99 protein-coding genes, 3 pseudogenes and 1 riboswitch are annotated in these 96,504 nt (G+C 41.5%); of the genes and pseudogenes, 16 read left to right on the top strand and 86 right to left on the bottom strand.

Annotation, left to right across the window (positions count from 1 at the left end):
- Positions 1-594, top strand: a 594-nt coding sequence (locus D8793_RS08605) for an AlwI family type II restriction endonuclease (protein ID WP_125386901.1), incomplete at its 5' end; no start/stop codon positions are given.
- Positions 595-1,023: 429 nt separating this feature from the next.
- Here the strand turns inward: D8793_RS08605 and D8793_RS08600 are convergent.
- From D8793_RS08600 to D8793_RS08580, 5 genes are all read right to left on the bottom strand, one after another.
- Positions 1,024-1,467 (bottom strand): MepB family protein, encoded by a 444-nt coding sequence (locus D8793_RS08600; RefSeq protein ID WP_125371477.1) that lies wholly within the window; start codon positions 1,465-1,467, stop codon positions 1,024-1,026.
- A gap of 54 nt (positions 1,468-1,521) precedes the next feature.
- A complete protein-coding gene (locus D8793_RS08595; RefSeq protein ID WP_125371476.1) occupies positions 1,522-2,310 on the bottom strand; it encodes an alpha/beta hydrolase in 789 nt (262 codons plus the stop codon).
- A 61-nt stretch (positions 2,311-2,371) separates the two neighbouring features.
- Positions 2,372-3,940, bottom strand: a complete 1,569-nt coding sequence (ffh, locus tag D8793_RS08590) for a signal recognition particle protein (protein WP_125371475.1) — start codon at positions 3,938-3,940, stop codon at positions 2,372-2,374.
- 56 nt (positions 3,941-3,996) lie between these two features.
- Complete coding sequence (locus tag D8793_RS08585; protein ID WP_005590307.1) at positions 3,997-4,329, bottom strand: putative DNA-binding protein; 333 nt, start codon at positions 4,327-4,329, stop codon at positions 3,997-3,999.
- Between the two features lie 120 nt (positions 4,330-4,449).
- The gene (locus tag D8793_RS08580; protein ID WP_045497347.1) at positions 4,450-5,148 is read right to left on the bottom strand and encodes a GntR family transcriptional regulator; all 699 of its coding nucleotides are present in this window, start codon (positions 5,146-5,148) and stop codon (positions 4,450-4,452) included.
- Between the two features lie 240 nt (positions 5,149-5,388).
- Here D8793_RS08580 and guaA point away from each other — a divergent pair, with 240 nt between their 5' ends.
- The gene (gene guaA, locus D8793_RS08575; RefSeq protein WP_125371474.1) at positions 5,389-6,948 is read left to right on the top strand and encodes a glutamine-hydrolyzing GMP synthase; all 1,560 of its coding nucleotides are present in this window, start codon (positions 5,389-5,391) and stop codon (positions 6,946-6,948) included.
- An 88-nt stretch (positions 6,949-7,036) separates the two neighbouring features.
- On the opposite strand, the gene D8793_RS08570 is transcribed toward guaA, so the two are convergent.
- From D8793_RS08570 to D8793_RS08545, 5 genes are all read right to left on the bottom strand, one after another.
- On the bottom strand, positions 7,037-7,249 hold the full coding sequence (locus tag D8793_RS08570) for a hypothetical protein (RefSeq protein ID WP_125371473.1): 213 nt from the start codon (positions 7,247-7,249) through the stop codon (positions 7,037-7,039).
- Positions 7,250-7,339: 90 nt separating this feature from the next.
- Complete coding sequence (locus tag D8793_RS08565; RefSeq protein WP_125371472.1) at positions 7,340-8,530, bottom strand: site-specific integrase; 1,191 nt, start codon at positions 8,528-8,530, stop codon at positions 7,340-7,342.
- Positions 8,523-8,741, bottom strand: a complete 219-nt coding sequence (locus D8793_RS08560) for a DUF3173 family protein (RefSeq protein ID WP_125371471.1) — start codon at positions 8,739-8,741, stop codon at positions 8,523-8,525. The genes D8793_RS08565 and D8793_RS08560 overlap by 8 nt, the downstream gene beginning before the upstream one ends.
- 216 nt (positions 8,742-8,957) lie before the next feature.
- Positions 8,958-10,286 (bottom strand): Rep family protein, encoded by a 1,329-nt coding sequence (locus D8793_RS08550; protein WP_125371470.1) that lies wholly within the window; start codon positions 10,284-10,286, stop codon positions 8,958-8,960.
- Between the two features lie 445 nt (positions 10,287-10,731).
- Positions 10,732-11,127 (bottom strand): hypothetical protein, encoded by a 396-nt coding sequence (locus D8793_RS08545; protein WP_260471113.1) that lies wholly within the window; start codon positions 11,125-11,127, stop codon positions 10,732-10,734.
- Positions 11,128-11,389: 262 nt separating this feature from the next.
- Between D8793_RS08545 and relB the strand changes: the two genes are divergently transcribed.
- Positions 11,390-11,929 (top strand): type II toxin-antitoxin system RelB family anti-toxin, encoded by a 540-nt coding sequence (gene relB, locus D8793_RS08540; RefSeq protein WP_125371468.1) that lies wholly within the window; start codon positions 11,390-11,392, stop codon positions 11,927-11,929.
- 161 nt (positions 11,930-12,090) lie between these two features.
- On the opposite strand, the gene D8793_RS08535 is transcribed toward relB, so the two are convergent.
- From D8793_RS08535 to udk, 25 genes and pseudogenes are all read right to left on the bottom strand, one after another.
- A complete protein-coding gene (locus D8793_RS08535) occupies positions 12,091-12,624 on the bottom strand; it encodes a hypothetical protein (RefSeq protein WP_260471259.1) in 534 nt (177 codons plus the stop codon).
- 209 nt (positions 12,625-12,833) lie between these two features.
- On the bottom strand, positions 12,834-13,814 hold the full coding sequence (locus D8793_RS08530; protein WP_125371466.1) for a DUF1002 domain-containing protein: 981 nt from the start codon (positions 13,812-13,814) through the stop codon (positions 12,834-12,836).
- A gap of 169 nt (positions 13,815-13,983) precedes the next feature.
- A complete protein-coding gene (locus D8793_RS08525; protein ID WP_125371465.1) occupies positions 13,984-14,835 on the bottom strand; it encodes an alpha/beta hydrolase in 852 nt (283 codons plus the stop codon).
- A gap of 169 nt (positions 14,836-15,004) precedes the next feature.
- A complete protein-coding gene (locus D8793_RS08520) occupies positions 15,005-15,586 on the bottom strand; it encodes a GrpB family protein (RefSeq protein ID WP_125371464.1) in 582 nt (193 codons plus the stop codon).
- A gap of 74 nt (positions 15,587-15,660) precedes the next feature.
- On the bottom strand, positions 15,661-16,398 hold the full coding sequence (locus D8793_RS08515) for a DUF3307 domain-containing protein (protein ID WP_125371463.1): 738 nt from the start codon (positions 16,396-16,398) through the stop codon (positions 15,661-15,663).
- The gene (locus D8793_RS08510; RefSeq protein WP_125371462.1) at positions 16,395-17,060 is read right to left on the bottom strand and encodes a SatD family protein; all 666 of its coding nucleotides are present in this window, start codon (positions 17,058-17,060) and stop codon (positions 16,395-16,397) included. The genes D8793_RS08515 and D8793_RS08510 overlap by 4 nt, the downstream gene beginning before the upstream one ends.
- A 96-nt stretch (positions 17,061-17,156) precedes the next feature.
- On the bottom strand, positions 17,157-17,474 hold the full coding sequence (locus D8793_RS08505; RefSeq protein WP_125371461.1) for a TfoX/Sxy family protein: 318 nt from the start codon (positions 17,472-17,474) through the stop codon (positions 17,157-17,159).
- 135 nt (positions 17,475-17,609) lie between these two features.
- Entirely contained in the window at positions 17,610-19,130 is a 1,521-nt protein-coding gene (locus D8793_RS08500; RefSeq protein WP_125371460.1) for an ABC transporter permease/substrate-binding protein, read from the bottom strand.
- Positions 19,123-19,851 carry an ATP-binding cassette domain-containing protein gene (locus tag D8793_RS08495; protein WP_125371459.1) on the bottom strand — a complete coding sequence of 243 codons (729 nt, stop codon included), beginning with the start codon at positions 19,849-19,851 and terminating at the stop codon, positions 19,123-19,125. Before D8793_RS08495 ends, D8793_RS08500 begins: the two co-directional genes overlap by 8 nt.
- Positions 19,848-20,810 carry a zinc-binding dehydrogenase gene (locus tag D8793_RS08490; protein ID WP_125371458.1) on the bottom strand — a complete coding sequence of 321 codons (963 nt, stop codon included), beginning with the start codon at positions 20,808-20,810 and terminating at the stop codon, positions 19,848-19,850. Before D8793_RS08490 ends, D8793_RS08495 begins: the two co-directional genes overlap by 4 nt.
- Before the next feature lie 14 nt (positions 20,811-20,824).
- Positions 20,825-21,589 (bottom strand): nuclear transport factor 2 family protein, encoded by a 765-nt coding sequence (locus D8793_RS08485; RefSeq protein WP_125371457.1) that lies wholly within the window; start codon positions 21,587-21,589, stop codon positions 20,825-20,827.
- A gap of 3 nt (positions 21,590-21,592) precedes the next feature.
- Positions 21,593-22,030, bottom strand: coding sequence for a MarR family winged helix-turn-helix transcriptional regulator (locus D8793_RS08480; protein ID WP_125371456.1), 438 nt, complete (start codon positions 22,028-22,030; stop codon positions 21,593-21,595).
- A 131-nt stretch (positions 22,031-22,161) separates the two neighbouring features.
- Entirely contained in the window at positions 22,162-23,442 is a 1,281-nt protein-coding gene (locus tag D8793_RS08475) for an McrC family protein (RefSeq protein WP_185761193.1), read from the bottom strand.
- Positions 23,429-25,020, bottom strand: a pseudogene (locus D8793_RS08470) (DUF8426 domain-containing protein). Before D8793_RS08470 ends, D8793_RS08475 begins: the two are co-directional and overlap by 14 nt.
- A 290-nt stretch (positions 25,021-25,310) precedes the next feature.
- Positions 25,311-26,090 (bottom strand): L-threonylcarbamoyladenylate synthase, encoded by a 780-nt coding sequence (locus D8793_RS08465; RefSeq protein ID WP_125371454.1) that lies wholly within the window; start codon positions 26,088-26,090, stop codon positions 25,311-25,313.
- A gap of 99 nt (positions 26,091-26,189) precedes the next feature.
- Positions 26,190-26,780 carry a 3-isopropylmalate dehydratase small subunit gene (gene leuD / locus D8793_RS08460; protein WP_002912263.1) on the bottom strand — a complete coding sequence of 197 codons (591 nt, stop codon included), beginning with the start codon at positions 26,778-26,780 and terminating at the stop codon, positions 26,190-26,192.
- Between the two features lie 9 nt (positions 26,781-26,789).
- The gene (gene leuC, locus D8793_RS08455) at positions 26,790-28,172 is read right to left on the bottom strand and encodes a 3-isopropylmalate dehydratase large subunit (RefSeq protein ID WP_125371453.1); all 1,383 of its coding nucleotides are present in this window, start codon (positions 28,170-28,172) and stop codon (positions 26,790-26,792) included.
- A 1-nt stretch (position 28,173) separates the two neighbouring features.
- The gene (locus tag D8793_RS08450; protein ID WP_125371452.1) at positions 28,174-28,440 is read right to left on the bottom strand and encodes a DUF1294 domain-containing protein; all 267 of its coding nucleotides are present in this window, start codon (positions 28,438-28,440) and stop codon (positions 28,174-28,176) included.
- Positions 28,437-29,474, bottom strand: coding sequence for a 3-isopropylmalate dehydrogenase (gene leuB, locus D8793_RS08445; protein ID WP_125371451.1), 1,038 nt, complete (start codon positions 29,472-29,474; stop codon positions 28,437-28,439). The genes D8793_RS08450 and leuB overlap by 4 nt, the downstream gene beginning before the upstream one ends.
- 12 nt (positions 29,475-29,486) lie before the next feature.
- Complete coding sequence (locus D8793_RS08440; RefSeq protein ID WP_125371450.1) at positions 29,487-31,052, bottom strand: 2-isopropylmalate synthase; 1,566 nt, start codon at positions 31,050-31,052, stop codon at positions 29,487-29,489.
- Positions 31,053-31,677: 625 nt separating this feature from the next.
- Positions 31,678-32,679: a hypothetical protein gene (locus D8793_RS08435; RefSeq protein ID WP_125371479.1), complete on the bottom strand. Its 1,002-nt coding sequence runs from the start codon at positions 32,677-32,679 to the stop codon at positions 31,678-31,680.
- 65 nt (positions 32,680-32,744) lie between these two features.
- Positions 32,745-33,405: pseudogene (locus tag D8793_RS08430) on the bottom strand (hypothetical protein).
- 127 nt (positions 33,406-33,532) lie between these two features.
- Entirely contained in the window at positions 33,533-34,186 is a 654-nt protein-coding gene (locus D8793_RS08425) for a DUF443 domain-containing protein (protein WP_446677591.1), read from the bottom strand.
- 80 nt (positions 34,187-34,266) lie between these two features.
- Complete coding sequence (locus tag D8793_RS08420) at positions 34,267-34,935, bottom strand: YoaK family protein (protein WP_061909057.1); 669 nt, start codon at positions 34,933-34,935, stop codon at positions 34,267-34,269.
- Positions 34,936-34,975: 40 nt separating this feature from the next.
- Entirely contained in the window at positions 34,976-35,611 is a 636-nt protein-coding gene (udk, locus tag D8793_RS08415) for a uridine kinase (protein WP_185758389.1), read from the bottom strand.
- Positions 35,612-35,715: 104 nt separating this feature from the next.
- Here udk and D8793_RS08410 point away from each other — a divergent pair, with 104 nt between their 5' ends.
- Entirely contained in the window at positions 35,716-36,696 is a 981-nt protein-coding gene (locus D8793_RS08410) for a Gfo/Idh/MocA family protein (RefSeq protein ID WP_125371447.1), read from the top strand.
- Positions 36,689-37,777, top strand: a complete 1,089-nt coding sequence (locus D8793_RS08405; RefSeq protein WP_312023599.1) for a DEAD/DEAH box helicase — start codon at positions 36,689-36,691, stop codon at positions 37,775-37,777. The genes D8793_RS08410 and D8793_RS08405 overlap by 8 nt, the downstream gene beginning before the upstream one ends.
- Before the next feature lie 81 nt (positions 37,778-37,858).
- On the opposite strand, the gene D8793_RS08400 is transcribed toward D8793_RS08405, so the two are convergent.
- The 28 genes from D8793_RS08400 to D8793_RS08255 form a co-directional block, all read right to left on the bottom strand.
- Positions 37,859-39,256 (bottom strand): polysaccharide deacetylase family protein, encoded by a 1,398-nt coding sequence (locus D8793_RS08400; protein WP_125371445.1) that lies wholly within the window; start codon positions 39,254-39,256, stop codon positions 37,859-37,861.
- An 88-nt stretch (positions 39,257-39,344) separates the two neighbouring features.
- Entirely contained in the window at positions 39,345-39,731 is a 387-nt protein-coding gene (gene gloA / locus D8793_RS08395; protein ID WP_125371444.1) for a lactoylglutathione lyase, read from the bottom strand.
- A 74-nt stretch (positions 39,732-39,805) separates the two neighbouring features.
- Positions 39,806-41,185 carry a sensor histidine kinase gene (locus D8793_RS08390; RefSeq protein ID WP_125371443.1) on the bottom strand — a complete coding sequence of 460 codons (1,380 nt, stop codon included), beginning with the start codon at positions 41,183-41,185 and terminating at the stop codon, positions 39,806-39,808.
- Positions 41,175-41,849: a response regulator transcription factor gene (locus D8793_RS08385; RefSeq protein ID WP_125371442.1), complete on the bottom strand. Its 675-nt coding sequence runs from the start codon at positions 41,847-41,849 to the stop codon at positions 41,175-41,177. Before D8793_RS08385 ends, D8793_RS08390 begins: the two co-directional genes overlap by 11 nt.
- A 119-nt stretch (positions 41,850-41,968) precedes the next feature.
- On the bottom strand, positions 41,969-42,406 hold the full coding sequence (locus D8793_RS08380) for a hypothetical protein (protein ID WP_125371441.1): 438 nt from the start codon (positions 42,404-42,406) through the stop codon (positions 41,969-41,971).
- 216 nt (positions 42,407-42,622) lie between these two features.
- On the bottom strand, positions 42,623-45,166 hold the full coding sequence (locus D8793_RS08375) for a M1 family metallopeptidase (protein ID WP_125371440.1): 2,544 nt from the start codon (positions 45,164-45,166) through the stop codon (positions 42,623-42,625).
- Positions 45,167-45,412: 246 nt separating this feature from the next.
- Positions 45,413-45,733, bottom strand: coding sequence for a hypothetical protein (locus D8793_RS08370; protein WP_125371439.1), 321 nt, complete (start codon positions 45,731-45,733; stop codon positions 45,413-45,415).
- Between the two features lie 8 nt (positions 45,734-45,741).
- Positions 45,742-46,038, bottom strand: coding sequence for a hypothetical protein (locus D8793_RS08365; RefSeq protein WP_015604891.1), 297 nt, complete (start codon positions 46,036-46,038; stop codon positions 45,742-45,744).
- 10 nt (positions 46,039-46,048) lie between these two features.
- A complete protein-coding gene (locus D8793_RS08360) occupies positions 46,049-47,455 on the bottom strand; it encodes a hypothetical protein (RefSeq protein WP_125371438.1) in 1,407 nt (468 codons plus the stop codon).
- Position 47,456: 1 nt separating this feature from the next.
- The gene (locus D8793_RS08355) at positions 47,457-48,050 is read right to left on the bottom strand and encodes a hypothetical protein (protein ID WP_125371437.1); all 594 of its coding nucleotides are present in this window, start codon (positions 48,048-48,050) and stop codon (positions 47,457-47,459) included.
- Between the two features lie 159 nt (positions 48,051-48,209).
- Complete coding sequence (locus tag D8793_RS08350; protein WP_125383836.1) at positions 48,210-48,800, bottom strand: hypothetical protein; 591 nt, start codon at positions 48,798-48,800, stop codon at positions 48,210-48,212.
- Between the two features lie 266 nt (positions 48,801-49,066).
- Positions 49,067-49,696, bottom strand: coding sequence for a hypothetical protein (locus tag D8793_RS08340; RefSeq protein WP_125371435.1), 630 nt, complete (start codon positions 49,694-49,696; stop codon positions 49,067-49,069).
- 137 nt (positions 49,697-49,833) lie between these two features.
- Positions 49,834-50,469, bottom strand: coding sequence for a hypothetical protein (locus D8793_RS08330; RefSeq protein WP_125371434.1), 636 nt, complete (start codon positions 50,467-50,469; stop codon positions 49,834-49,836).
- A gap of 298 nt (positions 50,470-50,767) precedes the next feature.
- Entirely contained in the window at positions 50,768-51,421 is a 654-nt protein-coding gene (gene phoU / locus D8793_RS08325) for a phosphate signaling complex protein PhoU (RefSeq protein WP_005591940.1), read from the bottom strand.
- A gap of 11 nt (positions 51,422-51,432) precedes the next feature.
- On the bottom strand, positions 51,433-52,191 hold the full coding sequence (gene pstB, locus D8793_RS08320) for a phosphate ABC transporter ATP-binding protein PstB (RefSeq protein WP_048763927.1): 759 nt from the start codon (positions 52,189-52,191) through the stop codon (positions 51,433-51,435).
- 27 nt (positions 52,192-52,218) lie between these two features.
- Positions 52,219-53,022, bottom strand: coding sequence for a phosphate ABC transporter ATP-binding protein PstB (pstB, locus tag D8793_RS08315; RefSeq protein WP_125371433.1), 804 nt, complete (start codon positions 53,020-53,022; stop codon positions 52,219-52,221).
- A 10-nt stretch (positions 53,023-53,032) separates the two neighbouring features.
- A complete protein-coding gene (pstA, locus tag D8793_RS08310; protein ID WP_125371432.1) occupies positions 53,033-53,917 on the bottom strand; it encodes a phosphate ABC transporter permease PstA in 885 nt (294 codons plus the stop codon).
- Positions 53,907-54,824, bottom strand: coding sequence for a phosphate ABC transporter permease subunit PstC (gene pstC, locus D8793_RS08305; RefSeq protein ID WP_125371431.1), 918 nt, complete (start codon positions 54,822-54,824; stop codon positions 53,907-53,909). Before pstC ends, pstA begins: the two co-directional genes overlap by 11 nt.
- Positions 54,821-55,705, bottom strand: a complete 885-nt coding sequence (locus tag D8793_RS08300) for a phosphate ABC transporter substrate-binding protein PstS family protein (protein WP_125371430.1) — start codon at positions 55,703-55,705, stop codon at positions 54,821-54,823. Before D8793_RS08300 ends, pstC begins: the two co-directional genes overlap by 4 nt.
- A 97-nt stretch (positions 55,706-55,802) precedes the next feature.
- Positions 55,803-57,116, bottom strand: a complete 1,314-nt coding sequence (locus D8793_RS08295; RefSeq protein WP_125371429.1) for an RsmF rRNA methyltransferase first C-terminal domain-containing protein — start codon at positions 57,114-57,116, stop codon at positions 55,803-55,805.
- Position 57,117: 1 nt separating this feature from the next.
- On the bottom strand, positions 57,118-57,888 hold the full coding sequence (locus tag D8793_RS08290; protein ID WP_125371428.1) for an inositol monophosphatase family protein: 771 nt from the start codon (positions 57,886-57,888) through the stop codon (positions 57,118-57,120).
- Positions 57,878-58,156 carry a UPF0223 family protein gene (locus D8793_RS08285; protein WP_125371427.1) on the bottom strand — a complete coding sequence of 93 codons (279 nt, stop codon included), beginning with the start codon at positions 58,154-58,156 and terminating at the stop codon, positions 57,878-57,880. Before D8793_RS08285 ends, D8793_RS08290 begins: the two co-directional genes overlap by 11 nt.
- 3 nt (positions 58,157-58,159) lie before the next feature.
- Positions 58,160-58,558, bottom strand: a complete 399-nt coding sequence (locus D8793_RS08280; RefSeq protein WP_015604875.1) for a Spx/MgsR family RNA polymerase-binding regulatory protein — start codon at positions 58,556-58,558, stop codon at positions 58,160-58,162.
- Positions 58,559-58,677: 119 nt separating this feature from the next.
- The gene (locus D8793_RS08275) at positions 58,678-59,601 is read right to left on the bottom strand and encodes a bifunctional riboflavin kinase/FAD synthetase (protein ID WP_312023600.1); all 924 of its coding nucleotides are present in this window, start codon (positions 59,599-59,601) and stop codon (positions 58,678-58,680) included.
- 133 nt (positions 59,602-59,734) lie between these two features.
- Positions 59,735-60,736, bottom strand: a complete 1,002-nt coding sequence (gene galE, locus D8793_RS08270) for a UDP-glucose 4-epimerase GalE (RefSeq protein ID WP_061909092.1) — start codon at positions 60,734-60,736, stop codon at positions 59,735-59,737.
- Positions 60,737-60,812: 76 nt separating this feature from the next.
- Positions 60,813-62,297 carry a UDP-glucose--hexose-1-phosphate uridylyltransferase gene (galT, locus tag D8793_RS08265; protein ID WP_125371425.1) on the bottom strand — a complete coding sequence of 495 codons (1,485 nt, stop codon included), beginning with the start codon at positions 62,295-62,297 and terminating at the stop codon, positions 60,813-60,815.
- A complete protein-coding gene (locus D8793_RS08260) occupies positions 62,294-62,953 on the bottom strand; it encodes an HAD family hydrolase (protein WP_125371424.1) in 660 nt (219 codons plus the stop codon). The genes galT and D8793_RS08260 overlap by 4 nt, the downstream gene beginning before the upstream one ends.
- An 11-nt stretch (positions 62,954-62,964) precedes the next feature.
- On the bottom strand, positions 62,965-64,143 hold the full coding sequence (locus D8793_RS08255) for a galactokinase (RefSeq protein WP_125371423.1): 1,179 nt from the start codon (positions 64,141-64,143) through the stop codon (positions 62,965-62,967).
- Between the two features lie 197 nt (positions 64,144-64,340).
- Between D8793_RS08255 and D8793_RS08250 the strand changes: the two genes are divergently transcribed.
- Positions 64,341-65,342, top strand: coding sequence for a LacI family DNA-binding transcriptional regulator (locus tag D8793_RS08250; RefSeq protein ID WP_125371422.1), 1,002 nt, complete (start codon positions 64,341-64,343; stop codon positions 65,340-65,342).
- A 14-nt stretch (positions 65,343-65,356) separates the two neighbouring features.
- A complete protein-coding gene (gene birA / locus D8793_RS08245; RefSeq protein ID WP_125371421.1) occupies positions 65,357-66,292 on the top strand; it encodes a bifunctional biotin--[acetyl-CoA-carboxylase] ligase/biotin operon repressor BirA in 936 nt (311 codons plus the stop codon).
- Positions 66,293-66,374: 82 nt separating this feature from the next.
- Here birA and D8793_RS08240 read toward each other — a convergent pair whose 3' ends face one another.
- From D8793_RS08240 to dnaG, 3 genes are all read right to left on the bottom strand, one after another.
- Positions 66,375-66,713, bottom strand: coding sequence for a metal-sulfur cluster assembly factor (locus D8793_RS08240; protein ID WP_125371420.1), 339 nt, complete (start codon positions 66,711-66,713; stop codon positions 66,375-66,377).
- Positions 66,714-66,839: 126 nt separating this feature from the next.
- Positions 66,840-67,952, bottom strand: a complete 1,113-nt coding sequence (gene rpoD / locus D8793_RS08235) for an RNA polymerase sigma factor RpoD (RefSeq protein ID WP_002895944.1) — start codon at positions 67,950-67,952, stop codon at positions 66,840-66,842.
- Between the two features lie 2 nt (positions 67,953-67,954).
- Positions 67,955-69,757: a DNA primase gene (dnaG, locus tag D8793_RS08230; protein ID WP_312023598.1), complete on the bottom strand. Its 1,803-nt coding sequence runs from the start codon at positions 69,755-69,757 to the stop codon at positions 67,955-67,957.
- Positions 69,758-69,894: 137 nt separating this feature from the next.
- On the opposite strand from dnaG, the gene mscL reads away from it, so the two are divergent.
- Positions 69,895-70,281, top strand: coding sequence for a large conductance mechanosensitive channel protein MscL (mscL, locus tag D8793_RS08225; protein ID WP_125371418.1), 387 nt, complete (start codon positions 69,895-69,897; stop codon positions 70,279-70,281).
- A gap of 98 nt (positions 70,282-70,379) precedes the next feature.
- Here mscL and rpsU read toward each other — a convergent pair whose 3' ends face one another.
- From rpsU to D8793_RS08205, 4 genes and pseudogenes are all read right to left on the bottom strand, one after another.
- Positions 70,380-70,556 carry a 30S ribosomal protein S21 gene (rpsU, locus tag D8793_RS08220; RefSeq protein ID WP_000048054.1) on the bottom strand — a complete coding sequence of 59 codons (177 nt, stop codon included), beginning with the start codon at positions 70,554-70,556 and terminating at the stop codon, positions 70,380-70,382.
- A 188-nt stretch (positions 70,557-70,744) separates the two neighbouring features.
- A pseudogene (locus D8793_RS08215) lies at positions 70,745-71,620 on the bottom strand (M56 family metallopeptidase); the annotation flags it as partial.
- Between the two features lie 30 nt (positions 71,621-71,650).
- Positions 71,651-72,028, bottom strand: a complete 378-nt coding sequence (locus D8793_RS08210; protein ID WP_125371417.1) for a BlaI/MecI/CopY family transcriptional regulator — start codon at positions 72,026-72,028, stop codon at positions 71,651-71,653.
- Positions 72,029-72,138: 110 nt separating this feature from the next.
- A complete protein-coding gene (locus D8793_RS08205) occupies positions 72,139-72,495 on the bottom strand; it encodes a DUF1304 domain-containing protein (protein ID WP_125371416.1) in 357 nt (118 codons plus the stop codon).
- 193 nt (positions 72,496-72,688) lie between these two features.
- Between D8793_RS08205 and D8793_RS08200 the strand changes: the two genes are divergently transcribed.
- Positions 72,689-74,005, top strand: coding sequence for an FAD-containing oxidoreductase (locus tag D8793_RS08200; RefSeq protein WP_125371415.1), 1,317 nt, complete (start codon positions 72,689-72,691; stop codon positions 74,003-74,005).
- 110 nt (positions 74,006-74,115) lie between these two features.
- Entirely contained in the window at positions 74,116-75,084 is a 969-nt protein-coding gene (locus tag D8793_RS08195) for an NAD(P)/FAD-dependent oxidoreductase (RefSeq protein ID WP_125371414.1), read from the top strand.
- Positions 75,085-75,117: 33 nt separating this feature from the next.
- Here the strand turns inward: D8793_RS08195 and whiA are convergent, their stop codons facing one another.
- The 4 genes from whiA to D8793_RS08175 all read right to left on the bottom strand — a co-directional run bounded on the left by whiA (position 75,118) and on the right by D8793_RS08175 (position 78,339).
- Positions 75,118-76,029: a DNA-binding protein WhiA gene (gene whiA / locus D8793_RS08190; RefSeq protein WP_125371413.1), complete on the bottom strand. Its 912-nt coding sequence runs from the start codon at positions 76,027-76,029 to the stop codon at positions 75,118-75,120.
- Positions 76,026-77,003 carry a YvcK family protein gene (locus D8793_RS08185; protein WP_048792125.1) on the bottom strand — a complete coding sequence of 326 codons (978 nt, stop codon included), beginning with the start codon at positions 77,001-77,003 and terminating at the stop codon, positions 76,026-76,028. The genes whiA and D8793_RS08185 overlap by 4 nt, the downstream gene beginning before the upstream one ends.
- A complete protein-coding gene (gene rapZ / locus D8793_RS08180; protein ID WP_125371412.1) occupies positions 77,000-77,890 on the bottom strand; it encodes an RNase adapter RapZ in 891 nt (296 codons plus the stop codon). Before rapZ ends, D8793_RS08185 begins: the two co-directional genes overlap by 4 nt.
- A 68-nt stretch (positions 77,891-77,958) precedes the next feature.
- Complete coding sequence (locus D8793_RS08175) at positions 77,959-78,339, bottom strand: RidA family protein (RefSeq protein WP_125371411.1); 381 nt, start codon at positions 78,337-78,339, stop codon at positions 77,959-77,961.
- A 133-nt stretch (positions 78,340-78,472) separates the two neighbouring features.
- A riboswitch (PreQ1 riboswitch) is annotated at positions 78,473-78,517 on the top strand.
- A 121-nt stretch (positions 78,518-78,638) separates the two neighbouring features.
- On the opposite strand from D8793_RS08175, the gene D8793_RS08170 reads away from it, so the two are divergent.
- Positions 78,639-79,616, top strand: coding sequence for a nucleoside hydrolase (locus D8793_RS08170; protein WP_125371410.1), 978 nt, complete (start codon positions 78,639-78,641; stop codon positions 79,614-79,616).
- 4 nt (positions 79,617-79,620) lie between these two features.
- Entirely contained in the window at positions 79,621-80,187 is a 567-nt protein-coding gene (locus D8793_RS08165) for a LytS/YhcK type 5TM receptor domain-containing protein (protein WP_125371409.1), read from the top strand.
- 147 nt (positions 80,188-80,334) lie between these two features.
- On the opposite strand, the gene D8793_RS08160 is transcribed toward D8793_RS08165, so the two are convergent.
- The 6 genes from D8793_RS08160 to D8793_RS08135 all read right to left on the bottom strand — a co-directional run bounded on the left by D8793_RS08160 (position 80,335) and on the right by D8793_RS08135 (position 84,525).
- Positions 80,335-81,252: an aspartate carbamoyltransferase catalytic subunit gene (locus D8793_RS08160; RefSeq protein WP_125371408.1), complete on the bottom strand. Its 918-nt coding sequence runs from the start codon at positions 81,250-81,252 to the stop codon at positions 80,335-80,337.
- 56 nt (positions 81,253-81,308) lie between these two features.
- Positions 81,309-82,589 (bottom strand): uracil-xanthine permease family protein, encoded by a 1,281-nt coding sequence (locus D8793_RS08155; protein ID WP_125371407.1) that lies wholly within the window; start codon positions 82,587-82,589, stop codon positions 81,309-81,311.
- Positions 82,586-83,113: a bifunctional pyr operon transcriptional regulator/uracil phosphoribosyltransferase PyrR gene (gene pyrR / locus D8793_RS08150; protein WP_125371406.1), complete on the bottom strand. Its 528-nt coding sequence runs from the start codon at positions 83,111-83,113 to the stop codon at positions 82,586-82,588. The genes D8793_RS08155 and pyrR overlap by 4 nt, the downstream gene beginning before the upstream one ends.
- A complete protein-coding gene (locus D8793_RS08145; protein ID WP_125371405.1) occupies positions 83,088-83,327 on the bottom strand; it encodes a hypothetical protein in 240 nt (79 codons plus the stop codon). The genes pyrR and D8793_RS08145 overlap by 26 nt, the downstream gene beginning before the upstream one ends.
- A gap of 221 nt (positions 83,328-83,548) precedes the next feature.
- A complete protein-coding gene (locus D8793_RS08140; protein WP_125371404.1) occupies positions 83,549-84,178 on the bottom strand; it encodes a Pr6Pr family membrane protein in 630 nt (209 codons plus the stop codon).
- An 8-nt stretch (positions 84,179-84,186) separates the two neighbouring features.
- Positions 84,187-84,525, bottom strand: coding sequence for a zinc ribbon domain-containing protein YjdM (locus tag D8793_RS08135; protein ID WP_005590197.1), 339 nt, complete (start codon positions 84,523-84,525; stop codon positions 84,187-84,189).
- A gap of 208 nt (positions 84,526-84,733) precedes the next feature.
- Between D8793_RS08135 and D8793_RS08130 the strand changes: the two genes are divergently transcribed.
- The 3 genes from D8793_RS08130 to D8793_RS08120 all read left to right on the top strand — a co-directional run bounded on the left by D8793_RS08130 (position 84,734) and on the right by D8793_RS08120 (position 87,231).
- Complete coding sequence (locus D8793_RS08130) at positions 84,734-85,258, top strand: ECF transporter S component (protein ID WP_125371403.1); 525 nt, start codon at positions 84,734-84,736, stop codon at positions 85,256-85,258.
- 38 nt (positions 85,259-85,296) lie between these two features.
- Positions 85,297-85,809 carry a transcription repressor NadR gene (locus D8793_RS08125; protein ID WP_125371402.1) on the top strand — a complete coding sequence of 171 codons (513 nt, stop codon included), beginning with the start codon at positions 85,297-85,299 and terminating at the stop codon, positions 85,807-85,809.
- A 138-nt stretch (positions 85,810-85,947) separates the two neighbouring features.
- The gene (locus D8793_RS08120) at positions 85,948-87,231 is read left to right on the top strand and encodes an aminotransferase-like domain-containing protein (protein ID WP_125371401.1); all 1,284 of its coding nucleotides are present in this window, start codon (positions 85,948-85,950) and stop codon (positions 87,229-87,231) included.
- 42 nt (positions 87,232-87,273) lie between these two features.
- Here the strand turns inward: D8793_RS08120 and D8793_RS08115 are convergent, their stop codons facing one another.
- The 4 genes from D8793_RS08115 to D8793_RS08100 all read right to left on the bottom strand — a co-directional run bounded on the left by D8793_RS08115 (position 87,274) and on the right by D8793_RS08100 (position 92,186).
- Complete coding sequence (locus tag D8793_RS08115) at positions 87,274-89,013, bottom strand: ABC transporter ATP-binding protein (RefSeq protein WP_125371400.1); 1,740 nt, start codon at positions 89,011-89,013, stop codon at positions 87,274-87,276.
- Positions 89,010-90,758: an ABC transporter ATP-binding protein gene (locus D8793_RS08110; protein ID WP_125371399.1), complete on the bottom strand. Its 1,749-nt coding sequence runs from the start codon at positions 90,756-90,758 to the stop codon at positions 89,010-89,012. Before D8793_RS08110 ends, D8793_RS08115 begins: the two co-directional genes overlap by 4 nt.
- Before the next feature lie 112 nt (positions 90,759-90,870).
- Complete coding sequence (locus D8793_RS08105; RefSeq protein ID WP_048766669.1) at positions 90,871-91,542, bottom strand: MmcQ/YjbR family DNA-binding protein; 672 nt, start codon at positions 91,540-91,542, stop codon at positions 90,871-90,873.
- Positions 91,543-91,553: 11 nt separating this feature from the next.
- Positions 91,554-92,186 (bottom strand): copper homeostasis protein CutC, encoded by a 633-nt coding sequence (locus tag D8793_RS08100; RefSeq protein ID WP_048766670.1) that lies wholly within the window; start codon positions 92,184-92,186, stop codon positions 91,554-91,556.
- A gap of 280 nt (positions 92,187-92,466) precedes the next feature.
- Between D8793_RS08100 and pepT the strand changes: the two genes are divergently transcribed.
- A complete protein-coding gene (pepT, locus tag D8793_RS08095; RefSeq protein ID WP_125371398.1) occupies positions 92,467-93,690 on the top strand; it encodes a peptidase T in 1,224 nt (407 codons plus the stop codon).
- A 173-nt stretch (positions 93,691-93,863) separates the two neighbouring features.
- On the opposite strand, the gene D8793_RS08090 is transcribed toward pepT, so the two are convergent.
- Both D8793_RS08090 and D8793_RS12340 read right to left on the bottom strand, forming a co-directional pair.
- Positions 93,864-95,012, bottom strand: a complete 1,149-nt coding sequence (locus tag D8793_RS08090) for a glycosyltransferase (protein WP_125371397.1) — start codon at positions 95,010-95,012, stop codon at positions 93,864-93,866.
- A gap of 117 nt (positions 95,013-95,129) precedes the next feature.
- Complete coding sequence (locus D8793_RS12340; RefSeq protein ID WP_446677590.1) at positions 95,130-96,275, bottom strand: collagen-flanked surface repeat-containing protein; 1,146 nt, start codon at positions 96,273-96,275, stop codon at positions 95,130-95,132.
- Between the last annotated feature and the right edge of the window lie 229 nt (positions 96,276-96,504).

Here is a 96,504-nt window from a genome sequence, read left to right as displayed (position 1 = left end):
GTAAAAGAAATACAATCTGTTGTTTCTAAAGATGCTAGTATCCCTACTACTTTTGAATATATTACTGCAATTGCTTGGTATTATATTTCGGAAAAAGAAATACAACCACTAAACTCAATGAATTTAAAATTAGATGCTGACTTTTTGCCTAAAACTCATGCTTCAGGTGGACAGTCCGATTTAATTTTTAAGTATAGAGATTATAAAAAAATTCCAGATCATGATTTTATTCTTGAAGTCACCTTAAACAAAGATACTAATCAAAGAAGGGCTGAAATGGAACCTGTTAGTAGGCACCTTGGAGAATACAAAATAAAACATCCAGATAGAAAAGTCTTTTGTGCATTTTTAGCCCACAGCTTAGATAAAAATACCGAGATACACTTCAGACAACAAAAAATAACCCCATACTACTATCAAGGTCAATGGGCTGAAGACAATATGATTATACCTTTAATTATAGATAATGTTATCTTTGCCTTAAAAAACGATAAAACTTATTCAAATTTATATCAATTATTCCAAGAAGCATATATCAGTAAAACTCCGTTAAAAGAATGGTGGGAAGTAGAGATTGGTGATAAATTATCTTGATTAAATAAATTGAAAAAATTTAACTTAAAAAGGTATCTACTGTAAAAATTTAGATACCTTTTTTTATGGAATTAGTCCTTAGAACATTATCAATAAACTATTTTATAATTTTAAAATGTACAATTGAACCACCACTCCTTCTACTGTTACTAGAGTAAAAAATGTACAAATCAATTCCTTAAATCAGATGATGTGATGTACTAGAAAACATACAAAATACCACTCCATAATAATGTACAAAACAAAAATAAAGTACACTTTTTAAAGAATGTACTTTATGCTTCTAATTCAGTTGTATCAATGGTTTAGCTCTAGTTTAGTCAATTGTACATAAATTTTTGGTTTTAAGAAATCTAACTTTACTACAAAACAGATAATTAAAACAAGACAGAATTAAGAAACTAAACTCTGTCTTGTTTTACCTAAAACTTATTTCTTTAATTCAAATTTTTGAAAATAATCCAGTTGCCATTTTTGTGTTGCCCGAGCTGCTTTATTTAAATTGCTGCACCAGGACGGATAAAACCGCATGGCCATCTTTCCTTTACAATCCTTTGTAGAAAGAATTTTTTTACTGATAGCCACCTCTTTGGGAATGATAAATATACCGCAATGACGGTCGTCAATAACGACAATAACCAGTTCATCACCCAAGTCTTCATCTGTATAAGGGATATTCTTGTTGTCTTGGTCTTTTTTCCAAAATACTGTAAAGTAGCCTTCTTTTTTAGGTGTTTTCTTTGCCAAACGGCATCTTTTGTATTCTTGATTATCCTTCGGCTTAATCAAAATGCCTTCATAGTCTTCATTCCATTTTTCTTTTATCAGATCAAAGTCACCATAATACCTATGAAGAATGTCTGTCATTTTCATTGTTTTATTGTCTTTCTAAATTTTTTACCAAAATAAAATTATGTAATATAATTATTAGAACAAAAACTCCCTAATTAAACCAATGACTTGATCATTTTGCGGCAGAGAGGAATGATGGGCAGCCTTGCCTATGACGATAGCCTCTCTGTATGAAGCAATTTTGCCTTTGTAAATCAGGCTCCCAGCTTCTACACTGCTTCTATGAACGATGCCATCGCCATCTCGGAAAAATATTCCTAAAATCGATAAATGCTGCAGCTTCTTAGGCAGTTTTCCTTGGTTGGCTACAAAGTCGTCTAGCATTGGGACTCGATGATTGAGATTTTTCTTATTCAGATTGTAAGGACTACCAATAGTCAGGAGCTTTTCCACCCCCAACCCAGAATGGTCTGCTAGGTATTGCTGTAGGAATACTGTATAAATTAGACCTCCATTAGAATGCCCCAACCCTTTAAAGCTGGTAAAAGCATATTTCTCTCGTAAAACAGTTATGGCAGCGTTGAACATAGCAGCCTGCTTCTTGATATTTTTGTAACCATCGCAATTATTCTGAAAACCAACCACAAAAATGGGGGTTCTGTCCTTTCGCTTCAAATGCCCACGATAAGTCATGTGGCCGTCATTCCAGACTTTGATACGAATGAGACTATGGTGAGGATGCTGGCCGTGATTGAGCTTTCTAACCATTTTGTTAAAACGATTCTCTGTTGCTGAACTGCCCGGAATCATGATAATTGGCTGAATATCAACTTTGCTAAAGGGCAGATGGCTGATGGGATGGGAAGTGAGCTTCGCTTGTATGTCGTTATAAAGCCGAATTAGATACTTAATAAACTTTTTCATTTCTTTTTTCCTAAGTGTACAAAACAAGCTACATAAACTAAATTATGTAACTTGTTTGCGATTACTTCCGTTTTTTCTTGTTTTTCTTCATTTGCTTGGCCATTTTATTCATGCTGCGGCGCATGAGGAATTCTCCTGCTTTACCTTTGAGGCCACCGCCAAAAAGTTGACTCATATCTGGCATACCTGCTCCGCCTAAAGCAGATAAATCAGGCATACCGCCTTGGCCCATCATGCCTTCTAAAGCTGACATATCCGGCATGCCACCCGGCATATTTTTAGGCAGATTGTTAGGATTGAGCCCCATCTGTTTCATCATTTTGTTCATATCTCCAGATAGGACGCCCTGCATCATCTGTTTAGCTTGGTTAAAGTCTTTGATAAACTTATTTACTTCGACAAAGCTATTACCAGAACCAGCTGCAATCCGACGACGACGGCTTGGGTTAAGCAGATCTGGATTTTCCCGCTCTGCTGGTGTCATAGAAGATACGATAGCACGCTTACGGGCAATTTCTTTTTCATCCACTTTGATGTTTTTAAGAGCAGGATTATTGGCCATACCAGGCAGCATCTTGAGCAATTCTTCCATAGGCCCCATGTTCTGCACTTGGTCCAGCTGGTCGATGAAATCGTTGAAATCAAAGGTGTTTTCCCGCATTTTTTCAGCCATTTCAAGAGATTTCTTCTCATCGTACTCTTGAGCGGCCTTTTCAATCAGGGTCAGCATATCCCCCATACCGAGGATACGGCCAGACATACGGTCTGGGTGGAAGGTTTCGATATCAGTAATCTTTTCACCGGTACCAGTGAACTTGATGGGTTTGCCAGTAATCTGACGGACTGACAGAGCTGCACCACCACGGGTATCCCCATCAATCTTGGTCAGGATAACCCCGGTCACTTCGAGTTGATTGTTAAATTCACGGGCTACATTTGCTGCTTCCTGACCGATCATAGCATCGACAACCAGCAGAATTTCATTTGGCTGTGCTAAAGCCTTGACATCAGCCAGCTCCTGCATGAGTTTCTCGTCAATTTGTAGGCGACCAGCCGTATCAATCAAGACATAGTCATTGTGATTAGCCTTGGCTTGCTCCAAACCTTGACGGACAATCTCCACTGCTGGAAACTCGGTCCCCAAGGCAAAGACTGGCACATCAATCTGTTGGCCCAGTGTTTTCAGCTGATCAATAGCCGCTGGACGGTAGATATCCGCCGCAATCATCAAAGGACGAGCATTTTCTTCTTTCTTGAGTTTGTTGGCCAATTTACCTGCAAAGGTTGTTTTACCAGCCCCTTGCAAACCGACCATCATGATAATAGTCGGAATCTTTGGTGACTTGATAATCTCGGCAGTGTCAGAACCCAGAATTGCTGTTAGCTCTTCATCTACGATTTTGATGATTTGTTGAGCTGGATTGAGCGTGTCAATAACTTCGTGTCCAATAGCCCGCTCACGAATCTTTTTAATAAAATCTTTAACAACAGGCAGGGCAACGTCAGCCTCCAAGAGAGCAAGACGAATCTCCTTGGTCGCTTCCTGAATATCACTCTCAGAAATTTTGCCCTTTCTGCGTAGGTTCTTAAAGACGTTCTGTAAGCGTTCGGTTAAATTTTCAAAAGCCATAAAATATTTCTCCTCTTAATTATCAAATGATGAAAATGGACAGGTTTCTATCCGATCTATTCTCGGTTATCAATGCTGGACAAAACCGCAAGCTGCTCCTGCAAATAGGGATCATCAGGGTATTTCTCCATAATCTGATCGAAAATCTGACTTCGAACGATATAGTCAGAGTACATGTGCAGTTTCATTTCGTAGTCTTCCAGAATTTTCTCAGTCCGCTTGATATTGTCATAGACAGCTTGGCGGCTCACATTAAACTCCTCGGCAATCTCAGCAAGGCTGTAGTCGTCCGCATAGTAAAGCTCAATATAGTTCATCTGTTTGTCGGTCAGCAAAGCCGCATAAAACTCAAACAGAGCGTTCATTCGATTTGTTTTTTCAATTTCCATAAAGAATATTATACCAAATAATCCCTTTAAACTCCACTCTTTCGGTATGTTTGAAAATAGAGAATTATAAAAAACTGCCGATTGACAGTTTTTTTGAGCAACATAGTTTAAATTATGTAATTATTTGTTTTCTAAATAAAATTCAAAGCGTTCGCCGACATACTGGCTTTTTACGTACTCAAAGGCCGTTCCATCATCAAAATAAGAAACTTGTGTCAAGCCTAAAATGGCATGACCACGGGGGATTCCCAAGTATTTAGCAATTTTTTCCTTGGCCAAACGGGCGTAAATGGTCTGTTGGGACTTGCCAATTTTATAGCCGTGCTCTTGTAAAGTTTGAAAGAAATGGCTGGTCACTTCTTCTTTTTTGAAATTTTTTATAAATTTCTCTGGGATCGAGGCGACCTCATAGACTACGGGGATATCGTCAGCGTAGCGAACCCGTTCCATACGGATGATGTTCTCTGTCTTATGAATGCCCAGCTTTTCGACTTCTCGCTCGCTAGGCAGTGTCCGACGGTAGGAAATCAGCTGGCTGGACGGTATTTTTCCTTGAGACTTCATAATTTCTGTAAAGCTAGTCGTTCCACGCATCTTTTCCTGAACGCGTGTACTTGCGACATAAGTCCCGCTGCCGACTCGCCGCTCTAGCACCCCTTCCTCCACCAGAAGCGTAATAGCTTGGCGTAGGGTCATTCTGCTGACCTCGAAAGTTTCAGCAAGATCACGTTCACTTGGTAAACGCTCGCCAATCTCCCAAATACCCTCGTCAATATCTTTTTTTATTTGATCATGTATTTTCACATAAGCAGGTAACATCCATGGTCCTCTTTTCTGATTTTAAGCAGCTTTTTTATACATTTATTGTATTATCAATTAGTTTAAAAGTCAAACTAAATATCAATCAATGTAGGGAAATCCTATTTGATTATCATTTTTTAGAACAGATGTTTTAATTTCTCAGTTATTTTACTTGCAGCTGGTCCCATTACCTTGGAAAAATCCGATTTTTGTGATAAAATGAGGGGAAAAGATTACTTCTTTTAAGAAAGGGAAAAGATGACAACTACAACTGAATTGCAAGATGTTGAAAAAATCATCGTGCTTGATTACGGCAGCCAGTACAACCAGCTGATTTCACGTCGTATCCGTGAAATTGGTGTATTTTCTGAACTCAAGAGCCACAAGATTACAGCGGATGAAGTTCGTGCTATCCGTCCTATTGGGATTATCCTTTCCGGTGGACCTAACTCAGTTTATGAAGAAGGTTCATTTGATATTGACCCAGAGATTTTTGAGTTGGGGATTCCAATTTTGGGGATTTGCTACGGTATGCAGCTTTTGACTCATAAATTGGGTGGGAAAGTATTGCCAGCAGGTGATGCCGGCAATCGTGAATATGGTCAATCCAAACTGACACGTGCTACTTCTCCTCTTTTTGAAGGTACACCAGATGAGCAGCTTGTCCTGATGAGCCACGGTGATGCGGTGACAGAGATTCCTGCAGACTTTGTCCGTACGGGTACATCTGCAGATTGTCCTTTTGCATCTATTGAAAATCCTGACAAGAAAATCTACGGAATCCAGTTCCACCCTGAGGTTCGTCATTCAGAATTTGGTTATGATATTCTGCGCAATTTTGCTCTCAATATCTGTGGTGCTAAGGGCGACTGGTCTATGGATAACTTCATCGATATGCAGATTCAAAAAATTCGTGAAACAGTCGGCGAAAAACGTGTCCTGCTCGGCCTGTCAGGTGGTGTTGACTCTTCTGTTGTAGGTGTCCTCTTGCAGAAAGCTATCGGCGATCAATTGATCTGTATCTTTGTAGATCACGGTCTTTTGCGTAAAGGCGAAGCAGATCAGGTCATGGATATGCTGGGTGGCAAGTTCGGCCTTAATATCGTTAAAGCGGACGCAGCGAAGCGTTTCCTTGATAAACTTGCTGGTGTATCTGATCCAGAGCAAAAACGTAAAATCATCGGAAACGAGTTTGTCTATGTCTTTGACGATGAAGCCAGCAAACTGAAAGATGTGAAATTCTTGGCTCAAGGTACACTTTATACTGACGTTATCGAATCTGGTACTGACACTGCTCAAACGATCAAGTCTCACCATAATGTTGGCGGTCTGCCAGAAGATATGCAGTTTGAGCTGATTGAACCACTGAATACACTCTACAAGGATGAAGTGCGCGCTTTGGGTACAGAGCTTGGCATGCCTGATGAAATTGTCTGGCGTCAGCCATTCCCAGGTCCTGGCCTTGCTATCCGTGTCATGGGTGAAATTACAGAGGAGAAATTGGAAACCGTCCGCGAATCAGACGCTATTCTCCGTGAAGAAATTGCCAAGGCTGGTCTTGACCGCGACATCTGGCAATACTTCACTGTCAACACTGGCGTTCGTTCAGTCGGTGTTATGGGCGATGGCCGGACTTACGACTACACAATTGCCATTCGTGCCATCACTTCTATCGATGGCATGACAGCTGACTTTGCCAAGATCCCTTGGGAAGTTCTGCAAAAGATCTCTGTCCGTATCGTCAATGAAGTTGACCATGTTAACCGCATCGTCTACGATATTACCAGCAAACCACCTGCAACTGTGGAGTGGGAATAGAGTTAATAAGTTAAAAAGCCCTAGAAATCAATATTTCTAAGGCTTTTTATTTTGCTTTAACAACATTTTAACAGCAAAAAATTCTTAATCATTTTTTCAAACCGTATTCATCTATAAGTTGTTCTTGAATATGTGGTTTTAAGCGCCATATTTCATATCCTCCAGGAGTTGTTTCTACATATTCATAACTTTCAAAGTATTCTTTATCAGTCATGTACTCTCCATCATCAAATATATCTTCTAATCTACCACCATAAGTTGAATGTTTTTCTATAAGATTTTGAAATGTATCGTCTTCCATGATAGCCCCCAATATATGAATTATAACGAATAATACGCTAAACTTCAATAGTTTACCGTAGGAATCAAAAGTTTGATCAGACAGACTTCGCTAGTCAGAAAAAACTTTTGATTGAAGCTTTTTAGTATGCTGATTACCGTTAAATTTACTCTTTCTGATATTATTATCGCTAACCACCACTTTTCCAGTCATTCTAGTTGCTACTTCTTTCATTGCATTTGGACGGAGATGGGAGTAAGTGGCTAGTGTAGTCTTTATATCTGCGTGACCTAGACGATTTTGCATTTCCAAGTCATTCATACCCAGAGCAAGCATAAAACTTGCATGGGAGTGTCTCAAATCATGAATACGAATTGATTTAACTTTTGCATAATCACTGTGAGTTTTTAAAACACGCTTAAGAGTTGATTTTACCAATGGACTATCCGCAATTGAAAACACCAACTTACATTCTCCCATTTGGGATTGCGCTTTTTTCCAATATCTCAAATTTTCCAAGGTATCATCATCAAGATACAATAACCTAACACCAGAGATAGATTTGGTATCAGTAAGATACCACTCTTTCTGATTTTTATAATACATCGAGCAGTCTATTAAGGCTGTTCTTTTTTCAAAATCAATCTTCGACCACTCAATAGCTTGTAATTCGCTTGTCCTAACTCCAGTCATGAAGAAAAACCAAAAAGTAGTAAAATACAATAACTCATAGATATTAGACTTATCAAACGTACTGATAAAGAGTTGAAATTCCTCAACCGTCCAAAAATCAACTTTTGGGCGTTCTTTCTTTACGTTCCCAACTGTTTTTGCAACATTACTTGATAACATACCCAATCTGACAGCTAAATCAAAAACCTGTTGTAATATTTGATGAACAGAGCGAATATAATTATTAGATAACCCCTCAATGAACATTGCATTTTGCCACTGCTTAACATGAGGAGCAAGAATATCTGATAGCTTCATATTATCAAAATATGCAAGCCTTTTAAACTTGGATTTTACCATATCAAAAGTACGTTTTCTAACTTGACTTTTATAGTCTGGTATAAAATAATCATCAAGAAACTTTTTGAATGTCATTGTGCTATTAACAGTTATAGAACCTTTACCAAAATCAGCAAGCATACGTAAACGCCATTCTTGCGCTTCTCTTTGCGTTTTAAATCCATTTTTAAACTCTTGTATTCTTTTGCCAGTCTGAATATCAAACCCAAGTGAAACAGCTGCTCTATACGTACCATTTGGCATAGGATAAATGCTAGAAATTTTAGGCATGTTCTGCTATTTCCTTGTCAATCAAATCGGCTTCATCAATTTTTACGCCTAAAATTTCCTCAACGGTTTCTAACGGAACACGACCAAGCCCTTTGCTTTCATACCATGTTAGCCCTTGACTAGCCAATTTTGCCTTAGCTTGCTTAACTAACATCATGGCTTGCCAACTACTGAAGCCTAATTTCATCAAATCACTTTTCACTACAAACATAGCGTTTTTCTCCTTTTCATGTTATAATATAACTAGTTGTTTTTATATGTGATGCGGTTTGCCGACTGCATCATTTTTTTTATTTCATAATACCGAGCTTTATCCCTTAAAAAAACATATATATCAGGAAGATATTTCAAAACTCTAGACTTAACAATAACTTCTACAGGTTCTTCTTGGCCATAATCTCGACATTTTGTTATTACAATTATCTTTTTAGTCATTTGTCACATCCCTTATCTTTTTTGGTAAAATTCTAGGATAGATATACTCATCCAGTAATTTTGTTATAAATGCTCCTTTATCTTGAACTGAGAATAAATCCTCATAGTCAAAATTCAAGACAACACTCGTACCATCAGAACGCTGATAGTGACCATTAGCTTTGTTTTCTCTTACTTCTGATACACTATAAAAACGTTCCTCCATACCATGCTTTCTTGCAATTTCAGAAGAATAATTTACTCGACGCAAATATTGGTTGATATCTTCTGTCTCAATTTTTCCAAAAAATTGTTTGGGAGACATATAAGCTGACATAATCACTAATCGAGGAACTACTAACTTGTTACGATAACGTGCTGACATTCTTGCAGAGTTCACGGGGTCAAACAGTTTCAACCAATCCGTTGCTGATAAGCTATCTTCTCGCAAATCATCTAAAATTAAAATTTCTTCTCCAGCATAATTATCAAAGGGATTTTTGGAACTAGCTGAATAAGAGCTACCTTTCAAACCAGCATTGTCCAAAGCTGATTGCACCTCTAATGCAATATCTCGAGCAAGAGTTGATTTCCCAATACCCGGTTTCCCCTGAATATAGAGAACTGTCAAATCATATTCGCCATTTTGCAAGGCTTCTAATCGTAATACACTTTCACGTTCTCCAAAAATATCAAAACCTTCTAGGAATTTTTGACGATTATTTGCCATCAGATAATACAGATTATCGTCTTTCATAATGTCAAAATATGTCAGCTCGCCTTTATAAACCTTATCTAGCACCATATCTAGACTTTCATCCGATTTCTCACGCTTTCTTGTTGCGGCATATTTCTCAAAATCTTCTTTGTTTTGGTTGATAAAAGTCTCATAATCAAGTGTTGCAAAGGTTTCTACATTACTGATAGAATACTGGTATTTATCCTTATCTTTAGCATGGATAAGATATGCTAAAGCGTTAATACGTGTGTAAGCTCGACCTCCTTTTGATTTTGGGGTTTCAATCCGTTCACGTTCCAAGCCTAAAGCACTAGCTACTTTTGATAAATCCATCAATTTGGGAAAGTCAATATAAGCGTGTACGTGAGGTTCTACTAATTTAGTCCCATAAGATACATCTTTATCATGCACAATTATGGCAAATTCTACAAATTCATCATCCTCTACTAAAGTTCTCACCCTGTCAAATATAGTTCTAAAAATTTGTGTCTTATTATTTTCCCAGTCATCAAGTAATTGTTTATCTTGAATAGGCCAATCCCAAAATTGAGATTTGAGTTGTTGTTCAATTAAAAATCGTCTGTTTCTAATTCTTTTTGTCATCTATTCTCCATCCTGTATCAAGATATTCTGTATTTTTTTCTATTTTTTTGAATAAATATTCTCTAAATTTGGATATATACTCCCTTTTTTCGAGAATATATCCAAGTATATATCCAAGTATAAATCCAAGATTTTTTGCTGTTTTTCTTCCCTACCGCGTACGCTGGACCGTTCCGATGTCCCACGGAGAAAGGCTTCCAAATCAAGGATTTTCCTTATTTTGCACCATTCTATCGTCAAGTCCTAGAATGGTGCCCGCGCATAGGTTTTGGATATATGGAAATATACTATGCCAAAAAACTCTTGAGCAAAGAAACTATGAATATTCTTCCACTAAAATACGTAAAAATTCGGGTTGGGCGGTGTAGACGGGTTGTACGGTCGGGGCTACGCCTTTCCCGACCTAACCCTACACCTAACCCTGCTTTTTACGTATTTTTAGTTGTTACAGCAATTTCAAGCCACTGGCAACCAATTTCAAGCCCTTGTAACCTGGATTACGACCATCAACCCATTGAGCCATGACACGAGTATCTAGTAACTCTACAAAAGCTAATTGAGCACCTGCCATAGCTCCCTCAATCTCATCAAAACTACCTAATACTTCAATCGTGATTGTCTTGACGTCCTCCATATCAATTAAACCTTGTTCTACTGCTTGAGCTGTCCGTTCATCAATACCACTAAGCATATAACCCTCTACGATATCAGTTGCCTTGCCGTCTTTGTACTTGTTTTTTGGACGAGCTTGTGAAAAATCTACTTTTACTTTTTTAGGGATATAGAATTGAGAACTATCAAGAGCCATTTCTTTAAGCGAGAGTTCGCTTGTTAATTTCATTTTGTTACTTGCCATTAGTTTTTACCTTTATCTTTCTTAAAAATTGTTATATAATTTAGATGGTTATTTCTGATAAGTCTTTGAAGAGTTCTGCTTTTCAAAGACTTTTTTATACAATCATAGGCATTTCCCTCTCTTCTACTTGCCAAATATCAGAATAGTTTGGTATAATTTGATTATCGCTTTATACGATAAAATAATTTTAACGTGTTTTACGATATTTGTCAACAAAAATATCGTTTTTTACGATTGGAGGTTTTGCATGACTTTTTTTACTGATAAACTTAAAGCTCTTAGAAAAGAAAAAAAGCTAACTCAAAAAGAATTAGCAGAACAAATTGGTATAAAACAGAATTCTTATAGTGATTGGGAGACTGGAAAGAATGAGCCTAATCTAGAAAATATAGTAAAACTATCAAAAATACTTGATACTTCCACTGATGAACTATTGGGAAGACAAGTCAATTTTGGAGACAGGATTATATTTGATATATCTAAATATGACTTAAACAATTTGAAGAATTTTAGCGAACAAGAGATCTACGCTTTAAAAGCTACAATAGTTCTTGAATTGTTAGATGAGTCCACAGATACACTAGCAGTCAAAAATAGACTAACTATCAAAAACAAACTTGACAAAGATGAAGAAATCATTTTAGACGCTTTACTTACTGAAGCAAAAGTATTTGCTGATGAAGTTATAGCATTTGAAAAGTTCAGAAAGGCACAGAGAAAATTTAAATGGCCTTGGCAAAAAGATAACAACAATTTAACAACAACATACTCAAATAACAACGAATAAAACTTATTGATTGTATTATCAATCACTATCAAATCAACTATTCTAAATAGTCAGTATCTGGCTTTTAGTGAGTGGGAATAAAAATATGAATAAAAACCCAGCTATCTCAGTAGAAATTTCTAAAAAGATAGCTGGGTTTAATTTTAATAAAAATACTTTGCTTAATGTTTTGACTTAGAATCTATGAATTCCTTAACTTGTCTCTCCCAATGCTCTATTAGTTGTTTCCATTCAGCGCTGGAAAAATATTCATCTATATCCCCTGATAAATCAAATTCTGGCATAAAAATTCCTAAAACTCCTTTTTCTAGAATCCCCTCCGCAAGAACACCTTTCTCTCTAAAAATTATAATAGGCAAACCTAATTGATATCCCATCGCAGGTTCAATCTGACAATAGGGACTAGTAAGCCAAGAATTGTCTAGGTCGTAAGAATCCTGATTTAAATCACTATCAGGTTTTCCAACGCCTTCTTTAATCTTGTTTCTACGGAATGCTACAGTGACAACTCCGTTAGAATTCTCCATAATCTCCTTGATTGCTTTTAATGGTGCATCCATATTGTAATCAGTCACTCCAAGAGTACAGGGTTCAAAGTTTCTTTCTTTAAGATGCTTACGAATTTTTTCAATAAACTTTTCTTGATTACTTAAAAAAGGTTTTGGATAACTCAAAAAAACATTATGCTTCATCATTTACTCCTCAACTGACTTTATTTTTTATGAGTTTATCAGAAATAAAGTCAGTTGTCAATTTTTGGCATAAACATCTTCGTATATATATATTAAATGATATTATAATGCTTTATTGTTTTGTTTAAAGTGCTATAATATATAAATTGAAACTAGACATAAAACAAGGCTAGGACTAAAATGTCCTAGCCTTGTTTTACATAGTCTTGGAATTAACCGCCAAACAGGCCCTTAAAGAAATTGACGATTGCATTCCAGATATTACTAAAGAAATTACCGCCATCTTCAAGAAGTCCGTTTGCATCAAAGTTAAGATTGATATTATTGAATGTGTCACCGGCCTTTGAAACAATACTGTTTTTCAAGTCGGTGAGCGTCTTTGTGAAATCAGAATTTGTGATGACCCCGCTATTTGAAAGATTGACAGCAAAGTTAATAATCAGATTGATTTGATCAGCTGTGACTGAACTGCTGAGGCCGTAGTTTTTCAGTGTTTCTTCAACGATTTTACGGACATCAGCTTCTGTCAAGTTGCTGTTATTCTTTTTAGCATTGGCAACAGCTGTTTTAATATCTGTCAGAGCCACATTCAATTTATCAGCATCGTAACCTTCCTTGCCCTGGTTCTCAGCATTGATATTTGAAAGTGCGGCTAATTCTTCCTGAGCCAAATCTTTATTTTCCTGAGGAACGCTTGCTCCATTTTCCTCTAGCGAGTAATAAATACCAGCTAGAGCGCTTTCTCCAGTTACAGGGATAGGTGCTGCTACTGTGATTTCTGCATGCTGTACGCCCAAGGTGACTGCCGCATTGCGATACATATCCTCTGTAACCTTGGTGATGTTTTGCGGCGTAACAATCTTAACTTGAAGTGGTTTCTTGTTACCCAACTTCTTAATCTTAACAGAAGAATATAGCTGTAAACTAGGATCATTTGCCACATTCATAATCTTTGAATAGACATCAGGTGTCATTGTCTTCAGAGGTTTAGAATCACTCGATGCATTGTAGCCTAAGAGCTGAAGCGTTTGCTCTTTTTGACTGTCATCCAAGGAATAGCCCAAGACATACTCAGGCTGAACATAGGTTTCGTCAATGACTTTTTGGACGTTTGTGTCAGCCGTTGCTGTGGATACGGTAAAGAGCGTAGCTAGAAAAGCTCCTGCCGTTAGTAATGTTTTCTTAAATTTCATTTTACTCCTCAATCTATCTCTAAACAATAAGGTTTTAGAGAAGCTTCGATTATAATCAGCGGATTGCGCTGTCATACTAAATTAGGAAAGGAAAACTTTCCATAGAACAAAATAGTATAAAATGCTTAAAGTTTTCTTATAGACAAAGAATAGCCTACATTTCTTAAAATCATTTGGCCCAAAGAAAGTTAATCAATAACCTATCTACTTCTGGATTTTCATGCAGCTGGCTATGCTGAGCTAGAGGGCCAGTCACTCTTTTTTCCTGATAGGACTTGGCATTGTCAATTACAAGATACTTGAGGCTGCGAGAAGAAACGTTTAAGACGGAACCATCCGATTCATTTTTAAAATCTCCATAGATATTGAGAACATCCACTTGATCTTGCGGATAAATTTCGCGCAAGCCCAGAAGTTTTTGATAGCTATCACTCATGGCGCTAGGCTGCCCTGTATGGTTATCTAGAATGGTCAAATTAGCTGGCAGATCCATACCCTCCAAACCATTGACATGATTGGCGATATTTACCTGCTTTTGTAGTTGTGGAAGTTCTTCATTTTGAGCGTGCTCCAATAGGTAAAATAAAATAGACATATTTCCCATAGAATGTGCAACAAAATTCATCTTTTTAAAGCCATACCTTGCTTGCAACTCTCTAACAACTGCTGCCGCATACTCTCCATCCTGAGCATAGTTGGCATTTCGATTGTCTTTGAACTCAACCATGACAATTGGATTAACAGCATTTTTCGGAATATCACCTTTAAGAGTTACTTGAGCATGACTGTCAACTGTGGCTGTGATGATGGTTTGAGTAACTCCAGCTTGTCTGGCGGCCTCTACCATATGCTTTTCAGCATTAGCACTTGAGCCATAACCGTGGAAAAACAAGGTTGGTGTGCTTGACTGAATATAGTCTCTACTATTTAAATCTTTGGTTTGCCGATTGTAGATTAGAAATAAGCTAACAAGAGCAATGAACAGAAAAGATGATAGTGCTATGATAGACCGTTTTCTCATTTTCCACCTCCTATCCTGTATAGATTAGTATTATAACATTAAACAACTAAAGAAGACGATGTTCTATTTAAAAAGAATTAACGAGAATTTAATATGTATTAAATCGTATTAAATTTATTTTTATTCGTATTAAATTGAATAGACAATCATCGCACCGAGAACTATCATGCTATTCAATTTTATCGTCATACCTTCTCTTATAAAGCTTTTTAGCTTTTTGTGTGTACAGTCTGATGAAATCAGTTTTAGCTTCTGTGTATGCATCTCGATTGTACTCGTACTTTTTCCATAAGGTTAATTTTAACTTCTCGTAGTCCTTAGCGACATCTGGATGAGCTTTCAGATAGTCTCGGAAATAGAGTTCATCATGGTCTCCATAGTAGCGCAAATGCAAGTGAAAAACGCGTTCAGCAAAACCTTGCAGTGTATAGCCCTTATTAAAAGACATGCGGCCTTCTGACTCTGACATAAGCAGGTAGCCATACTCCAGCAATTTTCTCTGGATGCTACCCATATCTTCACTTCGAGGAATTTCTAAAAGAATATCAATAATCGGCTTAGCCCATATCCCCTCAATAGATGTGGAGCCAATATGATGCATTTTATACAACTGATTTGCTGGCAAAAAATTTACTATTCTTCTGCTTTCCTCCTTATACCAAGTTTCCCAGTCCTTATTGTGCTCCTCTAAGAAAATCGGGAATAGCTGCCATAATTCTTCTAAAGACATATCTTCTAGTTTTTTGGTCATGTGCCTTCTCCTTTCTTTATAGAAAATATGAATTAAAGTAAAGACTGGGAATGCTATCCCAGCCTCGGTTTTTATTACCAATAAAGCAAGCCATAAGTCAGTAAAACGCTGATCATGCTAAAGAGTGAGCCAATCAAATAGTATTCTGCAAAGGATTGGCTTTCAGAAATTTTATTATAGCGAGCGATAGACTTAGCTGTAAAAACTAACCCAATGGCAGTAAACTGCCCGAAAATAAGGGAGAGTCCCATAATCAAGCGCTCCAAAATCCCAATCATGGCACCAGCCCCAGCAATAGTCTCCCCACTGTCTTCTCCTGCCTGATACTTGCTGAAGAAGAGTTTAAATAGGATATTAATCGGCTTACCAGTAAGGGCGAAGAAAAAGAGAGCCTGCAGCATGAGGTAGCGGTCAGTCAGCCAATTAGGAGCTGGAATTTGCTGCTGCCCTAAGAGAAAATAAAGAGCAAAAATACTAATCAAATGCAAGATCTGATCCAGTAAAAAGGCTGACTTTTGAGCACGATGCCGGACAATCAAAGAATTCAACCTATTCTTCAAGAAGTCAATAAGCGCATGACTAAGCCATACCAAGGCGAAAAATAGCAGATATTTAGGTAAGATGAGCACAAAGAACAACAAGGGCAGTAGAACGATTCCCAAATGGAGAATCAAAAAATTCAACCGCCGGCTTTTTAGGTCGGCCATTTTCTGACTTTGAAGCTGAAAATCAGCTAGCACATGGGCCAGCAAAGTCAATACAAGAATCGGATTCTGCATGAAAAATTCTGAAAATCCCATAAAATTTGTCATTGTTCAGCCTCCTTTGCTGCCTGTAAAATCATTTTCATAGCTAAACGGCGATTTCTCAGATAAACCTTTAAACCAGATGACTTGAGCCTCTTACTAAGCGCACTGGGACTAATCTGCAGCAGCTCTGCTATTTCCCCGTGAGAAAAATTCTCATCATAGATGTATTCTGTGAGCATCCGCTCGAGCACCTCTCTCTGGCTAGCATTCCACTTGCTCTGGATAAAGGACGCAGCCGCCAACACCGTATTGACCGCCTGACTGAGCTCTTCATCTCCTAAGGATACAGCGATGCGACTGCTGCCATAATCATTTTTTTCGTGGACTGCGTTGATAGCTGCGCGTGCCCTCCAGTAGGCTGGACCGTCCGAGCCAATACTTTGCTCGCGATTGATATCCGTCACAATCTCACCCAGACCAAGACCAAAGCGAATCGGGTGAGGAAAGCCTAAGGCAATCTGATCAATGAGCCGCATGATCTCAGGATTAGGCCGCAGCAAAGCCTGAAACTCGTCTCCAGTCGTTACTGTAAAAGGCGACACCAGATAATCCCGATAATCCTGGTTCAAGACTGCCATCAATTCCTGCAACTCTTGCTGCGCCTGCTTGCGGTTTTTTAGCTGTTTGGATTCGATCAAATCTCCAATAAGAGCAATATAAAGCATAGCTGACCAAACCTCCTCTAAGTCCATTATAAAGGAAAATTTTAAAAATGTCTATTACAACGGAAAATTTTAGAAATATCCATTAGAACAGAAAGACTATTTATTCTTTTTAGCCGCTGGCAAGACAGGATAGACAGCCTCAATCAAACTACAGAGAAAGGAAGCATCTTCTACTTCTTCTATATGAACCATTGGCTCTGCACCTGGATAAGGGAGTTCATAAACTGGATTCTCTAAGAGAGTCAGAGCAGGCTGGACTGGCTTGAGCAGCAAGCGATTGTCATAAATCCCGCCGAATAAGCGACCTCGATAATAGAGCAAATACTCTCCCATCATCTTGCGAAAACTGATTTCTTGTCCTAAGCCCTGCAGCTGCTTCAGAATAAAATCCAAATATTCTTGACTAGATGCCATCGGAACACCTCCATTAATTGATACTTTATTATACCAAAAATGGATGAAGATTGCTGATGTATCTTCTTCAATCTGCAGTCTATCTATTCTAAAATAAGCAAAAAAGCTAGACCTTAGGAGTCTAACTTTTATTTCTTATTTTTTTAAAAGTCCTTCCTTGACCAGATAGTCACGCGCAACGTCTTCGGCCTTTTTACCTTCAATGCCAACTTGATAATTCATCTGACTCATCTGACTTTCCGTAATTTTACCAGCTAGTTTATTGAGAACACCTTCCAATTCAGGGTGTTTTTCTAGCAGTTCAGCCTTCATGAGAGGCGCTCCTTGATAAGGAGGGAAAAGATGTTTATCGTCTTCTAAAATCTGAAGTTGATAGCGCTCAATTTCAGGGTCAGTTGAGTAGACTTCCATAATCTGAATATCGCCTGATTGAATCGCATCATAGCGAAGGGCTGGCTCCATAGTTGACACATTGAGATTGAGTCCATAGACAGACTGCAAGCCCTTATTCCCATCTTCACGGTCGTTAAATTCCAAGGTAAACCCTGCCTTAAGCTTATCTTGGAGTGCTTTAAGATCAGAGATGGTTTTAAGATTGTATTCTTTAGCAACACTCTTAGGTACTGCAATGGCATAGGTATTTTGATAAGCCATGTGATTGAGCAAGACTAGATTGTCCTGTTTTTTGATTCCATCACGCGCTGCTTTAAAGACTTCTTCAGCATCATTGCTAACCTTTGGAGCAGGCTGCAAGAGGGTTCCAGTAATCGTACCTGTAAACTCAGGATAGATATCAATATCACCTTTTTTCAGTGCTTGATAAAGGAAGTCAGTCTTACCAAAGTTTGGTTTGACTGTCACAGTCATATCCGTATTTTCCTCGATGAGGAGTTTATACATATTCATAAGAATTTCTGGCTCTGGACCCAATTTCCCAGCAATAACCAGATGATCCTTCTCCTGTTTCGGTAGAAAACTTGGCGTATAAGAAGCGCCGAGGCCGAGGATTAAAACCGCGAAAGCTGTAAATACCGTCCGAAGCTTAGCCTTTTCCATCCATTTAAGGAGACTGTTGAAAAGAATAGCCAAAACTGCAGATGAAATAGCTCCAATCAAGATCAGACTGGCATTGCGACGATCAATTCCAAGAAGGATAAAAGAACCTAGTCCACCAGCTCCAACAAGAGCTGCCAGAGTCGCTGTTCCGATAATCATTACCGTTGCCGTCCGAATTCCTGATACGATGACGGGCATAGCTAGAGGCAGTTCAAACTTTTTGAGTCGCTCCCACTTGGTCATCCCAAAGGCGATTCCAGCTTCTTCTAAACTAGGATCAATCCCATTCAAAGCCGTGACAGTATTTTCTAAAATTGGGAAAATAGCGTAAATCACCAGGGCAGTCAGTGCCGGCAGTGTGCCAATCCCCATAAGAGGGATAAAGAGTCCCAGCAAGGCCATTGAAGGAATAGTTTGAAAGATTCCTGCAATTTGCAGTATCCAATTGGCTACTTTTTTGTGACTATTGAGATAGATAGCGAGTGGAATGGTCAAGAAGATCGCCACTAGTAAGGTCAAAAGAGATAGCTGGAGATGTTGCCCTAAGGCTGCCAACCATTCGCCAAAGCGCTCCTGAAAGGTAGAAATTAAATTAGCCATGTTGAACACCTCCAAATAAATCTGCTACGAAGCTGGTTGCAGGTGCAGATAAGATTTCCTCAGGTGTCGCCACTTGACGAATCTCCCCGTCCTGCAAAACAGCAATCCTATTCCCCAACTTTAAAGCCTCGTCCGTGTCATGGGTCACAAAGATTGTCATCATCCCAAACTGGTCATGAATACTCTTGGTCAAGCTCTGCAATTGCTTACGCGAGATGGCATCAAGAGCTGAAAAAGGCTCATCCATCAGCAGGATTTTGGGTTGGGCGATAATGGCACGGACAATGCCCACCCGCTGCTGCTCACCACCAGACAGCTCACTCGGCATACGCTGAGCATAGTCTTCAGCAGGTAAGCCGACTAAGTCTAGCAATTCATCGGTCTTCTGCTGAATATCTGCTTTGCTCCACCCCTTCATCTCAGGAATGAGAGCAATATTTTCTGCAACCGTTAGATTTGGAAAGAGAGCAATAGCCTGTAAGACATAACCAGTAGAAAGGCGGAGTTCACGCTCATCATAGTCCTTGATGCGCTTGCCATCCATGTAAACATCGCCATCTGTAGGTTCCAAGAGACGGTTAATCATCTTAATCATGGTCGTCTTACCGGACCCAGAAGGCCCAACTAAAACCATAAACTCTCCATTCTCAATCCTTAAGTTGACATCTCTCAAGACATCTTTTTCTGTATAGCGTAGCGCTACATTTTTATATTCAATCATTTCTTCTCCTTATTTATTACGATAACCTTGCCAAAAGACTGGCTACTTTCCAGATAAGCATGAGCGTCCTGGATTTGCTCAATAGAAAATACTTTTTCAGGTCGCACATCCACCTGATACCGCTCCACAAAGTCCACCAAAGCTTGTAGCTTATCTCGAGATACATTGCCAGAAGCAAAGGTAGTCAAGTAGAGATTGCGGTAAAGCATTTCAATAGGGTCAAAGTCTGGAATAGTCCACTGACCGCCCAGCAAGCCACAAGAACAGATAATACCACCATCTGCCGTACGAGCAAATGTATCGAGAATAGCACTCGGACCGACAAGATCCAAGACCTTGTCAAACTGCTCTTCCGTTTGCAAAACGCCATCCTGATCCAAAATCACCTGGTCAAATCCTGCCTCTTTTAGCTGTTTTTCCTTGCTCAGACTACGGCTACTTCCCACTAGATAGACATTTGAAAATTGCCCCTTGAGAAGTTTTGAAAAAGCAATCCCAACACCACTAGTCGCTGCTCGAACCAGAACTCTGTCTCCCTCCTCAATTTTGAGATTGAGATAAGAGCCAAATGCTGTATAGTATGTTTCAGGCAGTGCGATTAAACTTTCCAAAGCAAGCTCTGTCCTCACAGGATAAACCTGTTCGTCTGGTAGCAAAACATACTCAGCATAACCACCATCAAAAGCACGCCCCATTTCTCCCATGATGGAGATGACTTGCTGCCCGACCTGCAAATCGGGACGATTGGTCTCCTCTACAAGTCCCACACATTCAATTCCTAAAATCCGTGGAAATTGAACGGACGGCGATAGTCCTTGACGAGTAAAAATCTCGCTATGGTTGATTCCAAATCCTTGCACCTTGACCAAGGTCCAACCTTCTTTAACAGTCGGTTTTGGAACTTCCACAACCTGCAGAACTTCTGGTCCTCCAGCTTCCTTGACAAGCACAGCTTTCATCTTAGTATCTCCTTTTAAAACTTCCCTCGGTTGGTCAAGTCTTCTACCTTAGGCATGACTTCTTTATTGTCCCAATGCTCCACAATCAAGCCATTCTCCAAACGGAAGATGTCATACTGAGCATAAGCAACCCCATCGATCTGAGTCTGACCATAGCTAACCACATAGTTTCCTTGTCCCAAAAGCTGGAAAACAAAGTAAAAAGTAACCCCGTGTTCAGCCACATAGTTTTTATAAGCAGCACTTCCTTGGCCAATCTCATGATTATGCTGAATCAAATCTTCTGCCACATAATCACTCCACTGCTCTAGCTCCCCATTTTGGAAAATTTCTGTCAAGAAACGACGAACAGTTTTTTTATTTGCTACTGTCTTGTCCAAATCCGTGATTTCAAAATCTCCAAAGATCTGATCTAACTGCCCATTTTCTGGAGCGCGATAGTAGTCAATCACATCCCAATGCTCCACGATACGACCATTCTCATCAGAACGGAAAGTATCCGTCGTCACCCATTGAGCTTCCCCACCATTGAGATATTGGTGAACATGGACGAAGACTAGATTGCCGTCTTCAATGGTGCGAACAATCTTCATCTCACGCTCGGGATGGTGCTCAAAGAAATTTGCAAAGAAAGCCGCAAAACCTTCTTTCCCATCTGGCACACCTGTCGAGTGTTGAATGTAGGTATCCCCTACAGACTGAGCTTGAGCCTCGGCAACGCGCCCATCTTGAATGGCATGAATGTATAAATTTTGTGCATTTTCAACTTGTTTTGACATGATTTATGCCTCTTTTTCTTTTAAATTTGCTAAGATGCGTTCCTGATAACTTTCAAATTGGCGAATTTCTTCCTCTGAGAATCCTTTATAAAAAATCGCATCCAGTTTTTGACTAATACGATGGCCAACTTCTTTCTGAGACCACCCTTGCTCCGTCAACTTGACATATTTCTTTCGCTTGTCTGAACCACACTGACTAAAGGTCACCAAATCCTGCTCTTCCAACTTTTTCAGCATAGTCGTCAGCGTATTATTGGCAAGTCCTGTCGCCAGCGCAATGTCTGTCGCCGTCGCGCAGCCCGTTTCACTATTCCATAAAACTGTGAGAATCTTGCCCTGTTCACTACGATAAAGAGCCTCAGGATCCTGATTCAGTAACTTTTGAAAAATCCTTCCATTCAACAAACGAATATGGTGGGCAACTAAATGACTATCTTTCATACTTCCTCCCAATCTATTTCTATATCGATATTTTTCAATAATTGTAACACCAATCATTACACTTGTCAAGAATTTTGTTCTATTTAGAAATAATTTTAAACTAGGTAAAGAAAAAGCAGGTTCAACCTGCTTTAAAATCTAAAATTTATTGTTTCCGATTGATGTATCTGTTGAACAAAATGGTCATAATTTTCAGCTTCTTGAGGAATAAGAATGGACCACTTTTTCAAGAGTGCCCCGTAACCTGCTNATTTACCTATGTCGTTATCAACAACCTTCTCCATGCTTGGGAAAATAANACCGGCTGTTTTAGCTTCTAAAATGTATGAATAGGAAATCAGTTGATATAAATCCTCACGATTGATACCTTTTTCAGTAAATTCTAGCTTTTTATATTTGGCATCTAGTACGACTTTTAAATCTTTATGATAGAAGTCTGGATAAATTTTTCGAACATGACTGCTAAATACAGAAATGCCATCCGTCTTTTCTTTATTTCGTGGATGAATAAAACCTTCTGGCAATAATGTCTGGACATACTCTTCCCAAAGCCAAGCAACATCAAAGAGAACACCGTGTATTTTTTGCTCTTGAAGTCCTAAACCGTGCTTTTCTCTACTTAGAATCAACAGACAGAGTTCCTGTAATTTTCTATATCCTCGAAAATAGGCATGGCGGACGGGTTTAGTTTGATTTAGTCTGATAATCTTAACACGATTAGCTAGTTTATAAGAAGGGGTTACACGATTAATTTCAGCTATAGTTTCACGATTACTATCGAGTAGTGCTCTAAAACTTTTTTGATTCTTAATGTACTCAATCGTATGCCGAATCAACTGCATAAGTGGATTATCATAAGCAAACTCTCTAGTAGTGTAGGAAATATTTCCTATAAAAGGAACATTTTTCTTAAGATGATTTCCTACATCAATCGCTCCCTTTACATGGCTATCATTATGGAAAAACCTCTGGTATTCCTTATAAAGCCCTTTTCTCAAAGCCACTTGCAGATATTTTGGAAAGAGGTAAACCAATAGTTGATAGAGTTTATCTTCGCTAGATAAACCAACATCCAAATTAGTGAGATTGATATTGAGAACCTTTTGTAAGAGATAATGTAAAAAATGGTCGTTATTAGCATTTGAAAAACGAGAGGAAATCGTTAATCTTTCCTGACCGTAACCCAGAAAACCAATCACATTTCCTGTCTTAATGTTCTGATTTACAGTTTCAAAAATTTTATGATCCTTGTCCAAGTCAGAAGTATTTTTCAAGTCATTTGGAAAAATGAAAATACCATCCTCTTGAGAAAGACTTTCTAAAGTTCTATCTAAAAGTACTTGACTAATTTTGGGGTAGATTTCAACAAAATCCTCTTTTTTTATAAGTTGCTGATTATCAGTAATCCTCATTATCATTCTCAACGCCTTCATTGTTATCAGTTATTGACTGATTGGTTTGCTCATTGCTTGTCTTATCAAATTCCTTTTTCAAAGTTTCCAAAGTTTCAACCTCTTCATAAGAACCTCGCAAGTAGTCCTCTAGGAGCGGCTTAATATAATCAGACCAGAGCAATTCATAGTCAAAGTCTACTTCCTGCAACTTAAGGAAATAACTTGGTCCAACATGGTAATGACTATTGAGCTCTTCTACTTTTTCTATAGCAGCGTTCAAGTTTCTTAGACGTATTTTCGCTTCTTCAGCACCATCTCCAAGAAGCTTATCAAGCATTCCCAGCTGACTTTCAGCCGTGATTTCTACAAAACGGAAACGACGGCGCATGGCAAAATCAAAGGTATCTACCGAACGGTCAATATCATTCATCGTTCCGATGATATAGACATTTTCAGGGATATAAAACTTCTCATTAGTTTCATGTAAATTAGCATATTGGGTCGAAACCTCTCCATCCTTACCACGATAGCTCGGATCAATAGAGAAAAAAAGTTCGCCAAAAATCTTAGAAATCTCACCACGATTGATTTCATCGATGATGAAGACGAAGTTTTTATCCGTATCAATCTCTGTTGGAAAAATATAGTCTTTTAGACCAAATTTTTTTCTTAACGTTTCAAGAACTTTTTTCCCTGACTACGATAATAAGTCTGTTTTAAATAATTTTCATCTTTATAGNGTTCATAGACATAGGACTTAGTCAAGACTGTCGCTTGACTTTTGCTCTCATAATTGACATTAAAATTATTCCGGCTATTAACAGTAAGATAAGAAAAATCTGTCAAACGCTCTTTTTCATCTCTATTATTTACATATTCAAGATAGGCATTCCAAGCTTCATCAAAATTATCTAGTCCTCCTGTTTTTTGAGCTTCGTTAGCTTTCTGACAAAACTTCTTAAAAATTCCATCTTGTAACTCAAAACTTATCTGGCTATTATCATTAGAAACAGGTCGCAACCCCTCTACAAAATCTGTATAGTCATAAGAGGGATGGAATTGAACAAAATCGATTTGTTCTTCATTTCCTCCAGTCAATTCGCTTGCAATTTGTCTAGCAAGATAGGTTTTTCCCGTACCAGGAGCACCACGGAGGATGATATTCTTGGAAGATTTTAATACATCTGTATACCTACTCCTTTTTTTAATAAATTCATTATTAGACTCAAACAAAGTAGACTCAACAAATTTTATTAATTCGTTATTGGCCTTAAACACTGTACCATTTGTTGGAATATTTCCACTAAATTCAATTGATTCAGATTTTAACCAGTTAACTCCTCTAACCTGATCAAAAGAATCATCTAAAAAATAATCACTTATGACTTCACCAATAGCAAGAATCTGATGCCGTCCCTGCTTTAAAATGACAATGTCACCTATCTGAATTTCATTAATGAATTTATTAAATTCTACTGCTTTGATATCATTTCTACCAAATTCAATCTGCAAATCCTCTTTTGACATTCTAGACAAATTTTTATTTACACCATAATCAACTGCAATTATTTTGTTAGCTATAAATTTTTTTTCCATTGCCTCCAGCACCTATAGTCCAATATTGCTTATTATATTTCATAATCTCCTCCAACTTTTTAACCTGTCCTTTAAAATCTTATATTCATTTTCTAATCCTTTGCGTTGCTGCGAAAACAATACAGATAGCGCTCTACATTATGATATAAGAATTAAAAAATCCTAATTTTAAAAGGATAATATAGCTTTTCTTTATCATAGCATAATTACAGGAAAAATAAAAGAAATTATAAACAAAAAACTCAGTGTAAAGAGGAAATACCCCTCCCACACTGAGCTTATTTTTTATCTTAGTAATATTCACCCTGACGGTAATCCCATGAGTTAAAGTTATCAGACAGGTGCATCATGATTTTATCGATATCCAAGCCTTTGCGGATAACCACAGGCGCTGGTGAGATGGAACGTTGACCACCTTGTTCTGGAATCAGTTTTCCATCCTTGTCAACCATAGAGACCATAACACCTTGCTCGTAGCGAGTTTCAATGGTCTTATCTGGCTGGATAGAGGCTACATAGTCATCTGCTTCAATGACGAGGTCAACAGCGTTTTCGATGCGCTCGCCAATTCCTTCGACCTTACCGCGGTTTCCTTTACCGGATGGGTTGGCTGAGGAAGCATAAACCATCTTGCCTTCTTCCCAAAGCTTAGCTGCCAGCTGCTCGCCCGCCTTACCAAACTTAATAACAAAACAGCTCGTGCCACGAACATCTGTCATCAGCTCTTCCCGACCGTCGCCATAGGCTTTAAGCTTTTCAAAAGCTTCTGGCTTCCACGGAAGGATACAACCCAAGAGGATGTCTTCATCCCAATGCTTTTGATAAAAAGCTTCAATTTCCGGATTTAGCTGCGCCAAAGCACGAAGCTCATCCATACTGCCGCAGAGGACAACACCTGGCTTATTACGGTTACGAGCCTTAGCTTCGAACTTACGCTCCAAGCCAGCTTTATCGCTGGTCATGATGATGTAACCCACCTTGGTCGGGCAAACGATACAGCCGCCATCGCCTTTCAGGATGTCATAACCTTCTTGTGAAAGAGTTCCGTTCCATTGAATGTGTTTTGTCATAAGTTTCTTCCTTTTCTATTAAATTAAGATTTATTTTACCATATATTTTTATCGGAGACAAGATGTTTTCAGAATTTTCTTAATATATTGAAAACAATTTTACTGCCAATAAGATGGACGATTTTTTTCATATTCTGCAATCAAATCCTCATACTGTAGAGTAATGCCGATATCATCCAGACCGTTGAGGAGCTTGTGCTTCCATTCTCCATCAATGTCAAAGGAGAATTCTCCCACTGGTGAAAAAATCTTCTGCTGCTCCAAATCCACCGTCACTTCATCCGTCGGCTTCAGATTAGCCAAAGCTTGCCGGACTTCGAGCGGCTGAACGATAGGCAGCATACCGTTGTTAAGCTCATTATTGTAGTGAATATCTCCAAAAGATCCAGCAATGACTACCTTAAAGCCATAGTCAGCCAAGGCCCAAGCAGCGTGCTCCCGAGAGGAACCCGCTCCGAAATTGTCCCCTGTAACCAGAATAGTCGCCTTGCGGTACTCTGGTCTATTAAAGACGAAATCAGGATCTTCCGTGTACTGATTGTCCAGATAACGCCAAGCGTACATGAGGTACTTGCCAAAGCCTTTTTTATCAATCAACTTGAGAAATTGCTTGGGTAAAATTTGGTCTGTATCGATATTATCGTTCATGAGGGGAACTGTTGTCCCCGTGTAGATTGTAAATTTTTCCATAAAACTCCCTTACTGGACCTCTGGTAGCTGGCGGACGTCTACAAAGCGCCCTGCAATGGCTGCCGCTGCTGCCATGGCCGGACTGCAAAGATGAGTCTTAGCTCCAAATCCCTGCCGATCCTCAAAGTTCCGATTACTAGTAGAGGCACAGTGGACTCCGTCTGGTACCTTATCTGGATTCATTCCCAGGCACATGGAACAACCCGGATCGCGCCACTCAAAGCCTGCATCCATGAAAATTTTGTCCAGTCCCATCTTTTCAGCAGCCCGCTTGACCGGACGAGAGCCTGGTACGACGATAGCTGTTAGATTGGGAGCAATGTGTTTACCAGCGACAAACTTAGCTGCCAGCTGCAAATCGCTGAGTCTGGCATTGGTACAGGATCCGATAAAGATATAACCTAGGTCAATATCTTCTGCTTTCTTACCTGGGGCGAAATCCATATAATTGTAGGCCCGCTCATCGTTCATATCACGGATTTCAGGGAAAGCCGTGCCGAACTCTACTCCCATAGAAGGATTGGTCCCCCAAGTCACCATAGGTGCCAATTGGGAAACATCCATCTCAATGACCTTATCATAGACAGCATCAGGATCACTGACCAGAGTCTTCCAATCAGCTACCGCCGCCTCAAAGTCCTTAGGTGCTCCCGGCCGCCCTTGAACATAATCATAAGTCTTCTGGTCAGGATTCATAATACCCATCTTTGAACCAAACTCAATGGACATATTGCAGATGGTCATGCGCTCTTCCATGGTCAGATGGTCAATGGCATCACCAGCATACTCTACCACATAGCCAACACCTGCAGCCACACCATATCGGGCAATCAGAGCGAGGATATAGTCCTTGGAATAGACACCTTTAGGTGGCACTCCGGTAAATTTGACCAACATTTTCTTAGGCTTGACCTGCCAAATGGTCTGCGTTGCAAAGACGTGCTCTACCTCTGAAGTACCGATTCCAAAAGCAATAGCTCCAAAAGCTCCGTGAGTAGCCGTGTGACTGTCACCGCAGACAATGAATTTACCTGGCTGAGTCTTGCCCGTTTCCGGTCCAACCATATGGACAATCCCCTGCAGTTCCGATCCGTGAGCCGCATGCTCGATGCCAAAATCCTTGACATTCTCAGAAAGTTTATCAATCTGTGCCTTGGAAATCACATCCCGAATATCATAGATATTGACCGTAGGAACATTATGGTCAAAAGTTCCAAAAGTTAAGTCCGGTCGTCTAACCTTGCGGCCCGCATCTCGAAGTCCTTGAAAAGCCTGAGGGCTGGTTACTTCATGAATATAATGCTGATCCACATACATAAGCTGGGGTTGACCTTCTTGGCCTGTTATTACGTGTCTTTCCCAAATCTTATCAAAAATCGATTTTCCAGCCATACTAACTTCTCCATATGTAATACAAAATTCCAATTTCCACTATTATTCCGCCAAACCAAGCCAGCCAAAAATACCATTTTCTGGTCTTGTGGTGAAAGAGGCGGCCGCCTAATAAAGCGCCCAAACCTCCGGCTACAAAAGCTGACAAGAGCAAAGTTTTCTCTGGAATGCGGTAGTGATTTTTCTTAGCCTTACGCTTATCCCAGCCATAAAGCAGGAAAACGATAAGGTTCCAAAGTAGGCAAATACCTGTTAATATCCATTTCATAAATTATTAATAATTGACTCCGTCATTTGAGCTGTCCCTGCCTGACCACCCAAATCTCGGGTTAAGATACCCTGAGCCAAAGTCTTCTCCACCGCTGCTTCAATCGCTTCTGCAGCTTCAACCTCTGCAAAACAATCCCGCAGCATCATGGATACAGAAAGTATCATGCTGATAGGGTTGGCAATGCCCTGCCCCGCAATATCTGGAGCCGAACCATGGATGGGCTCGTAAAGACTTGGTCCAGATGCCGAATGACTGGCCGATGGCATAACTCCCAGCGTCCCTGACAAGACACTGGACTCGTCGGATAGAATATCTCCAAAAAGATTTTCCGTTACCACAACATCAAACTTAGCAGGATTGGTAATCATGAGCATAGCAGCGCTGTCCACCAGCTGGTGCTCCAAGGTCACATCTGGATAATCCTTGGCCACCTCATTTGCTACTCTGCGCCAGAGTTTAGATGTCGCTAGCACATTTTGCTTGTCAATACTGGTCACGCGCTTTCTGCGACCACGCGCAATGTCAAAGGCCTTACGAACGATTCGCTCCACCTCTTCATAGCTGTAGTCGTTGATATCACGCGCGGTTCTGTCCTCCAAAATATGCTCACCAAAGTAAATCCCACCAGTCAGCTCGCGCACGACCACGAAATCCACACCAGCAATTCGCTCCGCCTTCAAAGGCGACAAATGCTTCAAAGCATCGAAAATCTTAACTGGGCGGATATTGGCATAGAGTTCAAGTTCCTTGCGCAGAGCGAGCAATCCTTGCTCCGGTCGAACTGGGGCATTATCATACTGGGGACTGCCGATAGCTGCTAGGAGAATAGCATCCGCTTTCTTAGCCGCTTCTAGAGTTGACTGAGGCAGAGGATGACCTTCCGCATCAATACCAGCACCCCCAAAAGCTTTCTCCGTGACATGATAAGTCAAGCCAAACTTGTCCGCAACAGCAGCCAGTACTTGGAGACCAGCCTCCATGATTTCTGGACCGATACCGTCACCCGCCAGAGCTACAATTTCTTTTGTCATAGTCGCTTCTTTCTAATTATTTGCAGGCAGATCGTGATAGGATACCTGATGGCCGATTTCACCTGCATTTTCCTTTTGCACAAAGGTATTGGCATGGATATAGGCAATCGCGCTAGCCTTAAGAACATCAAAGTCAATACCAGAGGAGTTGAAAATCGTATCTGTGTCCGTATTTTCAACGGCTACCAAAACACGAGCCTGAGAGTCAATTCCGTCCGTCACGGCCTCAATGTTATAGGCTAAGAGCTGGACAGATTGGTTAAAGAATTGGTCAATAGCATTAAAGATGGCTTCAACACTTCCCTTTCCTTCTGCTACACAGTTGACCGTTTCGCCGTCGCCATTGACCAACTGCACATCTGCTGTGATGGTATGATCGTCATTGGTTGTCAACTGCAGATCATTAAAGTGGAAACCTTCTGGATTTTCAACTGTTGTTCCAGCAATCAGAGCCCGAATGTCAGCGTCCGTGACTTCGTTTTTCTTATCCGCCAAGACCTTAAACTTAGCAAAGAGCTCATTAATTTCAGATTCTTCAAAGTCCAGAGACAGTTCTTTGAGTTTTTCAACAAAGGCGTGGCGACCAGACAGCTTGCCAAGCGGCAGTGAATTGCTCTTGACTCCAACTAGCTCTGGTGTGATAATTTCATAAGTCAGTGGATTTTTAAGAACACCATCCTGATGGATACCAGACTCATGAGAGAAGGCATTGCCACCAACGACCGCCTTGTTCTTAGGCACTGGAATACCTGAGAAGCGGGATACCAGCTCAGAAGTGTTGATGGTTTCATTAAGGACAATGTCTGTCTCAACTTGGTAATAATCCTTGCGAATTTCCAAGGCAACCGCTACTTCTTCCAACGCTACATTTCCAGCCCGCTCACCGATTCCATTAATAGTTCCCTGAACACGACCAGCACCGTGCTTGATAGCTGTCAAACTATTAGCCGTTGCCATACCAAGGTCATCATGGCAATGAACACCAAATACCACCTTATGATCAGAAGTCACATTTGCCACTAGGTAGTCGAAAATATTTGCAAACTCTTCTGGAGTAGTAAAGCCGACTGTGTCTGGAATATTGATATAAGTTGCACCTGCATCAACTGCTGTTTGTACCACCTGAAAGAGGAAATCCAGCTCTGTTCTTGTCGCATCCTCTGGTGAAAACTCGACTATCTCAAACTTGGAGCGCGCATAGGAGACATGCTCTTTCACAGCTTCTAAAATCTCTTCCTTGGACTTTTTCAGCTTGAACTCTCTGTGAATAGGACTGGTCGCAATGAAGACATGAATCTGTGGATGCTTGGCATCCTTGAGCGCTTCATAGCAGGCGTCAATATCGGACTTGACCGAACGCGCCAGTCCAGTAACAGAAGCTTTTGTGATGACTTTAGCAATCTCCTGCACCGCCGCAAAAGAATCTGGACTCGCAGCAGGAAAACCAGCTTCAATGACTGAAATACCCCACTTCTCTAACTGCTTAGCAATAGCAACCTTTTCCTTAATAGAGAAATTCACTCCCGGTGTCTGCTCACCGTCCCGAAGGCTGGTATCAAGAAACTCAACTTTTTGCATAGACTTTCCTCTTTCTTTATCGTTTAAAATAGCTATAAAAATCAATGAGAGATACAACTATGGAATGAACTTTTAGTTCGCTTTTCTCAGTATATCCTAGCAAAGATTTTCGTGAAGAATAAAATAAAAACATCTCGCTGGAAACCAAGCGAGATGTTGATTTACTCCCGCTTGGTAAGCCAAACAGGACTAATGCTTTCGCACTAGCCCGAGTAACGCAACAACAAAGCAAAGTTTGAAAATTGAGTTGACTTCATGTTTGACTGACTCCTTTTGAAATGTTATTGATTAGTATTTTAGCACAGTATCATTCAGCTGTCAACAGATAATTCGATATTTTCTGAAAATTTTAAATATGCTGGATTATTTTGTAGCATTATTAGTATAAATGCGAGAAAGAAGAAGCAGGCCAGCTCCTCCTTCTTCTAGTATTATATTGATTACAAGGATAAAATTTTGAAAACCAGTCATTCCTCCCTATTAGAAGAGAATCATACGCGGCAAATCTGACTAAAAATTATCAAAGTTTTTTAAATTATTATTACTCAAAAGCTAATCTGCCAGTCTTATACCATTGCTGATCCCCATGCTTTCCAAATCAACTTTTCCATCTTTGATTTCTATATTACTTTTCTTTTTCTAATACTTTCAAATATTTGGTTTTTTTAAATTGCCCAGACAGGAGCAAGAGCAAGAAACAATACCATATGACAATCGTAAAAAATAAAAGTAGGAAACTACCAAATAGAAGATAAAGCCAAGAAAAAATAGCAGAAATCAAGGCAAAGAGGAAAATGAGAGCATAGGTTTTTAGACTGTTAGATTTTTGGGTGGCAAAATAGTCTATGGGCATCTCATAAGGTACTACTTCAACTACTGATTTCTCCCTTCTATTTTTAAATTGGTAAAGAGCCAGTAAAAGCATGAAGACGAAGGAAAAAAGTAAAGGGAACAAACCTCGTACAGTCAGCTTCTCCGTTAATACATATAGGCCATAAGAAAAACCAGCACTTGGTAGAAAAATCATTGGAAAAGGCACACTTTTCCCTACAAAAAGTTCATTTCTCTTAATATCATAAAACACAGTCCTTTTGACATTTCCTTGATCTGCTCCAAATTCGATAAAATCAGACAACTTCCTAGTAACTACTAATGCTGATTTTGGTTCTTCATGCAGCTCATCTTCAATGGTCTCTAACTGCCCAAAAGCGTTCAGTTTCCACGAATCTTCCTTAGGCAGAGGCTGTACTTTCCCTTCCAGATGTTCTTGAATAAACTGCTGGAATTGACGATTCTTCTGCTTACTTCCAATCAATTTCAAAGTCACTTTTTGACTTCCGCCGTTTTTAGTTAAGGCTTCCCCTACAATAAATAAGGGCCATTCATAATTCCCACGATAAGCGTGTCTATTCTTGCCGAAGTAAAATGTAACCGAAGAAAGAGGAAAGCGATAGTATTTAAAATTTCGGAAAACAAGTAAGTGTTGACCATCAAGCTCTATTCTCCCCATAAAAGCAAAGGTCATCCATCCTACTGTGAACAATAAAGCAACTGATACTAAGAAATAGAAAAGGTTTGCTGACCAATTGTCTTCTAGAAAGATATTAAAAAAACTGGTCATCGCCATTAAACTAAATAGACTAAGCAATCCTAGTTCTGATCTTTTATAGATAACAATCGATGGCTTTTTTATCAATTCTTTTCCTCCTCTACTGCCTCGGCAAAAACCACTTTCCCTTGTTCATATTTCCGTACGGCTAACAGCCAGCGGATGGGATTGTTTTGGAATAACAACAAATAAGAAACAGCTGGAAAGAGGTCTGCCAAAAGCGAGAATCAAATGCCTCTTGCTTAATAAATGAGTCAATAGTGCCTGGTATTGCAGCAGCAAATATTACTATAGTAGTCATAAAAACTAATAGCATAACAATCATAAAAGCCAACATTTTCCCAAACGTCGCTTTTTTATCGCTGAAATTGTCCCAGAACAAATTTGAATAAACTGCTTTTTCAAATTGTTGTTTTGTTGCGCCTCGGACTTGCTTCACTCCTTTATATAAGGCGACCTCCATCATCCATATAAATCCAAATATGATAAAGGAAAGACAAAGAATAAAAATAGAGACCATCGCGCTATTATAACGAAAGCCTGAGAAAATTGGTATAGCAAGAAATCCTCCAAGCAAACCTAACAAAGAGAATATTGCAATTAAAGGAGCAATCCCCCTATTCGATCTTCTTGCCCCTTCTGTATTTAAGAGAGCACTTTTGTTTGCCACTAAGGCTTCTTTTGTCCTCGTATTATAGTAGCAGCCTCGTCACCGCTCTGTCCAATAAAAATTATTTTTCTCATATTTAATCACCACATTCGTCATCAATTGCTATGATCAAAATTCTATTATTCATTTAATAATATATAACGAAAATTTACATGATGCGCTCGCATAATTAGTTCCTCAAAAGTTTTTTATACCGTTCCCTTAGCCATTTTTTATTCTTATCCAATAATTACTTGCCGGGCGCATGAAAAACATATTCCCTATAAATAACCAAAATGTCAAAAATATTAACAATCCTATATGAACAATATAATTATCCACTTGATTAGCTAAAAAAGCGGAAATAAATACTATCGTTAATAATACCGACATAATATACGCAAAAATACTAAAAAGTAANTCTTTAACAAAACGAGGATAAAGGTATATCTTATGATAGCCCCTATTTTTTAATCCACTAGGAACTTCATAAGAAACTGTAAGCCATAAACGCAAACCAAAAACCAATAATACAATTAGAATAGCCAAAAAATTGCTAATTCTACTTGAATCAAATTTCAAAAATTGATTGATATCAAATACTCTTGATAGAAGCATGGCACCTACACCAGCTCCAAAGCTATAGCCAAGACCATGTTTTTCAAAAGCCTCTTTTAACCGAGCATTCTGCTCCTCTGATTGGGACAATTGCTCATATTCGTCCTTACTAATCTCGTAACATCTGTGAGGCACAAAATAAATCAACAAGGGTAAGAAGTAGACAATCAAAAAAGGACGTTCTACATCCAGAAGATAATAGCTATCCTCTGTTTTTAGTATGCGATATCGAAGATTTCTTTTAGCCAAGAGCTTCATTTCAGCCTTTTTAAACATTTATGTCCTACCTTTTTAATAATTTACTAATCAGGCTTCTTCATTCCTAAGCCGCCTCGTCTTTATCTTCGTACATACTGAACCAAGCGGAACATCATGAAGGTAAATAGAATTCCTGCAACGATCCAAATGGTTCTTAAGGCGTAAAATTGAAGCAGATAGGTCGAAATAATGGCTCCGATGACAAAGCTTCCTAATAAAGCAACAAAGAAAATACCCTCTTTCAAGTATGGTTTTTCCTGCGTTCGCACAAAATTTCCAAAAGCCACCATCGTTTTCTTGATATTTCCTGTCATAAAGGAATTATTGTAAACTATGCCATCTACTTCGCCAAAAGCTGTCGCAACGACCCCCATACAGAAAGCAATCGGAGGAACGATCAGCATATTTGGCACAGTACTTGGCATAAAACCTACCAGAGTACAGATGAGCACCATTGGTGAAATGCTACTTACTCGCCATATTGACTGCTCAAAAAAAGGACGAAAAATTGTTATCAGAAAAATCCCCAGCATAAAGGCTAGCATGGTAGCTAGTTTGACTTCAATTTCTCCAGTCTTGTGATGAATTAGCTCAACGGACAAAAAGACGACGTTTCCTGTCTGGCCAGCAACCAATGTACCCCCGCGTTCCATAAAAGTGTAAGCATCCACAAAACCTGCGCAAAAGGTCAGCAAACAGGCAAAAAACTTTGATCGAGAATGGAATTCCCTTTTGACGAACTTTCTCATAATTTACCCAAAAAGTCCAGTGTAACACCAGACTTCCTTTCTATCCTTCTCTAGCTTCCTCCAAAATCTTTTCAATCTTGGTAGTAATCAAATCAATCGCCACTTTATTAGAAGCGCCCTCTGGAATGATGACATCCGCATAGCGCTTGGTTGGCTCGATAAACTGATGGTACATAGGCTTGACGACACCCAGATACTGCTCAATGACACTATCCAAACTGCGTCCACGTTCTTCCATATCCCGCTTAATCCGACGAATAATCCGCACATCATCATCAGTATCGACGAAAATCTTGATGTCCATCAAATCGCGGAGGCGTTGATCTTCCAAGACCAAAATTCCCTCTACAATGAAGACATCCTGCGGTTCCTGACGATAGGTTTTATTGCTGCGCGTGTGCTCCGTATAGTCATAGGTCGGGATGTCCACTGGACGACCAGCCAAAAGCTCCTTGATCTGCTCAATCATGAGGTCTGTATCAAAAGCAAAAGGATGGTCATAGTTGGTCTTAACCCGCTCCTCAAAGGTCAAATGCGACTGATCCTTGTAGTAAGAATCATGCTCAATCATAGAAATCTTTTCATTAGGAAAATTATCTAAAATCGCCCGAGATACACTGGTTTTTCCCCCACCAGATCCACCTGTAACACCGATAATAATAGGTCTGTTTTGCATTGTTTTCTCCATTACTTGTTATCTTATCTATTTTACCTTAATTCATGATATAATGAAAGGGTGAATCAAGAAAAATTCAGGAAAATCATTTTAAAGGAGAAAGTATGTTACGACTCGGAATCATCGGTACGGGATCCATTTCCCACGAGTTTATTAAAGCAGCCCGACTAAGCGGTGAGTATGAGTTTACAGCTGTTTACTCGCGCACCTTGAGTTCCGCGGAGCGTTTTGCGCAAGATTATCAAAACGTCGCGCTCTACACCGATATGGTTGAATTCTTATCTGCCAACCTAGATGTGGTTTACATTGCCAGTCCCAATAGCCTCCATTTCAACCATGCCAAGGTAGCCATTTTGGCTCGAAAACATGTCATCGTTGAAAAGCCGGCTGTATCAAGACCTGAAGAATGGCAAGAATTGGTCAAGCTGGCAGCTGAACATCAGGTTTATATCTTTGAGGCAGCCAGAAACTACCACGAAGCAGCTTTTGCAGTCATTCGTGACTTCCTAAAAGACAAGAAAATCTGGGGAGCCAACTTCACTTATGCCAAATACTCTTCCAAGATGGGAGCCCTGCTGAGTGGACAGGAACCCAATGTTTTTTCTGCTAAATTCTCAGGCGGTGCTCTAATGGATTTGGGAGTTTATACGCTTTATGCAGCTGTCCGACTGTTTGGTGCTCCACAAAGCGTCTGCTATACAGCTCAACAACTGCCAAATAGCGTTGATCTCAACGGTTCAGGCAGTCTGAATTATCCTGATTTTCAGGTTCGTATCCAAGCTGGAAAAAATATTCATAGCCAGCTGCCAGCTGAAATCTATACGGACCAAGGCACTCTGACCTTAGACGGTATCGAGTTTATCCGCTCTGCCATTTTCCAAAAGCTGAATGGAGAGACGGAAAGTCTAGCTATCCGCCAAGCAGAGCACCAAATGTTGGAAGAGGCTCAGGCTTTTGCTCGTGTCCTTGAAGGCGGCCAGGAAGAACTTTATAGCGACTATCTGCAGGCTGCTGCTACTGTGCATGAGTGCATGTTTGCCATGAGAAAAGATGCTGGCATTAGATTTGAGGTTGACCATGATTAAAGAAACATTTCCAACAGTTTGGCAGGAACAGCTAAATCAGCTCGGTTTTGCTGAACTGACTGCCATCCAAGAAAAAATATTCCAGCCTATTTCTCAGGGAGAAACGGTGCTAGGCATTAGTCCGACTGGTACGGGTAAGACATTGGCCTATCTCTTTCCTAGCTTATTAAAATTGAAGCCTAAAAAAGCGCAGCAGCTTTTAATTTTAGCTCCAAATACAGAGCTGGCAGGACAGATTTTTGATGTTTGTAAGTCTTGGGCAGAGCCTTTGGGCTTGAGCAGTCAGCTCCTCCTCTCTGGTAATAGCCAGAAAAGGCAGATTGAGCGGCTCAAGAAAGGGCCTGAAATACTGATTGGTACACCGGGTCGGATTTTTGAGCTGATCAAGCTCAAGAAAATCAAGATGATGAGTGTTGACACTATTATCCTAGATGAATTTGATCAACTTCTCAGTGATTCCCAGTATGCGTTTGTTGATAAGATTCTGCATTATGCACCGCGTGACCACCAGCTGATTTACATGAGTGCTACAGCTAAATTTGACCAAGAGAAGATCGCTGAAAATACTCTGCGCATCAGCATTGACGACCAGACTTTGGACAATATCCAGCACTTCTATATGCAGGTGGAAAAGCGTGACAAGGTTGAACTCTTGCGCAAGCTATCCAATGTAGAAGAATTTCGTGGACTAGTTTTTTTCAACAGCTTGTCAGATTTGGGCAGCGCCGAAGAAAAGCTTCAGTACCGAGGAGCTAGTGCGGTCTCCCTAGCCAGCGATGTCAATGTAAAATTCCGCAAAGTTATTCTGGAAAAATTTAAAAATTACGATATCACGCTCTTACTGGCGACTGACTTGGTTGCCCGTGGCATTGATATTGATTCTCTAGAATGCGTGGTCAACTACGAAGTGCCGCGTGATTTGGAAACCTACACTCACCGTTCTGGCCGAACGGGTCGCATGGGCAAGGAAGGCTATGTCATCACCTTCATCAGCCACCCGGAAGAATTAAAAGCTCTCAAAAAATATGCCTCTGTCCGAGAAATCATCTTGAAAAAACAAGAACTGTATGTGTGTCATTAAGCTAGAATTACGGTCATCAATATTTTTATTTGATGGTAGCAAAGCAAAAAGCATTGGAAATATTAAATTTCCAGTGCTTTTTTAATTTCTGCTGTAATATATCTGATGTGGTTGAAGCTGATTTTCTAATAGTTCATCAACTGTCACCAGAGTATAGCCGTTGTTCTTCAGATAGTCAAGAACGCTTGGCAGAGCATCGATGGACGTCTGATGGATATCGTGCATGAGAATAATAGATCCCGGCTGGGTCTTCACGATCTCCTGCATAATAGCCTTTGTATTACGTGTTTTCCAATCGAGACTGTCCACGCTCCACATGATAAAGGACTGATCGACAGCATTTTGAACCGTAGAGTTGATGGCTCCGTAAGGCGGTCTTGTGATCATGGGTCGGATACCAGTCGCCTTATAAATAGCCTCTTGAGTATCTAAGATTTCCTTTTTGGATTGATTCAGAGGTAACTTGGTCAAATCAGGATGGCTCCATGTATGGATGCCGAGCTGATGGCCTTCATCAAGGACACGTTTAGCCAGTTCTGGATTAGCAGCAACATTTTGTCCCACCATAAAGAAGGTCGCTTTAGCATTGTAGCGTTTCAAGATTTCCAAGGCCTGAGGAGTCGTTTTACTGTCGGGACCGTCATCAAAGGTCAGGGCAACCATTTTCTCATGCCGCTTAGTTTCATATTGCTGGTAAGCCTCCAAATCAGCTCCCTGCAAATATTCTGGACGGATTAGGTCATAAAAACTAGACAGAGGCACTGTTACGCTCGACACACCGTTGATTTCTTTGGGCAGACGAATAGAAAATAAACTTTCTTCATAGTGAAAATTCCACTGGCTCAGTTCTATTTCACGGAGGACGTTTAAAGCTGCTGTTTGCTGGCTTTCCTCCACCTGTCTAAAGGTTAGCTGACTGGTCAACTCCTTCAGGAAAATTTCCTTGGCAGCTTCTGGATTTTGAAACAGCTTGTCCAAAGTCACCGCTGCCCCTTCTTGATTGATATAAGTCGAGGCTACTTCTCTTGCTTCTTCAGACTTGATGTCTCTTTTTGAGATGCTGTAATCTTTTCGCTGAATGACTACTTCCTTGGTATTGGCCAGACTAGTAGACTTCTCCTCTGTATAGTAAAAGGTCAAAGCAGTCAAGTTTTCCTTCTGCTTTTTGTCATCTGAAATACTCTGACTGTCCTGCAACATTTTATCTTTGACACTTTGAAGAGGCTGCCCCTTCATCAGAGGATAAAAAGCTGCCACGTAATGGGTGCCAATCCTACCAGACTGCTTTTCGGCATTGTCAGCATGCTCTTGCTCTTCCTTGGCAATCACTTCTGTAACCTTTTTCTGGAACTCCCTTTCCTGAAACATTTCATAGATTCGCAGTCCACCAAAAATAAGAAATCCTAAGAGAAGCAGATTCAGAAGACTGAGAACCAGTCTATATTTTCGTCTACGCTTCCTTTTATGTTGTCTTTTCATCTATTATCCCCTAAGCTATTGTCATAAAATGATTCTAATGTTAAAAAACTTGTATCTTACAAGTGCTAAAATACAAGTTTAATTATTTTTAAAGACTTTTTTCTCGAATCACTTCGACCTTGTAGCCGTCAGGGTCTTTAACAAAATAATAATTTGGCGGATTGCCTGGCAAACCTTTTGGCTCGGTCACTTCGTAGCCCTTGGCAGCATGCTCAGCGTGTAAACCTTCCAAATCAGGCGTGCTAAGAGCAATATGAGCAAAGCCATCACCGATTACATAAGGTCCGTGGTCATAATTATAAGTCAATTCAAGCTCATAATCATCGCCATCCAAACCAAGATAAACAATGGTAAAAGCATGCTCTGGAAAGTCCTTGCGGCGCAATTCCTTAAAACCAAACGCGTCTTCATAAAAGGCAATCGAAGCCTCTAAATTTTCCACTCGTAAACAAGTATGCAACATTTTTGATGTCATAGTTGTACCTCTCTCATTTCTTTCTTCTATTATACCGCAAAAGCAGTCAAATTTGAAATAATATGAAAAGTTTTTCAAATTTTGCTGATTCGTTTTCTAATATCTGACCTAAGAGGAACTTTGATTTCAAAAATGGTTCCACGCGGTTTGTTATCTTTGACTGTGATGGTTCCTTTTAAGGCGTCCACGATTTGTTTCGCCAGGGATAGTCCTAGTCCAAATCCACCTTTTTGACGAGTCCGTGCCTTATCCACTCGATAAAAACGATCGAAGACCTTTTTCTTGTCATCGCCCGCAATCCCTGGACCATTGTCAGAGATCCGCAAGGTCAAGCTCCGATCATTGGCGGAGGCCACGAAATAGATCTCTCCATCTTCTTCTGTGTATTTGATGGCATTATCAAAAAGGATGGTCATAACCTGCTTAAGCAAGACCTTGTCTGTCGTAATTGACTTTGAAACCAGATTTTTGAAATCAAAGACCTTATCGCTTTCCTCTGCAATAATAGCATAGTTAGAAAAAGCTGTTGTGAAGAAGTCTGGTGTGACTTCACCGTATTCTGGCTTGATACCGTCATCGCGCCGAGCTAGGTTGAGTAAATTGGTCGTCAACAGGCGCATATTTCGCACTTCCTCTAAACTAGATGCGATACTCTCACTAGACTCCATAATCGTGGCCTCAGGCTTACGGAAGAGAGACTCCAGCCGATTTTGCAGCACGGCCAGAGGCGTCCGCAATTCGTGGCTGGCATTTTCAACAAAGGACTTCTGCTTTTGCATGCTGTCCAAGAGAGGCTTGACACTCATCCGCGCTAGATAGATACTGGCAATCAAGGAAATACCCCAGAAGCTAATCATGACAATGGCAATCAGCTTTTCATGCTTTTCGCTAGTCTGCTCCAGCTGGCTGATACTAGTCATGACAACCGCGTATTTGACATTTTCAATTTCATCATCTGGATCAATGTCAAACATGTAGGCCCGATAACTCTCGACCTGTCCATAGTTATTAGTTAGTTGTATTTGCTTGATCTGATTAAGAAAGCGTTTGTTAAATTTAATCGCATCAAAGTTTAAAAAGCTATTTTTTGCCGATACATTCTGATAATCATCATTCAAAAGAATGGCTGAGGTATTGGCGCTAACATTTACCCTACCCGGTTCCTCAATCTTGATATCATGAGCTTGCACAGACTCTGAATCTTTGTGCTCTGAATCCTTGTTCTCTGGCTCTTGGTATTGCCGCCCCGTCGTCCGATAGGCTAGATTGGCCACCCAGGCGGGATTTTGACTGAGACTTTTGAGATTATCATCAACGGTCGTGTAAAGGCTAGAGCGCATGACTTGGATAATAATGAGCGTCATGGCCGAGAAAATCAGGGTGAATACACCAAAATAGCGAATGAAATAAGAAAAATCATCCGCATATAAGGCTTTTTTGAGTTTATTCAGCATTCTTTAAAATGTAACCGACACTGCGAAGGGTTTGAAGATTATTCGCAAAAGCCGTTCCTTTCAATTTTTTCCGAATCTTGGATACATAGACTTCCACCACAGAAATTGTCGTATCGCTGTCAAAGCCCCATAAACGATCGAAGATCTGAGTCTTGGGCAAAATGACATTTTGATTCTGAAGGAAGTATACCAACAAATCAAACTCTTTACCCAGTAGCTCAACTTCCTTTCCATCTACCAAGGTCGAATTGGTCGAAAGATTGACCGTCACATCGCCATAGGAAAGGGAATTTTCATTAAACTTACCAGAGCGTTTGAGCAAGGCCTGAATCCGCATCTTCAGCTCTTCCAGATAAAATGGCTTAGTCAAGTAATCGTCAGCACCGAGCTCAAAACCATGGCCTTTATCATCGATACTTTCCTTGGCAGTCATGATGAGGACAGGAGTGCTCACCCCTTTTTCACGCAATTCTTTGAGCACTTGGAAGCCATCCTTTTCAGGAAGCATCAAGTCCAGCAAAATCAGGTCATACACGCCGCTTTCTGCTTCGTATAGACCTTCTTCGCCATCAAAGACCTGCATAACATCTGCAAAATCATCTAAAAAATCAAATACTGAATTTGACAGACCGAGGTCATCCTCCACTAATAGAATCTTAATCATCCTGTTCCTCCCTTTCTAGAAAAAGCTTATGCTGCGTAGTTTAAATAGAGACATAGTAAACACTCTCATTCTATCCTCACTTATCTTTTTCTATTATATCATGACTTGTCGAAAATGCTTTAAGAATTTGTTGTTTTCGAGTTATTTTCGCTATTCTTATCATCTTTTGTTGTGCCATCAGCGTTTGATGGCTTCTTTTTTGATTGATTTCCTTCTTGGGGTCCCCCTGGCTGACCATTTCCTTGTGGTGGCTGACCTCCACCTCCAGGACCGCCTTGGCCATCTTGACCGTTTTGTCCCCCCATCTGTGGTGGCATACCATTTTCATTTCCCTGTCCCTGACCTTGAGGAGGTTGACCACCTTGACCTGGCATCCTGCCATCTTGCTTGTTTTGCTGAGTCATAGTGGCTTGCACTGAGCTCTGTTGTGGGCTTTTCTGTGCCAAGGCACCAATTCCATAGCCACCAATCGCTCCGACAGCTAAGGAGGCACTAGCTACTGCTGTCATCCACCATTTGGTACTCTTTTTAACTACAATCATTTTTTCCATATCCATTAAAGTTTTCCTCTTTCTAAATTTTGTATTTCATGGATTTTAACACTATGAAGCAATATAAATTTTGATTACACAAGTTCACATCTTTTCACGTGTTAGGGTTATTATAGGGAGTTTTGCTTAAACGGGACTGAATTTTTTCTTAAAGAAGGCTGAAACTATGGGATTCTAAACAACAAAAAAGACCAGATGTTGTAATCTGATCTTTTCATTTATCTAGACTGATGCCTTGATTGCATTTTCCACCGCTGCTTTTTCACGAGCAATCAAGTCAACACGCGCTGCGATTTCTTTGATTCCCATGCTGATATTACGGCTGATAGCCATATCGTCCAGCTGCGGCTCAAAGAAAGCCTTGTATTCTGCTAGTCTTTCTTCTGTCTTGAAAGCATTAGCTGGATAAATGACGAATTTGTCGAAGCTCATATCGCCACCCAGAGCAGCCTTAATCCAAGCCCAATTCTCACGCGCCCAAGTCCAAGCAGTGGCTTGAGTAAATTGGTGATTCAAGAGAGGGAAATACCAACTCATGGCCAAATCTTGTGGTTTCACGATATCCTTGTTCTTCAAAGATTCCAAGATACGAGCAAGTGTTTCTGCATCTTTAGTATAAGCCAAAGCAGATGCCAATTGGCGTTTGAAGCTGCCGTCAACTGTTGAAACATAATCATTCAAGTATTGGTCGGCCAATTCTTTGCTCTCATAATGCTTGATTTGGTTGATGAGAATATGCAAGCGAATAGCTGCAGGCAATTTCTCCAAGTTCTCTTGATGAGCAGCAAAAATGCGACTTGCTTCTTGACTTGCTGCTTGATCGTCAGCTGCAATCAGACTTCCTACAACAATCTGACGAACCAACTCATCCTCATCACTTTCGACTTCTTTTGCTTCAAAGCCTAGACGGTCAAAGTTGAATTTACTAAGTTTAACAACCAATTCGTTATATGCTTTCTCGCACTCGCTTCCTTCGTCCACAAATAGCTTGAGACCGTTCAGAACGGCTTTGACTCCAGAGACAACCAAATAGGAGGTTTCTTCTGTCAGTTTTTCAATAACTGGAACCAAATCAGCAAATGAAATGCTGCCTGCTTCAGCCAAGAGACGGCGCTCTTGCACTACTTGAAGCTTGCTGGTGCTATCCAAGTCTGTAATGGTATCTAGAATCTGCTCAAGCAAGACACCTTGATAGTCCGTGATATAGTGGGCTGTATTTTCAGTATTAAAGCGCAGGGCACCTTGGTTTTGAGCAGCCAAGGCAGAATAATTTGGAATTTCCAGGGTTTCTGTTTCCAGTGTATCTGGCAAACCTTTCCAGTTGCTATTTAAAGGCAAGACCCAAGTGCGTCTCTTATCTTCGTGCTCCCCGATAAAGAATTGTTTTTGAGAGAGTTTCAAGGTATCGTTTTCTACTGTAGCTGTCAAGACAGGGTATCCTGGCTGTTCCAACCAAGAATCCATAAAGGCTGCTACATCGCGACCAGAAGCAGCTCCCAAGGCATTCCACAGATCACGACCGATAGTATTTCCATACTGGTGTTTAGCAAAGTAAGCATTCAAGCCTTTAGCAAAGGCCTCATCACCCAACCAACGACGAAGCATGTGCATAAGGCGGCTTCCCTTAGCATAAACAATAGCCGGATCAAACAAAGTATTGATTTCGTCAGGGTGCTTCACTTCCACATGGACAGATTGAACTCCGTCTGTCGCATCTCGTTTAAGCGCCAGAGGAACACCTGTTGTTTGGAAATTCTCAAAGATATTCCAGCTTGGTTCAATCGCATTGACACAGACGTATTCCATCATGTTGGCAAAGCTTTCGTTGAGCCAAAGGTCATCCCACCACTTCATAGTGACCAAGTTTCCAAACCATTGGTGAGCCAACTCATGAGCAACGACAAGTGCTACATCTTGACGGCTGGATACCGTAGAATTTTCATCTACTAAGAGATAAATCTCACGGTAGGTCACCAGACCCCAGTTTTCCATAGCACCAGATGAAAAGTCCGGCAGGGCAACGTGCAGTGACTGAGGAATCGGGTATTTGACACCGTAATATTCTTCGTAAAATTCAATCGAGCGAACCGCAATGTCCAAAGCAAACTCTAAGTTGCTGGCTGGGTGAGCCTTGGTCGCATAAACACCGACCAAAGTGCCGTTTTTAGTTTTAGCAGTAATACCTTGCATATCCCCAGCAGCAAAGACCAAGAGATAGGAAGACATGCGAGGCGTTCTTTCAAACTTCCAAATGCCTGTCGCTTTCCGGTTTTCAACGTCGATTTCAGGCATATTAGACAAAGCTAGTTCGCCTTCTGCTTGGTCAAATTTCAATGCCAAATCAAAAGTCGCTTTAGCTTCTGGCTCATCCACGCTAGGAAAGGCTTCACGGGCAAAATGGCTCTCAAATTGCGTGGAAATGATCTCTTTTTTCACTCCATCCACAGTATAGTAAGATGGGTAAATCCCCGTCATATTGTCTGTAATCTTACCTGTAAAGGTCAAGGTCACTTCCACAGGGCCTGCTGATGCCAATTCAACATAAAGAGCTTCATTATCATTATCAAGAGTGAAGGGACGAGCTTGTCCAGCCACTTCTACGGCCTCAATCGTCAAATCCTTTTGGTGCAAGGAAATTTTCTCAGCTTTGGCTTCACCGGTAATGGTAACTTTCCCTGAGAAAGTCTTATCCGCACGATTTAAATCCAAAAAGAGATCATAGTGCTCTGGAACAAAAGTATCAATAAAATGTGCAACTGCTTGCATGTTTTTCTCCTCATCTAATTGAAGGGGCTGGTATAAACCAACCTCCATTCATGATTCATCTCTTACTATTCTACCATATTTAGTGACTTTATACTCATCCTAACTGACTCAAAATTAATTTTTGACTTCAAACATAAAGTAAACATTTTAAAGCCATCCTGTCATTAGCTTTTCTCCTCCTCAAAACAAAAAAAGACAAGCTTAGCCTGTCTAATAGATTCGTCCGAAGGAAAAGTGAAGCCATGATTACCTTGTTTCTTTCTTCAGTTCGTTCAATTTTTTATTGTACAAGCGATTTTCTTCTTGACAGGCTTCATTCAGTCGATCTTCGTAACGCCTTATTTTCCGCTCAAAATCTTCTCGATTTTCCTCAATTTGGTGTAATATATAAGATGAATCAGCAGGCGAACTGTGACGACAGAATGATATAACCCAATTGCTCATTTCTTCCGAAAAATTTCTAGCCTCCCGTTTCATATCGTGATAATCCCATTCCAATTCACTGGATTTTCTACGAAATGCTAGATGTTCATCATCTAATTGTGCTATCCGCTTTTTTGTATCCATAATCCCTCCTACAGAATTGGACTCATCAAATTAGGCGTTGAGACTTCATTTAAGACATTCTTGATAGATTCGGCTGCTAATCCGGAAAAAGCACCTTCCAAATCGGCAGGAACTTGAACTGATGAGAATGATTTCATTGTCTCAGCCTGATTGGTGAGCCATTCTTGCAATAGACGACTTTCTTCAAGGAGAGTGGCTCTTTTAGCTGAGATTAAGCCTCGAATAGCCAGACGTTCCTGTATTCTCAGATACTCTTTTTTGATACGTTCTGCTTCCGCTCGATCCTCTATCATTGGTTCAATCATACGCTTCCTCCTATAATTCCCCAAAAATCTGGCTACCTTTTTGGTCAATTTCCACGATTCTATCGGCTGCCTTGTTTAATTTACCTGCTATACTTGTCATTTCCTTCTGATATGAGTTGGCCGAAGAAAGAGTTGCTGCTTCTATTCCAGTATTCCAAGCTAGCTCAAAACTCAGCTCAGACAGTAAACCCTCTATCTCTCCACCAGAAAGGTTATGAGCCAGCGTATACGCTGCTGATCGTAGTTCTGTTATGTGCTGAGAGACACTTTCCTTGGCATTTGCAAGTTTATCTTTGATCGCCTGCTCATATACTTCAGCTTGTAACTGAGCCGTTTGCGCACTTGTACGAACAAGTTCCTCTCTCAAGCTAATCATCTGACTGCCTGTAGTCGTTTTCAAAGAAGCGTGCAGTTCATCAATGCGTCGTCTCTTTAAAGTGAGTAATTCTTGCTTAGAAGGTTCTGGAGCAAAGTCTCCATATTCCTTTAAATACTCACGAACATAGTATTCAGGAGTCACCTTGTCCATCTCTAAACCATAATTTGCGATTGCTACATTTACTTTGTACGTTTTTGCTTTATATTCAGCAATCTTTCGAACCTGTTTTTCTGTCATGCCAGTAGCGAATAGATTTCTTTTATAATAATAATCTACATCTAACTTGTTTCCCTTCATTACTGGAGTTCTTGGCGAATGTCCGTCTTCCCCTTCAAGAACTTCAAATCTCATAGTTTGTCCATAGGGAACATAACCACTATTCCCGTCTAAGAAAACAACATCGGATCGACTATCTCTATAGATTGTGGCGTTTTTATTGAGATAAGCTACTTGTTCTTTTGAAATACCGCCTGTATCAACAGCTTTTTTAGCCGCAAAATCCATAAAATTTGTCACTTTGATTGGACGGTTCTGTTTAAGGCCGTACTTTGAGGCTGTATAAGCTACCCCAGGCCCAGCTTGACTGTGCCCAGACATATTAGAAATAATTCCGTTATGGGATTTTATCTTTTCTTCAGTAATTTGATAAAACATATCAATATCATCTGATTGGGGAGTCAGCATTCCTGGAAATATGCCAAATGCACCACTAGCAAAGAACGCTCTTTCAGATGAATCAACAATATCTCGATTCTTTTTCCAAAAATATGGTTGATTCTCAAATTCTTTTGAATTTTCAAAGGGCATCTGAGTACCAGCAACAACTATGGTTGTTTCTTGGTAGTTTGGATTTGCTCCATCTTCGCTATCAACAGGTACAACTGCCATTGCTTGAGTTATACTATCTTGTCGATAAACGATTTGATAAAAATCAGGGTTATCATCTGTTCCGGCATTTATAACTTCTCCTTCACTATTTTTAACATTCTCCTTAAGTCCTAACTGTAATTTTCGAACTTCTTGATCAGACAAAGTCATATCATTCTTCTCCTTTGCTTAGCTTAACATTGTAAATGATTTCAGCTTCTGGGCTCCCTTTTCCATCCTTAACAACATCCTTTAACTGACCATCTTCTACTAATAATTCAATATTCAAATCAGTTCCCTTAGCCCTTGTAAGCTTTGCTTCATCTGGCAAATGTTTTTCATTTGAAACATCAATCTCATTACCTTCTGAGTCCATTAATTCTATAACATCATTTCCTGAACCATCAAAATCAAGAAATATATGAGTAACTAAACCATAGCTATTAGGTATGTATTTCTTTATTTTTGTTCCTAATGTTGCTTTATTCCCATATTTATCATAAATCGTCGGACGTACATAGGCATTTAGCATAGAACCACCATTATCCCCTGTAATATAAATCGGAGAAAATTCAATCTTCTCAATACCTTTATAGTGTTCTTTGAAATAGGTTCCATATTGTTCTTCTAAGAGTCGAAAACCTCGCTGATAGAGCTTGGTTGTTTTGGGGCTAAGATTAGGTTTTGTTAGCTTGTTATACATATAGATGCCTCCTGAAATTATAATGAATAGAATTGTTAAACCCGTAATAATCTTTTTTTTCACTAATATACCTCCTTACACCGATCTGTAAAAATGCTCACATGTTTTTCTAACAGGATATCATAGTGTCTCGCCTTTGTCATATAAAGTTTTTTATCACTTCCGCTAAAAATACTCTGTTACATCGATAAAAGTTTCATTCCTTAATGAGTTAATGTAATATCATCCTTCCTCTTTACTTAGCTTAACATTGTAAATGATTTCAGCTTCTGGGCTTCCTTTTTCATCCTTAACAACATCCTTTAACTGACTGTCTTGAACCAATAAAGAAATATTTTCATCTGTACTTCTAGCCTTCGTGAGCTTTGCTTCGTCTGGCAAATGTTTTGCATTTGAAACATCAATGTCATTACCTTCTGAGTCCATTAATTCTATAACATTATTTCCTGAACCATCAAAATCAAGAAATATATGAGTAACCAAACCATAGCTACTAGGTGTGTAGTTCTCTATTGTTGTTCCTAATGTTGCTTTATTCCCATATTTATCATAAATCGTCGGACGTACATAGGCATTTGAGAAAGTTGACCCTTCCTCAGTAATGTAGATTGGGGAAAACTCAATCTTTTCAACCCCTGAGTAATGCTCTTTTATATAAGTCCCTAGTTGCTCTTCCAGAAGTCGAAAGCCATGCTGATAGAGTTTGGCTGTTTTGGGGCTAAGATTAGGTTTTGTTAGTTTGTTGTACATATAGATGCCTCCTGAAATTATAATGAATAGAATTGTTAAAACAATAATAATCTTTTTTTTCACAAGTATACCTCCTCACATCTATATGAAAACGAATCCATTTTTTCTGTTTATAGTATATCACAACATTGTATTTCTTTCCGAGTATTTCTGTCATATTATCCATAAACAGAAACCTCCCCATTTAATCAAGGATCATTCCCATTCTGAGTAGCTCCCTCTTTTAATTTATAAGTTGTAGTCTATTTCAACATTCGGACTTCCTACATCTGATTTCTTAACGTCTTTTAGCCTTACTAAATGTTATTAATATAAACAATGTCATTCTGTCAACGCCATTCCAAATGGTCTCCTTTCCTAATTTCTGTATTGTAGACAACTTCTGCATCTGGACTGCCGATTTCACTTTTAACCACATTCTTCAATTGACTAGCTTTGACTAAAGCTTCTATATTCTCATTCATTTTTGGTTTAGTTGATAATTTGGCTTCCACAGGTAATTTTTTACTCTTGGAAATATCAATAAAATCGTCACCAACCTTTAATTCTATGATTTCTTCATCCAAGCCATTAAAATCAAGCCTAACATCCCAAAAACTACCATAATGACTGTAGGATTTCTCGCCAATTTTTTTTCCCAAGTAAGCTTTATTGCCTTGTAAATCATAAATCACAGGAACAATATTAGCTCGAAACATGCTCTGCCCATCCCCACCTTGAACAAAAATTGGTGAAAACTCTATTTTACTGACTCCTGAATAGCGCTCTTTGATATATGTTGACAACTGTTCTTCCAACAAACGAAATCCTCGTTTGTAAAGTTTTACTTCTTTATCGTCTAAAACGTCACTAACATTATACGGTGAGTTTTGATATTCAATCCATTTNGTCATACAGTATCCCCCTCCTGAAACTAAGATAATTAATACAGCTATAATTGCAAGTTGTTTTTTCTTCATTACCTGTCACCTCTATATCTACATGAAAACGGTTCAATTTTTTCTATTTTGTTTATAGTATATTACAATATTTATATTTTTGACGATTTTTTCTGTCATATTATCTATAAGAATAAATTTCCCTGTTTAATCAAGGATCATTCCCATTCTGAGTAGTTCCCTCTTCTGATTTCAATGTTATACTCTATCTTTGCTTTTGGACTACCACTTTCACTCTTCTTTACACCTTTCAACTGACCGTTCTGGATAAGCACCTCAATATTCTTATCCAATTTAGGTAGGGAAGACAATTTAGCAAATTCAGGCAAATGTTTATGATTAGACACTTCTACTGTTGTATTTTCATCAACCCTCAGGTCAATGGCTTCTTCACCAGTCGCTCCATCAAATCCTAGAAGCAAATCCCACGAATCACCATAGGCAGCATAGGTAGTGTCTCCTATTTTTTTCCCTAAATAAGTTTTATTTCCATTTGAATCAGTTATAGCTGCGATTATACTAGCACCAAACATAGTCTGTCCATCCCCACCTTGAACAAAAATTGGTGAAAACTCTATTTTACTGATTCCTGAATAGTGTTCTTTGATATAAGTTGACAACTGTTCTTCCAATAAACGAAAGCCTCGTTTGTAAAGTTTTACTTCTTTATCGTCTAAAACGTCACTAACATTATACGGTGAGTTTTGATGTTCAATCCATTTTGTCATACAGTATCCCCCTCCTGAAACTAGAACGAACAAAATTGCCAGAACGACAATAATCTTTTTTCTCATAATTATACCTCCATTGTAGTATGCTATAAAACAAGGCTTTCAGCTATCACTTTCCTACATTGTAGCATAATTTTTGGCATTATCCTCCATTTCTTTTTCAATCATTTCAACCAAAAGGGGAGTACTTAGGTCATATCGATAAATTATCTTTTTGTTTTAGACCTTTTAATCCATTGAAATCCCAATTTGCCTGTTATCTACATGAAGTCTAAATATCTATCTTTTAAATTCTTCTCATCTCACCTTTTCTCCTCCTCAAAACAAAAAAGACAAGCTTAGCCTGTCTCTTTAACATATATTATAATTCAATAATTTTACCCGTTTCAAAGTAAACGACCCATTCGCAGATGTTTTTGGCATAATCGCCGATACGTTCCAAGAAAGAAATAACCTGGAAGTAATCACGGCCTGTAACGATGGCTTCAGGATTTTTCTTGATTTCTTCTGTAGCCAGGTCACGAATGCTATCAAAATAATGGTTGATTTTTTCATCCATGGCTGCTACTTCATAGGCTTGATCTACAGAACCATTCAGGTAGAGATCAAGGGCAGCTTCAACGAAATTTTTCACATCGCGACCCATCTTTTTAATTTCGTCCTCGACAGCTGGAATACGCTGCTCACCTTTCATACGAATAGCCGCTTTTGCAATGGATACTGCATGGTCTCCCATACGCTCTAAGTCTGAAACAGCCTTGAGAACGGTTAAGACAGTACGAAGGTCTTGAGAAACAGGTTGTTGGAGGGCAATCATTTCAAATGATTTCTTTTCCAATTTCACTTCATATTCATTTACTTCTGCATCATCTTCGATGACTTCCTTTGCCAAGTCACGGTCATGCGTGACAAAAGCACGTACTGTGCGGTTGATTTGTGAGAGCACTTCTTGTCCCATTGCGTAGAACTGATTGTGCAATTTCTCCAAATCTTCTTCAAATTGAGATCGTAACATCATTCAACTCCTTATCCAAATTTTCCTGTAATATAATCTTCTGTTTCCTTGTTTTGTGGGTTGAGGAACATCTCCTTAGTATCATTAAACTCCATCAAATCGCCACCCAAGAAGAAGCCTGTTTTATCCGAAAGCCGAGAAGCCTGTTGCATGGAGCGCGTCACCAAGAGCATGGTATAGGTGTCCTTAAGTCCATAGAGAGTTTCCTCAATTTTACCCGCAGAGATTGGATCTAGCGCTGACGTTGGCTCATCCAAGAGGATAATTTTCGGACTGGTAGCCAAAACGCGTGCTACACAAATCCGCTGTTGCTGACCACCCGAGAGACCAATAGCGGAATCATGTAAACGGTCTTTCACTTCGTTCCAAATAGAAGCCCCAATCAAGGAACGCTCTACCGCTTCATCTAAAACCTGTTTATCCTTGACACCGTTGATGCGCAGTCCATAGACAACATTTTCATAAATGGTCATTGGGAAGGGATTAGGCTGCTGGAAAACCATGCCAATCTCTTTGCGCAACTCCACCGTATCTGTCCGAGGACTGTAGATATTGTGGCCGTTATAGATGACTGTGCCTGTTGTTGTTACTTCTGGATTCAAATCACCCATACGGTTGATAGCCTTGAGCAAGGTAGATTTCCCTGAACCTGATGGTCCAATCAAGGCAGTGATTTCATTAGGCATAAAGTCCAAGGAGACACTATTGAGCGCTTTCTTTTTATTATAATAAACCGACAAGTCCTTGACTTGCAAAATAGGTTCTGTCATAAATTCATTCCTTTAGTTTCTTCACCTCTAACCAAAATGACCAGAAACATAGTCATTGGTCGACTGCAGTTTGGCATTTTGGAAGATATTGGCGGTCTTGTCGTACTCAATCAAATCCCCCACATAAAAGAAGCCGGTATAGTCACTGGCTCGGGCAGCCTGCTGCATATTGTGCGTCACGATGATGATCGTATAGTCCTTCTTGAGCTCAAACATGGTTTCTTCTAGCTGCATGGTCGCAATCGGATCCAGCGCAGAAGCCGGCTCGTCCATAAGCAAGATATCTGGCTTGACCGAAATAGCTCGGGCAATACAGAGCCTTTGCTGCTGGCCGCCTGACAAGGTCAAGGCTGATTTATGGAGATCATCCTTGACTTGGTCCCAAAGCGCAGCTTGCTTGAGCGAAGTTTCAACAAGCTCATCCAAAATCTTTTTATCTTTTACACCAGCACGTTCATGGGCAAAGGTAATGTTGCGATAAATAGACTTGGCAAATGGATTGGGCCGTTGGAAGACCATGCCGATGTGCTTACGCATTTCGTAAACGTTGATATCAGACCGATTGACGTCTATTCCTTGGTAAAGAATTTGCCCTGTTACCTTGGCAATATCAATCGTGTCATTCATACGGTTGAGACTGCGGAGATAGGTCGATTTCCCTGAGCCAGACGGACCAATCAGAGCTGTGATTTTATTCTTTTCAAACTGCATATCAATGCCCTTGATGGATTCTTTTTTACCGTAGTAAACATGCAAATCCTTGGTCGAAAGGGCTACCTTTTCTTCAGGAAAAGTAATGATATGTTTTTCATTCCAATTATATTCTGTCATTGCTTCTCCTTTATGCAGAGGTTAATTTCTTGTGCAAGTAGGAACCGAGTTTGCGGGCTCCAAAGTTGAAAATCAAGATGAAAATCAGAAGCACCGCTGCTGATCCTGCTGACACCACAGTGCCATCAGGAATGGTTCCTTCACTATTGACCTTCCAGATATGGACGGCCAGTGTCTCCGCCTGCCGGAAAATCGAAATCGGACTGGTAATGCTGAAAATGTTCCAGTTAGACCAATCCAGAGCCGGCGCAGATTGCCCCGCAGTATAGATCAAGGCAGCTGCTTCACCGAAAATCCGACCAGAAGCAAGGACAATCCCTGTCACAATCCCTGGCAGAGCCTCTGGAATGACCACATGAAGCACTGTTTCCCAGCGGGAAATTCCGAGAGCCAGTCCTGCTTCACGCTGTGTATGGTGAACGTGTTTTAAACTGTCCTCAACATTGCGAGTCATCTGAGGCAGATTGAAGACAGTCAGCGCCAAGGCACCAGAGATGATAGAAAAGCCATATTCAAACTGGACAACAAAGATCAAATAGCCAAAGAGTCCGACTACCACGGATGGCAGCGAGGACAGGATTTCAATACAGGTACGGACAAAGTTTGTTACTGGTCCTTTCTTAGCATACTCTGACAGATAAACACCAGCCCCCATAGAGAGAGGAACAGAGATAATCAGAGTAATCACCAGCAGAAAGAAGGAATTGTAGAGCTGAATTCCAATACCGCCGCCAGCTTGGTAAGAAGAAGATTTTCCAGTCAGGAAAGACCAAGAGATATGCGGCAAGCCTCTTACCAGAATATAAAGAATCAGAGAGGCAAGGATAGCAACAATGATACCAGCTATCGTGTAGAGGATACCATTCGCCAATTTATCTAATTTCTTAGCGTGCATAGTTTTTCTTACCTCTTTCTTTTGTAATCAGTTTAATGACACTGTTAAAGGCTAGGCTCATCATCAAGAGCACCAAAGCCAGAGACCAGAGAACGTTATTATCCACTGTTCCCATAACGGTATTTCCGATACCCATGGTTAAGACAGAGGTCAGTGTAGCTGCTGGCGTTGTCAGAGAGGTTGGGACTACTGCAGAGTTACCAACGACCATCTGGATAGCCAAGGCTTCACCGAAGGCACGCGCCATTCCAAAGACTACTGCTGTGAAGATACCTGAGCGAGCAGCCTTAAGTGTTACCCGCCAAATAGTTTGCCAGCGCGTAGCTCCCATAGCCAGACTTGCTTCACGGTAGTGACGCGGCACAGCACGCAGACTGTCCGTCGTCATAAAGGTAACGGTCGGCAAAATCATGACAAAAAGTACGAAAATACCAGACAAAATCCCAAATCCGGTACCACCAAAAACAGTCCGAACAAAGGGAACAACAACCTGCAAGCCGATAAATCCGTACACAACAGACGGAATCCCGACCAAGAGCTCGATCGCAGGCTGAAGAATCTTAGCTCCTTTAGGCGATACTTCAGTCATAAAGACGGCTGCTCCAATAGCAAAGGGAGTTGCAATCAATGCTGACAGAATGGTAACGATAAAGGAACCCAAAATCATCGGAAGAGCACCGAATTCCTTACCTGACGGATTCCAAGTGGAGCCAAACAAGAATTCAAATACATTAACTCCGTTGACAAAGAAGGTCGACAGCCCTTTTTGTGCTACGAAGATTAAAATCATGGCTACAATCAGGACGATTAAAGCCAGGCAGGCAAAGGTGATATATTTACCAAATTTTTCCAGACGAGAGTTTTTCGAAGGGGATAGTAATTTTTTTGCTAATTCTTCATTTCTCATTTGCTATCTCCTTTTAAGCTCGTAACATTTCCATCAGCATCCTTGCTGACCTGCATTTCTTTGATGGAAATATAGCCCATTCCTGAGACAATCCCATCCTGAACTTCGTCTGACAGCATGTAGTCCAAAAACTCTGCTGCAAGACCAGTCGGCTTGCCCAATGTATACATATGCTCATAAGACCAGAGTGGCCAAGCATTGGTCGCAACATTCTTAGCTGTAGGCTCGTAGCCATTGAGCTTCAAAGTCTTGACAGAATCATCCACATAAGCAAAGGCCAGATAAGAGATGGCTCCCGGTGTTTGAGAAACAATGGACTTAACCATCCCATTTGAATCCTGCTCCTGACTTTGAACGGCTGATTTACCATTCATGATGACACTGTCAAAAGTAGCTCGGGAACCAGAGCTTGCCGCACGGTTGATGATGGAAATCTCTAGATTTTTCCCGCCCAGCTGCTTCCAGTTGGTCACTTCACCAGTAAAAATCTTCTGCAGCTGCTCCGCTGTTAAATTATCGACGGATACTTCTTTATTGACAATCACGGCAATTCCAGCGACTGCTACCTTGTGGTCAACAAGGGCTGAAGCGTCAATCCCTTCTTTTTCCTCAGCAAACACATCTGAGTTGCCAATTTCGACCGCACCAGACTGAACCTGAGACAAGCCAGTACCAGATCCGCCCCCTTGAACATTGACCGTTTTTCCAATATTGGCTGAACCAAACTCATCCGCTGCTGCTTCAACGAGCGGCTGAAAGGCTGTCGAACCAACGGCAGTCATGGACTCGCCTCGGTCAATCCAGCTGGAGCAGGCTGATAGGCTGACTGCAACTAGAACTAGAACCGCTGACAAAATCAGCTTATATTTTTTCTTCACCATTTTTTTCCTCGAAATCTTGAGAATAATAGTGGAATGTCTATTTGAAAGAAACTGAAAATCCCACTATATCCACTATAACATAGAAAGAGGGCTTTGCCTAGTCTTTTGAACGAAAGCGAAGCCCCTTTGGGAAATAATTTTTCAAGGTATTTCCAGTAATTTTTGCAAAACCCAAACCGTTTCCTTGGGCAAGCACTTGATACCAGCCATTTAGATAGTTTTGTGAGAGTTGAACCGTCTCGCCTGCTACATATTTGCTAAAAGCCATATCCTCAATCTCAAGGACTGAGACAACTTCACTAGGCCTCAAAGCTAGGCCTAAGGCGAAGCTTGGTTCAAAACGATTTTTCTTAAATTCTCCTAGATGCAGGCCATTGCGAGCAATTTTTAGCTTGGACATGTCTGGCAGTCCAGCTGGCAGCAGATAAAGATTGTCACCAAAAGTCTCTAAATGTCCCTCTAGTTCAATGTTTAGATACTTTTTCTGGAAATCTTGCCAAAGTTTTCTTTGCTCAGCTGTCAATTTATTTTTGGCTGCCTTGATTTTTTTAGCAGATTGACTGCCTGTAAAACGAAATTTGGCTACAAATTGCCCTTCACCTTTGAAATGGTGAGGATACATACGAGCTGTTTCTGGGAAATCAATCCCCGCCACCATACCATTGATCTTGGGTATTTCAAGCAATTCCAAAGGAAAATTCTCTAAAAGCCAAGCGACCATTTCTTCATTTTCTTCTGGCGCCCAAGTGCAAGTTGAATAAACCAGCTGCCCGCCTGTCGCCAACATCTTGACAGCGTCCTCTAAAATTTCTCGTTGCAAACGCGCACACTGGGCAGGATATTCCGGACTCCAATATTGGGTAGCATCTGGCTGCTTGCGAAACATTCCTTCGCCAGAGCAAGGAGCATCCAGAACAATGAGATCAAAATAGCCCTGAAAGACCTTAGCCAATCGATCCGCAGATTCATTGGTGACAAGGACATTTCGCGCTCCAAAACGCTCTATATTTTCTACCAAAATTTTACTGCGTTTGGCATTGATTTCGTTAGAAACTAGCACACCTGTATTATCTAAATAAGAGAGTAAATGGGTAGACTTTCCGCCTGGTGCGGCAGCTAAATCCAGAACTTTCATGCCCTTTTGCGGTGCTGCAACCTGAGCGACCATTTGCGCAGCTGGCTCCTGAGAATAAACTAGGCCCGTGACATGTTCTACCGACTTCCCAGACACTTTTCCATAATGTCCCCAATCTGTATTTGGAATTGCATCTGTAAAATCTTTCTGCTTTTCTTTTAAAGGATTGCTGCGAAAGGCTGAAATCGGATCTTGATCAAAAGTCGCAAAAAAGACCTCTGCTTCCTGACCCAAAAGCTCCTCATACTTTTCCTTAAAACCTACTGGAAAGTCCATACTAGCCTTTTCCCTTTCGTAAATACTCTTGTAACTCGTCTAATTTACACTTTGGTGCAATCATAATCGGCTCCTGAGTCTGAAAATTCGGCTGATTGCCATCTAGAGTCTGAACGACAAACCCCAGTTTGTCAGCCATCACATAGGCCGCCGCATAGTCCCAAGGCCAATTATAAGAGAAATAGGCAACTAAACCACCAGCCAAGGTCTTAGCAAAACTAATCCCAGCACTGCCATAGACACGCACTCCCAAGCAATCACGAGCCAAGTCAGCTAGTCCCCAGTGATTATGCTCCAGCATACTAGCATTTGAAGCCATAAGATATTGCTGCAGGGGCTTGTCGATAAAAGCAGACAACTTTCTGTCATTGCAGTACACATCAAAAGTCCCGCCTCCGTGAAAAAGCTGGTCCCTTGTCACATCGTAAATCAAGCCGAACTTGCCCTGCCCATTTTCAAAATACGCCAACATAATAGCAAAATCAGCCCGCTGGGTAATGAAATTATTGGTACCATCAATGGGATCAATCACCCAGACATTACCATCCGCGATGTCGTGTCGCAGGTCATTTTCCTCAGCCAAAATCGCGTCGTTCGGATACTGAGCTAAAATTTTCCCAACCAAATCATCTTGTATGAAGCGGTCCATTTGAGTCACCAAGTCAGTCGGGCTGCTCTTTTGTACGACATCCAAATCATCATAGAGATGGTCTCTTAAAAAAGCACCTGCCTGATAAACTATTTCTTTCGCAAAATGAAATTTATTTTCCAAGAGAAATCATTCCTTTCCCTTTCCTTTTTGCCTCCTGAACAGCGCGATAAAGAGAATAGCCACTAACCGTCTCAAACTCACGGCCTAGTCGCTTCTCTTCTCCCTTGCTGGGAACAACTTTCTTGAAGACTGCATAGGACTGGAGCAGTTTCTCCGCTTGAATCTTCTGTTCATAGGCTTGCTCTACATCATTAAAAAAAGAAAGCACTGAAGCAAGCTCTTCAGTGCTCCACGATAAGTCTAGTGGGTAACTATAATTTTTTTTCATATTTTAAATATCAGCACGCATAGTTGCGGCTCTAAGTTCTTCTTTCCGATAACCTCTAGGCAAGAAAGCACGAATTTCGTCTTCATTGAAGCCGATTTGCATTCGTTTACCATCGAGGATAATTGGGCGACGCAAAAGACTAGGATTTTCCTCAATCAGCTTAATGAGCGTTGAAATCGATAAATCCTCTACGTCTAAATCTAGTTTTTGAAAAATTTTTGAGCGGGTTGAGATGATGTCATCAGTGCCATTTTCTGTCAGTGAAAGAATGTGTTGCAATTCTGGAGCAGACAGAGGGCTCGTCATGATATTATGCTCCGTAAATGGAACTTCATGACTAATCAACCAAGCACGCGCCTTGCGACAGGAAGTGCAGCTAGGCGATAAAAATAATGTAATCATGCTGTTCTCTTCTTATTTTTATATAGTAACTAACTCTATTATACTAAATTTTATCTCTCTTGACTAGATATTTTTAAGAATCGGCTTGAAATACTAAGAAAAATATCAAAAACCGACATTTATTCCGAACATTCCCAATTTCTTGCCACTTCTTCATCACTCTTTAATTGAGCAACCAGTTCTTCAATACCATCAAATTTGACCATATCACGAATCTTATCCAGCCAGATAATTCGAATCGTATCGCCATAGATTTCCTCCGCAAAGTCAAATAGATTGGCCTCAAACCGAAGTTCATCTCCTTCAAAGGTCACATTTTTGCCAACGCTAGCCATGCCACGAAAAATCTTGCCATTGTGTTCAACATCTACCACATAGACACCATCTGCTGGCAAAATCACGCGATCCAATGGTGCTAGATTGGCCGTTGGATAGCCAATGGTGCGCCCTCTAGCATTGCCATGAACCACAATGCCCCGAGTAGAGAGAGGATAGCCTAATAGCTGATGCGCCTTGGCAACATCACCATTTTGAATGGTCTCTCTAATCCGAGTAGAAGAGATTTTTTCCTCATCTTGATTGACTGATGAGACGATGACAATCTGACCATCAAAATAGTCTGCAAGCTCCTCTGCCCTTCTCTTATCAGAACCAAAGTGATAGTCAAATCCCGCTACAACTGCCTTTGCTTTAAGCGCAGCAACGTACTTATCAAAAAATTCTTGAGCAGTATTTTTAGAAAAATGGCTAGTAAAGTCAATCAAGTAAAGGTAGTCCACACCCAAATTTTCTAAGTGAGCAGCTCGTTCCTCTGGATGATTCAAATGCAACATCAACTCTGGCTGATAGCGGACAAAAGCTAATTTTGGTGACTCAGGAAAGGTCAGTACGGCAATCTTCAGTCCTTGCTCAGCTGCAATTTTCCTTGCTTCCTTAAAAAGTGTCTGATGCCCCTTATGCAGGCCGTCAAAATAGCCCAGAACCAAGACTGTATCTTCTTCCTGATTTATCTCTAATTCATTATTTATTCGTCTTATTTTCATCATTTTTCTATTTTACTATGTATCCGCTTTTTTTACAACAAATTAAATCCCATGAAAAGAACTTCTATCGTTCCAAGAAAACACCTTGCTATCTCTAACAAAGTGTCTCTGTAAATATTTGAAACTACACTGGTTACTGGCGATCATCATAGCCGTTTGGATGACTGGAATGCCATTTCCAAGCAGTTTCGATAATGGTTTCGATATTGTCAAATTTCGGCTGCCAGCCCAGAATATTTCTTGCCTTCTCAGAGGAAGCAATCAGCGTATCTGGATCCCCTGGACGTCGCTCTGCTATTTCCAAAGGAATAGGATGGCCGGTCACCTTGCGGGCGGCTTCTACAATCTGCAAGTTGGAAAAACCAGTCGAAGAGCCAAGGTTAAAGGCATCCGAAGGTTGACCAGCACGCAGATGCTCAACAGCCAAAATATGGGCGTCAGCTAAATCGAAAGGATGGACATAATCGCGAACATTAGTCCCGTCTGGAGTATCGTAATCGTCGCCAAAGACGGCAATCTTCTCACGTTTGCCCTGAGCCACCTGAAGCACGATCGGTAGGAGATGGGTTTCTGGTCCATGGTCCTCGCCAATCGATCCGTCGGGCTTAGCACCGGCCACATTGAAATAACGCAGGGCTACAAACTTGATGCCATAGGCCTGGTCTGCCCAGCGCATAATGGTCTCCATCATAAGCTTGCTCTCACCATAAGGATTGATAGGCTTTTGCGGAGTCGTTTCCAGAATTGGAACTTCCTCAGGAATACCATAAGTCGCCGCTGTCGAAGAAAAGACAATGTTCTTAACACCGCATTCCTGCATGACCTCCAAAAGAGAAACCATGCCGGCTGTGTTATTGTCAAAATACTTGAGCGGGTCCGCCATAGACTCTGCGACCAGTGAAAAGGCAGCAAAGTGAATAACTGCATCGATGGATGGATGTTTGGCAAAAACGCCACGCATAAAGTCCTTGTCCGCCAAATCCCCCTCATAAAAGACTGCCTGAGGATGAACCGCTGCGCGATGACCAGTCACCAAATTATCAACGACGACTACCTCTTCCTTGCCTGCTGCTACCAAACGGTCTACCATGTGCGAGCCGATATAGCCAGCGCCACCTAATACTAAAATTGCCATGTTTCTCTCTTTCTTGTCTTGATTTTTATTTAACTATTTTATCAAAAATAGGGACAAATGAAAACTCTCACTGCAATTATTCCTCTTTCAAACCAACAGATCGTACAAAGCGCATGAAAGCATCCTGCCCTTCCTCTGTTCGCTTGTAAACTCCCGCGTCTTCCAGCACACGGCTGAAAATTTGTCCAACTGAAGCCTGAACTACTCCTTCCACCGTTTCAGCGGAAACATTCGGATGCTGGTTTTTGAGTTGATTGGCCCACTCCTGATGATAGGCAGCGACCTGACAGTCTTCTCCCAGCAAGAAAAGTTCTACCTGCTTGAGTTCTTCCTTGAGCCGAGGCGGCAGAATAGCCAGTCCCATAACCTCAATCAGACCGATATTTTCTTTCTTAATATGCTGCACATCCTTATGAGGGTGATAAATGCCGTCCGGATGTTCTGGGGAAGTTTGATTGTCCCGCAAGACCAAGTCTAGCTCAAAAGATCCATCTTTCCTGCGGGCAATCGGTGTGATGGTATGGTGCGGCTCACCCTCAGACTCTGCCAACACCTGCACACTTGGGTCAGAATAGGTTCGCCAAGCTTGCAAGATCTTGTCAGCCAACTTAATCAACTGTTCCTTCTTCTCAGATTTCATACGAATGACGGACATAGGCCATTTGACAATACCTGCCTCTACCTCTTCAAATCCGCTAAAAGTAAAGCTGCAATCCAGCTCTGCCATTTCCATAGGGAAAGTGTGACGTCCGCCCTGATAGTGGTCGTGGGTCAGGATAGAGCCGCCGACAATAGGCAGGTCGGCGTTTGAGCCAGCAAAATAGCCCGGAAAGGTCTCAACGATGTCCAGTAGGCGCTCAAAAGTCAGACGGCTGATGGCCATAGGAAGGTGCTGGCTGTGCAGAAAGATGCAATGCTCATTAAAGTAGGCATAGGGCGAATACTGGAAGCCCCACTCCTGTCCGACTAAGTCAAAGCGAATAATCCGATGGTTGGCGCGGGCTGGATGGTCCAAGCGACCTTGATATCCTTCATTTTCCATACAGAGCTGACATGCTGGATAATGACTATTCATTGCCTTTTTAGCTGCTGCAATCTCCTTGGGATCCTTTTCCGGCTTAGAGAGATTGATGGTGATTTCCAAATCTCCATATTCAGTCGGTGCTTTGAAAGCAATGTTTTTAGCAATAGCCTTGACCTTGATATAGTCATTTTTTTGACTAAGCTGGTAAAAATCAGCTACAGCTTGCTCGGGATTGGAGGCATAAGTCGTCCAGAAGTCCCAATTGAGCTGGCTAGGGGCAGGGGTAATCAAGTCCATGAGCTCAGCACCAAGGATTTCACGCGCAGTCTGAACATCCTCAATCGTCTCTAATCGAACTGCTTCTTCGACCAGCTGGTCCTTTAGGTCAATCAATTTATCCAGATTAGTCTCAACTTCCAAAACGCCTTCGCCCACTCGAGCCAAAACACGATTGGTCAGGTAGATTCGATCCATTTCCTCAAATGAACTTTCAGAAATGACTTCTGTGATAAATGCATCTATAACTTCCTGACTCATTGATTCTCCTTCTTACATTCTAAATAGTCTCTGACAGCGTCTAAATCCTGAAAAACTTGTTCTGTTTTATTTAAGAAAGACTGTGCTGGTATTTTTAAGTCTGGAATACAAATGACTGGTATCCCAGCTCTATACGCTGCCTCAATCCCTGCTTCACTATCCTCTAGTACTAAGCAATTCTCTGGTAAAACATTCAAATCTCTACAGGCCTTTAAAAATATATCAGGGTAAGGTTTGCTTCTCTTTACATCTTTTGCAAAAACTAGATGGTCAAATAGGGACAGTATACCATTACTATCCAAGATCATTCTCGCTCGAGATTCAACACTTGAAGTTGCTAAGGCGATTGAAATACCTTCTCTTTCCAAAAAAGCAAGCAAATTTTTAGCACCTTTTTTTAAATTTACACCTCTGGCTAATATTCGAGCTTCCAGTTCATAAACTTTTTCCAAGGTTTGGTCAAAGTTCCAAGGTAAATCATAGGTGTCCAAAAATCGTTGAACATTCTCCTCTTCCCTATGTCCACTGTATTCTCTAGAATATGTTTCTTCTGTGAAAGGAATTCCAAAATCTTTAAGCAATTCTTGATAAACTTTTAGAGAAATGATCTCAGTATCAGCTAATAAGCCATCTAAATCAAATATTACAGCGTCCATTTACTTCTCTCCTAGTCTAAAACGCGAGTGCCACCTGCAACTTCAGCGATATAGAAGCTTGGAGCGTATCCAACGACTTCCTCGTAGTGCTTGCCAACAGCTTGCTTAAAGGCCTCAACAGCATCTTTTCGCACCAAGGAAATGGCACAGCCACCAAAACCTGCCCCTGTCATACGAGCACCAAGAACACCTTCCTGAGCCCAAGCAGTATGAACGAGGGTATCCAATTCCAAACCAGTCACTTCATAGTCATGTTCTAAAGAAACATGAGACGCATTCATGAGACGGCCAAACTTGTCAAGATCACCTGCCTGCAAAGCTGCCTGCGCTTGCAAAGTCCGTTGATTTTCTAAAACGGCATGGCGAGCCCGTTTGAGGCGATTTTCGTCCTCTATCAGATAGCTATACTCATCAAAGGACCACTCGTCCAACTCACCCAAGGTAGCGATAGACAGCTTACGGTTAAGTTCTTCAACAGCTTTTTCGCACTCCGACCGACGCTCATTGTACTTAGAGTCCGCCAACTCACGTCGCTTATTGGTATTCATAATCACTACAACATTGTCCTGGAGATCAAGCGGCACCAAATCATACTCAAGAGTATTGGTGTCAAGGTAAATAGCCCGCTGGTCAGCTCCCATCCCGATAGCAAACTGGTCCATGATGCCAGAATTAACCCCGATAAATTCATTTTCAGTTAATTTACCGATTTTCACTAGGTCCAAACGTTCCAAGTTCAAATCAAAAAGTTTCTCAGCAATGATACCCGTTAAGAGCTCTAATGACGCAGATGACGACAAGCCAGCCCCATTGGGAATATTTCCATAAACATAGACATCCATGCCTCGGTCAATCGTATGGCCAGCCTCTTGCAGAAAATGTAGAACTCCTTTTGGATAGTTGGTCCAGTTGTGTTCTGTTTCAAAACGAAGGTTTTCCAATGGCACTTCAATGATGCCTTTTTCTTCAAAATTTCCCGAGAAGAATCGCAAGAGCTGGTCGTCCCGCTTGCGAGCCGCCCCATAAGTTCCTAGAGAAATGGCTGCAGGAAAGACATGGCCGCCGTTGTAGTCGGTATGCTCACCAATCAGATTAATCCGACCGGGTGAAAAGAAAGTGTGATCCGCTTCTACTCCAAAAACTTTGGCAAAATCTGCGCGGACTTGCTCCGCTGAAATTAGGTTTGACATAAGCTAAACTCCTTTAAAATGAATGATCGACATTGTAATCGTTTTCTTATATTTATTATAACTGTTTCCGAGTAAAACTTCAATAAATTTAGTAAAATTTTACTTAATAAAAAATTGGGTAATATTTACTAAATTCCTCTTTGTTATTTACTTGTTTTTGAGGTATAATAGCCCATATAAGACAATAGGAGAAAAAAATGGCTACGATTAAGGATATTGCCCAGGCTGCTGGGGTCTCTCCCGCTACGGTCTCTCGCGTACTCAACTACGACCCAGCCATGTCAGTCAGTGATGGCACTCGTAAAAAGATTTTTGACATCGCTGAGCAGCTGAACTATAAAAAATCAAGAAAAACTAAGCCAAGCAAGACTCAGGCCTACCGTATTGGGCTCATTGAATGGTACACTGAGCAGGAAGAGCTCGATGACCTTTACTACTACTCCATTCGTTTGGGCATTGAAAAAAAAGCTCAAGAATTGGGCTATGAGATTCTCAGAGTGTTTCAAAATGATTCTCTTGAGCAACTGAAAGATATTGATGGCTTAATTGCCATCGGCAAATTCAGCCCAGTTCAAATTCAGCAGCTGGAGCAGTACAACAACCACTTAGTTTTTGTCGACAGTGATACGCTTAATGCAGGCTACAGCTGTGTAACGGTTGATTTTGAGAATGCTGTAAGGAAGGTACTTGAGCACTTCATGAACGCTGGTTTTGACCAGATTGGCATGATTGCTGGGCGAGAAAGAACCTCTGACCAGACTAGCCTCATCAGCGACCCTCGTTTGGCAAGCTTTCAGCAGTATCTGTCTGAAAAAGAAATTTATCAACCTGACTTGGTTAAGGTAGGCAGCTTTTCTTCGGAATCAGGCTATCAGATGATGACAGAGCTCCTTAGCGAGCACGAGAACCAGCTCCCGCCCGCCTTCTTCATCTCTAGCGATGCTTTGACTATCGGTGCCTTGCGGGCTCTGCAAGAACACGGAATCCAAGTTCCCCAAGATGTCAGCATTATTTCATTTAATGATACGTCTATTGCTAAGTACATCTATCCCAGTCTCAGTACGGTCACCGTTTTTACAGAAGAAATGGGCAAGCAGGCTCTGCACATTCTGAATCAAATTTTAACATCCGAAGAGGACTCCATTCCCTATATGGTCAAACTTTCTACCAAGCTGACCATTCGAGAAAGCAGTATTTAACAGAGAAAGAACGAATGAAAACCTACGAACAATTATTTACCATTCTCAGCCAAGCTGATGATTATGTAAACGGAGAAAGTCTGGCTCAGACACTGGGCATTTCCAGGACCTCCATTTGGAAGGCCATTCAGCGCTTGGAAAGAGAAGGAATCCAGATTGATTCCGTTAAAAACCGGGGCTATAAGCTCAAAGCAGGGGATTTACTAATCCCAGAAATCATTGAAAAAGAGGCACCTATCAAAGTTTCCTTCAACCCCAACTGTCAATCTACTCAGATAGATGCCAAAGCAGGTCTAGAAGCAGGTGGCGAAGCAAATACCCTCTATCTAGCTGCTGCTCAATCCGCTGGGCGCGGTCGCTTCGGACGAGACTTTTTCTCTCCAAAACAAGGTGGCTTTTATATGTCCCTTCATCTCAAGCCCAACCTATCTTTTGATCAAATCCCTGCCTATACTCTCCTGACAGCCGGAGCCATCTATCAAGCTGTAAAAAATCTAACCCTCATAGACATAGATATCAAGTGGGTCAACGATATTTACTACAAGGATAAAAAAATCGCAGGCATTTTAACCGAGGCCATTACCTCCGTCGAGACAGGCTTAGTCACAGATATTATTATCGGGGTCGGGTTTAATTTTTGCGTTAATGATTTTCCAGAAGAATTGCAAGCTAAGGCTGGATCACTCTTTACAGAGCGAGCTCCTATCAGCAGAAATGCGCTAATTGCTGAAATCTGGAGATGTTTCTACGAAAGCGATCCCCAAGACCTGTTCTATCTTTATAAAAAGCACTCCCTAGTCCTCGGTCGCCAAGTGAGCTTCCAGCAAAACAATCAAACCTATAAGGGAATTGCTAGCGATATCTCGGACAGTGGCCAACTTCTAGTCCAGTTAGAGAACGGCCAAAATATCTGGCTCAACAGCGGGGAAATTTCACTAACTAGCTGGTAGTTTGTATAAAATTACATTCAAAAAGCACTTGATTTTCATTTCAAGTGCTTTTCTGTATAGTCTATCTTCCAGTGTGATGTCGCTATTTAATCCCCAATGCAATCCGAGCATAACGGCTCATCTTTTCCACTGTCCAAGCGGGGTACCAAACCAACTTAACATCAGTCTTGGTAACCTCTGGAACATCTGACATGGCATCATAAATCTGGTCAGTCAGAAGATCCGCCAGAGGGCATCCCATAGTGGTCAAGGTCATATCGATTTCCGTTTCCCCATTGGTCTCGTCAAAACGGATTTCATAAATCAAGCCGAGATTGACAATATCAATCCCCAGCTCTGGGTCAATGACCTGCTCCAAGCTCTCCAAAATACGCGTTTTAATCTTTTCAACTTCTTCGGGGCTGTATTTTTTTTCTGACATGCAATATCCTCCTTATAGATATGGCAGAAATTTCAAGTTAGCTCGAGGGGGCCTTTGTTTTCAGCTAGGATTGCCGACTTGACACTTCCTACTGAAAGATTCCTGCCCCTTCTTGCTCTTCAGTTCTTAATCTTCAATAAAGTCTCTGAGTGGTTTGCTGCGGCTTGGGTGGCGAAGTTTACGTAGGGCCTTGGCTTCAATCTGGCGAATCCGCTCACGAGTTACATTGAAGACCTTGCCGACATCTTCCAGAGTCCGCATCTTTCCATCATCTAGACCAAAGCGCAAACGCAAGACGTTTTCCTCACGATCTGTCAAAGTATCCAAAACCTCATCCAACTGCTCACGAAGAACGACACGAGTTGTGTAATCGACTGGATTTTCAATCACTTCGTCCTCGATAAAGTCTCCCAGATGGCTGTCATCTTCCTCACCGATAGGTGTTTCCAAGGAAACCGGCTCCTGAGCAATCTTGAGAATCTCACGAACCTTATCTGGTGTCATATCCATGCGCTCAGCAATTTGCTCTGGTGTTGGGTCTTGACCTAATTCCTGCAAGAGATTACGTTGCTCACGGACCAGCTTGTTAATGGTTTCCACCATGTGAACTGGGATTCGGATTGTTCTAGCTTGGTCAGCAATCGCACGGGTAATGGCCTGACGAATCCACCAAGTCGCATAAGTTGAAAACTTAAATCCTTTGGTGTAGTCAAACTTATCAACAGCCTTCATCAGCCCCATATTTCCTTCTTGAATCAAATCAAGGAACTGCATGCCACGGCCGACATAGCGCTTGGCAATGGAAACAACCAGACGAAGGTTGGCCTCAGCCAGGCGCTGCTTGGCTTCTAAGTCACCCTGTTCTACCAAGATAGCCAGTTCCTGTTCTTCTTCATTGCTAAGAAGCGGCACAACCCCGATTTCTTTCAGATACATGCGGACTGGGTCATTGACCTTGGCTGAATTGCTACCTAGGAGCTCTTCATCCGTCAGCTCCGCTTCTTCCTCTTCAGTATTCAAGACACGCGCGCTCGGATTTCCTTCCTTATCCGTGATAGAAATGCCCGCATCCTGAATGCGTTGCAGCAAATCCTCAATCCCATCAGCGTCCAAAGTGAAAGGAATGACCAGCTGGTCATTGATTTCATCGTCTGTCGCTACACCTGTCTGCTTGTGATTACGGATGAATTCTGCAATTTGAACGTCTAATGTTGTTACTTCTTTTTGTTTTGTAGCCATACCTACTCCATTCTTCTTTTTTGTGCGATTAAGCGCTCCACTTCTAATATAGCGGCATTCTCATCTCCAGTATGCAAAGCTTCTCGAATCTTTTTGCTAATCAGCTGATTATTCTTACGAAGCAATTCGCGTTCCCTAGTCAGTTCTACTTCTGCTAACTCTCCGTCTTCCATCTCCTCTGGCAAATCTTCCTCCAACATCCGATACCAAAGTTGCTGGACTCTTTCCGGTAAGCTGGATAAATCCTGCGAGGTCACTTCACCATTGGCCAGTAAAAGCTCGTATAGCTCCTGCAGTTCCGCCGTATCAAAGGCAAAATCTGTGCGAAGCCGATAGCTATTTAAAACCAGCGGATTGTGTACCATACGATAGAGGATATGGATTTCTGCCTTTATCAACCGTGATAGCTGTTTAGACAGTGGAAGATCTACCAGTACAGGTCTTCTTAGAGATTCCGACTGCTGTCCGCTTCGACTACTTCGCTCAGCCAAACGACTATTGTTAACCGTATTCTCTACCTGCTGATAATCAAAATCAGGCAGCAACTCAGCCAACATATAAATATAGGAATTCTGAGCTGTAATAGATTGCGTCTGAGCAATAATAGGCGCCATTCGCTCCACGAATTCAATCTGAGCCTGCAAATTTTCAATATTATCCGGTTTGAGATAGCGTAAAAGGAACTCTACATCACTAATTCGCGTTTTAGTCAGAAATTGTTTCAATTCCTCGGCAGAATTTTTAGCAATAAATTCATCTGGATCCATATTGTCAGGAAAGGACACAATCTCTACCGACATATCCCGTAGCTCTTCTAAAGCCTTGGCTGTCGCAGCCTGACCAGCCCTGTCTCCATCATAAGTCAGAATAATTTTCTTGCAATACTTACGCAAATGCTGAACGTGCTCAGGTGTCAGAGCTGTTCCCATCGACGCGACTGCATTTTCAACTCCAGCCCGATAAGCCGCAATCACGTCCATAAAGCCTTCCATTAGATAGACTTCGTGGCTCTTCTTGATCACCGGCTTGGCCTTATCCAGATGATAAAGCTCATAGCTTTTATTAAAAATAGGGGTGCTGCGACTATTCTTATACTTGGCAGTCTGTGAACCAGCCTCCGAATCTTGCCAGATTCGACCAGAAAAGGCGACAACCTGACCCTTGTCATTGGTCAAAGGAAACATAATCCGGTTCTGAAAAGCATCATAGACCAGATTATTCTCTGCCAGATTAAAAAGACCCGAGTTCATGATAGTAGACTCATCAAACTTACCAGCCAAACTCTTATGAAGATAGTTGCCTTCATTAGGAGCCAGCCCTATTTGAAAATGCTTAATAACTTCATCCGTCAGCCCACGATTGTAGAGATAAGCGCGCGCTTCTTCTCCTATCTTGGTCGTCATCAGAACTGCATGGTAAAACTTCGCTGCTTCTGTATGAATATCATAGAGCGCCTGATACGGATGAGACTGTCTCGGTCGATCAGCGCTAGCTCTCTCCATCCCTAAGGAAATGCCCGCTCTGTCTGCGACAATCTGCACAGCATCCATAAAGGATACGCCTCGATAATCCTCAATAAACTTGAAAACATCCCCCGACTTGCCACAGCCAAAACAGTGATAAAACTGCTTGTCCTCTACAACGTTGAAGGAAGGCGTCTTTTCGCCATGAAAGGGACAAAGTCCCAGAAAGTTTCTGCCAGCCTTGGTCAAGGCTACTGTTTCTCCTATGACATCGACGATATTGACACTATTTTTTATTTCAGAAATCATTTCTTTATCCAATAGACAATACCTCCAATTCATCACAGAATATCACTCTATATTTTATAATAATTTGACGCAAATGTAAAACATTTGATAGGCAAATAACTTGAAATAATTGCTTCTTTAAGCTATAATATAATCTCAAATATTAAATTATTTTTTGAAAGGAAAAGAAAATGTTAAAGGATCTTAAAGAATTTTTGCTACGCGGTAACGTGATTGACTTGGCAGTCGGGGTGATCATTGCGAATGCTTTCGGAGCAATCGTCAACTCATTGATTACTGACGTTATCACTCCCCTCTTCCTCAACCCAATTTTGAAAGCTGCAAACTTGAAGCAAATCGCTGAATTGAAATGGAACGGAATTGCTTATGGTAATTTCTTGAGCGCCGTGATTAACTTCTTAGTAATCGGTACTGTTCTCTTCTTCATCGTTAAGGCTGCGGAAAAAGCACAAAATCTTACTAAGAAAAACGAAGAAGCTGCTGAAGAAGCACCAGCTGGACCAACAGAACTTGAAGTTCTGCAAGAAATCAAGAGCTTGCTTGAAAAACAAAACTAATATCCAAACAGCACTGAAAAAATCAGTGCTGTTTTTATTATATACTTCCCATTCAAAAGAAAAAAACAGCCAAATCGGCTGCTTCCTCATTCTATTAATTAGAATTTTTTACGTTTACGAGCTGCTTCTGATTTACGTTTGCGTTTTACAGAAGGTTTTTCATAGAATTCACGTTTGCGTGTTTCTTGAAGAGTACCAGCTTTAGTAACCGCACGTTTGAAACGACGAAGAGCATCGTCAAGAGATTCATTCTTACGTACTACTGTTTTTGACATTTTTTTCACTCCCTTCAAGTCCAAAATCTATATAATGATACCATACATAGAAAGCCGTGTCAAGTATTTTATATCATTCGTATGTGTCTGGATTTTTGAGGTTTGAGAAACCATATTGCAAACGGAAATACTAAGATATAAGCTTTACCTAACTTTTAGAATGCAAGTCATTCAAAATAGCTGTTTTTTACCTTACTCTTAAGATTAAATTTATCCGAGTAAAAACAAGTCGTCAAAGCAATCGGAGTCTTCTTACTTCGGTCAATCATTGTCAGAATGGTTTCACCATAAAAAGTTCGATAAGCTGTATCTTTGCTGCTCAAAACATCGTAGTCGCAGTACATTTCTCCTGCTTCCTGAGTTTCCCGACAAGCAAAACGAACCACTGGATTAAACCAATGTAGGCTCTTGGCGAAAATTGCAAAAAGGTTAATCAAGACATCTCGGTGCTGATAATGAGTCAACTCATGCTGGAAAATCAGCTGCAGCTCCTCCTCCGTATAGTCCAGCTCCGGCAACACAATTAAAATATCCCTGAATCCCAGCAACATTGGACTCTGTGTCATAGGATAGTGAAGCAGACGAATCTTGCTTTTAACACCCATCTTTTCTTTGATCAATTGCAACTGGAATAAAGTTTCTTCGTCCTCAACCTCTGTCCCCCAACGTTGCAACATCTTTTTGAAACGGATATAAGAATAGGCATATTTCCCTAGGTTAAATCCACAACCAAGTAGCCAGATGACAAAGAATATTTCAAACCAAGGCAGCCCTAGAAAAGCCTCCCAGAGATTGGCCTGGCTAGCTTTTTCAGCTACTTGAGAAACAGCTTGCCCTCCACTTGTCTGGGTAGCCCTAACGGCTGTCTGAACAGTTGCCCCAGTACTCAGGCGAATAAAGCCAGAACCGAACTGGGGACGGAATGGAAACAGAAAACTCAGCAAGATTAAAAACCATGTAAAATACTTGACCTTGACCGAAATGTTGGTCTTAAGGGCTGCAAAAAGAAGGCTCAAAAACAGAACCAAGATCGAGGTTGAGAAACTGGTTAAGAGAAAAGACAAAAGGAACTATTTCATGGATACTACCTCATCTTACTCTTTCTGATTCAGCAAATTACGCAGCTCATCCAGTTCATTTTCTGAAAAGGAATTAGATGAAAAGAGAGTCTTGACAAATCCACTCATGGAATGACCGCTATAACGCTTTAAAAAGTCTGACGTCTCTACCTCTAAATATTCCTCTTCCGAAATCAAGGCCGTATATTGCCTTTCACGTCCCTTTCGAACACTTTCTAAGAAGCCCTTTTCCGTCAAGCGAGCCAGAACTGTCAACAAGGTCTGAGGCTTCCAATGGTTATCTTCACCCAGCTTTTCCATGATTTGGGCAGAGGTCGTTGGATTTGGCAGGTGCCAAATAATCTTTAAGATGGCAAATTCACCATCTGGTAAACGTTTAATTGAATGATTCATTACATTTCCATACTTTCTAAAGTCTTCTTCTAATTTTATTCTACACATGTCTAATAAAAAAGTCAATCATTATGTAAAAAAGAGCTGGAAATCACTATTTCCCGCTCTTTCTAGAAAAATAAACTCAACAAAGTCAACATTGCCAAACCACCCTGCTTGAACAGGATTTTCGGATCGCTGGTCACTGCACCGTAAGCAGCTACCAAGATGATATAAACCATAAAAATTCCCAGCCAAAACGAACTAGGCTGTACAAAGGCCGCAATTAAAACCAAAATACCCAGCAAACCATTATAAACTCCTTGGTTTTTAAAAAGGGTATTGACCGACTTCTGCTCCAACTCCTCTTGTGACATACCAAAGACCCGTGCTGTCGCTGCTGAGGTCGTCGCGATGGTCTCCAAGTACATAATATAGAAAAATTCCAAGGCAACCAAGCTTGCCAAAATCAGTGTGATAATAGACATTTTCTTCTCCTTATAGAAATTCATGACGAAAAGAAGTATAACATAGTGCAAGAAAAAGCGCTAGAATTTAGTTCCAATAAAATGGACAAAGTGTATAAAAATGTTTTATGATACTTTTTTAAAATAGGCGTAGCAGAAATGAGCATTTTCCGACTAGATGTGATACAATCTTTTTGAAAAATGGAGGTAAATTATGTTAACCTATGATTTAATTGTCATCGGCTTTGGTAAGGCCGGTAAAACATTGGCAGCCAAAATGGCGGCCCAAGGAAAAAAAGTTGCTTTGATTGAGCGAAGCAAGGCTATGTACGGGGGAACCTGTATCAATATCGCCTGCATCCCAACCAAGACCCTGCTCGTCGCAGCTGAAAAAGGTCTGGCTTTTGACCAAGTAATGGCTGAGAAGAATGCTGTAATCAGCCGTCTCAACGGGAAGAACTACGCATCAATCAGTGGCGCTGGTGTCGACATCATCGATGCGGAAGCTCATTTCCTTTCAAACAAAGTCATCGAAATCACAGCTGGCGATGAGAAAGAGGAATTGACGGCTGAAACTATTGTTATCAATACCGGTGCCGTTTCCAATGTCCTGCCAATTACAGGACTGACTGAAACCGAGCATGTCTATGACTCAACTGGCATCCAAAATTTGAAGGAACTTCCTAAACGTTTAGGAGTTCTGGGTGGCGGTAACATCGGCCTAGAATTTGCTGGACTCTACAACAAATTAGGCAGTCAAGTAACTGTACTGGATGCTGCACCTGTCTTTCTCCCTCGAGTAGAGCCTTCTATCGCTGCTCTGGCTAAGCAATATATGGAAGAAGACGGAATCCAGCTCCTGCAAAATGTGCAAACCAAGCAAATTAAAAATGATGGTGATGAAGTTGTGGTTGTGACAGAAGATGGAGAATTCCGCTTTGACGCTCTGCTCTATGCTACTGGTCGTAAGCCTAATGTTGAACCACTGAAGTTGGAAAATACAGATATCGAGCTGACAGAGCGCGGAGCTATCAAGGTTGATAAACACTTGGAAACATCTGTACCTGGTGTATTTGCAGCGGGCGATGTCAATGGCGGTCTGCAGTTTACTTATATCTCACTGGATGACTTCCGTATCCTTTATAGCTATCTGGCTGGCGACGGTAGCTACACACTGGAAGACCGTAAGAACGTCCCTACCAGCATGTTCATCACACCGCCTTTGGCTCAAATCGGATTGACTGAAAAGGAAGCCCAAGAGCAAGGACTGCCGATTGCAGTGAAGGAGATTCCTGTCGCAGCAATGCCTCGCGGACATGTCAATGCTGACTTACGCGGTGCCTTCAAGGCTGTTGTCAACACTGAAACCAAGGAAATCGTCGGAGCAACTATCTTCTCAGCTGGAGCTCAGGAAATTATCAATATCCTGACTGTAGCCATGGATAATAAGATTCCTTACACCTACTTGAGTAAGCAAATCTTCACTCACCCGACTTTGGCTGAAAACCTCAATGATTTATTTGCTATTTAATGTTAAGCCCCTGATGGGGCTTTTACAATCCCTACAAAAATTTAACTACATTTCAACCTCTTTTTGTGGTACAATAATGCTAGTTTATTTTAAAAAGATTGAGGAAAATTATGTCTGAACTGTATGATATTACGATTGTCGGTGGCGGTCCAGTTGGCCTATTCGCAGCTTTTTACGCTCATCTGCGCCAAGCCAAGGTTAAAATCATTGATTCCCTGCCTCAGCTGGGTGGTCAGCCGGCCATTCTCTATCCAGAAAAGAAGATTCTGGATGTGCCTGGCTTTACTAATTTGACTGGCGAAGAGTTGACTCAGCGTCTGATTGAGCAGCTGGAGACTTTCCAGACTGAGATTTGCCTCAATGAAACAGTGCTGGATATCGTTAAATCTGATGATGGCTTCACCATCACGACTTCTAAGGCTCAACATCAGACTAAAACCATTATCATCGCCATGGGAGGCGGCGCCTTCAAACCGAGAGCTTTGGAGCTAGACGATGCTGATTCTTACAGCAACCTCCACTATCATGTTTCAAACATCAGCCAGTACGCTGGCAAAAAGGTTGTTGTTCTGGGAGGGGGCGACTCGGCTGTTGACTGGGCGCTAGCTTTTGAAAAGATTGGAGAAACCAGCCTGGTTCATCGTCGGGACAACTTCCGGGCTTTAGAGCATAGTGTGGAAGAACTCAAGGCTTCCAGTGTTGAGATTAAGACACCGTTTGTTCCTAGTCGCTTGGTCGGCGAAAATGGCAAGATAACCCACTTGGAAATCAGCCAAGTCAAGGGAGAGGAAAGCCAGAACCTGCCTCTAGATCATCTCTTTGTCAACTACGGTTTTAAATCCTCTGTCGGCAATCTCAAAGATTGGGGCTTGGAGTTCAACCGTCACAAGATTTTGGTCAATAGCAAGCAAGAAACTTCCGTGCCAGGTATCTATGCAGCTGGGGACTGCTGCAGCTATGAGGGCAAGATTGATCTGATTGCAACTGGGCTAGGTGAGGCACCTACTGCTGTCAACAATGCCATTAACCATATCTATCCTGAGCAAAAAGTCCAACCCAAACATTCTACAAGCCTATAAAAAAACAGCTGCCGAGCTCAAGCTCAGCAGCTTTTATAATTCATCTGCGATTTTATTGATTTTTCTCAAGCGATGATTGACACCGCTCTTAGTCAGTGGTCGGCTCAGACTATCAGCTAGCTGCTGGATGGAGTAGTCCGGATGTTGGATACGAAGCTGGGCTACCTCCTGTAAGTCTACAGGTAAACTCTCAATACCAATATTATCGCTGATTTTGGCAATATTGTTGATGGTTTTCATACTGGCTGTAACCGTGCGAGCGATGTTCGCTGTCTCCGCATTATTGGCGCGATTAAGGTCGTTGCGCGCTTCCCGCATGAGCTTAAGAGATTCAAACTCAGCCATGGCTTCCATAGCCCCAATGACAATGAGAAAATCCATGATGTCCTCAGCCCGCTGCAGATAGGTGACAGCCCCCTTCTTACGCTCGATGGTCTTAGCATCCAGCAGAAAACGGCGCATCAAGGCAGCTAAATCCTCAGCATGATCCAGATAAACGGACAGGATTTCTAGCTGGTACTTGCCTGAGTCTGGCTCTCGCATGCTACCATTTGAGAGAAAAGCCCCCCTCAGATAGGCTCGGCTGGCTTCATCATCTGACAAAATGGCCTGGTCAATCCCGGCCTCAATACCAAAAAAGGAGTCAGCCAAGTGCAGGTCAGATAAGATTTCTTCCACTTTCTGATCTAGAAATACTGTATAAACTCGATTCTTGCGCAGATTAGTCTTCTGACGGTGGCGGATTTCTGATTTGACCTGATAAAGGTCCGACAGCAATTCATAGAGATGGCGAGCAATCTTGGCATTTTCTGTTGAAATGGATAAGGTGAGGCCGGTCGAAGAAATTCCTAAACTACCAGCCATCTTAATCATGGCAGCCAACTCATTTTTGTCTTTTACAGATAAGCTTAAAAGCTCTTCTTTTACTTTTACTGTAAAGCTCATTTGCGCACCTGTATAATCTGCATCAATTCATCAACAAGTAACTCTCCGTCATGGAAAGCTCCACCATTTTCCAATCGAAGGAAATTCGATGAAATGACACGCGGAACTTGCTCTTGCAGCCCTCGAAAATTATGCTCAACCTGAACCAGATATTCATCAAATTTATTGCTGTTCATATACTCACGCGGAACTGGCTCGATATTGACCAAGACAGTATCAATGAACTTTTTGCCCAGATGACGATGCAATACTTGAACATGGTCGCTATCTGAAAAGTGCTCGGTTTCGCCACGTTGAGTCATAATATTGCAAACATAGGCTACTTCTGCCTTAGTATCTAAAATAGCTTGTCCGATTTCTTCGATTACGAGATTTGGCAAAATGGAGGTAAAGAGAGAACCCGGTCCCAGCACCACCATATCGCTATCCAAAATGCTCTGGACCACCTTTCTACTGGCAACAGGCTTTTCATCATCATAGGTATTGGTCACATAGACCCGCTCAATCATACCAGCCTTACTGGCTAGATTACTCTCACCGACAACTTCCGTTCCATCTGTAAACACAGCATGCAAAGTCAGCGGAGTGTCGCTTGAAGGGTAGATTTTACCTGTTGTATGGAAAAACTTAGTCAGAAGCTGCATAGCATTATAGGTCGAACCCTGCATTTCGGAAATGCCTGCAATAATCAGATTCCCCAAGGGATGACCTGCTAGAACACCATCTCCTTTGGCAAAGCGATACTGGAAGACCTTCTCATAAAACTTTGGCATATCAGACATGGCCACCAAAACATTTCGCAAGTCACCCGGCGGCGTCAGCTGCTGGATGTTTTTACGCAGCTCACCAGAACTACCGCCATCATCTGCAACTGTGACAATGGCTGTGATCTCTACATCCTTTTTCCGCAGGCTGTTTAAAATAACTGAAATTCCTGTACCGCCGCCGATGACTGTAATTCTCGGTTTTCTCATGAGCGGTTCACCGTTTCCTTCCGACGATTTTTGTCGCGGTGACTGGCATTAACTGGCCAGATTTTCGCTAAATCATCCGCCAAACGCTGTGCAAAAGCCACACTGCGGTGTTGTCCACCTGTACAGCCAACTGCGATAGTCAGCACAGACTTTCCTTCCTTTTGATAGCCAGGCAAAATCGGCTCAATCAAGCCTAGCAGGTTCTGGTAAAATTCTTCTGACTCCGCATGGTTCATGACATAGTCAAAGACATCCTTGTCCAAGCCAGTTTGATTACGCAGTTCAGGTTTATAGTAGGGATTGGGCAGGAAACGCACATCAAAGACCAAGTCTGAATCCAGAGGCAGGCCGTATTTGAAACCAAAACTCATAACCTCAATGCGAAAACTGTGCATTTCATCTTGATTGGAAAACTGTTCAGAAATCGTTTTTCTCAGCTCCCGTGGCGTCAAATCCGTTGTATCAACGACATTTTGACTGAGGTTCTTCAGAGGCGCCAAGAGTTCACGCTCCAGCTTAATCCCATCTAAAATCCGCCCGTCAGCTGCCAAGGGATGACTGCGTCGGGTTTCTTTATAGCGAGCCACCAATTCCTTATCAGCCGCATCCAAAAATAGAATTTTAAAATCAATTTCCGTACTTCTTTCCAGCTCATCCAGAATATCCTGAATCTCCAAAAAGAAGGAGCGACTCCGCATATCAACAACCAGAGCCAGTTTGTCATTGTCAGTGGTTCCTTCGACCAGCTGCAAAAACTTTGGTACTAGGGTCGGTGGCATATTATCAATGGTAAAATAACCCAAATCCTCAAAAGACTGGATAGCAACGGTCTTTCCGGCACCGCTCATTCCTGTCACAATCACTAATTGAATCTTGTGTTCAGCCATTCTTTCTCCCTTCGTCTAACATTTTATTTCTAAAAAAGGACGGGAAACTTCCCAGCCCCAAGCATTTATTACACAATCTCGGCAATGACTTCAATTTCGATTTTAACATCACGAGGTAAGCGAGCCACTTCCACTGCCGAACGAGCTGGAAATTCACTCTTAAAGGCTGTTTTGTAGACTTCATTAAATGGCACAAAATCATTGATGTCACTTAGGAAACAGGTCGCCTTGATCACATGGTCAAAATCTGTTCCAGCTGCTTCCAAAATAGCTCCTACATTTTTCAAAACCTGCTGAGTCTGCTCTTCAATCGTTGCACCTACAATTTCTCCCGTCTCTGGTGACAAAGGAATCTGACCACTTGCAAATAACAGGTTGCCAACGATTTTTCCTTGAACATATGGGCCGATTGCTGCCGGTGCTTTATCTGTTTGTACTATTTTTGCCATTGTATTCTCCTCATTTCTTTTATCCTACTTATTATATCATAAAGTCAAAAGACTGACTATTCTTGTCCTCCTTTCCATTGACTTTTAGGAAATTTTTCTTTATGATAGTAAATGCATAATTCAAAACACTTGTTTTGGACTGGTTCGCAAACTTCCCAGTATAAAAAACTAAGTACCCTTATATTCTAAAGTAATGTAATTGCGCATAGTTTTTTCTGGTGTCCTGCCACTTTGGCAGAACTAACTGAGAGGTTGAGACGGAGGTTTCAGCCTTATTTTATTTCTCAAAAGGAGGACCTATGAAAAGAAAAGTTATTATTGACTGCGATCCTGGTATAGACGACAGCCTAGCCCTGCTCTATGCCCTGCAACACCCTGACTTAGAGGTCATGGCTTTGACCATAGTTGCTGGAAATGTCCCAGTGGAACTTGGTCTTGAAAATGCCTTTAAAATCCTAGAAAGGCTGAATCGGCTAGATATTCCAGTTTATGTAGGAGCCGACAAGCCCTTGGTTCGTGACTTCATCTCCGCTCAGGACACCCACGGCATGGATGGATTGGGGGAAAGCAGGATAACAAGAAGCAGTTCCACCCATGCCCAGCCACAAGCTGCTTATGACTTTCTGGCAGACTACTTCCAGACCAATAAGAATACTTCTATCATCGCACTAGGACCTTTGACCAATATTGCCTTGGCTCTCAGGAAAAATCCTACACTTGGTCAACATCTAGAACGATTTGTCAGCATGGGCGGCTGCTACAAATCGCACGGCAACTGTTCACCCGTAGCGGAGTACAACTACTGGTGCGATCCACATGCAGCCCAAGAAACCTATGAAAGACTCGGAAAAAAAATTGAAATGGTCGGTCTAGATGTCACGCGAAAGATTGTCTTGACGCCTAATCTATTGGAATATATGCGTTTTATCAATCCTGAAGTCACTGACTTTGTCGGAAAAATCACGCGTTTTTACTGGGATTTTCATTGGGAGTATGAACATATCATCGGCTGTGTCATCAACGATCCATTGGCCGTTGCACATTTCCTGCATGAGGATCTTTGCCAAGGCTTTGACTCCTTCGTCGATCTTACAACGGAAGGCATTGCCATGGGACAAACGCTGGTTGATGCCTATCATTTTTATGGTAAGGAAGCCAATGCTAAGATACTGACCCAAGTAAACACCCAGCTCTTCTTTCAGGATTTTCTCTCCGTGATACTCAACACTTCAAAGGAAATTATCTGCCAAGATCTAGAAACTTTAAATTTAGGATAAGATTATGAAAAAAACATCACCATTTATCATCACATTTACAGCTATCTGCATCGCTCTAAACTATGTCGGTGCCAACATCGCTCTTTTTCTAAAACTTCCTGTTTATTTGGATACTTTTGGAACGATATTAGCCAGCCTCGTTTTAGGACCTATTTGGGGAGTAGGAACTGCGGTTGCCAGCGCTCTCATTAGTGCTTTTACAACAGACATTTCTGCTATTTATTTCTCTCCAGTAGCCATTCTTTTGGCCCTGCTCGTCTCAGTCTTTTTCACTGCTGATTCAAAACCAAGACTAAACCTCCTCTGGAAAACATTTTTAGTTTCCCTGCCAGCTACTGCTTTGGCCTCTCTGATTACTGTCATTGTCTTCAAAGGAATTACTCCAAGCGGTTCCAGCATCATCGTTCAGGGCTTACATGGCTTAGGCCTAGATCTGGTCACCAGTACCATCATTGTCCAAGCCCTGACCGACTATGCAGACCGACTCATCGTTATTGGGGTCAGTCTCATCTTCATCCCACAACTCAAAAAAGCCATCCCAAGAATCTTTGTAAAATCCAGCAATGCATAAATCAAAAGAACTACTCAAAAAACATAATTTCGAGTAGTTCTTTTGATTTTAACATTTGTCTTTTATCCGTCTTTAATGTTAAGTTATAAAAAAAGGAGTAGCCAGACCCTTCTTGAGTCCAATCCTACTCCCAAGCTACATTTGAGATTAGTTGCGTCCTTTGAGAACAGCCTCAATGATAGCCATTCTGACAAAGACGCCATTTGTCATTTGTGCTACAATTCGAGATTTTGGAGCTTCAACCAAATAGTCTGCAATTTCTACATCGCGATTGACAGGCGCTGGGTGCATCAGGATAGCGGTATCCTTCATACGGTCATAGCGCTCTTGCGTCAAACCATGGAGTTTATGATAATTTTCCTTAGAGAAAATAGAGTTGTAGTCATGGCGCTCATGCTGCACACGAAGGAACATCATCACGTCCACTTGGTCAATCACTTCATCAATGGTTACGAACTTACCATAGTCAGCAAACTCCGCACTTCTCCACTCATCTGGACCAGCAAAGAAGAGCTCGGCACCAAGACGTTTCAAGATTTGCATATTAGACTTGGCTACACGAGAGTGATCAAGGTCACCAGCGATAGCTACTTTCAAACCATCAAAATGACCGAATTCTTGGTAAATTGTCATCAAGTCAAGCAAACTTTGGCTCGGATGCTGACCAGAACCATCACCACCATTTACGATAGAAGTTGTAATCGTTGGGCTTTCGATCAATTCTTTATAGTAATCCACCTCAGGGTGACGGATGACACAGACATCTACACCGAGAGCTGACATAGTCAAAATCGTGTCGTACAAGGTTTCTCCCTTGTTGACTGAGCTTGTCTTGACATCAAAGTCAAGCAGGTCGCATCCAAGTTTTAATTCTGCTACTTCAAAAGCCTTGTGAGTCCGAGTTGAAGATTCAAAGAAGAGGTTTGCAACGATATGCTGCTCATCATAATGAACCTTTGCGCCGTTTTTAAATTCAATCCCGCGCTTGATCAAAGCCATTACTTCTTCGTTCGTAAGGTGTTCCATAGATACAAGATTTTTAAGTGCGATTTGATTTGATGACATGATGTTATACTCCTTTTTTATTAAAAACTTTGGACAAATGTAGCAATCTCGTCAGCCTAATTTTTAGGTTCTGGCAGGATGAGGTAGAGGGCAATTCCCAGAACAGTTGACAAGGCAACTCCTGAAACTTGCAGACCTGATAGTTGCAGGGTCAGACCACCGATACCAGATACCAGAACGACACTAGCAATCAGCAGGTTCTTTTTGTTGTCAAAATTGGTTTGCGCTTCAATCAGAATTTTCAAACCACTGGAAGCAATTACCCCGAAGAGGGCGATGGAAATACCTCCCAAGACTGGACTTGGAATTGATTGGAGCAGGGCGGATACTTTCCCGACAAAACTCATAATAATCGCCAATACAGCAGCACCAGCAATCACATAAACACTGTAGATTTTATTGAGCGCCATCACCCCGATATTTTCACCGTAGCTGGTCACTGGCGGAGCACCAAAGATACCCGCGATGACCTGAGCCAGACCATCTCCAGCTAAAGTCTTATCTAAACCAGGCTCTTTAAAGAAATCCTTGCCTGTCAAGCTATTCAGAACCATAACATGTCCAAAGTGCTCTGTCATCGTTACAAAGGCGATCGGTGCCATTGTTAGGATTGCACTTGGATATAATTTAAAATCATAATCTATAAACGGAAGATTCATTGGCGGGACATGGAACCATGAAGCTTTTGTCACGTTGACAAAAGAGATAATCTCCTGACCTGTCACCGCTCCGACAATCAGAGCGAAGATATAGCCAACAATCAAGCCCAGCAGAACTGGAATAATACCAACTATTTTCTTACCGTAGATGTTAAAGAGAATGACACAGAGGAGGGTTACCATCCCGATAGCAAAGTAGGTGATGTCGTAGACCTTTTGGTCTCCAACGGTTTTATACATCACATCGCCAACGGCTGTACCCGCTAGACTCAGACCAATCACCATGATGATCGGCCCGACCACTACTGGCGGCAAAATCTTATCAATCCAAGCGTTGCCTGCGAATTTCACAATGAGGGCTACGATGAAGTAGACCAAACCTCCCGTGATAGCACCTTGCGCAACCGCAGCAATCCCATCTGTCTTCATTAGGATTTGCATGGCAGCGATATAAGCAAAGCTGGAACCCATATAAGCAGGGATTTTGTACTTGGTCACTGTCAAGTGGGCCAGCGTTCCCAAACCACTTGAAAACAGGGCTACCGCTGGATCAATTCCCACCAGAATCGGAACCAACACCGTCGCACCAAACATGGCGAATAAATGCTGGAATGAAAGTCCTAAGAGTAAACCAGGTTTTGGCATATCATGGACATCGTATTTAACTTCTTGACTCATCTTGTCTCCTCCTCTACGATCAGAACTCGGTCCTGACCATCTTTTTCAGTCATTTCAACAATAATCTCTTCTCGGCGGCTCGTTGGAATATTTTTGCCAACATAGTCTGCTCGAATCGGCAGCTCACGGTGCCCACGGTCCACTAGAACGGCGAGACTAACGCGTGATGGCCGCCCATTGCTGACAAGATTATCAATGGCTGCACGGATGGTTCGGCCTGTATAGAGCACATCGTCGACGAGAATCACTTCGCGGTCAGTAATCTCAACTGGAATCACTGTCGTGTCTTCCTTGACCTTGATGTCGTCTCGGAAGGGCTTTGTATCCACTTCACAAACTGGAATCTCAATTTTCTCTAGCTGAGCCAGTCTTTGCTGGATCCGCTTGGCAATGAAAACCCCTCTGGTCTTAATGCCTGCCAAAACGATTTGGCTTAAATCCTTGTTGCGCTCGATGATTTCATAGGTGATTCGCGTGATGGCACGATTCATAGTGATCTCATCGACAACTTCCTTTGTCTTCATCTAAACCTCCTGAAAATATTAAAAAAGCCTCCTTTTGCAAGGAGATCTCAGAAAATAGAGATAGGCTTAAACAAGACGCACTTGTCACACTCCACCTATCATTTTTACTTTGCTCCTTGCCTATCTCTCTGGATAGAATTAAAGGACTATTTAATTGTTTATAACTATACCACAATTTTAATTCCATTTCAAGAAAAAAATAAACTTTTTTCATGATAAAGCGTCATCTTTTTTCAACAAAATGAGAGTGGGACAGAAATCGGTAATTCGTTAGAATTCGATTTCGTCGTCCCACCTCCGCACAGTTGAGTAGGGCTGTAAAAGCTGATGAAATCAGCGTAGTAGAGCCCACTCAACCACTGCGTTTGGCTCGACGATCCAAAGACAATTGATATGCTAGGACTTTTGTTCCACTCTCATCTCCTATATAACTATCTAAGCTTTCTGCCTCTTTGAAAATGAGATAGATTTGATTCCGTAAAAAATATAACCGAAGACTAGATAGGCCACAAAGATAATCAAGCACATCTTGATGACATAAGGCCATTTGTATTCATAGACATTCAAGAAAAAGTAGGGAAAGGGTTTATCCTTGGCATTCGGAATATCAATTTTCAAGAAAAAACCGTTTATAAGGGCAAAAATCATGTAAATCAGTGGAACACTTGTCCAAGAAATGGGATCAAACCAACGATACTGCAGAGTTTTATCAAATACAAGAGTATCAAAGAAAAACATGAGAGGCACAATATAATGGCAAAGGAAATTTTCCAAACGATAAAAATCGGTCGCAATCGGAGCTAGGAGTAAGTGATAGACGACGCAGGTAATCATGATACACATGGTCACGCCGCCCTTCACGCGCAACAGCTTGGAACTCTCCCAATTATTATCTGTCCACATCCTAAAAATAAGATAAGCGGTAAATAACAGAACCAGAAGATTAGACAAGACCGTGTAGTACATCAGCATTCCTACGCCAAGTTTAGCAATTTCCAGATAGACTCCGACAAAAGCTAAAACCAGAAGAAGAAGGCGATAAGAAAGAATTATTTTTTTATTCATAGCGCTTCTCAGATTTTCTTGACAAATTCTGACTTGAGCTTCATAGCGCCAAATCCGTCAATCTTACAGTCAATATTGTGGTCTCCTTCGACGATGCGGATATTTTTCACGCGCGTTCCTTGTTTGAGATCCTTAGGGGCACCTTTAACTTTCAAGTCCTTGATTAAGGTAACTGTATCCCCATCGGCCAACTGGTTTCCGTTCGCATCAATAGCCACTGGACCAGCTTCTCCTGCTGCAACTTCTGCTGGATCCCATTCGTAGGCACATTCTGGGCAAACTAAAAGAACACCATCTTCATAAACGTATTCTGAGTTACATTTTGGGCAATTTGGCAAATTATTCATTAAATCATTTCTCCTTATAGGCGGATAGACATTCAGAAAAAGAACAGAACCTGAATGGCATCCATATTTTACCGTCTTATTATACGATATTTTATCTTATTTGACAAATAAGTCCAGAAAATCATCCTATTTCAAAAAACTTCCTTGACTTTTGTGACAAAACAATGTACTATTCTAGTGTATATACAGTAGATAAAAGGAGTTTATTATGAAACCAAAATCTAAAAATCAGTTTATGACATTGACTGCTTTTTTGACTGCCCTAGCCATTGTTATCCCGCTGGTTATGCCGATTAAGATTGTCATTCCGCCCGCTTCCTTCACTTTAGCTAGTCACGTTGCTATCTTTCTGGCCATGTTCATCTCGCCCCTCATGACAGTGATTGTCGTCCTCGGCTCTACCATCGGATTTGCCATGTCCAGTCTTCCTTTCATCATCACACTGAGAGCTCTGTCTCACCTGCTCTTCGGGACTATCGGTGCTCTTTACCTGCAAAAGCATCCTGAAACACTGGACAGCCAGAAGAAGACTTGGATATTTAATTTCGTCCTGGCCTTGATTCATGCTTTTGGCGAGGTAGTGGTCTGCATTCTCTTTTATACGACAACAGCCTATCCGGCGAATGCCTTCTATATTCTATTCGGTTTAGTTGGATTTGGAACAATCATTCACAGTATGGTTGACTTTGTCATTGCAAAAATTGTCTATCAGGCTCTGAAAAAGATTCGTTAAATCTTGAATCTTCTAGAGATTTGATTTACAATGAAGTTATGACAAAAAAACGAAGAAATGATTTATTAGAGCTTTTAAAAGAAGCTCGACAACCTTTAAATGGACAATTTTTGGCGGAACAATTTCATGTCACTCGTCAGATTATCGTTCAGGATATTGCTCTGCTGCGAGCCGATGGAAATCCCATTATCAGTACCAATAGAGGCTATCTCTATAAAGAAAGCAATCAGCCCGCTCATTTTCACAGACTTTTTAAACTCAAACACAAGGCGGATGATATCGAGGCCGAACTTTTGGCCATCGTTGATAATGGCGGACGGGTGCAAAATATCATGATTGAGCATCCTGTCTATGGGGAAATCCAGACCTATCTGAAATTGACCTGCCGTCGTGATGTGCAGCAATTTTTAGAGCAAATTTCAGAGAGCGATTTTCGTGCCTTATCCGAGCTAACAAATGGAATTCATTACCATTTAATCGAGGCAGATTCTCAGCAGGACTTAGACTATATCGAGGAAGCCTTAGCTACACTGGGCTTTCTGCAAGAATAGGCACAAGGATAATATTCTAGATTGAACCAGTTTTGAAGAAAATTCAAGGCTGGTTTTTATATTTTAAATGAACAAGAAACATTGTCAACTTCCTCGAAATAAGGTAAAATAAGAGAAAGAAATCTGTAGGGGGACAGAATGGCAGAAAAAGCTAAATACCAAATCATCATGGATAAAATTATTAGGGACATTGACAAGGGAAGACTTACTAGAGGGCAAAAGGTTCCCTCCGTCCGCAAGCTGGCAGACCGCTACCATTGCAGCAAGGATACTGCCCAGAAGGCCTTGATTGAGCTTCGTTATCAGAAGTACATTTATGCCGTGCCTAAGAGCGGCTACTATGTCTTGGAAAATGACCAAAATAAAAAGGAAGATATCGAACTGGCTGTGACAGACGACCGCTACCAAGCCTACGAAGACTTCCGCCTGTGTGTCAATGAAACACTGATTGGTCGGGAAAACTATCTTTTCAACTACTATTCTCAGCAAGAAGGACTGGAGGAGTTGCGACAGTCAGTCCAGCGCTTGCTCTTGGACTCCGCAGTCTACACTTCTGCAAACAATCTGATTCTGACTTCCGGTACCCAACAAGCCCTCTACATTCTCTCTCAAATTGATTTCCCCAATGGTAAAGAGACCATTCTGGTTGAGCAACCAACCTACCACCGAATCAATGATTTACTGCTAAATCAGAAACTATCTTATGAGACCATTGAGCGTAAGCCGTCTGGGATTGACCTGAAAGAGTTAGAAAGGATTTTTCAAACAGGGCAAATCAAGTTTTTCTATACGATTCCCCGTTTCCACTATCCACTAGGACATTCCTACAGCCGTCAGGAAAAGGAAGAAATCCTTGCCCTTGCTGAGCGTTATGATGTCTATATCGTTGAAGACGACTATCTGGCCGATTTTGATAGTAAGCGAGAACTGCCTTTTTACTATCTAGATGACAGCCAACATGTTCTCTATATCAAGTCTTTTTCCACCAGCCTTTTTCCCGCCCTGCGCATCACAGCCTTGGCTCTGCCACCTAAGATTCGAGAAACCTTTCTTTCCTATAAAAAAGCGGTTGATTACGACAGCAACCTCATCATGCAAAAGGCTCTCTCCCTCTATATTGACAATCTGATGTTTGAAAAAAATCGTCTGGCATTATTGAACCAACTGGAAGCTGAAAAAAATAAGGCACAAAACCTCTTGGACTCTATTCATTTCCCTCTGCCCCACCAGTTGACAACCGATGGCGTGATTTTTGATCTCCAGCTCCTCTCCTCAGTCAGCTCCCTCAAACATAGCAAGCTTCCGCTGGACTTTTTCGAAAGCAGCTACATTCAAACCTGCCCCTACCACTATGCTAAGCTACGGTTTGATGATTTAAAGGAAAATCTGGAAAAATTGAAAGACTATCTAAAAAAGTTGTAGGCTTATTGTCCTACAACTTTTGTTTGAATTTCTCCTTGTTTATCAGGCATCCATCATCCCAGCCTGCAGCTGGTACATTTTCTTGTACGTCCCATTTTGTGCCAGAAGCTCTTCATGGCTACCAGACTCAATGATGCGCCCTTTATCTAAAACGTAGATGCAATTGGCATCCTGAATCGTGGACAGCCGATGGGCAATGGCAATAGTGGTTCGACCCTGCCGCATTTTCCGGAGAGAATGCTGGATCAGCTCCTCAGTTTCTGAATCAATATTAGCAGTGGCCTCGTCTAAAATCAAGATTTTAGGCTTGGTTGCAATGGTTCTAGCAAAAGCTAAAAGCTGTCGTTGGCCACTAGAGAAGGTGGAGCCGCGCTCAGTAACTGGATTATCATATCCCTGAGGTAGTTGGCTGATAAAGTCATGGGCATCGACAAAGCGAGCTGCTTCTTCGACCTCTGCTTGTGACAGACTATCCTGGTACATACGGATATTGGAGGCAATGGTGCCGTGGTAGAGGAAGGGATCCTGCAAAACGAGACCGATATTGCGGCGTAACTCTGCTTGACTATAGTCTCTGATGTCTCTGCCATCGATAAGAATCCTACCTTTTTCAAATTCATAAAAGCGCAGGAAAAGATTGATAATAGAAGATTTTCCCGAACCCGTTGATCCGACAAAGGCAATCGTCTCACCTTGCTTGACGCTAAAGGAAATATCCTTTAGAATCTCTCTCTTTCCTTCATAGGAAAAGCTCACGTGCTGAAAGTCAATATTTCCTGCCTGAATCTCAGGTCCCTCTTCTGCTTGCTCAGGCTCAAAGTCTCGACGATCCATGAGTTCAAAGACGCGCTCCGCAGCCACCATTGACGTCTGAAGAACTGAGTAATTTTGCATGACATCAATCAAGGGATTAAAAAGCTGATTGACATACTGGATAAAGGCATACATGACACCCGCAGTTACTCCAGCTACTTGCCAACTCAAGCCAAAATAAGTCAGAATAAGAGCATAAGCCAAGATTTTCAGCAAAGACATGGCAGGGCGCAGAAAGAGACTGTTCACATTCAGATAGCGATTGCTAAAGTCTAGGTGTTCTCCATTGATTGCTTCAAATTCTTCGATTAGCCGCTTTTCCTGACTAAAAGCTTGAATGATCCGCATCCCTTCAATGCTCTCAGAAAGTTTGACATTGAGGTCGCTCAGTCTGGCTCGAACTTGCTTGAGCAAGCGATTGGACAGCCGCTGATACAGGATAATCGAACCAAGCATGATGGGCAAAAAGAGGACAATCAGCAGAGTCAGCCGCCAATTCAGAGCCAGCATAGTAGCAATTGTCACCACCAAGATAAGCATGGAGCTGAGGAAGTTTGAAAAAATACTGCTAAACATATCAGCCACTGACTGGGTATCGTTGGTCAAACGGGAAACGATAGCCCCTGCTGCAGTCTGGTCAAAGTAAGCCATGCGTAATTGCTGCATATTCGCAAAAGTTTCCTGCCGGAGATCACGGACAATGCTATAAGCCACTCGTGCAAAAGCATATTGCCCCAGAAAAGTAAGAAGCACCCGCAAAAGAAAGAGGCCATAGTAAATTCCCAGCAGATAGAGCCCATTTGTGGCTTCCTCTCGGCTGACAAACTGGTCAATATAAGACCGAGCCAAAAGCGGTAAGGCCGTTGTCACTAGAGTCGTTGCGAAAATAAAGGCTAGAGCCAGCAGGCTAATCCATTTGTAGCGCCACATATAATCTAAAAGGCGTCTAAAAGTTGATTGTTTTGTCATTTTGCAGACTCCTCCTCAAAGCGTTCATATAATTGCTGATTTTGATAGGTTTGAGCATACCAGCCCTGTTCTTCTAGAAGTTCTTGGTGGCTACCTCGTTCTTTAATACGGCCATTCTCCAGCACTAGGATCAAATCTGCATGGACAATGGCTGACAGACGATGGGCAGTGATAATGGTCGTCTTGTCAACTCGCTCCTGCTTGAGATTTTCTAAAATTACATGCTCGGTCTTGGCATCCACTGCCGACAAGGAATCATCCAAAATCAAAATTTCTGGATTGGTGATGAGGGCTCTACTCATAGCCAAACGCTGCTTTTGACCGCCAGAAAGCGAGACGCCCCGCTCACCAAGCAGCGTATCCAAACCATCTGGCATAGCCTTAATATCCTCATAAACACCACACAGCTGGGCTGCTCGGATGACTTGCTCTTCTGATAGTTCTGGATTGGCAAAGCGGATATTGTCCCGAATGGACAGGGCAAAAAGTATCTGATCCTGAGGCACATAACCAATCAGACCACGCAGATCCTTAAGAGCATACTCTCGGATATCGTGGCCATTCAGATAAATTGCTCCTTCTTGAATATCCTGCTCCCGTAGCAAGAGACGCAGCAAGGTGGTCTTTCCAGATCCAGTCGGCCCGACAATCCCCAAGGTCTGCCCTTTTTCTAATGTAAAGTGAATATCCTTCAAAGTCACTTCGTTCTCATAAGCAAAGTAAGCTATCTCATAGTCCAGTCGGCCATTTTGAATGCTGGCAAGTGGCTGCTGGGCTTCCTTGACATCCGACTCCTCAGCCAGCAAGTTCTCAATCCGTTCATAGGAAACGGCTCCCCGCTGACTGATATTCACTAGATAACCCATCGCCTGCAGTGGCCACACGAGCATATCCAGATAAGTCATAAAGGTAACCAGCTCACCGACTGTAAATTGACCTTGGGAGATAAATATTCCTCCGAAAATCAGGATCAGAACATAGGATAAGCCGACAAAAATTAGCACCATCGGGTCAAACAGGGAATTGTACTTGGCAGCCAAGATGTTCTTTTGGTAGACTTCTTGGTTGATAGCTGCAAAGGACTGAGTCTCTGCATTCTGATAGCCAAAAGACTTGGTCACTTTAATCCCCGCTACGCTCTCCTGAACTTTGTTGTTGAGATCAGAAAAAGCCTCCTGAGCCGCTTTAAAGCTCTCGTGATTCTTCCGACCAATCAAACTGGTTCCCCAAGACAGAAAGGGCAGAGGGAGAATGGCAATCAGGGTCAGTCGCCAGTCCAAGACCAAAAACATGGTGATGAGGGTCACCAAGGCCGTAATAGAAGCATCTACCGCTGACATAACACCACCGCCAGCCACGCTAACCACCGCATTGATATCATTGGTTGCATGAGCCATGAGGTCACCCGTTCGGTATTTTTGATAAAAACTTGGCGACATCCGCGTAAAATGCTCAAAAAGCCGAAAGCGTAAGATGCGCCCCAGATTATTTGCCGTGCCAAAGATATAGAGCCGCCAGACATACCGCAAACCATACATAATAAAAGCAGCCAAAATCAAAAGAAGAAGATTATAAATAAGTTCTTCAGTAGTCAGACTCTGCCTAGCAATTCTATCTATGACCTGCCCAATGACTCGTGGCGGAATCAGATTAAACACACTGACCAGAGACAAGGCCAAAATGCCGATCATATAGCGCCGTTTCTCCAGTTTAAAAAACCAGTCCAGTTTTCTGATAAGATTCATTCCGTTTCCTCATTCCAAACAAAGGACGGACAGCCCTTAATCCGACTGTCCGTTTCTCACTATCTCTATTATACGCTATTTCAGATAAAAATGAAACTCAGGCAAACTATGCTCATCTTTTCTTAGTCAGAACAAAGCTGGTATCCAGCAAATCAAAAAGTTGCTGGTCGGGCAAAGTTCCATCCAAGGGCAGGCTGAGCCAGTATTTTTTATTCATATGAAAGGCGGGGAAAATTCCTTTTTGCTGAATAAGTTCGGCAACTCGGTCACTCTTGACATTTAGGACCTCGATCGCACCACTGCGCTCCTTTTCAAACTTAGACCAATCGGTTGTCAAAAAAGCTCCGTACCATTTCTTACTATCCTGATGGCGAAAAACAGCGGCTCTATTAGCGCTTTTACGAGAAGAATTTTCCCAAAGATACTCCAACTGCCCTTGATAAGTAGTCGCCACATAGCTACTCAGTCGCTGACTTTGCTCATAAAGAAAGCCTACTTCCTCAAAGCAATGTTGCCGAATATCCAGCAAAACCTCCTGACAGGCCGCCCTGACTTGTCCGACAAATTCTCCTGCCATACTATCCATCTTGACTTGTCGATATTCATCACCTGTATCCAAGTCAAGCACCTGAAAATCCAGCTTTCCATCAAAAATCACCACATTCATCTGGAAGTCGCCAGCCATGATCTTAGTCGAATAACTGTATTCTGCACCAGACCTGACAAAGCCATAATCCAGCAAACTTTCTTCCTTCAGCCTGTATTTTTCAAATAAATCCAGCATGAACTTTCCTGCTAAAATACTACTTTGGTGCCGTGCAATTGATCAACACCCAAAGTGTCAACAATCTCAGCACGATTTTCTAGATTAATCCCACCACCAGGTAAAATCTCTATCCGCCCTGCCGCATGCTCAATCAACTCATCCAGCCAAGCCAAATGTTCTAGAATAGACTCTGACGCTGGCCCGCCATGAGTCAAAATCCTCTTAACGCCGTGTTCAACCAGCCAGTCTAGCTCTCCGAACTGATACTCAGCAGGAATAGCATCAAAAGCCATATGGAAGACCACATCCAGTCCCTTAGCTGCCTCAAGCAGCCGCTCCATCTTAGGATAATCAATCTCATTATTTTCCGTTAAGGCACCAAAAACGAGGCCATGGCTCCCTGCCTCACGTGCCTTCTGAATGTCCGAAAGCATTATCTCGATTTCCAAATCTGAATAGACAAAATTTCCACCACGAGGACGAATCATGGTCATCACAGTTGCATTATAAGGCTTGACCATTCGTACTGCAGCCTCGATGACACCGTAGCTCGGTGTTGTTCCACCAACTGTTAGGTTATCACACAGTTCAACCCGCTTCGCTCCAGCTTCTAAAGCCTTGTCTAGCAAAGTAACATTCTCTGCACAAAATTCATAAATCATGGCACTACCTCTTATTTACTATATTGATTTTCTACTTTTTATTATATCACAAAATTTCCTTTAGCATACACCTCTAGCATATTTGCCACTGCTTTTCTCAATCATTTTATATTCATAGTCTTGCAAAAATCCTATTCTTCAAGCTTATAAGGCTTATTATCACCTATTTCCATTGCGCTCATCTTCCAAGACCTTTCAACTAGAGAAATGGTGACTTACGGGTGTCTTTTGTTCAAGATTGTGCTAAAATAGACTTAATCTATGAAAACAAGGAGCCTTTATGAAATACCCTAATCTTTTAGATCGTTTCCTGACCTATGTCAAGGTCAATACACGCTCAGACGAGACATCTACTACTACACCCAGCACCCAGAGTCAGGTGGACTTTGCTAACAATGTCCTCATTCCTGAGATGAAGCGAGTTGGCTTGGAAAATGTCTACTACCTGCCCAACGGCTTTGCGATTGGAACTCTGCCTGCCAACGACCCTAGCTTTACCCGCAAGATTGGCTTTATTTCTCACATGGATACGGCGGATTTCAACTCAGAAAACATCCAGCCACAGGTCATTGAGAATTATGACGGCGGTGTGATTCCGCTTGGACAATCTGGCTTTAACTTAGATCCTGCAGACTTCGCCAGTCTCCATAAATACAAGGGCCAAACCTTAATTACGACTGATGGAACTACTCTTTTGGGGGCAGACGACAAGTCAGGTATTGCTGAAATCATGACTGCTATCGAATACCTGTCGGCCCATCCAGAAATCAAGCATGGAGAAATCCGAGTTGGATTTGGTCCAGACGAGGAAATCGGCGTCGGAGCCGATAAATTTGACGCTGAAGACTTTGATGTGGACTTTGCCTACACAGTGGACGGTGGACCTCTAGGCGAGCTCCAGTACGAAACCTTTAGCGCTGCTGGAGCAGAACTGACCTTCCAAGGTCGCAATGTCCATCCAGGAACTGCTAAGGACCAGATGGTCAATGCTCTCCAGCTGGCTATTGACTTCCACAACCAGCTGCCAGAAGCCGACCGACCAGAGAAGACCGATGGCTACCAAGGCTTCTACCACCTGATGAACCTGACCGGAACTGTCGAAGAAGCTCAAGCCAGCTACATTGTCCGTGACTTTGAGACAGAGGCTTTTGAAAATCGCAAAGCTGCTATGCAGGCTATTGCTGAAAAGATGAACCAAGAGCTGGGTAGCGAGCGCGTTATCCTGACCCTCAAAGACCAGTATTACAACATGAAACAGGTCATTGAAAAGGACATGACACCGATCAATATCGCCAAAGCAGTCATGGAAAGTTTGGATATCCAGCCAATTATCGAGCCGATTCGTGGCGGAACTGATGGCTCTAAAATTTCCTTTATGGGCATCCCGACACCGAACCTCTTCGCCGGTGGTGAAAATATGCACGGCCGCTTTGAATATGTCAGCCTAGAAACCATGGAACGTGCTGTCGATACCATCATTGGCATCGTCTCTTATCAAGAATAAATAAAAAACAGAAATTCATAAGGAATTTCTGTTTTTTTTGACTTTTAAAACTGAAAGTTAAGCTAATAGCAACTGCTCCAAGAGCAAAAAAGGAGAAGACCAATTGGTCCTCTCCAAAGTTTGGCATGTATCAGGTCGTTATAGTCGACCAAAAACCGTATTGAAAGATTCAATTAAGCTTCTGTACCGTTAATGACTTCTATAATCTTCTCAATAATCTCATTATCTAAATACTGTTCGAACTGAGGCAAGTATTCATAATAGTTCTTATAAGTATCGGCCTGTCCTGCCATGATCAAAGCTCTAAAGCCTTGGTAGGCAACTTCAAAATTCCCTATTTTGACACCATTTTCTAACAATTCAAATGGAATCCAATAGTCATAAACCCTGTTCCAGCTGAAAAGACTATCCGGATTCAACTCTAAATCCTTAGCCATATAAGCATAAGCAAAAGCAATGTGATGCTGCCCTGCCTCTCTATACAATTTGGCTAATTGAGACCATGCTTCAGCGCGATTAGGGTTAATCTGGATAGCTTTTTCCAAATACTCCCGTCCTTCAAGAGCTTTCCCTTCATTTTCATAAATTTGCGCTATTTCTAGACAAGAATAATAAGCTTCCTCTGACCATCCATCCGTCATAACTGCACGTTTTTTGAACCAAGACAAGGCCTCCTGGTATAAACCTGCATCACGATAAGATCTCGCGCAATAAAAGGTATATCTAGGCTCTAAATCAGGGTCTTGATTATTATAAACAGCATTTGCAAGTACAGTTGCATCATGATAATATTTATCATCGTCTAGACTTCGTGCGCCTCTTGTTCTTGCAATGACTGAATAAGGTCCTACAAGATTTCCATAACTGGCACCTTCAGGTAATTCAATAAATTCATGCACGACTCCTCGCCAATAAATTTCTGGATTATTTTTAACAAGAGCTACACGACGAAATGAAAGAACTCCACTCTCATCTGAAAAATTGAGATAATAGGCATCTGCTTCAAGATCAGTAGAAATTTTTAAACTACCTTCAACGAAATCATCTGCATCAAAGATTAGAATATAGTCTCCCTTTCCTCTTGCATAATTTAGGGCTAAATTTCTATTATGTGCAAAGTTTTGCCATTCATCTTTGTGCAATTCTCCTGGAATTCCCACCTCACTAAAAAAGTTCAAGATAAGGTTTTCCGTTCCATCTGTGGAGCCAGTGTCAGAAATGACCCAGTAGTCAAATGTGATTGAATTGACCAAATTTTGGAGTGTTTCCAAAATTATATGGGCTTCATTTTTTACAATCATATTCAATACAATTGATGACATTCAATTCCTCCAAAACATTAATACAACAAAACTAGAGGCTAGTAGAATTTTAATAATCCTAATAGCCTCTGTTTTACTCTAAACTTGATATTGCTTAAATTTTATAAATAGAATATCTTAGAGTTCTTCTTCTTTTCGCTTAGAAACACCTAAGGCAGCTAGAAGTGCAGCTGATAGAAGTCCTGCGCCTACCACACCTACTTCATGGTTGCTATTGTCACCAGTCTTAGGAAGGGTTCCTGACTTAGCTACTACTTTGGTTGTTCCTGCAGGTTTTGTTGGCTTAGCTGGAACTGTTGGAGCTGTTGGAACTACTGGTTTTATTGGATTAGTAGGGCCAGTTGGGCCGGTTGGACCGGTTGGACCTGTAGGACCGGTTGGACCAGTTGGGCCTGTAGGACCGGTTGGACCAGTTGGACCTGTAGGACCGGTTGGACCTGTAGGACCTGTAGGACCAGTTGGACCGGTTGGGCCAGTTGGACCGGTTGGGCCGGTTGGACCTGTAGGGCCGGTTGGACCAGTTGGACCAGTTGGGCCGGTTGGACCGGTTGGACCAGTTGGACCGGTTGGACCGGTTGGACCTGTAGGGCCGGTTGGACCAGTTGGGCCGGTTGGACCGGTTGGACCAGTTGGACCTGTAGGACCGGTTGGGCCAGTTGGACCAGTTGGGCCAGTTGGACCAGTTGGACCGGTTACACCCTTGCCATCTTTACCGTCCTTACCATCTTTACCATCTTTTCCGTCTTTGCCGTCCTTACCATCTTTACCATTTCTGATAATTGTAGAAGATGTTACTTCATCAGAATCAACCTTACCATTGTTATTCTTATCAATTCCAACAAGAATAGTAACACTACCATCTTCATTTTCAACGAGCGTTACAAGTGAGCTTTGACCATCTTTTCCGTCCTTGCCATCTTTACCGTCTTTTCCATCTTTAACGATTGTAGCAGAGGTTACTTCATCTGGATCAAGCTTACCATTACCATTTGTATCAAAACCAATCTTAATGGTGTGTGTTCCATTTTGGTTGTCGACTACTTCTGCTAATGGTGTCTTACCATCTTTACCGTCTTTCACGATAGTTGTTGAAGTCACTTCGCTTGGATCAAGTTTACCGTCGCCGTTCTTATCGAGTCCAACTTTAACAGTATGNGTACCNTCGTGGTTATCAACTACTTCAGTTAATGATGATTTACCATCTTCACCTTTATCGCCCTTAGCTCCGGTCGCTCCTGTAGCNCCAGTTGCGCCATCTTTCACGATAGTCGTTGAAGTTACTTCACTTGGATCAAGCTTACCGTCGCCATTCTTATCGATACCAACCTTAACAGTATGAGTACCGTCGTTGTTGTTAACTACTTCAGTTAATGATGATTTACCATCTTTACCATCTGCACCAGTTGCTCCTGTCGCACCAGTTGCGCCGTCTTTCACGATAGTTGTTGACGTTACTTCACTTGGATCAAGTTTACCGTCGCCATTCTTATCA

The sequence above is a fragment of the Streptococcus cristatus genome, assembly GCF_003943465.1.
Lineage (GTDB): Bacteria > Bacillota > Bacilli > Lactobacillales > Streptococcaceae > Streptococcus > Streptococcus cristatus_C.
The sequence above is the reverse complement of the archived record's forward strand: the minus strand, read 5'-3'. Positions and strand labels throughout refer to the sequence as shown.

Bases quoted from the DNA above. Each gene is read 5' to 3' on its own strand.
- D8793_RS08600 (WP_125371477.1), bottom strand. From the start codon at position 1,467: ATGAAAATGACAGACATTCTTCATAGGTATTATGGTGACTTTGATCTG.
- D8793_RS08595 (WP_125371476.1), bottom strand. From the start codon at position 2,310: ATGAAAAAGTTTATTAAGTATCTAATTCGGCTTTATAACGACATACAA.
- ffh (WP_125371475.1), bottom strand. From the start codon at position 3,940: ATGGCTTTTGAAAATTTAACCGAACGCTTACAGAACGTCTTTAAGAAC.
- D8793_RS08585 (WP_005590307.1), bottom strand. From the start codon at position 4,329: ATGGAAATTGAAAAAACAAATCGAATGAACGCTCTGTTTGAGTTTTAT.
- D8793_RS08580 (WP_045497347.1), bottom strand. From the start codon at position 5,148: ATGTTACCTGCTTATGTGAAAATACATGATCAAATAAAAAAAGATATT.
- guaA (WP_125371474.1), top strand. From the start codon at position 5,389: ATGACAACTACAACTGAATTGCAAGATGTTGAAAAAATCATCGTGCTT.
- D8793_RS08570 (WP_125371473.1), bottom strand. From the start codon at position 7,249: ATGGAAGACGATACATTTCAAAATCTTATAGAAAAACATTCAACTTAT.
- D8793_RS08565 (WP_125371472.1), bottom strand. From the start codon at position 8,530: ATGCCTAAAATTTCTAGCATTTATCCTATGCCAAATGGTACGTATAGA.
- D8793_RS08560 (WP_125371471.1), bottom strand. From the start codon at position 8,741: ATGTTTGTAGTGAAAAGTGATTTGATGAAATTAGGCTTCAGTAGTTGG.
- D8793_RS08550 (WP_125371470.1), bottom strand. From the start codon at position 10,286: ATGACAAAAAGAATTAGAAACAGACGATTTTTAATTGAACAACAACTC.
- D8793_RS08545 (WP_260471113.1), bottom strand. From the start codon at position 11,127: ATGAAATTAACAAGCGAACTCTCGCTTAAAGAAATGGCTCTTGATAGT.
- relB (WP_125371468.1), top strand. From the start codon at position 11,390: ATGACTTTTTTTACTGATAAACTTAAAGCTCTTAGAAAAGAAAAAAAG.
- D8793_RS08535 (WP_260471259.1), bottom strand. From the start codon at position 12,624: ATGATGAAGCATAATGTTTTTTTGAGTTATCCAAAACCTTTTTTAAGT.
- D8793_RS08530 (WP_125371466.1), bottom strand. From the start codon at position 13,814: ATGAAATTTAAGAAAACATTACTAACGGCAGGAGCTTTTCTAGCTACG.
- D8793_RS08525 (WP_125371465.1), bottom strand. From the start codon at position 14,835: ATGAGAAAACGGTCTATCATAGCACTATCATCTTTTCTGTTCATTGCT.
- D8793_RS08520 (WP_125371464.1), bottom strand. From the start codon at position 15,586: ATGACCAAAAAACTAGAAGATATGTCTTTAGAAGAATTATGGCAGCTA.
- D8793_RS08515 (WP_125371463.1), bottom strand. From the start codon at position 16,398: ATGACAAATTTTATGGGATTTTCAGAATTTTTCATGCAGAATCCGATT.
- D8793_RS08510 (WP_125371462.1), bottom strand. From the start codon at position 17,060: ATGCTTTATATTGCTCTTATTGGAGATTTGATCGAATCCAAACAGCTA.
- D8793_RS08505 (WP_125371461.1), bottom strand. From the start codon at position 17,474: ATGGCATCTAGTCAAGAATATTTGGATTTTATTCTGAAGCAGCTGCAG.
- D8793_RS08500 (WP_125371460.1), bottom strand. From the start codon at position 19,130: ATGGCTAATTTAATTTCTACCTTTCAGGAGCGCTTTGGCGAATGGTTG.
- D8793_RS08495 (WP_125371459.1), bottom strand. From the start codon at position 19,851: ATGATTGAATATAAAAATGTAGCGCTACGCTATACAGAAAAAGATGTC.
- D8793_RS08490 (WP_125371458.1), bottom strand. From the start codon at position 20,810: ATGAAAGCTGTGCTTGTCAAGGAAGCTGGAGGACCAGAAGTTCTGCAG.
- D8793_RS08485 (WP_125371457.1), bottom strand. From the start codon at position 21,589: ATGTCAAAACAAGTTGAAAATGCACAAAATTTATACATTCATGCCATT.
- D8793_RS08480 (WP_125371456.1), bottom strand. From the start codon at position 22,030: ATGAAAGATAGTCATTTAGTTGCCCACCATATTCGTTTGTTGAATGGA.
- D8793_RS08465 (WP_125371454.1), bottom strand. From the start codon at position 26,090: ATGACAAAACACATTCAATGGAACGGAACTCTTTCACAAGAAGGTTAT.
- leuD (WP_002912263.1), bottom strand. From the start codon at position 26,780: ATGGAAAAATTTACAATCTACACGGGGACAACAGTTCCCCTCATGAAC.
- leuC (WP_125371453.1), bottom strand. From the start codon at position 28,172: ATGGCTGGAAAATCGATTTTTGATAAGATTTGGGAAAGACACGTAATA.
- D8793_RS08450 (WP_125371452.1), bottom strand. From the start codon at position 28,440: ATGAAATGGATATTAACAGGTATTTGCCTACTTTGGAACCTTATCGTT.
- leuB (WP_125371451.1), bottom strand. From the start codon at position 29,474: ATGACAAAAGAAATTGTAGCTCTGGCGGGTGACGGTATCGGTCCAGAA.
- D8793_RS08440 (WP_125371450.1), bottom strand. From the start codon at position 31,052: ATGCAAAAAGTTGAGTTTCTTGATACCAGCCTTCGGGACGGTGAGCAG.
- D8793_RS08435 (WP_125371479.1), bottom strand. From the start codon at position 32,679: ATGGCGATGACCAGTTTTTTTAATATCTTTCTAGAAGACAATTGGTCA.
- D8793_RS08420 (WP_061909057.1), bottom strand. From the start codon at position 34,935: ATGAGAAAGTTCGTCAAAAGGGAATTCCATTCTCGATCAAAGTTTTTT.
- udk (WP_185758389.1), bottom strand. From the start codon at position 35,611: ATGCAAAACAGACCTATTATTATCGGTGTTACAGGTGGATCTGGTGGG.
- D8793_RS08410 (WP_125371447.1), top strand. From the start codon at position 35,716: ATGTTACGACTCGGAATCATCGGTACGGGATCCATTTCCCACGAGTTT.
- D8793_RS08405 (WP_312023599.1), top strand. From the start codon at position 36,689: ATGATTAAAGAAACATTTCCAACAGTTTGGCAGGAACAGCTAAATCAG.
- D8793_RS08400 (WP_125371445.1), bottom strand. From the start codon at position 39,256: ATGAAAAGACAACATAAAAGGAAGCGTAGACGAAAATATAGACTGGTT.
- gloA (WP_125371444.1), bottom strand. From the start codon at position 39,731: ATGACATCAAAAATGTTGCATACTTGTTTACGAGTGGAAAATTTAGAG.
- D8793_RS08390 (WP_125371443.1), bottom strand. From the start codon at position 41,185: ATGCTGAATAAACTCAAAAAAGCCTTATATGCGGATGATTTTTCTTAT.
- D8793_RS08385 (WP_125371442.1), bottom strand. From the start codon at position 41,849: ATGATTAAGATTCTATTAGTGGAGGATGACCTCGGTCTGTCAAATTCA.
- D8793_RS08380 (WP_125371441.1), bottom strand. From the start codon at position 42,406: ATGGATATGGAAAAAATGATTGTAGTTAAAAAGAGTACCAAATGGTGG.
- D8793_RS08375 (WP_125371440.1), bottom strand. From the start codon at position 45,166: ATGCAAGCAGTTGCACATTTTATTGATACTTTTGTTCCAGAGCACTAT.
- D8793_RS08370 (WP_125371439.1), bottom strand. From the start codon at position 45,733: ATGGATACAAAAAAGCGGATAGCACAATTAGATGATGAACATCTAGCA.
- D8793_RS08365 (WP_015604891.1), bottom strand. From the start codon at position 46,038: ATGATTGAACCAATGATAGAGGATCGAGCGGAAGCAGAACGTATCAAA.
- D8793_RS08360 (WP_125371438.1), bottom strand. From the start codon at position 47,455: ATGACTTTGTCTGATCAAGAAGTTCGAAAATTACAGTTAGGACTTAAG.
- D8793_RS08330 (WP_125371434.1), bottom strand. From the start codon at position 50,469: ATGAGAAAAAAGATTATTGTCGTTCTGGCAATTTTGTTCGTTCTAGTT.
- phoU (WP_005591940.1), bottom strand. From the start codon at position 51,421: ATGTTACGATCTCAATTTGAAGAAGATTTGGAGAAATTGCACAATCAG.
- pstB (WP_048763927.1), bottom strand. From the start codon at position 52,191: ATGACAGAACCTATTTTGCAAGTCAAGGACTTGTCGGTTTATTATAAT.
- pstB (WP_125371433.1), bottom strand. From the start codon at position 53,022: ATGACAGAATATAATTGGAATGAAAAACATATCATTACTTTTCCTGAA.
- pstA (WP_125371432.1), bottom strand. From the start codon at position 53,917: ATGCACGCTAAGAAATTAGATAAATTGGCGAATGGTATCCTCTACACG.
- pstC (WP_125371431.1), bottom strand. From the start codon at position 54,824: ATGAGAAATGAAGAATTAGCAAAAAAATTACTATCCCCTTCGAAAAAC.
- D8793_RS08300 (WP_125371430.1), bottom strand. From the start codon at position 55,705: ATGGTGAAGAAAAAATATAAGCTGATTTTGTCAGCGGTTCTAGTTCTA.
- D8793_RS08295 (WP_125371429.1), bottom strand. From the start codon at position 57,116: ATGGACTTTCCAGTAGGTTTTAAGGAAAAGTATGAGGAGCTTTTGGGT.
- D8793_RS08285 (WP_125371427.1), bottom strand. From the start codon at position 58,156: ATGAAAAAAAATTATAGTTACCCACTAGACTTATCGTGGAGCACTGAA.
- D8793_RS08280 (WP_015604875.1), bottom strand. From the start codon at position 58,558: ATGATTACATTATTTTTATCGCCTAGCTGCACTTCCTGTCGCAAGGCG.
- D8793_RS08275 (WP_312023600.1), bottom strand. From the start codon at position 59,601: ATGAAAATAAGACGAATAAATAATGAATTAGAGATAAATCAGGAAGAA.
- galE (WP_061909092.1), bottom strand. From the start codon at position 60,736: ATGGCAATTTTAGTATTAGGTGGCGCTGGCTATATCGGCTCGCACATG.
- galT (WP_125371425.1), bottom strand. From the start codon at position 62,297: ATGAGTCAGGAAGTTATAGATGCATTTATCACAGAAGTCATTTCTGAA.
- D8793_RS08260 (WP_125371424.1), bottom strand. From the start codon at position 62,953: ATGGACGCTGTAATATTTGATTTAGATGGCTTATTAGCTGATACTGAG.
- D8793_RS08255 (WP_125371423.1), bottom strand. From the start codon at position 64,143: ATGTCAAACCTAATTTCAGCGGAGCAAGTCCGCGCAGATTTTGCCAAA.
- D8793_RS08250 (WP_125371422.1), top strand. From the start codon at position 64,341: ATGGCTACGATTAAGGATATTGCCCAGGCTGCTGGGGTCTCTCCCGCT.
- birA (WP_125371421.1), top strand. From the start codon at position 65,357: ATGAAAACCTACGAACAATTATTTACCATTCTCAGCCAAGCTGATGAT.
- D8793_RS08240 (WP_125371420.1), bottom strand. From the start codon at position 66,713: ATGTCAGAAAAAAAATACAGCCCCGAAGAAGTTGAAAAGATTAAAACG.
- rpoD (WP_002895944.1), bottom strand. From the start codon at position 67,952: ATGGCTACAAAACAAAAAGAAGTAACAACATTAGACGTTCAAATTGCA.
- dnaG (WP_312023598.1), bottom strand. From the start codon at position 69,757: ATGAATTGGAGGTATTGTCTATTGGATAAAGAAATGATTTCTGAAATA.
- mscL (WP_125371418.1), top strand. From the start codon at position 69,895: ATGTTAAAGGATCTTAAAGAATTTTTGCTACGCGGTAACGTGATTGAC.
- rpsU (WP_000048054.1), bottom strand. From the start codon at position 70,556: ATGTCAAAAACAGTAGTACGTAAGAATGAATCTCTTGACGATGCTCTT.
- D8793_RS08210 (WP_125371417.1), bottom strand. From the start codon at position 72,028: ATGAATCATTCAATTAAACGTTTACCAGATGGTGAATTTGCCATCTTA.
- D8793_RS08205 (WP_125371416.1), bottom strand. From the start codon at position 72,495: ATGTCTATTATCACACTGATTTTGGCAAGCTTGGTTGCCTTGGAATTT.
- D8793_RS08200 (WP_125371415.1), top strand. From the start codon at position 72,689: ATGTTAACCTATGATTTAATTGTCATCGGCTTTGGTAAGGCCGGTAAA.
- D8793_RS08195 (WP_125371414.1), top strand. From the start codon at position 74,116: ATGTCTGAACTGTATGATATTACGATTGTCGGTGGCGGTCCAGTTGGC.
- whiA (WP_125371413.1), bottom strand. From the start codon at position 76,029: ATGAGCTTTACAGTAAAAGTAAAAGAAGAGCTTTTAAGCTTATCTGTA.
- D8793_RS08185 (WP_048792125.1), bottom strand. From the start codon at position 77,003: ATGAGAAAACCGAGAATTACAGTCATCGGCGGCGGTACAGGAATTTCA.
- rapZ (WP_125371412.1), bottom strand. From the start codon at position 77,890: ATGGCTGAACACAAGATTCAATTAGTGATTGTGACAGGAATGAGCGGT.
- D8793_RS08175 (WP_125371411.1), bottom strand. From the start codon at position 78,339: ATGGCAAAAATAGTACAAACAGATAAAGCACCGGCAGCAATCGGCCCA.
- D8793_RS08170 (WP_125371410.1), top strand. From the start codon at position 78,639: ATGAAAAGAAAAGTTATTATTGACTGCGATCCTGGTATAGACGACAGC.
- D8793_RS08165 (WP_125371409.1), top strand. From the start codon at position 79,621: ATGAAAAAAACATCACCATTTATCATCACATTTACAGCTATCTGCATC.
- D8793_RS08160 (WP_125371408.1), bottom strand. From the start codon at position 81,252: ATGTCATCAAATCAAATCGCACTTAAAAATCTTGTATCTATGGAACAC.
- D8793_RS08155 (WP_125371407.1), bottom strand. From the start codon at position 82,589: ATGAGTCAAGAAGTTAAATACGATGTCCATGATATGCCAAAACCTGGT.
- pyrR (WP_125371406.1), bottom strand. From the start codon at position 83,113: ATGAAGACAAAGGAAGTTGTCGATGAGATCACTATGAATCGTGCCATC.
- D8793_RS08145 (WP_125371405.1), bottom strand. From the start codon at position 83,327: ATGAAAAAAGTTTATTTTTTTCTTGAAATGGAATTAAAATTGTGGTAT.
- D8793_RS08140 (WP_125371404.1), bottom strand. From the start codon at position 84,178: ATGAATAAAAAAATAATTCTTTCTTATCGCCTTCTTCTTCTGGTTTTA.
- D8793_RS08135 (WP_005590197.1), bottom strand. From the start codon at position 84,525: ATGAATAATTTGCCAAATTGCCCAAAATGTAACTCAGAATACGTTTAT.
- D8793_RS08130 (WP_125371403.1), top strand. From the start codon at position 84,734: ATGAAACCAAAATCTAAAAATCAGTTTATGACATTGACTGCTTTTTTG.
- D8793_RS08125 (WP_125371402.1), top strand. From the start codon at position 85,297: ATGACAAAAAAACGAAGAAATGATTTATTAGAGCTTTTAAAAGAAGCT.
- D8793_RS08120 (WP_125371401.1), top strand. From the start codon at position 85,948: ATGGCAGAAAAAGCTAAATACCAAATCATCATGGATAAAATTATTAGG.
- D8793_RS08115 (WP_125371400.1), bottom strand. From the start codon at position 89,013: ATGACAAAACAATCAACTTTTAGACGCCTTTTAGATTATATGTGGCGC.
- D8793_RS08110 (WP_125371399.1), bottom strand. From the start codon at position 90,758: ATGAATCTTATCAGAAAACTGGACTGGTTTTTTAAACTGGAGAAACGG.
- D8793_RS08105 (WP_048766669.1), bottom strand. From the start codon at position 91,542: ATGCTGGATTTATTTGAAAAATACAGGCTGAAGGAAGAAAGTTTGCTG.
- D8793_RS08100 (WP_048766670.1), bottom strand. From the start codon at position 92,186: ATGATTTATGAATTTTGTGCAGAGAATGTTACTTTGCTAGACAAGGCT.
- pepT (WP_125371398.1), top strand. From the start codon at position 92,467: ATGAAATACCCTAATCTTTTAGATCGTTTCCTGACCTATGTCAAGGTC.
- D8793_RS08090 (WP_125371397.1), bottom strand. From the start codon at position 95,012: ATGTCATCAATTGTATTGAATATGATTGTAAAAAATGAAGCCCATATA.